A 96,881-nucleotide genomic window follows, 5' to 3' on the forward strand; every position below is an offset into this window, starting at 1 on the left:
GCGCTGATCCAGCGACATGCGTGCAAGGATTGCGGCGTACACATGTACGGCCCGGTCGAGCGTGACCACGCGTTCAAGGGGCTTTCCTTCGTTCATCCTGAGCGCTTCCAGGAGGCAGGCTGGGCAAAACCGGGTTTTGCCGCCTTCGTATCGTCGATCATCGAGAGCGGCTATGACCCGGCCGGAATGGACAGCATGCGCGCGCGGCTGCGCGAACTGGGCCTCGAACCCTATGACTGTCTCAACCCAGTCCTGATGGACGTTCTCGCCACCTGGGCGGCCAAGAAGAGCGGCGCGCTTCCTGCCTAATAGTCAGACCGCTGACTGTCCGCTATGTCGATCGCTAGGCCAAGCCTAGCGATCGACGACGAGATCACTGAGCGGCTTCGAACAGCAAGGAAGGAAAAGCCCAGCATCGATCTCTCGTTGCCTTATCCCGCCATTGTGGTTCATCTCGACCGAACCCGATACGAGCTTGGACTTGCACGTGCCGCAGACGCCGTTCGAACACGATGAGGCGAGTTTTACGCCCGCTTTCTTTGCGCAGGAAAGCACGGTCTGCTCGCCCCCGATTTCGATCTTGCGGCCCTGTTTGGAGAACTCGACCTGGAACGTTCGGGTCGCCGGCTGATCGACGATAGGAATATCCGGGGTGTCGATCACGGCCGCATCGAAGCTCTCCTCGATGTAGTTGGATTGCGGAACGCCGAGTTCGGCAGCGATCGTGCGCGCTGCCGCCATGAACGGGGCAGGGCCGCAGCACATGACAATGCGTTCGGCGATATCGGGAACAGCAAGCTGCAAGTAAGCAGCCGATATGCGTCCCGTCAGGCCATGCCAGTTGGTTTCGCCGGTAACGACTTCCGGCAGAAACTGCAAGCGCAGGCCCTTCATCCGGTAGGCGAGTGACGCGAGTTCGTCGCGGAAGATGAGGTCCTTCGGGGTTCGCGCCGCGTGCATGAAGACGACGTCGACAGGCTCGCATGTATCGGCCAATTCGCGAACCATCGCCATGACCGGTGTGATCCCCGACCCTCCCGACAGAAAAAGGTACTTCCGACCGTTCGGGCGAATGAACTGGCCGAGGGGACCGTTCGCCTTGACCTTGGCGTTGACCGTGAGCCGATCGTGAAGCCAGTTCGAGATCTTGCCGTCGGCGACGCGCTTGACGGTCACCGAGAACGCATTGCTGCGCTTCGGCGAGGACGAGATGCTGTAGCAGCGGCTTTCCGGCTCGCCCTCGATATCGAGGTCGAACAGGAAATACTGACCGGCTTCGAAGGCAAAACGTTTGCCTTCGGTGGACGCAAAGGTAAAGGTCTTCACGTCGTGTGTTTCCTGATGGACATCGATGCAGACCAGGTCCTCGTCCGCGTCGCGGCTCCAGATATCGCTCGGCTCGAGACGCCCGGCGGGAGAAAAGTTGCTCTTAGTATCCATGGGCGCGCATCCGATCGATGTACCACGACGCGAATTTGTCGAGGTTTGTTTCGGAGAAGGGCGAGTAGGGACCCGGCACGTAAGCGGGATCTTCGACGCCGGCGTGGGAGCGGGCGACCAGTTCGGCGTCCTGCTCGGTTGTGGCGATCCAGACGTTGGTGAGCTTTTCGAGTTCGTAGTCGACCCCCTCGACGGCATCCTTGTGCACAAGCCATTTCGTCCGCACGAGCGTCTTGTCGGCCGATAGGGGGATGACGATCGAAACGACGGCGTGGTCGCCCATGAAGTGGTTCCAGCTGTTGTGACCCCAGAGATGCATGTCGCCGAGATCCTTGCGCGACATCGTGCCGAGCAGCTTTGCCGAGGCAGCGGTCGCGTCGGGCGTCTGGGATTCGCCCGCCCCCGAAATGATCAGCCGTTGCGTCCGAAAGTTGGTGGTGCAGTCCACCAGTTGCTCGACCGCCGCGGAGGGGTAGCCATCTGCCTCCCACCGCCTGGTGCGCTCCTCATAGAGCGAAAAATGCTCCTCCGCCTGGGCGCGATCTTCCGGGCTCAAAGCGTCCGGATCGAAGCCGAAATCGAGGTCGACGAAGGAGACGCAGAGCTCGGGATGGTTGGCGGAACAGTGGTAGCATTCACGGTTGTTCTCGATCGTGAGCTTCCAGTTGCCTTGTTCGATGACATCGGATTCATACGCGACCTTGGCGTTGGCGATATCGTAGGGAGCAAGCCGTTCTGCCATGACCCCGACGAGACGCTCAATATCTTCGGGCGGATCGTTCGAAAGGCAGACATAAACAAGGCCGCCAACCGACTTGAAGATCACGGGCTTGAGGCTGCGGCATTCCTTGTCGAAGCTCTTGCCCATATGGGGCGCATAGCTCAGTTCACCGGAAAGCTCATAGGTCCAGGTGTGGTAGGGACAGACAAGCTTCGAAACGATCGTCTTGCCTGGATCGAGCAGTCGGGCGCCTCGGTGGCGGCAGACATTGTGCATGACGCGGATCCCGCCGTCATCGTCGCGCAGGAGGATGAGGCTGGTCTTGCCAATATCGACGACGGTTGCATCGCCCGGCTCCGGTACATCGCATTCAAGCCCAATGCAGATCCAGTGCCGGCGGAAAAAGACCTCCAGATCCGCCTCGAAGACATCCTCTCGCGTGTAGAGACCGGCGGGAAGCGAATGGCCCTCCGCTCTTGCATCAAGCAGCGATGATATGGGAGAAGAAAATGTCTGCAGCATAATTCCACCTTATGTTCCGATCGGAAGCTCGAGGGGCTCCACAAAGAGGATCGCTCAGGCGCGGCAGTCGCTCAACGGCACAAATATGCGCGTTTCACATTACCAAATGTAATGGATCCAAGATGGTCAATCTGAGGAAGAAACTCCCGCCGCTCACCGCGCTGACGGCCTTTGAGGCAGCGGCTCGATTGTCGAGCTTCACACGGGCCGCGACGGAACTCGGCGTGACGCAGGCGGCTATAAGCAGACAGATCCATTTGCTCGAAGAGGACTTTGGGTTCCCCTTGTTTCGGCGGCTTCATCGCAAGATCGAACTGACTGATAAAGGCCGGCTGCTTTACGCAGCGGCCGGCGACGCGTTCAATCTTATTGCCGACACCGTTGCGGATCTTCGGTCGGAGGGAGCAGATGACGAGCTGGCAATTGCAGCGACCATCTCCTTTTCACATTTCTGGCTGCTGCCAAGGATCGCTGCGTTTTCTCGAGCCTATCCCGAAATCAAGCTTCGCATCATCACACAGGATGCTCGAACGAGTATCGAGGCTAGCGATGTGGACCTGGCGATCCGCTACGGGACCGGTACCTGGCCAGACGGCCAGGCGGAGTTCCTGTTCGAGGACGAGGTTTTCCCGATTTGCAGTGCAGATTATCTGGCCACGGCGGATCCGATCCGCACGCCGGGAGACCTCATCAATCATCCGCTGATTACGAGCGATATTGATGACCCGACATGGACGGGCTGGGATGAATGGCTTGCAGCATTTTCCGTAAAAGCGCCGAAACGCGCCCGCGGCCTGCGATGCAGCTTCTATACGGAAGCCATTTATGCGGCGATGAACGGGCAAGGCATTGCCCTCGGCTGGAACCGCCTTGTCTCTGACCTTATTCGGCAAACTCGTTTGGTCCGCCTTACCGAAGCCTCCATTCGCACCAGGGCGGCATATTTTGTCGTGGTGCCGGCGAGAAGACCGAAAAAGGAAAGCGGACGGCTGTTCATCGAGTGGCTGCGCGAGATCTCTTCAAGCGCTGAATGAGAGATCGTCCGTAACTTGTGGTCGGGGGCCGATTTAGCGCGTCCCGCCACTCTTCTTTTTTGAGAACTGAGCGACAGCCGTTTGGTGATCGATAAATGCTCCTTCACGGCGGCCGGGCTCGCTCCGGAATGAGCCAATGCGACGCCTTTTTTGCCGCGCCAACCGATGCGCTTGCCGAGCACATAAGACCTTTGCCGGCCGCCATAAGACTGAGGTCCTATGGCGGAACCTCTCGCGGTAACTAACTTGGTCAGAGGGATTCGATCTGTTGATGATCGGTGGCACCTGCATGGTGCCGAGCCCATTTGACCCGTGGAGGTCGAATGCCGATCGCTAGGACTCTGTAGGTGGGAAATTTATGAAGAAAATAGGTGCAGTACTCTTGGCCGCCGGCACGGCGCTATCGGCGGTCTCGGCGCAGGCGGTTCCGATGTTCGCTGTTTCCACTGGGCAGACCTCCCAGCCGGTCGATTTGATCCATCATAAGCCAGGCCATTACGGCGGACCGCCGCACAAGCGCGGCTACGACGTCTACCGCTACGGCAGCAACCGCTACAATGCAGCTCCACGATACGGCCATTACAATGGCTATGAGGGTTACCGGTACCGCCGCGACGGGTACCGTCGCCACAGTGATGGATGGTGGTATCCCCTGGCCGCATTCGGGACAGGAGTGATCATCGGTGGCGCAATCGCCTCACCGCCTCGGCAGGTCTATTCCAACGCGCCGTCGTCGCATGTCGAATGGTGCTATGACCGCTATCGTTCGTACCGTGCCTACGACAACTCCTTCCAACCCTATTATGGGCCGCGCCAGGAATGTGTGTCGCCGTACTACTGACCAGCGAGGCGCCCGCTTGCCAGAACGTGTCGGGTCGCTTCGATGCTCTCCGACACCGTGGTGGTTGCTGCTTCAGCCGCGTTGCTTGAAGTGGCGACCCAGAATTTGGGGGATCATGCCGCCTGCTAGGAGGCTCTCTACTTCTTGCCCCGTCTCCACGGCTGCTCGGGCCGTCAATCGCAGGCATTCACCTGAAACACGTCTCAAGACCAGTGGCACGGGTCCGCGCGGAGAAATGGTCGTCGCGTTGACTTCCAGGAGATCGGTGGCTGTTATCCGCGGCACTTCCTCCTCCTGCAGAAGAATAGGAAGGATGCCCATGCCAATGAGGTTTGTTCGATGAATCCGCTCAAAACTCAAGGCGATCACGGCGCGAACGCCGAGTAGCCCGATGCCTTTTGCGGCCCAGTCTCGCGACGATCCAGCGCCATAGCGTTGCCCTGCAATGATAACGACGGACCGGTGCTCCAATCGGTAGCGCTCCGCCGTCTCCCACAGCGGCGCTTCCTCCCCTGTAGGCGCGTGGATGGTCATCGATGCAGGCCTTCCGCCAAGGAGGTGGTTGGCGGCTGTACGATTGTCAAAGAGGCCGCGCACCATTGCTTTCCAATTACCGCGACGTGCGGCGTAGACGTTAAGATCGTCCGCAGGGTCGCCAGCGGCCACGAGGTGGCGGCCGGCGAAGCTCGAAGCGCTAATCTGGCCCGCGGGCGAGATATGGTCCGTCGTCATGTCGTCCCCCAACACGAGCAAGGGATGTGCCCTGTAGTTTCCGAGGCGATTGGCTGTCTCCACAGCAGCAAAGGGTGGCCGGCGGATGTAGGTTGAGGCTTCGTTCCACGGAAACGTCGGCGACTTCGGAGCGGCCAGCGCGCGCCAGGCATCATTTCGTTCCGCATCCAGGAAAGCCTGGGGAAAATCTTGTGCGTCGGAATGCTGCTTGAGAACAGCGTCGATCTCGTCACTGCCAGGCATCAAATCACCGAGATGAATGGCTGTCTGCTCCGGGCTCCGGGCGATTTCCCACTTCATGGGGTTTGGAATGAACCTTCCGATCAACGACAGAGCCACAACATGAGGCGGCGATGCCAGGAAGCCGAACTGGAGGCTTGGATGCACGCGGCCAGGAAAGTTGCGATTACCGGAAAGCAGTGCTGCCGCGATCGTGCCGCCGGCGATTGCTTCAGCCATATCGCCCTGAAGCGGACCAGAGTTTCCGATGCAGGTCGTGCACCCGTGCCCCACGATGTCGAACCCGACGGCCTCAAGATCAGCAAGCAATCCACTGCGCCTCAAGAAACGCTCGGCCGATGGCGAGCCGGGTGCCAGCGATGTCTTGACCCAGTAGGGTGGGCGCAGACCCAACCGGTTCGCATTGCGGGCAACCAGGCCCGCCGCGACCAACAGCCGTTGATCCGACGTGTTGGTGCAGCTCGTGATGGCGGCGATCGCGATTGCGCCGTCCGGTATGCCGGGTTTGCCTTGCTCCAAGGGCCGGCCGCATGCGGTCTCAAGTGCACCTAGGGCATCGGCCAATGGCAGCTTGTCCTGCGGGCGGCGTGGACCGGCCATCAAGGGTTCGACCGCCGCAAGGTCGAGCTCGATCACGCCGGTATAGCGCGGCGAAACGGCAGGCTCGAACCAGAGGCCGAGCATCTTCGCCGCGTCGCGGACGAGTTGGCAATGGGACGGAGAGCGACCCGTCTGGGCGAGATAGGAAAGGGTTTGTTCGTCTATAGGGAAGTAACCCGTCGAGGCGCCGTATTCCGGTGCCATATTGGCGACGACGGCGCGGTCTCCGGCCGAAAGCGTCGAAACACCCTCGCCGAAGAATTCGACAAATTCCCCTGATATTCCATGACGCCGCAGCAGGTGGGTCACTTCCAGCGCGAGATCGGTTGACAGAACGCCTGGTGCGAGCCGTCCCATCAACCGCACGCCGACCACATCGGGAATGCGTAGCGTCACAGGAAACCCAAAAAAGACGCTTTCGGCCTCAAGACCCCCGACGCCCCAAGCCAATACGCCGATGCCGTTGATCATCGGCGTGTGGCTGTCCGTGCCGATCAGCGTGTCGGGTACGGCCCATTTTTCTCCATCGCGTTCCTCGATGGAAATCACCTTTGCGAGTTGCTCGAGGTTGATCGTGTGCATGATGCCGGTACCTGGGGCGTGCACCTTGACACCCGGTAGAGCCTGGGTTGCCCACTTCATCAGGCGGTAGCGCTCGCTGTTTCTGTCCATTTCCCGTTGCATGTTGAAACGGCGGGCATCAGGCTGGCCGTAGCGATCGACGGCAACGCTGTGATCGACGGAGACGTCGACCGGGAGAACGGGGCTCAATTCGCTCGGATCGCCACCAGCATCCGCGACCGCGTCCCGCATGGCGGCAATATCAACGAGAGCCGGCACACACGTCGTATCGTGCATGAGGACACGGGAGGGGTGAAATGCGATTTCTGCCTCGCTCGTGCCAGTCAAAAGCCAGGCCTTGAGGGCCGAAACGGTGGCGGATAACCGAGCCACATCCTTGCGCGCTACGTTTTCAAGGAGATTACGCAGAACCCAGGGCAGGCATTCGAAGTCAGGACCAAAAGCGGTGCGCAGGTCAATTGCGTTCAGCGTTCCGTGTTCCGAAGGAATGCGCAGCACCATGTCGATTGCTCCTATATTGCTTTTTTATAACTAAAAAGCCACAATAGCAGCAAAGTCAATCAATGGACCGCCTTCCTTTGGCTTTTTCGTTGGCGAAATATGCAAAAAGAAGGGATGTCAGTTCCCTTTGGCGGTGGGGTGAAATATCGTTGGACCCGGCAAAGCTTTCCGAATCCGGGGAATATCGACATGCGTTCCAGCCAATTGGCCCAGACCATCGCCAACGAAATCAGCCTGCTTGTGACATCGGGAGAGCTCACTGTCGGCGACCATGTAAAGACGCAACAATTGGCCGATCGTTTCGGCGTTTCCCGTTCACCGGTCCGCGAGGCGATGGAGATCCTAGCCGGGCAGGGGCTGCTGGAGCAGAAGGAGAACCGCGGCTTCTTTGTGAAAGAACCGCCAGGTGCCATCGCCGAGCGGGTCCGTGAAGACGCCGAGCCGTTCGAAGTTGCGAACGACTACCAGCGCCTTGCCGAAGACTGGCTAACCGACCGTATCCCGGCGGAGGTCACGGAGCAGACGCTGCGCGAGCGCTACGAACTGACCAAGTCCCAGGTTAACGACGTGCTGATGCGCGCGACCCGTGAAGGATGGGCTGAGCGCAAGCAGGGTTATGGCTGGCGCTTCCTGCCGGTCGCAAAAACACCGGAAGCCTTCGAGCAGATCTATCGTTTTCGCATGCTGATCGAGCCGGCCGCCATGCTTGAGCCGGAGTTCAGCCTCGATCGAAAGATCATCGATGAGCAACGGCGCATCCAGATGCGCATGCTTGAGACGGACATCGAGCGACTACCGGCGGAGCGCCTTCTGCACAATGGCGCGCTTTTCCACGAAGAGCTCATCAAGATGTCAAACAATCCCTTCTTCCACATCTCGCTAGTGCGGGTAAACCGCATGCGACGCCTCCTCGAATATCGATCCCGCGTCGATCGTAGCCGTACGGTACGGCAATGCCAGGAACACCTCGAAATCCTTGATCTTCTTGAGCGCGGCGAGGTCGTCGAGGCTTCCTACGCTATGCGTCGGCACCTTGGGGGCGCGCTGTCGAAGAAGTCGCCGATTACCTGGTCCTGGTCGCACCAAGCGCATGAAAAAGACAATCTCGAAAAATAGAGATTGCATTTTCAGATTTAAAAAGCCAATAATTCGCCCGTGACGTAGAGCGGCGACTTCGCTCGTCGCCTCATGGGAGATTAGCTGATGAAAATATTCGTGACGCCGTGTGATGGAATCGGTCCGGAGATCACTGCGGCAACCATGGAGGTCCTGAAGGCAGCCGACGCGGCTTTCGATCTCGGCCTCGAGTACCATTTCGAAGACACCGGTTTCGCGAGCCTGGAAAAATTCGGCTCGACGCTTCGCGACGAGACGCTGGATCGTGCCCGCACTTTTGATGGCATTATCTTGGGCCCCCAGTCCCACATGGATTATCCGGCCCGCGACAAGGGTGGCGTGAACGTCTCGGCAGGCTTCCGCGTCAAGCTGGACCTCTACGCGAATGTGCGTCCGGCGCGCTCCCGTCCGTTCTTGAACGACGCCAAGAAGATGGACCTCGTCATTATGCGCGAGGCGACGGAAGGCTTTTATCCCGATCGCAACATGTATGCCGGTACGGGAGAGTTCATGCCGACGCCGGACGTGGCGCTTTCCGTGCGCAAAATCACCGCCTCTGCCTGCGAGCGCATAGCGCGACAGGCCTTCCTGCTCGCCATGAAGCGCAACAAGAAGGTGACTGCGGTCCACAAAGCCAACAACTTTATCCTTACGGACGGCCTGTTCCTTCAGCAGGTACGCAAGGTCGCCGCCGAATACCCCGAGGTCACGCTCAACGAATTCATCATCGACGCGATGGCTGCCCATCTGGTTCGCGACCCCTCGCGGTTTGACGTGATCGTCGCGACAAATTTCTACTCGGACATTCTTTCGGATCTCGCCAGCGAGCTCTCGGGTAGTCTCGGCTTGGCCGGTTCGATCAACGCCAATGCCGAGACAGGTCTTGTCTGTGCCCAGGCGCAGCACGGCTCTGCCCCCGATATCCAGAACCAGAACGTCGCCAACCCGACTTCGCTAATCCTGTCCGCAGCCATGATGCTCAGCTGGCTCGGCGAGCAGCGCGGTCTGCCACAATTTGAAGCGGCGGGCGCGGAGATCGAGCGGGCGGTCGACGAGGTTCTCGCGAACCCCGACGCGCGGACGCGCGACCTCGGCGGCAGCACCGGCACGGATGCTTTTGGTTCGCTCGTGGCACGTGCTGTTCGCAGTGGTGAGGGTGATCGGAAGCTTGCGAGCGCCTGATCGAGGTTTGTACTTTGGATAATTAAAAGCCAAAGAGTGGACATGGAGACGCGAGGGCGGCAACGGCCCTCGCGAAACTGCCCGGAGGAGATTTGGAGCCGGGCGTCTTTTGGGAGAAGAGAAGATGAACAAGTATGTTTCCGGCCGCCTTGCGGCCGTTGCGGTCACCGCGGTCATGACGGCATTTTCGGCGCACGCGCAGGAAGTACCCGCGGGCTATCCAGCAGATTATGCGGAACTCATCGCCAAGGCGAAACAGGAGGGCACCGTTTCGATCTACACCTCGACCGATGCTGCCCAGTCGCAGAAGCTACAGGATGCCTTTACCAAGAAGTACGGAATCAAGATCGCCTATAACGATCTCGGGACGAACGGCGCCTATAACCAGGTGATCTCGGAGGCCGCCGCCAGCCAGACCACCGCCGACATCGTCTGGAGTTCGGCGATGGACCTGCAGATGACGCTGGTTCAGGATGGCTATGCGGCCGAATACGCTTCACCTGAAGCCGGCAATCTTCCGAGCTGGGCCAACTACAAGAACACGCTCTACGCCACCACGGTCGAACCGATCGGCGTGATCTACAACACCAAGGCGCTTTCCGAAGACAAGCTTCCGAAGACCTATGGCGACATGATCACGTTCCTGAAGAGCAACAAGACCGAGCTTCAGGGCAAGGTTGCCACGTTCGATCCTGAAAAGAGCGGCTCCGGCTTCCTGCACCACTCCAACGACGCACGCAACCGGCCGGATTTCTGGGATCTTGCTAAGGCCATGGGCGACAATGGCGCCAAGATCTATTCCAGCTCCGGCGGCATGAAGGAAACGGTCGTTTCGGGTGAAAACGTCATCGCCATCAACATTATCGGCTCTTACGCGCTCGATTGGGTCAAGGAGAGCCCGAACCTCGGCGTGCATTTCGCCACGGACTATACGCCGGCCTTCTCGCGTCTGGCGCTGATCACCAAGGACGCTCCGCATTCGAACGCGGCCAAGCTTTTCGTCGACTTCATGTTGTCGTCCGAAGGCCAGTCGCTTCTGGCTGAAGGCGGCCTGCCGTCGATCCGTGAAGACGTGACCGCCGGCCTCAACATCAAGACGCTTAACGAACGCGTCGGCGGCGGCCTGAAGCCGATCGCCGTCGACGAGGGTGTTCTGGAATACATGGACCAGATGAAGCGCGTTCAGTTCCTCAACGACTGGAAAGCCGCCCTCGGCCGTTGATGCTTAGCCGACCGCGGCGCTCAGGCGCCGCGGTTCCGCCACCGTTTGCGAGAGGCATAGAATGTCAACCCACATCCAAGCACCGGCTGCAGTCCCTTTGACGAAAGCCGCAGCCGAAAAGAAGTATCCGGCAAAGATGCCGCGGCATGGAAATGCAAACTTTTATCGGCGCATCGTCATCGGTCTGCTCGCGGTTGCCGTCCTGGCACCCGTCGGCCTGATCATCTATCAGAGTTTCCTGACGGCTGCGTTCTTCAGCCCCCGTGCGCACTTCGGCTTCGATGCGTACAAGTACGTCTTCACCGACAAGAATTTCTATCGCGCTCTCGGTACGACGGCGATCTTCTCCTTCGGCATGGTGGCGATCGCAGTGCCGCTCGGGGGTCTGCTCGCCTTTCTGATCACGCGCACCGACATCAAGGGCAAGCGACTGCTCGAGATCCTCGTGCTCGTGCCTATGTTCATTTCGTCTATCGTGCTTGCCTTTGGCTACACGGTGTCGGTCGGTCCGACCGGTTTCGTCTCGCTCTTCGTCCGCAGTGTGCTGGGCTTCGTACCCTGGAACATTTACAGCCTGCCGGGCATGATCCTGATCGCCGGTCTGAGCCACGTTCCGCACGTCTACCTCTATGTCTCTTCGGCCATGAGGAACCTGCCGTCGGACCTCGAAGAAGCCGCACGCACCACCGGCGCTTCCGTCTGGCAGGTTTCGCGCGACGTCACGCTGCCTATGGTGCTGCCGGCGCTGATTTTTGCGGCGGCCCTCAACATCCTGCTCGGCTTCGAGACCTTCGGCATTCCGCTCGTTCTTGGCGATCCGAACGGGATCATGGTGCTGACCACCTATATCTACAAGTTGACGACGCTGTTCGGCACACCGACCTATCAGCTCATGGCTGTCGTCGCGGTCGTTTTGGTACTGATCACGCTGCCGCTCGTCTGGATGCAGCGCAGGCTGCTGCGCAATGCTCGCAAGTATGCAGCGCTCGGCGGAAAGGGTGCCCGGGTCGCCACCTTGAAACTCGGCGCGAGCGGCCAGGTCATTGCCCTTTCGCTCATCGGTTTCTGGCTCTTCGTATCGGTTGTCCTCCCGATCGGCGGCATCACCGTACGTGCCTTCGTCGATGCCTGGGGCGAGGGCGTCAACCTCTTCGACCAACTGACGCTCACCAATTTCAGCCGCATGCTCGAAGTGCCGAGCCTCTACAACGGTATCATCAACACGATCATCCTGTCGGTGGTCGGTGGTGCTGCGGCGGTGGCGATCTATCTCGCCGTCGGCCTGGCCGGTCACCGCAACTGGGGCATGTCGAACACGGTGCTGGATTATATCGTACTCCTGCCGCGTGCGCTTCCGGGCCTCGTCGTCGGCCTTGCCTTCTTCTGGGTCTTCCTGTTTGTGCCGTTGCTTACGCCGCTGAGGCCAACACTGGTCAGCCTTTTCGTCGCCTATCTGGTCGTCGGCTTGTCCTATGGTCTGCGCCTCTTGCAGGGCACGCTCATTCAGGTTGCGCCGGAGCTCGAGGAGTCCGCGCGCACCACGGGCGCCACGATCGGCCGCACTTGGAAGGATGTGGTGATCCCGATCGTCCGGCCGGGTCTGGCCGGTGCCTGGGCGCTCATCATGATCATCTTCCTCCGCGAATACGCGACCGGCGTCTACCTCATGGGCGCCGGCACGGAAGTCATCGGTTCGCTGATGGTCTCCCTTCTTCAGACCGGCGCCATGAACACGATCGCCGCTCTTTCCCTCATCAGCATCGTCTTGACGGGCGCAGGTCTCGCACTCGCCCTCCGCTTGGGAGCAAAAATCCATGACTGAACTCGTTGTCAGCAATGTCCAGAAGTGGCTGGGCGGTCTGCAGATCCTCAAAGGCGCGTCCTTCACCGCGCAGCGCGGCTCCATCGTCGCCCTGCTCGGCGCGTCGGGCAGCGGCAAGACCACACTGTTGCGCTGTATCGCCGGGCTCGAGCAGCCGGAGATTGGCCAGATTGTCATCGGCGGCAAGACCGTGCTCGATGGCGAAAAGAAGCTCGCGCTTCCGCCCGAGCAGCGCAACATCGGTCTGGTGTTTCAGTCCTACGCTCTTTGGCCACATCGCACCGTCAAGGAAAATGTCGGCTACGGGCTGAAGCTCCGCGGCGTGACGCAGGCCGATATCGAAAAGCGCGTGCAGGCGATCCTGGAGCGCATGGGTCTTGGCCATCTTTCCGATCGCTTCCCGTCGCAACTGTCGGGCGGTCAGCAACAGCGCGTCGCCATCTGCCGGGCGCTGGTTTACGAGCCGCGCGTGCTGTTGCTCGACGAGCCGCTCTCCAATCTCGATGCGAAGCTGAGGGAGGAGGCTCGCTACTGGATCCGCAAGCTGATCCTCGACCTTGAAATTTGCGCTATCCTCGTCACGCACGATCAAAGCGAGGCGCTCGCCGCAGCCGACAACATTCTCCTGCTGCAGGACGGTCGCATCGTTCAGCAAGGCGGACCACAGGAGATCTATTCCAACCCGAACAGCTTCTATTCGGCTGACTTCCTGGGCGCGAACAACATCGTCAAGGCGAAGGTCAAGTCGATCAACGGCCGCAGCGCCGTCATCGGCGGCGACAACTGGAGCCTTGACGGCACCGTGCGCGATGCCTCCGGCGTCAACCCATCCGACGACGCGCGGGCGGTGATCCGGGTCGAGCAGATCAGCGTCAGCGACCAGCCCGAGGCGGGTGGGCTCGAGATGAACCTCGACGACAGTATCTATCTCGGCGACCGCTGGGAATACCGTCTGCGTCGCGGTGATTTCGTCGCCAAGGCACACGGCGCAAGGCAGCTTGCGACCGGCACGGTCTGGGCACGAATTCCATCTGAAAGCGTCTGGGTGTTCTCGGCAGGCCAACGCTAGCGAAGGCCGCCAGGCGGTCGCTGCTTCTTGCGGCGACCGCTCCATTCAAGGGTATATTCATGTCGAGACAGCCTCGGATAACGCTCGTCCATGCAACGCCGATCGCGATGGAACCGATCAAACTTGCTTTCGCAACGGCCTGGCCGGACGCCAATCTGGTCAACCTCCTGGAAGACAGCCTTTCGCCCGACCGTGCCGCCAGCGCCGACATCACCGAAGTCCTGACGGCCCGTATCGAGGCCTTGACCCAATATGCGCGGCAGATCGGGAGTGCGGCGGTGCTGTTTACCTGCTCGGCCTTCGGTCGGGCGATCGAGCAGGCTGCGGCGACCGTCGACATCCCGGTGCTGAAACCCAACGAGGCGATGTTCGAGGCTGCGATCCGGAAAGGCGGCAGGACTGCCATGCTCTACACCTTCCCGCCTGCGCGCGACGGCATGGAGGCGGAGTTTCTGGAAGAGGCCGAAAGGATCGATCCGACCGCGACCATGGAGAGCTTCCTGGTTCACGGAGCGATCGAGGCGGTGCGGGCGGGTGATGTAGAGACCCACAATCGGCTCGTCGCCGAAGCGGCGGCGGGTTTGCGTGGCTTCGACAGCATCGTGCTTGCGCATTTTTCCACGGCACGCGCCGTACCGGAGGTGCGGGCGGTGACGGACATCCCGGTTCTGTCGAGCCCGGATGCCGCCATCGACAAACTCAAGCGCCTTCTCGGCGCAGCATGAAATTCGGGAGTACACCTTCAATGCTGCTTGGGGTTATCGCAGACGATTTTACAGGGGCAAGCGATATCGCGAATACGCTCGCCAAGGGCCTGCCGCGGCAGGGTGGTCTTCGCACGGTACAATACCTTGGAATCCCTCGTGCAAAGGCCGAGCCCGAGGTGGAAGCCGGCGTCATTGCGCTAAAGAGCCGGTCGATCGATGTAGCGTCGGCCGTCGAACAGTCGCTGGAAAGCCTGCGCTGGCTGCTCGATCAGGGGTGCCGGCAGATCGTCTTCAAGTACTGCTCGACCTTCGATTCCACTCCGGCCGGCAACATCGGCCCGGTTGCCGAAGCGCTTGCTGAGGCCTTGGGCGTCAGCGGCGTGATTGCCTGCCCCGCATTTCCCGGTGCCGACCGAACGGTCTATAACGGTCACCTCTTCGTGAAGGATCGGCTTCTGAGCGAGTCCGGCCTGCAAAACCATCCACTTAACCCGATGACCGATGCGGACATCCGGCGCTGGCTGCGGCTCCAGTCGACGACTGAGGTTGGACATGTCGAGATCGCCGTCGTGCGGCAAGGCTCGGCCGAAATCGGAGCAGCGCTGCGGGAGAACGGCGAGCGCAATCGCACGCTCGTCATCGTCGATGCAATCACGGATGACGATCTCGTCGCAATCGGTCGTGCTGCGGCGGGAGATCGCCTTGTCACGGGAGGTTCTGGCATCGCGATCGGTCTTGCCGCGAACTTCATCGAGCAAGGCCTTGCTGCCGGAACCAGCGCCAGCGTCGCAGGCGTCGATGGGCCGGAGGCCATTCTCGCCGGAAGCTGCTCCGGTGCGACCCGCGAACAGGTCGAGATCCACCGCAAGAACCACCCGACGCTCGCGATCGACGTTGGAGGTGTCATGGCCGGCTCGGTGACGACCGCCATGCTGACATCCTTCCTGCTTGCCAACGAGGGCAGGGCGCCGCTCGTCTATTCCTCGAGCACCCCCGACGAGGTCCAGGCGGTCCAAGCGCGCTTCGGCCGGGAAGCGGTTGCCGCGGCGCTCGATGAACTCTTTGCGAAAACGGCTCAGGAACTGGTCAAGGCTGGTGTCCGTCGCCTCGTCGTTGCCGGTGGGGAAACGTCCGGGGCGGTCGTTTCGGCACTCGATCTCGGTGCGCTGACGATTGGGCCGGAAATCGATCCCGGGGTGCCGGTGTTGTTGTCGGGTGGGGCAAAAGCTGTGTCGTTGGCGCTGAAGTCCGGCAATTTCGGCGCCCCCGATTTTTTTGTCAAAGCGTTGGAAAGGCTCGCAGGCAGATGAGTGCTGAAATCAGGATGCGCGACGAGATCGCTCGGCTTTCGAAGTCGTTGTTCGACCGTGGTTTCTCGGTCGGCTCCGCCGGCAACATCAGTGCTGCGGTCGAGGACGGGATCCTGATGACCCCGACGAATTCGTGCCTCGGTTTCCTCGATCCTGCACGTATCTCGAAGCTCGATCGCAGCGGCCGGCACATCTCCGGAGACAAGCCCTCGAAGGAAGTGTTCCTGCACCGGGCGTTCTATGAAACGCGACCACAGACAGGTGCGGTGGTTCACCTCCACTCGACCTTCGCCACGGCTCTCTCTTGTCTTGCCGACACCGATCCGGACGACTGCATTCCGCCGCTCACCCCTTACGTCGTCATGCGCGTGGGGCAAGTGAGGCTGCTACCCTACGTCAAGCCGGGCGATGAAAGCATGGGCGACATGATCGCGGAGCTTGGTGGTCGCTATGCCGCCGTGCTGCTTGCTAATCATGGCCCCGTCGTTACCGGCAAGGATATCGCATCGGCGGTCTACGCAGCCGAGGAACTGGAGGAAACTGCCAAGCTGCTGGTGCTGCTGCGCGATGCGCCGAAACGCATGCTTTCCCCTGAAAACGTCTCGGAATTAAAGGCCGTTTTCGGCAGCTATTGAAGGAGAAACTGATGAAAACGGCTGATCTCGTCGATGCGCATGGGGAGGAAGTGCACTTCTGCGATCTTCCCTTTTTGAAAGTCGGGAAGACGAAGTCCTTCCGCGGTCCGATTGCGACCGTCAAATGCTTCGAGGACAATGCTGTGTTGAAGGCCGAACTGCAGAAGCCGGGCGAGGGCAGGGTCATGGTCGTCGATGGTGGCGCCTCGAGCCGCGTCGCTTTGCTCGGCGACCAGATCGCGATGATCCTTCGCGACAATGGCTGGGCCGGCATCGTGATCAACGGTGCGGTGCGCGACAGTGCTGAGATCGCGGAGATGGACGTGGGCGTTTTCTGCCTTTCGGTGACACCGAAGAAGTCCGTGAAAGACGGTGCCGGCAAGACGGGCATACCGGTCCAATTTGGCGGCGTCACGTTCGCGCCCGGCGCCTACCTCTATGCGGATGCGGACGGCGTGCTCGTCAGCGCCCGCTATCTTTGCTGAGGGGATGGTGCGGTGACCACGCGGTCCATGTTCTCGGCCCATATCGGCTATCGGTTCAGGGAGCTACCCTTCGAGGAACGCTTCGAAGCGGCGGCTGCGGTGGGTTTTGATGCCATTGAACACCCTTATCTGGAGACGTTCGAGCCGGCGATCATCCGCGGTCTTTTAGAGAAACACCGTCTCCGCTTTGCGCAGCTCTCCTGCGCATTCGGCGACCTCGCGAAGGGCGAAAAAGGTCTCGCCGCGCTGCCGGGCCGGCAGTCCGAATTTCGCGCAGCCTTCGATAACGCCCTTGAGTTCGCGCTCACCGCCGATGCGCCCTACCTTCACCCGATGGCCGGCATTCCACCTAGCGATGCAGACGCCGAAAGCGTGTACTTCGAGAACCTGCATTACGCCATCCAGGGAACCGCCGGCACGCCGGTGAAGATCCTGATCGAGGCGATCAGTGAGCGGTCGGTGCCAGGCTATGCGCTCTCCACACTGGAGCAGGCGCGCCACGTGCAGGATGTCTTTGGTCCCGGCAATCTCTTGCTGCTCCTCGATACCTTCCATGCGAGCGCGACCGGCATCGATCCGACTCGGTGGATCGCGGCAAATGCCTATCGCATCGGGCACGTCCACATCGCCGATTATCCGGGGCGGCAAGAGCCAGGGACTGGGACGATCGATTTCGAACCGGTCCTTTCGGCACTCAAAGCGCATGGCTTCCAGGGCGCCGTCGGCTTCGAGTTCACACCCTCGGCGAACACTGCCGAGAGTTTGACATTTCTCGCCGCCTGGCGGGCGAGATCAGAAACCAGGAGAAGAGCATGATCGTTTCCATCAATCCGGCCAACGACCGCGAGCTCGCGCGCTACGACCTTCACGACGATGCCTATGTTGACCAGGCGTTGAGCGCGGCGGCGAAGGCACAGGCCGGCTGGCGAAGAGTGCCAGTCGCTGAGCGCTGCACGCTTCTTTACGCCATGGCGCGGGTGCTGCGGTCCGGAAAGTCTCGCTATGCCGCCATGATCACCCGCGAGATGGGCAAGCCGATCGTAGAAGCCGAAGCTGAGGTGGAAAAATGCGCCTACAACTGCGATTTCTACGCCGAGAATGCGCCGAAGTACCTTGCGGATGAACCGGTGGCGTCGAACGCGGCTGAGAGCGTCATCGCCTTCGATCCGCTCGGTGTGGTCTTGGCGATCATGCCGTGGAACTATCCGTTCTGGCAGTTCTTCCGCTTTGCGGCCCCGGCCTTTGCAGCAGGCAATGGCGCAATCTTGAAGCACGCCAACAATGTTCCGGAATGCGCGCTCGCGATCGAAGAGGTGATGCGGGAAGCCGGCTGCCCTGAAGGTCTCTTCGCCACGCTGCTGATCGAGCCGTCGAAGGTTGCCGGCATCATCGCGGACGATCGGATCGCCGCCGTGACGTTGACGGGATCGACGGAAGTAGGGGCGATTGTCGCTGCCCAGGCCGGTAAGGCCTTGAAGAAGCAGGTGCTTGAGCTCGGCGGCTCGGACCCGTTCATCGTGCTCGGCGATGCCGATCTCGAAGAGGCGGCAAAGATCGCAGTCAAGGCGCGCTATATCAATGTCGGCCAATCCTGCGTCAATGCCAAGCGCTTCATCGTCGAGGAAACCATCGCCGACCGGTTCGTTGAACTCTTCCTACAAGAGGTGGCGAAGCTGAAGATCGGCGACCCGATGGAGCGCGAAACGAATATCGGCCCGATGGCCAGGGAGAACCTGATGACTGGCCTGCACAAACAGGTCGAGCGCAGCCTTTCTGCCGGCGCGATACTTAGAGTTGGCGGTGCGCCGCTTGAAGGTGATGGATTCTACTATTCGCCGACGGTCCTCGACCATGTCCGCCCCGACATGGCTGCGTTTTGCGAGGAGACCTTCGGGCCGGTTGCGGCGATTATCCGCGTTAAGGATGCCAAAGAGGCGGTGGCGCTCGCCAACCAGACGGAATTCGGCCTCGGTGCCGCGCTCTGGACCAGCGATCTTAAACGCGCCCGATCGCTTGCGCACGACATCGAAGCCGGCGCCGTCTTCATCAACGGCATGGTCGCCTCCGACCCTCGCTACCCTTTCGGCGGCATCAAGCGCTCCGGCTACGGGCGCGAACTCGGGGTCTACGGCATCCGCGAGTTCGTCAACATCAAGACCGTGTGGATTGGCGCCGCCCAGACGCCGGCGACAGCACATGGAGGAGCACGATGAGCATTGCGATGCCGGCCGTACTGCGGCCAAGGGAATTGAAGACCAACGACCGTGGCAACGGCGCACGCACCACGCCGCTGGTCACGCGCAAGTGCGGCTCAAATAGCATGATCAACGGCATCACCGCGTTCGATCCAGGCGCTGCGATTGGCATGCACAAGCACAATTGCGAGGAAAGCGTAATGATCCTCGATGGCGAGGCGATCGCCGAGATCAACGGTGTGCGCTATCCCCTCGGACCCAATGATACGACCTGGATACCGGCGAACGTTCCGCACCGCTTCATCAATGCGTCGGAGACGGAGCCCATGCGGATCTTCTGGGTCTATGCATCGATCGATGCCACCCGGACTATGATCGACACCGGCGAGGAGCACACGATTGACGCCGAGCATGGCCACAAGCCGGGCGCCCAGGCATGATCCAGGAAGTTGCAGAACTGACCATCAAGCCGGGGATGGAGGGTGATTTCGAGCGGGGCGTCGAAAAGGCCGCTCCGCTGTTCCTCCACGCCAGGGGATGTCGCGGGATCGCTCTCCACCGTGTCATCGAGACGCCGCAGGTCTATCGCCTCGTCGTCGATTGGGAAACGGTCGAGGATCACACGGTCGGGTTTCGAGGCTCGGCGGATTTTCAGACTTGGCGCAAGATCGTCGGTCCGTGCTTTGCGACCACACCCGTCGTAACGCACACGCGCCAGGTTATGAGCTTCCGGTGAACCGCGCCGGTAGGAAGACGGGCGGGCGATTTGCGCTGACGCTCTCCATAGGTGCTTTCGGCGGCTCCTTGATGTGGCTCGCGCATATGCCGCTCGCATGGCTGCTGGGGGCCATGCTGGCTACGGCCGTCTGTGCCTTTGCAGGCCTTCCCGTCTCTCTGCCAAAACAGGCCAGACCACCGATGGCAGCGGTGATCGGTGCGATGCTCGGCACTTCGTTCTCACCGGATGCATTCGCGCATGCGGCAGCCTGGAGCATTTCGCTCGTCGGCTTGGTCGCCTTCATTGCGCCCACCGGTGCACTGGCCTTTGTTTATTTTCGGTGGATTGCCAGGCTTGATCCCGTCACCGCCTTCTTCTCGGCTATGCCAGGTGGGGCTCGTCGAAATGATCACACTTGGCGCGGAAAAGGGCGGCGATGAGCGCATGATTGCCCTCATTCACTCTGCCCGGATTTTCCTCGTCGTCTTAACTCTGCCTTTTCTGATCCAGACATTTGCAGGCATTACCATTGACAGAACGGGCATCTTTTCTGCCGGTGAAATGGCAATATCGGCGGAGGACGTTATCTGGTTTGGCAGTGCAGTCGTTGGTGGCGTTGCCCTTGGCGCGCTTCTAAAACTGCCGGGCACGGTTTCTCGTGGGGCCAATGCTTGCCAGCGCCATCCTGCATCTGGTTGGTGTGACGGATTTCGAACTGCCGGTGGCCGCTCTCGCCTGTGCGCAGGTCGTGATCGGCGCGACGATTGGATGCCGCTTTGCCAATGCCTCGCCGCGCTTGATCTTGCGCGCGCTGGCGCTAGCCGCTGGCGCGACGGTCCTGATGCTTCTGTCCACCGTCATGTTCGCCTGGCTGTTGTCGCTGGCCGGCGGCGACCGCTTCGTTGCCTATGTCCTTGCCTATTCTCCCGGTGGGGTCGCTGAAATGAGCCTCATTGCCTTGTCGCTGCATGTGGAAGTGCCCTTTGTCGTACTGCACCATGTTGTGCGCGTGCTCACCGTCGTCGCCGGTGCATCCCTCGCCTTCCGGCTGCTCAAGGAGCGGTGCGGTGAGTTCGTGCAGCGCCCCTGTTCGGGTAGCTAAAGGGCAGAACGAGTCTTGAGCGCATGCCGGGTGGCTCATTTGGTGGCTCGGAAGCTGCAGCCCAGTTTGCGGCTCGTTTTCGGCCGCGATGGCGGCGGCTCTATCCGCATATCCTCTTGGCCCTGGGTGTTTGGCATCCCGGGAAATGGGCTCGAAGCGCCCTCTTATGCGACGACAATCGGGACTTTGGTCGGCGACGCCTTGACCCGGTTGTAGAGATCGACAACGTCCTGGTTGATCATGCGTACGCAACCGGAAGATGCCTGTGTGCCGATGGTCCACCACTCCGGTGAGCCATGCACGCGATAGCCGGTGTCTTGGCCGTCTTTGAAGATATAGTGTGCCCGGGCTCCGAGCGGGTTGTCGAGGCCACCCGGCTGGCCGCCCGTCCATTTCACCAGCTCCGGCTTGCGCGCAATCATCTCTTTGGGCGGCGTCCAGGTCGGCCACACCTTCGTATACTGGATCTCTGCCCGCCCACTCCACTCGAAGCCGGCCTTGCCGATGCCGACACCGTAGCGGACCGCTTCGCCACCTTCCTGCACCCAATAGAGATGCCGCTCGCTAAGCCGCACCACGATCGTGCCCGGCGCCTCGCCGGTAGGGTCGCGAACGATCTGACGACGGAATTCCGGTTTGACCTTCTGGAATGGGATTGCCGGGATGACGAAGCCATTGTCGTTCAGCGAGGCATACATCGTGCTGTTGTCGGTGATGTTGCTGTCGACACTGATCGGTGGGATTGCGCCGGTCGACATATAGTCAACGCTCGCAGTCGACATCCGACTGGACGGCTCGAGCGATGGGAGTTCGAGGGACTGCGAGCAGCCGGAGGCACCAAGCAGGGTCATGACGCCGAGGTTCGAAAGCAGGGCACGGCGGGTGATGAGGTAGCCGGGTTCCGAATTGGTCGCGCCGGAGGTGAGCTTCTGATCTTGCGGGTTACGCATGCACTTTTACCCTAGACGAACGTCGGCATCATGCCTCCGGATCTGCGCAGTTTCACGATTCGTGGTTAAAAAGAAGTGAAAGCGTCCCCCGCCGCGCCGCTTGCGTTTCCTTCGGAAGCAAGTTAAATACTGAACTACATGGTTCAGTATTATAATGCCCCTCTCGATCTCTCGTTCGCGGCGCTGTCCGATGCGACCCGTCGCGGGATCATCGATCTACTTGGGCAAGGGGACGCGTCGATCACCAGTCTGGCGGACAAGTTCCAGATGACATTGACCGGCATGAAGAAGCACGTCCAGGTTCTCGAACGGGCGGGGCTCGTCGTCACGCAGAAGGTCGGACGGGTGAGAACCTGCAAGCTTGGGAAACGTGGCCTTGAGGCGGAGGCCGAGTGGATCGAGGCGCATCGCAAACTCTTCGAGGCCCGCTTCGAGGCACTGGACGAGATCATCAGCGAACTGAAACGGGAGGTAAGCGATGAATGAGCAAGTCAACAAAGCCGCTGGCGCGCAGAACCGCACGTCAGTCGAGCGCAAAGGGGACCGCGAACTCGTCGTAACGCGGACATTCAATGCGCCGCCGAGCATGGTCTACAGGGCGTGGAGCCAGCCCGAGCTGTTCCAGCGCTGGTGGGTGCCGAAATCGGCACCTGGGGTTTCGTTCGTATCGTGCCAGATGGACGTGCGTACGGGCGGCAGGTATCGGCTGGAATTCGGCGCCGGCGGTTCGGACACCATGGCCTTTTATGGCAAGTATCTTGAGGTGGTGCCGAACGAGCGCATCGTCTGGACCAACGATGAGGGCGAAGAGGGCGCAATCACGACCGTGACCTTTAAGGACGAGGGCGGCAGAACCTTGCTGACTTTCTACGAAATCTATCCGTCCAAGGAAGCGCTTGAGGAAGCACTGCAGAGCGGGGCGGCCGCATTGCCCGAGCAGTTGGATCAGCTTGACGAATTGCTTTCCAGCACCGGCGAGTAGCACGGATCGGGAAACGCTCCCCGGTAGACGTCTGGTCCTTTGACGTGGACTTCGCCGGCCGTTCGGGCTGGAGCAAAGGCGCATAGCTGGCGAGGGCGGCTAGGGTATCTCGGTCATCTCGAACAGCGGCAGCGCCAAGCAGATCGACAGGACGTGCCAAGGCTCGCCCTCGACCGTGGCTCCGCCACTCATTTCGCTCAGTCTTAGGTCCGGGGCGACGTCGGCGCATGCCTGCTCGAGCAGGGCGATTGCTTCTTGTGATGTCAGTCCGTCCGGATAGCGGACAGCGTATTTTCGGCGAGGATCTGCTTCGTTCAAGGTCATCTTTGCAAGGCTGCCCGCTGAGGTGATGGCGAAGGTATGCGAAGGATCAGACCTACATCGTGCGGACAGGGAGTGGTTTCGATAGCCCTTCGTTGGTAGCTGTCGCAGTCAAAAAGGATAGGGCAGTCTCGCCGCCGCATTTGTGCTTCCAAAGCGTGTCGTGAAGGAATGGGGTCCCCCACTTTGGCGCTGCCGGTGACACGGCCTTCGATTTCTACCAGAAGCCCTGCTCAGCGGTGCGTAACCGCGAAGAAACCCGGATCAGGACGGGTCTGCCGAGCGTTGCTACAAGCCAGCGCGATTTCCAATCGAGGGCAATTTCACGTCTGGATCCTCGGGGGCTGACTGGAAACCTACCCAGCCCGCGAGTGGACGGTCGTTTCCGTTGCTGTTGCGCATGTTCCCCTCGTTCGGCACGCGATGTTGATCTCACACGTTGGCCGGTCGCTCGCCCTGCTGGAGCACGAAGTTGTCGCTCCGCTCGCATCATGGCTTGCGTCCCGATCTATGCGAGATCACAGGGCGGCCGGGTTCTTATCAGGTATATTCTAAAAACATGTCATACAGGTTTGACAGGTTGACTGATATCTGTCTAATCTAGGCCTAGACAAGTTGGTGTGGCCAGGCCGCGCCTTTCACATGCCGGAGGACCAATGATCATCACTGACGTCGAAGTGCGGGTTTTCCGCACGACCACGCGCCGCCATTCGGACAGCGCCGGTCACGCGCATCCAGGCCCGCCGCACCAGGTTGAGCAAGCTATGCTGACTGTTCGCACGGAGGACGGCCAGGAGGGGCATTCCTTCACGGCGCCGGAAATCGTGCGGTCGCATGTCATCGACAAATTCGTCAAGAAAGTCCTGATTGGCCAGGACCACCGAGATCGCGAGCGGCTTTGGCAGGACCTTGCCCATTGGCAACGCGGATCGGCCGCGCAGTTGACGGATCGCACGCTCGCGGTGGTCGACTGCGCCCTTTGGGACCTCGCCGGGCGGAGTTTGAAGCAACCTGTATACAAGTTGGTGGGCGGCTATCGCGATAAGGTGTTGGCCTACGGTTCCATCATGTGCGGCGACGAACTGGAAGGGGGGCTCGCAACACCTGAAGACTATGGTCGCTTTGCCGAAGCTCTCGTCAAGCGCGGCTATAAGGGCATCAAGTTGCACACCTGGATGCCGCCTGTCAGCTGGGCGCCGGATGTGAAAATGGACATCAAGGCCTGTGCGGCCGTGCGCGAAGCCGTCGGACCGAATATCCGCCTGATGATCGACGCCTTTCATTGGTACTCGCGCACGGATGCGCTCGAGTTGGGGCGGGGACTGGAAAAACTCGGCTTCGATTGGATCGAAGAGCCGATGGATGAGCAGTCGCTGTCTTCCTACAAGTGGCTGGCCGACAATCTCGATATCCCCGTCGTTGGTCCGGAAAGCGCTGGCGGCAAGCATTGGCACCGTGCCGAATGGATCAAGGCGGGCGCCTGCGACATCTTGCGGACCGGCGTGAATGACGTGGGCGGCATCACGCCGGCATTAAAAACGATGCATCTTGCCGAGGCCTTCGGGATGGAGTGCGAGGTACACGGCAATACGGCGATGAACTTGCATGTCGTCGCGGCGACGAAGAATTGCCGCTGGTACGAACGCGGGCTGCTTCACCCGTTCCTCGAATACGACGACGGGCACGACTACCTAAAGTCATTGTCCGATCCAATGGATCGCGAGGGCTATGTCCATGTCCCAGCTCGGCCGGGGCTCGGCGAGGATATCAACTTCGAGTTCATCGAGAACAACCGCGTGCGGTGAGAAGCGGGGTATCTTTCATGAAAACCATTCTCGCTTTTGGAGACAGCCTGACGTGGGGAGCGGATCCGCAGACCGGGCTACGCCATCCGCCTGAAGGCCGCTGGCCCGAGGTGCTCTCGCGTGAACTCAACGGTGCGGCAAAGGTCATTCCCGAAGGACTTGGTGGCCGCACAACCTGCTATGACGACCATGGAGGACCGGCGTGCCGCAATGGGGCCAAGGCGCTGCAAGTGGCGATCGCAAGCCACATGCCGCTCGACCTCATCATCGTGATGCTCGGTACAAATGACATCAAGCCCGTGCATGGCGGGCGGGCGGAGGGAGCGGTTTCCGGCGTGCGCCGGTTGGCGCAAATCATCGACACTTTTCCCTACAAGCCAAGTGGTGCGAGGCCAAAAATGCTGATCGTCGCCCCTCCACCCTGTTGCGCCGGTCCGGGCGGGGTGCCAGCGGCGGGACGCAGCATTGCTGAATCAGAGCGGCTTTCTCCGCTCTACCGCAAGCTCGCAGATGAACTTGGACACGCCTTCTTTGATGCCGGCTCTGTCGCACACGCCTCGCGGGTCGATGGGGTCCATCTGGAAGCCGCTGCCACGGCGGCGATTGGCCGGGCGCTCGCAGCACCCGTTGCCGAAATTCTTGGCTGATCTGTCCTGGTGCCTGTGGAGGAACAGGTGGGGCAGAACTTGTAACCGGAAGGCCGAACTCCCGCATGGGCGGCCGCAATAGGAGGAAACATGAAACGCTTTCTAGCAACGGTCGCGTTCGGCGCGCTTCTCATCGCTTCAACGCCACACGGCGTGTTCGCCGAAACTCCGGAAGATCAACTCGTCGTCGCAACGACAATGAGCAACATCCTGACGCTCGATCCCGCTGCCATCACTGGCCGCGAGACCGTACAGGTCCTCAACAACATCTACGATACGCTGGTCATCCTTTCGCCGAAGGACCGCAGTGTCCAGCCACGCCTTGCCGAGCGCTGGGAGGTCTCCGCCGATCGCGATTCAATTCGTTTTCACCTGCGTAGCGATGCGAAATTTGCGTCGGGCAATCCCGTCACGGCTCAGGATGTTGCCTGGAGCCTGAAGCGCCTGCTTGCGCGTAATCTCGCGCAGTCTTCTTTCCTGAAAACAAGGGGCTTCACGCTCGAAGAAGCCGACAAAGCCTTCGTCGCCGAAGACGACCACACCTTCGTTATCAATCTTCCGAAACCCGACGACCCGAACCTGCTGCTGATGATCCTTGCGCAGAACGGACCTGGCTCCATCTTCGACAGCAAGACGGTTCTCGAAAACGAGAAGGACGGCGATCTTGGCGCCGCCTGGCTGACCCTGAACTCCGCCGGTTCCGGCCCCTTCACGCTCACGCAGTGGAAATCGAACGAGTACATCATCCTCACGCGCAACGACGACTACTGGGGTGAAAAGGCCGCAATGAAGCGGGTGCTGATGCGTCATCTGCCGGAATCGCAGTCGCAGCGGCTGCTTCTGGAAAAAGGCGACATTGACGTTGCCTATTCCTTGCAGGCGCCGGACCTGAAGTCGCTAGAGGCCGACGAGGCGATCGCCATCGCATCGACACCAGGCTCGGGTTTTTACTACCTCAGCGTCTCGATGAAGGATGAGCGCTTCGCCAACAAGAAAGTGCGTGAAGCACTGCGCTACCTGATCGATTACGAGGGTCTCGACAAGGCTGTCATGCCCTACTACGGCAAGCTGCATCAGCGGCCCTTGTCGACAGGCGTCCTCGGCGCGCTGCCGGACGAAGGCTACAAACTTGATGTGGCCAAGGCAAAGGCGCTGCTTGCCGAGGCAGGCTACCCGGACGGCTTTAAGACGACGTTGCGTGTCCTGTCTGAAGATCCTTTCATGAAGGCTGCGACGGCCATCCAGAACACGCTGAGCCAGGCTGGCATCCAGGCGGAGCTCATCAGCGGTTCGGGCGACCAGATCTACGGCGCGATGCGTGAACGGAACTTTGAACTGCTTCTCGGCCGCGGCGGCGGTGGCCAGCAGCCGCACCCCGACAACAATTTACGCTCTATCGCCTACAATCCTGACAATTCGGACGATGCCAAGCTCACCAACTATCAGAGCTGGCGCACCAGCTTCTATGACGAGAAGCTGAACAAGATGATCGAAGAGGCCCTGGTTGAACGCGACCAGGCCAAGCAGGCCAAGCTCTACGAGGGCGTGCAGCAGTACATGGACGAGGTCGTCATGTCGATCCAACCCTTCTCGGAAGTGGTCGACACGGCCGCGTACCGCAGCGATGTGAAAGGGATGATCGTCAGCCCCTGGCTCTCGCGCTTCGAAGGTGTCACCAAGGAGCGGTGACCGGCTCCGGGAATTTAATGAAATGAAGGAAAGAAGGCGCATTTGACCATGCGCCTTCTTTTTGCATTGAAAAGTGCCGTCGGCCGGGCGCCAACGCATGCGGAACGAAATCGGCAACGTCACCCCGTGGCTGCCGCTGTTCGGTTTCCTCTCGCTTGAAGCCGAAGTATTCCTCATCTGTGCGGGTTTGCGTGGTTGCCTACCCATCGCCCTCGCCTCGCGAAGACCTTCATCACCGGTACGTCTGGGGAGGGGCAGCGATTGGCAAGCGTGCCGCGGCCAGGTTCACATGCCCGGGCTGCACGCGCCGAAAGGGTCGCAGGCGTGCTCCCGGGATCATTGGCAAGCTCAGACACCGATAGTCCTCAACCGGGGCCATCAGGCAAGGAAAAGCCCGGCACAGGACCGGGCGAGTTGGGGAGGAGGAGTCTTCTTTTGGGAGGAGATGCGGCTTGCTCAGTGCGAGCCTTCGTACTCCAGCGAGGCGCCGATCAGCTCACGCGCGTAAGCGTGGGTTGCCTGGTTGCCGGGGATCGCCTCGCGCGGCAGCACTTCGGTGATTTCTCCGCGCAACATAACCGCGAAACGGTCGCACATATGGTCCACGACGGCCAGATCGTGCGTCACCATGATGTAGGTGAAGCCGCGCTCCTCACGCAGACGCTGAAGCAGGTTCAGGATTTCCGCCTGCACCGAAACATCGAGCGCCGACGTCGGCTCGTCGAGGAGCAGCAGGGAAGGTTCGAGGATCAGCGCCCGCGCGATCGCAACACGCTGGCGCTGGCCGCCCGAGAGCTGGTGGGGGAAACGATCGAGGAAGGAGACCGGCAGCCCCACATCCGTGATTGCCTTGCGTATGCGCTCCTCCCGGTCGCCGAGCTTGTGGATGACGAGAGGCTCGTTCAGCACCGTGCGAACCGATTGGCGTGGATGCAGCGAACCGTAGGGATCCTGGAAGACCATCTGCAGCGTGCGGCAACGCTCAATCAGCGGCATGTCACGCACCGACCTGCCGCCGATCAGTACGTCGCCGGTCCAGATGTCGGTCAGCATAGAGATGCAACGCAGGACCGTGGACTTGCCTGATCCGCTTTCGCCGACGAGGCCGAAGCATTCGCCCGGCGCCACGGAGAAGGTGACGGTTGGCAACACCTTGACCGCGGTGGGACCGCTACCGAAGGTGATTGAGACATCGCGAACTTCGATAGAGACGGACATCAGGCTTTCTCCTCCAGCCATTCGGGGCGGCGATCGAGCACGCGGAGCGGTGCGCGTGGGCCGCCGATCCGCGGCTGAGCTGCCAGCAGGCCACGCGTGTAAGGATGTTGGGCCTTGTCGAGATCGCGGGCGGCCAGCGTTTCAACGATACGGCCGGCATACATGATGAGTACGCGATCGCAGAAATTGCGTACAAGGTTCAAATCGTGACTGATCATGATGAGCCCGATGCCGCGATCCCGCACCAGCCCATCGAGAATGTTCAACACCTGAAGTCGCACCGTGACGTCGAGTGCCGAGGTCGGTTCGTCGGCGATGACGAGCTCGGGATCAGCAAGCAGCATCATGGCAATCATCACGCGCTGCCCCATGCCGCCGGATATCTCGTGCGGATACTGGTCATAAACGCGCTCCGGGTCGCGGATCTTGACTGCCGACAGCATGGCGAGCGCCTTTTCACGCGCCTCCGCCTTGGTGCAATTGAAATGCCGCAGATAGGTTTCCGCCACCTGGTCACCGACCCGGCGAATAGGGTTCAAAGAAAATTTCGGATCCTGAAGGATCATGGACATGCGCCGGCCGCGAACCTTGAGCAGTTCCTTTTCCGAAAGGGCTGTCAGATCAAGCTCGGCAAAGCGCAGCGTGTCGGCGGTAATCGTGGCGCCCGGCAGAAGTCGCAGCAGGGCCCGTCCGACAGTCGATTTGCCGGAACCGGACTCGCCAACGATGCCAAGGCGTTCGCGGCCGAGGGTGAAGGACACGCCGCGCACGGCATCGGTCGCTGCGCCGCCATAGCGGATGCGGAGGTTTTCGACCTGAAGAATGTCTTGGCTCATCGGTCTACCTCCGGTTCATCTGCTTCGGATCGAGCGCATCGCGCAGCCCGTCGCCGAGAAGGTTGAAAGCGAGACTGACCGAAAGAATGGCGACACCCGGGAAGGTGACGAGCCACCAGCTGTCAAGCATGTACTTGCGGCCTGTCGCAATCATCGCGCCCCATTCCGGCAGCGGAGGTTGGGCGCCGAGCCCCAGAAAACCGAGACCGGCAGCCGTCAGGATAACGGTCGCCATGTTCAGTGTCAGGCGAATGAGCACCGAGGGCAGGCACATGGGCATGATCGACTTGACGATGATGCGTGTGGCCGATGCGCCCTGGAGCCTGGCTGCCGAGATGTAGTCCGCCTTGCGAAAGGTCATTGCCTCTGCGCGCGCGAGGCGTGCGATCGGTGGCCAAGAGGTCAGCGCAATCGCGATAATGGCGTTGTTCAGGCTTGGACCCAGCGCTGCAACGAAGGCGAGCGAAAGAATGAGGCTCGGGAAGGAGAGAAAGATGTCCGTGATCCGCATCATCACGGTATCGACCTTCCCGCCGAGATAGCCGGCAGTCGTGCCGATGACGAGCCCGATTGGGCCAACGACAATCGAGACGAGGAAGATAATCGTAAGCGTGATACGCGAGCCCCAGACCAGGCGGCTGAAGATGTCACGACCAAGCTCGTCGGTGCCGAACAGATGTCCATTTCCAGGCGCCTGCAGCGTGTTTGCGAGGTTCTGGGCATAGGGGTCATGGGTGGCAATCAGCGGCGCGAAGGTTGCGACAAGGACGAGCAGCACCAGGACCGCAAGACCGAAGGTCGAGGTTGGGCTCTTCAACAGGAAGCGCACGATGTTCTTGAGTGCGTAAAGCGGAGCCGGCAAGCGGAACGCAGTTTCAGCTTGGGTGGTCATCAGCGTGTCCTCGGGTCGAAGATGCGATAGAGAACGTCGGACAGAAGATTGAGGGCGATAAAGATGATCCCGACGATCAGGACGCAGGTCATGACGGCGTTCATGTCGCCGGTAATGAGGTTATTGGTGAGATATTGGCCAAAGCCCGGCCACGCGAAGACCGTCTCGATCAGCACGGCGCCTTCGAGCAGCGAGCCATAGGCAAGCGCAATGATGGTGACCAGTTGCACCCGAATGTTGATGAAGGCGTGCTGCCAGATCGTCTGGCTGCGAGAAAGGCCTTTGACGCGCGCCGTCGTGACATATTCCTGACCGAGCTGATCCAGCATGAAGCTGCGGGTCATGCGCGTGATATAGGCGGAAGAGGAGTAGCCAAGCAGCGACGCCGGCAGGATGATGTGGTTGACGGCCGACCAAAACACATCCATTTCGCCGGCGATCAGGCTATCGATCAGCAAGAATCCGGTCCGCTCCTCGATAAGGCCAATATAGAACTGGTCCATGCGTCCGCTGCCGCCGACGAGGCCGAGATAAGCATAAAAGACGATAAGCGCGATCATGCCGGTCCAGAAGATCGGCATGGAGTGCCCGAACAGGCTGAAGACGCGCACGACATGGTCGGGCCAGCGGTCCTTGTTGACGGCAGCAAGCACTCCGAGCGGAACGCCGAGGCCGGCTCCGATGAGGATTGCGAAGGTCGCAAGCTCGATCGTTGCCGGCATCACGTGCAGGATATCCTGAATGACCGGCTGGCCCGTGCGGATGGAGGTTCCGAAGTTGCCGGTGAAAACGTCTCCAAGATAGTAGGCGAATTGTTCCCAAAGAGGTCGATCAAGCCCGAGCGAACGATAGACCTGTTCGTAGGTCTCGCGGGTTGCGTCCTCCCCGACGATCGCGCGGACCGGATCGGCAGGCATAAGGCGGCCGATGAAGAACGTCAGGAGCAGAAGGCCGAGCAACGTGACCGCAATGGTCCCGACATGCCCGGCCACGCCGTGGAAGCGTAGGCGACGAATTGACATGGTTCCTCCGTTTGTCAGTCGCCTGCGGTGAGGCGTTACAGGCTCCAATCCTGTATGACAACTTTCACTGAACCTGTCACAGGTTATGTCGAGTGTCAAGCAGAGCTGACGGAGAGGAAGTCATCTCTGCGGGGTGTGAAGCAGTCGATGAGCTCTCCTGCCTCCAGGCATTCGCAGCCATGTTCCGTGTTTCCGGGGATTACGAGGCTGTCGCCAGCCTTCAATTCATAGGTCTGTCCATTGCGAAAGAAGCGGAATTTGCCGCGCGCCACATAGGTCGATTGCACGTGCGGGTGGCGGTGGAGCTTGCCTTTTGCACCGTTTTCGAAGCGAAAGGAGACGACCATGAGCTCAGGCGAATCTGAAAGCACCTGGCGGGTGACGCCGGTATCGGTCGAAATCGTGGGGAAAGTAGGAAGAAACATGCGGACCTCATAGGTGATGTATGACAACATCACCATACATGTCCTTTCGCCTGTATGACAACTCTGCGCGTCTATTAAATTGCGTCGGGGCTCATGGTGCGGGAACGCAAGAGCGCGTTGTACCGATCAAGGCTTCCCCGCAAGTGGGCGCGCATGCGCTCGCGCGCCGCTTCAGCATTGCCTTCGATGATTGCCTCAACGATCTGGCCATGCTCTTCCTGAAGATGGAGGTTGTAGTCCTTCGGGCGCGACCCCGGCGCAGATCCCTGCAACTCGCCGCGCGGAATGATGCCAGTACGGATCAGTTGGAGAAACTCCGGAAAACGCCGGTTTTGCGTGGCTTCCGCAATCGCCAGGTGAAGCTCGAAATCCGCATCGCGCGTAGGATTGCCAGTTGCCAGGCACTCGCCAACACGATGATGGGCCTCAAGGATGGTTTCGATCTGGGCGGGTGAACGGCGCGCGGCCGCCAGCCCTGCCGATTCCACCTCGAAAACCGTCCGAAGTTCAAGAAGCTCTATGACCGACGAAATCCGCTCGGTCTTCAAATCCTTGAAAGGCTGCTCCTTTTCCGGCTTTGTCTCAAGGGCAAATATGCCGGCGCCCTTGCGCGCTTCGACCAGCCCGTCGGCGCGAAGGATGGCAATCGCTTCCCTTACGACTGTGCGGCTGACGGAATACTCGCGCGTCAGAGCGCTTTCGCTCGGAAGCCGGTCGCCGGGGCGAAACACGCCTTCCGCCAGATCGCGACGCAGCGCGGCGCTGATTTTTGCCGCAAGCGACGTGCCACGCTCCATAGTGTTTACGGCTTCCATTTTCGTCCTAACATGCTCAAACCTGTCTGGCATGTTAGTCGTAATCTGTTCGAATGCAAGTGCGGCTCTCTCAACCAGTGCTAGCGCAAGGTTCGCAGCATGGAGCGATATCGTGTCTGGCTGTTCTTCAGGTGATCGCGCATGGCCGCGCGAGCCTGTTCCTCATCCCCGCTATGGACCGCGTCGAGTATCGCCTCGTGTTCATCGAGAAGCCGGCGCATCTCGACGGAGGGAAGGGCGGCTTCCTCTCCCTCGCGGGCGACCGCACGGCGCGGGATGACAGCCGGCCCGAGCACATGGAGAAACTCGGCAAACCTTGGATTGTTCGTCGCTTCGGCAATGGCGAGATGAAAAGCAAAATCGGTTTCGGCGGTCGGCTCACCACTTTCGGCGCGGATGCGAAATGCTTCGAACGCTTCGATAATTTTGCCTTCCTGTCCCGGGGAGCGGCGAAGCGCGGCCAACCCGGCTGCATCGCCTTCGACTGCCGTTCTGATTTCCAGCATCTCGATCGATGATGAGACGCGGGCGAGATCGACGTTGTGAAACGAATTTCTTGCGGCCGGGGCAGGCTCCAGCACGAAAACGCCGACGCCATGTCGTGCCTCGACCAATCCGTCGGAACGCAGTGCTGCAATCGCTTCTCTTACGACAGTGCGGCTGACGTTAAATTCCTTGGTCAGTTGCGCCTCTGATGGCAGGCGGTCGCCGGGCCGGTAGCGGCCCTCGGCGATATGGGAGCGCAGAACGTCGGTAACCTTTGCCACCAGGGTCCTGGGCTGCGGGGCGTTCGTATCGGAAGCAGTCGCTATCGTCATGTGGTTGCCCGGTTCCAGGATGTGGCGGCACCTGCCGCTTTATCTCTGGATACGCCAAAGATGGCGGACGAGGCAATCGCTCCTCAATCCGATAGCAAATCAGCAGGCAAAAGCCCGTCAGGTACATTCTGATAGGATACGGGCCTCAGAAACCTGCGGATCGCCATAGTTCCGACCGAGGTGGCGCCGAAATTCGTAGAGGCCGGATAGGGCCCGCCATGAACCATGGCGTCGCAGACTTCCACGCCCGTGGGAAATCCGTTCACAAGAAGACGGCCGGCCTTGCGCTCCAGGATCGGCATAAGTTGGCGTGCAAGATCGGTGTCTCCGTCGTTGAGATGAAGAGTTGCAGTCAGCTGGCCATCGAAACTCTGGGCGACGACGACCAGTTCTTCAATGCTTTCGGCCGTGACGATGAGGCCGAGCGGGCCGAAGACTTCTTCTGAAAGCGTATGGTTGGCGAGCCAGTCCCGTGCAGAGACGAGGAAGAGATTGGGTGTGACGTTGCGCCGATCGCAGCTGGATGTGAAGACCTCGCGAACGCCGCTGCCTGAGGCGATGCGATTGCGCCCATCGCGATACGCTTTGGCAATTCCATCCGTCAACATCACTTGTGCGCCGATCTGCGAAAGCGCCGCACGCACGCTTTCCGCAAACGCTGGCGCCTCGCCTGCTGCGATCACGGCAATGCCTGGATTGGTGCAGAATTGTCCGGCGCCCATCGTCAACGAGCTTGCCCAACCCTTGGCGATTTCCTCGCAGCGGACCTTGCCGGCTTCGGGCAGGATGAAGATCGGGTTGACCGAACCCAGTTCGCCGAAGAAGGGGATTGGTTCCGGGCGCTTCGCACATAGGTCGAAAAGCGCGCGGCCACCCGCAAGCGAGCCGGTAAAGCCGACGGCCTTGATGAGGGGATGTGTAACGAGGCCAGTGCCGACGTCCCGGCGACCGCCCTGGATGAGTGAGAATACGCCGGGGTGAAGCCCTTGCTTCCTGATCGCTGCGTGGGCAGCCTCGGCAACCACTTCGCTCGTCCCAGGATGGGCTGAATGGCCCTTCACGATGACCGGGCACCCGGCGGCAAGAGCCGACGCGGTATCGCCGCCCATTGTCGAGAAAGCCAGCGGAAAATTGGAGGCACCGAACACCGCAACCGGACCGACAGGTCGCTGAAGCAGTCGGATGTCGGGGCGCGGCAGGGGCTTTCTGTCCGGCAGCGCTTCATCGTGGCGTCTGTCGAGATACTCGCCCTTTCCGAGATGGGCTGCAAAAAGTCGGAGCTGGCCGGTGGTGCGTCCACGTTCTCCTTCTAGCCGGGCGGGCGGCAGACCGCTTTCTGCACTGCCGATTTCGGTAATGGCCGCCCCGCGGCTTTCTATCTCATCGGCAATCGTTTCTAGAAATGCCGCGCGCTCTTTCCGGCTTGAATGGCCATAGGACCAGAAGGCATCCTCGGCCGATTTTGCGGCCCTGTCGACCAGATCCGGCGTGCCGACGGAAAAGTCAAACGCGGCACCATGGGCCGGTTCGCTGCTGAATGTCTGCTCGGTCGCGATCCACTCGCCCGCAACCAGGTGTTTGCCGTGAGGGGTGAAGGTCATTGTCACTCCTTGAAGATAGGATTGTCGGTAAAGGCACCGCCTTGAAACCGCGCCATTGACTTGTCGGGGGTTGGTTTCGCCGCGTTCGTTTCGATTTTCTCGCGCCAGGCCTCGGCGTTGTCTTTCGCCCTCCAGCCGAGCCAAGTCAGATGCGAATTGTCCCACCAGCAGCTGTCGTTTGCTGAAACGCCCCAAATGACCGGGCAACCAAGCACGGGGGAGCGGAAAGCGGCTTCGATCAGCGATGCGAAATCGCCATGAGAAAACCAGGTCGACAGCATCCGATGGTCCATCGGCTCAGTTGTACAGGAGCCGATGCGCACCAGTGCTGTCTCCTGTCCGAACTTGTCGAAGTACAGGCGGGCGAGCGATTCACCGAAGCATTTGGACACACCATAGAGCCCGTCGGGGCGAAACGGTGCATCGGGCCCAAGTCGATCAGTCTGCGGATAGTAGCCGATCGTGTGGTTTGAACTTGCAAAGACGATACGGGGCAAGCCATGGGCGCGGGCGGCCTCGTAGAGATTGTAGAGGCCGACGATGTTGCCGGTGACAACCTCGTCGAACGGGCGTTCGACGGAGATCCCGCCCAGATGCACGATACCGTCGCAGCCCGCCACCATCGCGTCGACGGCCCATGGTTCGGCGAGATCGCAGTGCATCCATTCCTCGTTGGGGCCGGTGACATCAGCCGGTGCGATGTCGGCAAGACGGATTGTTTCGGCAAGCAACGCCAGTCGCGGTCGCAAGGCGCGGCCAAGCGCGCCAGCCGCGCCCGTGATCAGGAGGCGTTTCATTCGGGTCTTGACCTTGAACACGTTATCATACAATACGGACTTACATGTATTATCTCTTGTTCGCAATACCTCAAAGGAGGACCGAATGCTGACCGTCGAAACAAGGCAGGCCGTTAATCCGGACTATGCGCGAGCGCTCGATACAGAAGGCCTGCGTAAGCATTTCCTGGCGCAGGATATGTTCCGCCCCGGTGAGATCCGGCTGGTCTACACGCACTACGATCGCTTCGTTATGGGAGGTGCCGTTCCTAACGGTGCTGCGCTGACGCTCGACCGGGTCGAGGAAACGAAGACGCCGTCCTTCCTTGACCGGCGCGAAATGGGTATCGTGAACATCGGTGAGGCCGGTACGGTAACAGCCGGTGATGAGATATACGCGCTCAACCGCGGCGATGTGCTCTATCTCGGGGCCGGTTCTGGTGCGGTGACGTTTGCCGGACGCGGACGTTTCTACATCGTCTCCTGCCCGGCGCACCGCAGCCTGCCGGCGCGGCTTGTGACACTCGGTGAAAGCAAGGAGGTCAAGCTTGGCGCGATGGAAACCTCCAACAAGCGGACCATCAATCAGTTCATCCACCCGCTCGTGATGGAAAGCTGCCAGCTCGTGCTCGGCTACACAACGCTCGAAGACGGCTCCGTTTGGAACACGATCCCCTCCCACGTGCATGATCGCCGCATGGAGGCCTATCTCTATTTCGGTATGGACGAAAAATCTCGCGTGCTCCATCTGATGGGTGAGCCACAGCAGACGAGGCATCTGTTTATCGCCAACGAGGAAGGCGCGATCTCGCCGCCATGGTCGATCCACTCGGGCGCGGGCATCGGCTCTTATACCTTCATCTGGGCGATGGCCGGCGACAACGTCGATTACACGGATATGGATTTCATTCAACCGGCGGATCTGCGATGAAAAATCTCTTTTCTCTTGAAGGACATAAGGCTCTCGTCACAGGGGCGAATACTGGTCTTGGCCAAGCGATCGCAGTTGGCCTGGCTCAGGCGGGCGCTGAGGTTGTCTGCGCCGCGCGCAGGGCGCCCGACGAGACCCTTGCGCTCATCGACAAGGCCGGGGGAAGGGCGACTGCACTGGCGCTTGATTTCGCCAATCCGATGGCGGCAACCGGAGTATTTGCCGGTGCGGGATTCGACATTCTCGTCAACAACGCCGGAATCATCCGTCGCGCTGACGCGGTTGATTTTTCCGAAGCTGATTGGGATGCAGTCATGGATGTGAACCTCAAGGCACTGTTCTTCACGACCCAGGCTTTTGCCAAGGAGCTGCTTGCGAAGGGCATGTCCGGCAAGGTGGTCAACATCGCGTCGCTGCTTTCCTTCCAGGGCGGAATTCGCGTACCGTCCTACACCGCCGCCAAGCATGGCGTTGTGGGCGTCACGAAGCTTCTCGCCAACGAATGGGCGTCAAAAGGCATCAACGTCAATGCGGTTGCGCCCGGCTATATCGAGACCAACAACACCGAGGCTCTAAGGGCAGATCCTGAACGTAGCAAGGCAATACTCGAGCGGATTCCGGCGGGCCGCTGGGGGCGCTCCGAAGACATTGCGGGTGCGACCGTGTTTCTGTCTTCGGCGGCTGCGAACTACATCCATGGTGCGGTGTTGAATGTCGATGGCGGTTGGCTGGCGCGCTAAAATAACTTGTATGATGAGTTGTATGATGACTATTGACATTGGTGTGATATCCCGATTATCTGGGGCTATCAACCATAGAGGAAATCAACGTTATGAACCCTGAGCAGATCAAGGCCGCGCTTGGATCGGGCCTGCTTTCGTTCCCGGTGACGCATTTCGATGCGGAGGGTCGGTTTGCGCCGGACAGCTATNGAGAGAAGCGCGACCACGACCCCGGCCGCAGCCCCGGCAGCGATGTACCAGACACCTGGCGGCTAGCGCTTGTGCTGCCGTGCTCACGCATCAGTTGCTGCCAGGTGTCTGGTACGAAATGAACCCTGAGCAGATCAAGGCCGCGCTTGGATCGGGCCTGCTTTCGTTCCCGGTGACGCATTTCGATGCGGAGGGTCGGTTTGCGCCGGACAGCTATCGGGCGCATGTCGAGTGGYTGGCCGGCTACAAGGCGCCGGTTCTGTTTGCGGCCGGTGGCACCGGCGAGTTCTTTTCGCTGAAGCCGGACGAGATCCCCGGCATCGTCAGGGCGGCCAAGGACGTTTCCGGCGACACGGCGATYGTATCGGGCTGCGGCTATGGCACGGAGATGGCGGTCGACATCGCKCGTTCGGTCGAGCGCGTCGGTGCCGACGGCATCCTGCTTCTGCCGCACTATCTGATCGATGCGCCGCAGGAAGGGCTTTATGCCCATGTGAAGACGATCTGCCAGTCGGTCGGCATCGGCGTCATGGTCTATAAYCGCGACAACGCGGTGCTGCAGGCCGACACGCTTGCAAGGYTGTGCGACGAATGCCCGAACCTGATCGGCTTCAAGGATGGCACCGGCGACATCGGGCTGGTGCGCCAGGTCACCGCCAAGATGGGCGACCGGCTGATGTATCTCGGCGGCATGCCGACGGCGGAACTGTTTGCCGAGGCCTATCTCGGTGCCGGCTTCACCACCTATTCCTCGGCCGTCTTCAAYTTCGTGCCGGGCCTTGCCAATGAGTTCTATGCCGCCCTTCGCGCCGGCGAGCGCGCCACCTGCGAGCGCATCCTCAACGASTTCTTCTATCCGTTCATGGCCATCCGCAACCGCGCCAAGGGCTATGCGGTGTCGGCGATCAAGGCCGGCGTGCGGCTGCAGGGTTTTGATGCCGGTCCGGTGCGTGCGCCGCTGAAAGACTTGACCGAGGAGGAAGTCGCCATGCTCGACGCGCTCATCGGTGCGAACAAGCGTCAGAAATGAGCGTTTTGCGAGGATAGCCCATGAAGATCGTCGCCGTCCGCACCCACCTTCTCGAACATCGGCTGGCCGTGCCGTTCGAAAGCGCCTCSATGCGTTTTGACCGTCGCGCCCATGTGCTGGTCGAGATCGARTGCGACGACGGCACGATCGGCTGGGGCGAGTGCCTCGGCCCGGCGCGGCCGAATGCGGCGGTGGTTGCGGCGTACACGCCCTGGCTGATCGGCCAGGAYCCGCGCCAGACGGAAAAGCTCTGGGCKATCCTCTACAACGCGCTGCGCGATCAGGGGCAGCGCGGGCTTGCGGTCACCGCCCTTTCCGGCATCGATATCGCGCTCTGGGATATCAAGGGCAAACACTATCGYGCCTCCGTYTCCATGCTGCTTGGCGGGCGCTGGCGCGAGAGCGTGCGCGCCTATGCGACCGGCAGCTTCAAGCGCGATGGCGTCGACCGGGTCTCCGACAATGCGCTGGAGATGGCCGAGCGCCGGGCGCAAGGCTTCCATGCCTGCAAGATCAAGATCGGCTTCGGCATCGAGGACGGCTACACCGTCACCGAGGCGATCCGGCTTGGCAAGGCGGCGGCCGACTACGACATCGACTGGTTCGAGGAGCCGGTCGTGCCGGAACAGCTTTCCGCCTATCGCGCGGTCAGGGCCGGCCARCCRATCCCGGTTGCCGGCGGCGAGACCTGGCATGGCCGCTATGGCATGTGGCCGGCGATCGAAAGCCGTGCCGTCGACATCCTGCAGCCGGATCTCTGCGGCTGCGGCGGCTTTTCCGAGATGGCGAAGATCACGAGCCTTGCGACGCTGCACGGCGTTCGCATCGTGCCGCATGTCTGGGGCACGGGCGTGCATATCGCTGCCGCGCTGCAGTTCATGGCGGCGATGACGCCGGATCCGGTGCGGGTCAACCCGATCGAACCGATCCTGGAGTTCGACCGGACGGAAAACCCGTTCCGGCAGGCGGTGCTGAAGGCGCCGATCGAGGCGGTCNATCCGGTGCGGGTCAACCCGATCGAACCGATCCTGGAGTTCGACCGGACGGAAAACCCGTTCCGGCAGGCGGTGCTGAAGGCGCCGATCGAGGCGGTCRACGGTGTCGTTGCCATCCCCGATGCGCCCGGCCTTGGCATCGAGATCGATCGTGACGCGCTCGCCAGGTTCAAGATGCCCGAGAGCGCGCAATGATCGAGCGAACCCTCACCGGCCGCCCGCCTGAACCGCGCTTGCCGACGGGCACGGTCGACGCGCAGATGCACATGTATCTGCCGGGTTATCCATCGCTTCCCGGCGGCCCGCCTTTGCCGGTTGAGCCGTTGCCGGATGCTGCCGCCTACCGCCAGGTCATGGACTGGCTCGGCATTGACCGGGTGATCATCACCCAGGGCAACGCCCATCAGAAGGATAACGCCAATCTGCTCGCCTGCCTGGCCGAGATGGGCGATGTCGCGCGCGGCGTCGCCGTCATCGACGAAACCACGTCCGATGCGGACATCGGCGCGCTCAGCGACGCGGGCGTTGTCGGTGCCCGTATCATGGATCTGCCTGGAGGGGCGGTGGGGCTCGATGCATTGGAAGCGGTCGATGCGCGGGCACATGCGGCAGATTGGATGATAGCCGTGCAGTTCGACGGCAACCGGCTGCTCGACCATCTGCCGCGGCTGGCGCGCATCCGGTCACGCTGGGTGCTCGATCACCACGGCAAGTTCTTTGCCGGCGTCGATCCGGATGGACCGGAGATCGCGGCTCTCTTCAAGATGATCGATCGCGACAATGTCTGGTTCAAGTTCGCCGGCGTCTACGAGAGTTCGCGCGACGGGTGGCCCTATGGGGATGTCGCAGCCGTCTCCAGGAAGATCGCCGCGCATGCGCCAGAGCGCATTGTCTGGGGCTCGAACTGGCCGCACAACATGATCCGCAAGACAGAAGACTATCCCGACGATGCACGGCTGGCAGACCTCGTGCTCGGCTGGCTTTCGGACGAACGGGCCAGACATCTGGCTCTCGTCGAGAACCCGGAACGCCTGTTCAAGCTGCCTGCCTTCGCCGCGGTGTAGTTGCCGCGGGTGCTGGGAGGCGCCCGTGGAACCCACAACATGGAGATTTCGCATGCCGGCCCGGATGGGCAGCAACCCGGTCTTGGGAGAGGCCGAAGCACGACTATAGGAGGAGGAAAACATGAAGAAAATTGCAAGCATGCTTTGCGTCGCCATGGGGCTGGCGTTTGCCGGCACAGCGGCGCAGGCGCAGGAAATCACCCTGCGTTCGGCCGACATCCATCCGGATGGCTACCCGACCGTCGATGCGGTCAAATACATGGGGCAATTGCTCTCCGAGCGCACCAACGGTCGCATCAAGATCGAGGTCATGAACAACGGCGTTCTCGGCGGCGAGAAGGACACGATCGAACAGACCCGCTTCGGCGTCATCGACATGAACCGCGTCAACGCAGCACCCTTCAACAACCTCGTCAAGGAGACGATGGTCCTCGGCATGCCTTTCCTGTTCCGCTCGACGGAACATATGCACAACACAGTCGACGGCCCGATCGGCGACGAAATCCTCGCAGCCTTCGAACCGCATGGCTTGATCGGTCTTGCCTTCTACGATAGCGGCGCGCGTTCCTTCTACACGACCAAGAAGCCGATCGAGAAACTGGCTGACCTGAAAGGCCTGAAGATCCGCGTGCAGCAATCCGATCTCTGGATCGCGATGATGCAGGCCTTCGGCGCCAACCCGACGCCGATGCCGATGGGCGAAGTCTATTCCTCGCTCGAGACGGGCGTCGTCGATGGTGCCGAAAACAACTGGCCATCCTACGAATCCGCCCGCCATTTCGAGGTGGCCAAGAACTATTCTCTGACCGAACATTCGCTCAATCCGGAAATCCTCGTCATTTCCAAGACGAGCTGGGACAAGCTCTCGCCTGAGGATCAGACGCTGCTTCGCCAAGCGGCCAAGGACAGCGTCGGCAAGATGCGCGAGCTTTGGAGCGCGCGCGAAAAGGCTTCCGAGGAGAAGGTCCGCGCTGCCGGTGCCAACGTGATCAAGGTCAACAAGGAGGAGTTCGCAGCCGCGATGGGGCCGGTCTACGACCAGTTCGTCAGCGACCCGAAGCTGAAGGACCTTCTCGAAAGGGTAAAGGCGGTCAAGTGACAGCGGTGAGGCCGGCTCCGGGATCGGGGCCGGCCTTTTCAACTGTTTACCGGATCGCATTTGCGGAGGAGGAAGAAACATGCGTCGTTTCATGCGGACGATACGTCCGCTTCTAGGCGCGCTGAGCCGCGCTTCGCTCTACATCGCCGGCATCGGCATGGTCGCCATGACCCTGATCGTCGGCTGGCAGGTCTTTGCCCGCTACGTGCTCAACGACTCTCCGAGCTGGTCGGAGCCCTTGGCTCTTCATCTCATGGCCTGGTTCATCATGCTCGGCGCCGCCGTCGGTGTACGCGAAAGCGTGCATCTCGGCCTCGATGTCGTCCGACACGTGATGAAGCCGTCGGTGCAGCTTGCCATGGATCTGGCGAGCCTCGGGCTGATCGTCGTGTTCGGGTTAGCGATGGCCTATTACGGCCTGCTCCTTTCGGCCGGCACCTGGACGGCTTCCATTCCGGTTCTCGGATGGCCCGGCGGCGTCGACTTTTTCCCGCTGATCGTCGGTGGCGCCATGATCGCCCTTTTTGCCGCGGAGCGCTTTATCGACCAGTTTCTCGGCGTCGAACTCGCAGCCGATGTCGTCGTGCAGGAGATGGCCTGAATGGCTTACACTATCCTCTTTGGGGTCTTCACCCTCCTGATGCTCATCGGCACGCCGATCGCCTTCTGCCTCGGCATCGCTTCGTTCGCGACCGTGCTCTATCTCGGCCTGCCGCCGGTGGTGGTGTTTCAGCAGCTGAACTCGGGCATGAACGTCTTTGCCATGATGGCGATCCCGTTCTTCATCTTTGCCGGTGACCTGATGGTGCGCGGCGGCATCGCCAACCGGCTGATCCAGTTTGCGGCCGGCCTCGTCGGCCACCTGCGCGGCGGCCTCGGCCAGGTCAATATCGTCGCCTCGACGCTCTTCGGAGGCATCTCCGGCTCGGCGGTGGCTGACGCCTCGGCGGTCGGCGGTCTGATGATCCCGCAGATGGCCAAGCGCGGCTACGACCGCGACTATGCCGTCAACGTCACCGTCAATGCGGCGATCATCGCGCTGATGGTTCCGCCGTCGCACAACATGATCCTCTATTCGATCGCCGCTGGCGGTAATGTTTCGGTTGCCGATCTCTTTACCGCCGGCATCATCCCGGGGCTCTTGCTCGCGCTTGCGCTGATGGTGACGGCCTATGTCGTTGCCAGGCGCCGGGGCTATCCGTCCGAACCGTTTCCGGGCTTTGCCAAGGTCTTCTACTACCTGCTCGCCTCGTTCCCCGGCATCGTGCTGATCGGCATCATCTTTGGCGGCGTGCGCTCCGGCGTCTTCACCGCCACGGAAAGCTCGTGCATTGCCGTGCTCTATGCCTTCCTCGTCGCCATGCTTGTTTATCGCGAGCTGGATTGGACGGGCTTCGTCGAGGCGGTGATGGGGGCGGTGCGCACGACGGCCATGGTGCTGCTCGTCATCGGCATGGCAGCGTCCTTCGGCTGGCTGATGGCGTTCCTTCAGGTGCAGGCATTGATGATCAGTGCGATCGGCGCGATCTCGGAAAACCCGATCATCGTGCTGCTCGTCATCAACATCATCCTTTTGATCCTCGGCACCTTCATGGACATGGCGCCGATGGTGATCATCTGCACGCCAGTGCTGTTGCCCGTGGTCAAGGCCTTCGGCATCGATCCGGTGCATTTCGGTGTGGTGATGATCCTCAATGCCGGCATCGGCCTCAACACGCCGCCGGTCGGAACCGTACTCTTCGTCGGCTGCGCCGTCGGCGGGATATCCATCCGCGAGGCGATGCGCACGATCTGGCCGTTCTTCGGCGCCAGCATCGCAGTGCTGATGGCGGTCACCTACATACCGGCGCTGTCGCTGTGGCTGCCTTCGGTCTTCAAGTGAACTGATCGTTCGCGATATCTCCGGGCTCGGTATATCCGCCGGGCCCGGCCTTTTTCAGGGCTGGCTACTCGTTCCCGTTGGCGGCGAGACACTGCCGCTCCAGGCGTTTCAGGAAGACGCCGATTTCCTTTGCTGCCTGCAGATCGCCCTTCCGCTCGGCGACCGTACGGCCTTCGCGCCAGACCTGAATTGCCTCCTGGTGGCGGCCCAGCTTGAGGAGGATTGCGCCACGCAGTTTCCATGCTGCCGAATAGTCCGGGTCGAAGGCGATCGCCCGCTCCACATGGGCCAAGGCGGTATCGAAGTCCGCCTCCTGGAGGCAGATGCTGCCGAGCGTGAACCGCAAAAGGGCGTCGTCCTTTCCGTCCTGTAAGAGCTTTTCGAGCACTTGCCGCATGGCTTCCTCCTCCGCGATCGCCGGTTCAGGCCGCAGGCTTGCTTGGGGTAAGGGGCGCATGCCCATTGCTCGCCAGCGTCAGCGATCTCGTCCTGTCGAGAGACTGATACCGGCGGCGGCCCCAGATCAAGGGGTCGGCATGAGCAGACGTCTGGGTTGCGACAATTGTTCCCACGAACAGCATATGGTCGCCCACCTCGATCGAAGCGCTGAGCAGGCAGTCGAGCGTGGCAGCCGCGCCGAGCAGCCTTGGCCGTCCGCTCGGCCACTCAGCCCATATGCCGACGAGATAGCGCTTCGACGCTTCGATCTTGCCGGCAAAGGCATCTGCGATCAGCTCCTGGCCCTCAGCCAGCATGGCGAGCGAAAACCCTCGCTCGGCGGCGATCAGCGCGGCAAGCGGACTGTCCGCCTTGATCGAAATGACGATCGACGGCGGGTTGGCAGAGAGCGAGAAGGTCGCCGTCACCGTCCGGCCGAGACTGTCGGGGCCATTGCCGGCGCTCGCCACGCAGACGGTGGCGGCGAGATGCGACAGGGTGTCGGCGAACTCCGGTTTCGACACCGCCAGGTCGGCATGGGCGTCGATGGCGAGGGAGGGCGGAGGTGTCTGGCGCATGGGGCTCGTTCCGAGATGAAATAGCCCGTGGCGGCGGGGAGACGCCACGGGATTTGCAGAAGCCTGAGCTCAGGCGGGGGCGAGCGGCTGCTGCAACTCTTCGACCGATCGGCTCGCGAACTCTTTCCAGCCCGCACCGCCTTCAGTCGGTCAGGCGGACTTGAGTTCCGCTTCGGCAAACTCATAGTTGGCAAGCTTGTCGAGGAAGTTCGACGCGTAGTCCGGGCGACGATTGCGGTAGTCGATGTAATAGGCGTGCTCCCAGACATCGATGCCGAGCAACGCCTTGCCTTCATTGGTGGCAACCGGGTTGGAGCCATTGGCGGTCTTCGTCACCTTCAGCTTGCCGTCCTGGCCAAGCACCAGCCAGGCCCAGCCCGAACCGAACTGGCCGGTGGCGGCTGCCTTGAAGGCATCCTTGAAGGCAGCGACGCTGCCGAAATCTTCGGTGATCTTCTTATCGAGCGCGCCGGGGATCTGACCGCCCTTCGGCGAAAGGTTGTTCCAGAAAAGGATGTGGTTCCAGTGCTGGCCGGCATTGTTGAAGACCGGGGCGAGTTCCGCCTTGCCGTGGCTGAGGCGAATGATCTCTTCCAGCGACAGGCCTGCAAGCGAGGCGTCCTTCTCGACGAAGCCGTTGAGCGCCGTGACATAGGCCTGGTGATGCTTGCCGTGGTGAAACTCGATCGTCTCGGCGCTCATGCCGTTTTCGGCAAGTGCTGCGGCGGCGTAGGGAAGGGCGGGAAGTTCGAAGGCCATGGTCAAATCCTTTGCGGGCGGGGCACTCTCGGATCACTTGTCTGCGAACGGAGGAGAGTGTATTTAGCAAGACAATTCTTTGTAAATCTGCGCGCGGGAATATGTCAAGCGATCCCTTGTTAAATCCAGAGCAAAGCGCCGGCCGCACCCCGGGCGAGCGCATCATGCTTGCACTCAAGCTACACGGACCGCAGACCGCGACAGCGCTCGGCAAACGTCTGGCGATCACCGGCGAGGCCGTGCGCCAGCAGTTGGTGCGTCTCGCCGAGGAGGGGCTGGCCACGTCGTGGTCCGAGGCAAAAGGCGTCGGTCGTCCGTCGCAGTTCTGGGGGCTGACGGCTGCCGGCCACGCGGAGTTTCCCGATACGCATGCAGAGCTGACCGTCCAGTTGTTGCGCACCATCCGGCAGACGCTTGGCGAGGACGCGATCGACCGGCTGATCGCCGCGCGTGAGGACGAGACGCGCCAGAACTATCGTGCGGCGATGGTGGAGAAAGAGAGCCTGCGCGAACGGGTGGACGTGCTCGTTCGATTGCGGTCACAGGAAGGCTATATGGCCGCCTGCGAGGATCCGGGCGACGGCACGCTGCTGTTCGTCGAGAACCATTGTCCGATCTGTGCCGCCGCGACCAACTGCCAGGGCTTCTGCAGGGCAGAATTGAGCGTGTTTCGGGCGGTGCTCGGCCCCGGTGTCGAGGTCGAGCGCGCCGAGCACATTCTGGCCGGCGCGCGACGTTGTGCCTATGTGGTCAAGTCGGCCGACCGGGCCGCCTGATCGTGCCAAAGGAACGCTCTGGCACGCGCCCGGTCGTCGGGCGCCACCAGCTCCGATCCTGTCAGCGCGCGCCCATGCGCAGGGCGCCGTCGAGGCGGATGACTTCGCCGTTCAGCATGCGGTTTTCGCAGATGTGCTGCACGAGTGCCGCGAATTCGTCCGGTTTGCCAAGGCGCTGCGGGAAGGGCACGCTCTTGCCGAGCGAATCCTGCACTTCCTGCGGCATGCCGGCCATCATCGGTGTTTCGAAGATGCCCGGCGCAATGGCGACGACGCGAATGCCGTGGCGCGCGAGTTCGCGCGCAATCGGCAGGGTCATCGAGACGACGCCGCCCTTGGAAGCGGCATAGGCCGCCTGGCCGATCTGGCCATCGAAGGCGGCGACCGATGCGGTATTGACGATCACCCCGCGCTCACCATCCTCGCCGGGCTCTTCCCGCTGGATCGCCTCTGAGGCGAGCCGCAGCATGTTGAAGGTGCCGATGAGGTTGATCGCGACCGCGCGCGAAAAGCTTTCAAGCCGGTGCGGACCGTCGCGCCCGAGCACCTTTTCCCCCGGCGCGATGCCGGCGCAGTTCACCAGGCCGTGCAGATGTCCGAAGCGATCGAGGGCCGCTGCCACTGCGGCGGCGCCATCGGCCTCGCTGGTGACATCCGTCTTCTGGAAGAGCGCGTTGCCGCCAAGCTCCTCGGCCATCTGCTGGCCGGCTGCGGCGTTGACGTCGGCGAGAACCACGCGGGCACCCTCGCCATGCAGCTGCCGCGCGACGGCCGCACCCAGACCCGAACCGCCACCGGTAACGATAAAGACTTTTCCATCGATCAGCATATGAGGCTCCTCCCGTACCGGATCGTGTCGTTGAACTATCGACATAGCCTTGCTGGCTGTGGAAGCCAAGTTCCGCTGACGACGGCGGCCTTACGCGTCGGAGCCTATTGGGCGCCGATCGGGGAGATTTCGATGATCTTGATGCCGATCGCGTTGGTGGCTTCGTCGAAGACGATTTCGCCGCGGCCGATCACCATGCCGTTGACCTTGAGTTCCACCGGTTCGCCGAAGTTGCGATCGAGATGGATCGTGTCGTCCTGATGGAGTTTCGAGATCTGCGACACCGTCAGCTTGGCGCGCCCGATCACCGCTTCGATCGCGAGAGGAATTCCCTGGACTGCGCGCTCGCTCATGACAGAACGGCCTTCGAACGCAGGGCTTTCGTCGAGCTCGACCAGCTCATCCTGTAGCTTCTTGTTAATCATTCTGCACCATCCAAAGCACTGATTCACGACTCTTTAACAAAGAGTTGCGCCAGTTCGCCCTGGGTAGCAACCGTGGCTAAATGGGGGTTCCCCGTGCCTTGCAAGCGAGCGTTAACAAAGCGTTAACATCCACAATTCGGAGGCGGTGAAAGCTGTCAAAGAGTCACCGCAGCCCAGTTTCCGTCCCGTTTTTGGAATCCGATCATGCGGCGGCCATTCGGCAATTTGTCGCCGAGTCGCACGACATAGACGTAACCCTCGTAGACCATCAGCCCGCGATCGCCGTCACTGAACAGGATCTGGAAATTCGGCGACTGCATCATCGCGGCGTCGACTTCAGCGCCGGTCACAGCCGGAGCAATCGCTGCGATCTCCGACGAAGGCTCTTTCGCTCCACTCAAATAGTAGAGCGATGCCGCAGCGGCTGTAACGAAAAGCAGCAGGGCGCCCGCCAAAGGCAACGGGCGGCTCTTGAAACGTGTCGGGTTCGGTTGAGAGGCGGCAACACTCAAGGTCAACTTCCTGATTCGCTGTATTTTCCGAACGGATCCGGCCACAGGTGGAAAGCGACTGATTTCTCCTGCCGATACAAGGGCCGGAGATCTTGCCAAATCTACCTAGTGGAACCGTTCCGTACTTCAAGCTGAGAAGTCACTTGCTTCTCCGACTCGACAGCATGCCCACTCGCCGATTTCAGGGACATATGCCCATCGGCGTTTCCACATCTTTTGCGTGCCGTGCGACAATAGCATGTCGCCGGATGATTTTTCAGCTCCCGACGCCCGCAACTGACAGGCGCCGGGGGCGAGGCCGATCCCTCAGCCCTTTCTGATGTCGATCAGTTTCAGCCAGGGCTGAAGGTGAAAGGCGCCCATCAGCAGATACATGGCGGTCATCCCGCCGATCACAGTTTGTCCGGCGCCGCTACACAGCATCGGATCGGCCCCGGCGGTTCCCATGTTGGAAAGAACCGCCATCAGGGCGAAGGTGGGGGCGGCGGCAAGCGCCAACCCCGCAGCTACCAAACGGGCGAGGGAGGGCGCCCGCCCGTCGCGCTCACCGGAGCGGGCGCCGATGCTCATGGCTTCGCGCTCGTGTCGGAGGCGCGCATCGCGGCCTCGCCGGCATCCGATACTTCGACCCATCTTTTGTCGGGGGCAGCGCCTTCGACGTAGCTGTCGTTCCAGTTCCACCACTTGTAGGTCGGGGTCTGCGGATATCCGGCCGGCGAATCCTCCCACACTTCCTGTCGGCCGAGCGGGGTGATGTCGAGATAGTTCCAGGTGCTACCCATCTGTTCGTCGCCGCGGCTGTTGACGAGGTAGGTGCGAAACAGCTCTTCGCCGTCGCGGAAGAAGACATTGTGGCCGTGCCACTCGCCCACGTCGAAATCAGCATCGAAGCTGTCGGTGATGGTGTACCAGGGCATGGTCCAGCCCATCCGTGCCTTCAGCCTGGCAATATCCGCCTGCGGGGCGCGCGAGGCAAAGACCAGGGTCGTGTCACGGGCGTTAAGGTGCGACAGATGCGCAACCTGATCGGCGACCATCGAGCAGCCCCGGCAGCCGTGATCGGGCCAGCCATGCACGCCCGGTTCGTAGAAGGCGCGGTAGACGATCAACTGGCGCCGGCCGGCAAAGAGGTCAAGCAGGCTCGCCTTGCCGTCGGAGCCCTCGAACACGTAGTTCTTGGTCACGGCCGTCCAGGGCATCCGCCGACGCTCGGCAGCCAACGCATCGCGGGCGCGGGTGTGCGCCTTTTCCTTTACCAGCATTTCCTGCCGGGCCGCTTCCCATGCCTGTGCCGAAACCACCGGCGGCTTCTGCATCGTCGACTGGGCGTCCGCGCGTCCGTTCTCACGTTTCTCGATCGTCTGGGTCATGGTGCTGTGTCTCCTCGTTTCAGCAAAACTTCTCAACGCAAGGCCGATGCCTTGCAGTCCTGACCAGCTTGACACCGCAAGAGGATCGGCGGGAGTAACAAGTGTGGCGGTGTTTTCGAGCCGGAGCCGCTGCCACTGCGCAGCGGCGCGGGAGTTCGCCGATCAAGCTCCTTTGTAGTTGTCGCTGTTGTAATTCCTCGAAGTTGAGCGAGTATGCTTGTCGCAACCACGCGCGGGAGGACGGCATGCATTTCGTTTCGGATGCGGTTGGCGGGTACAAGGTCTTCGCCGTGTCGGGGGTCAATACGGTTTCGTTCGCGATAGACTATCGCAACGCCGACACCGCGGGGCTTCTCGGTTTTGCGGTCGAGCGGCATGATCCAACGGAAGGCGAGCGGTACTACATGTACGGCTTCAAGGTCTTCGAAACGGTGATCTCCCATCCCAATGAGGATACCGTCGTTCTGACCTACGACCATCCCGTTCAGAGTTTCGTCTGGGATGACTTCACGGCCAAGCCCGGTCGGCGTTACGACTATTACTTCCATCCGCTGACAGGTATGGCGAAGAACATCGACCGGTCAGCACCTGCCATCAGAATCGGTATCAAAACCGAACCGCTCTTCAGTGAGGAGACGCACGACGTTTTCTTCAACCGCGGTGTCGCGAGCAGCCAGGCCTACCGACGCCGTTTCGGAAACAAGCCGCCGGACAAGCTGGAAACGCCGGAAAAGACGCTCGAGGCGCTGCAGTGGCTGAGCCGGGACCTTGACGAAGCACTGCTGCGTTTCATCGACGAGGCGGAAGCGGGGGACACGCTGCTCGGCTGCTTCTATGAATTCAGATATCGCCCCGTCGTGGAAAGGCTGAAGGCCGCCTTCGAGCGCGGCGTCGCCGTGAGGCTCGTGCTCGACGCGAAGGAAAATGCCTATACCGACAAGAAGGGCAAGTTCCACGAGAGCTTTCCGCGCGAGGAGAACAAGGAAATCGTCCGCACCGTAGGGCTTCCGAAGGCGGCGATCGCGCGGTGGCGGGAGAACAATCCCGCCGACATACAGCACAACAAGTTCATGGTGCTGCTCCCCAAGGATCCGGGCCGAAAGCCGCAGGTTTGGACAGGCTCGACGAACCTGTCGATGGGCGGCGTGCATGGCCAGACCAATGTCGGGCATTGGGTCCGCGACGCCGATCTCGCCAAGGCATTTGAAACATACTGGACACTGCTTGCCGGCGACCCTGGTGCGGCAAAGACCGACAATCCTGCCGCGAGCAGGTCAAAGCGAAAAGCCTTTCGCAAGGCGGTCTCTGACCTTGCCGAGGTGCCGCATGCGCCCGCGGATGTTTCAAGCGGCGTGACCTCGATCTTCAGTCCGCGTGCCGGAAGCGCCGTTCTGGATATGTATGTGAGGGCGCTGGACGAGGCGCGGTCCTATGGCGGCGTGACGCTCGCCTTCGGGATCAACGATCGCTTCAAGCAGGCGTTTCTCGACAATAGTGCCCAGTCCGGCGTGCATCCGGTGCTCTTCCTCCTCCTGGAAAAGCGCGACCAGCCTAAGGCCAAGGCGAAGAAGCCGTTCATTCCGCTGACGGCGCGACAGAACGTCTATCAGGCCTGGGGATCCTATCTGCGCGATCCGGTCTATCAGTGGGCGCGGGAAACCAATGCGCGGGCGCTCGGGCTCAACAATCACGTCGCCTATGTGCATTCCAAGTTTCTGCTCGCCGATCCCCTTGGCGCGGATCCAATGGTCGTCACCGGTTCGGCGAACTTCTCGGACGCGTCGACCAACGACAACGACGAGAACATGCTGCTCATCCGTGGCGATCGGCGCGCGGCCGACATCTACTTCACGGAGTTCAATCGGCTGTTCAACCACTATTATTTCCGCTCTGTCCGGGAGGCGACAGCAAAGAAGAAGTCCGACCGGGACAAGGCGGCGCGCGTGGGGACATCCGAGGGAGCCGCGGCCAGTCTGTTCCTCGATGAAACTGGCGAGTGGCTGAAGAAGTACAAGCCCCGCAAGCTGCGAGCCAAACGCGTTCAGGTCTTCATCGACATGGCGCAGCCGGAAAATCTGCCGCCGATCTAGGTTAGCGGCGGCGATACGCCCCGAACCTGCGATTGCGCCGCCACCGTGTCGTTTGCTGCTCCCCTGTTGATCGCAGTGGGCTGGCGCGGGCACCGGAAGGTGCGTGTCATGGGCTGGGGATTTCGGTGCACTCGGCTGGCCGAGGCGCGCTGCCTGTGTCAAAACATAACCCCTAAATTATGATTGGCACCCCATATTTCATTTTTACATCACCGTTTGGCATGGCAAGCTGACAACCATCAAATCGACAGTCGTTTGCGACGAGGATGCGGGCTCGGGAGTGGCCGGCATCTCAGGGAGGAAATATGAAGCGGATGATTCTGGCTGCGGTTGCGGCTTTGGCAATGAGCAGTGCTGCCTATGCCGACACGATCAAGATCGGTGTCGTCGGACCGTTCTCCGGCCCCTTCGCGCTGCAGGGCAAGAACTTCAAGGCTGGCATCGACGCCTATATGGCGCTGAACGGCAGCAAGGTCGGCGACGACGATATCGAGATCATCTACCGCGACGTGCCGCAGGCCGATCCCGCCCAGTCAAAGGCGCTGGCCCAGGAACTGGTGGTCAAGGAAGGCGTGCAGTACCTCGCCGGCTTCTACTTCACCCCGGATGCCATGGCGGTCACGCCGCTGCTCACCCAGGCGAATGTGCCGCTCGTCATCATGAACGCGGCGACCTCGGCGATCGTCACCAAAAGCCCGCTCGTCGTGCGCACCTCGTTCACCACCTGGCAGACCTCGACGCCGATCGCCAAGGTTGCCAAGGACGCGGGTGTTTCCAAGGTGATCTCCGTCGTCAGCGACTACGGCCCGGGCGTGGACGCCGAGAACGCCTTCAAGACGGGCTTCGAAGCGGCCGGCGGCCAGGTGGTCGAAGCGATCCGCATGCCGCTTGCGACCAACGACTTTTCCCCAATCATGCAGCGCATCAAGGATTCGGGCGCGGAAGGCGTCTTCGCCTTCCTGCCGTCCGGCCCGACGACGCTCGGCTTCGTCAAGGCCTTCAAGGAAAACGGCCTGAAGGACGGCGGCATCAAGTTCTTTGCGCCCGGCGACCTCACGCAGGAATCCGATTTGCCTGCTCTCGGTGAGGCGGCGCTCGGCATTCAGACGACCTTCCACTACGCCGTCTCGCATGACTCGCCGGAGAACAAGGCCTTTGTCGAAGCGGCGAGCAAGGCGATCGGCAACCCGGCCGAACTCTCGTTCCCCTCGGTCGGAGCCTATGACGGCATGCATGTGATTTACAAGATGATCGAGGCGACCGGCGGCGAGCAGGATGCGGCCAAGGCCGTGGAAGCCGTGAAAGGCCTCTCTTGGGTCAGCCCGCGTGGTCCGGTGACGATCGATCCGGAATCGCGTCACATCACCCAGAACATCTATCTGCGCGAGGTCGCCAAGGCCGATGACGGCACCTATTACAACAAGGAAATCCAGACCTTCGAGAAGCAGGGCGACCCCGGTCTCGCTGCGCTGAAGTAGTCGACTTGGGCGGGTGCTGAGCGCCCACCGACACTGATGATGCGTTGACCGGTTGCTTTTGAGCGACCGGCGCGCCTGCGGCGCCGCGAATGCTGGCGCCTGACTGCCGCTCCGCGCATAGTGCGCACCGAATCCGGCGCAGCCAAATTTGGAAGAAAGGGCAACGGATAGCCCCATGCAAACCGTCCTCAGCATTGCGATCGACGCCCTTGCCTATGGCATGGTGCTCTTCGTCATCTCCATCGGCCTTTCGGTCACCATGGGCCTGATGCGCGTGGTCAACCTGGCGCATGGCGCCTTTGCCATGATCGGCGGTTACATCGCCTCCTATGCAGCGCGCGATTTGGGTCTTGCCTACGGCTTTGCCGTGCTGCTCGCGGTCTTCGGCACCATCATCATCGCCGTGCCGATCGAGCGGCTGCTCTATAGGCGGATCTACGGCGCACCGGAACTGACCCAGGTGCTGATGACCATTGGTATCACATTCTGCATCATCGGCATCGCCAACTATGTCTTCGGCCCGACGCTGAAGACGGTGCCGCTGCCTGGCGAATTGCAGGGATCCGTCGACCTCGGCTTCCGGGCAATCGCCACCCATCGCATCTTTGCGATCGTCTGCGGCCTCGTGGTTGCAGCCGGTCTCTGGTACGCGATCGAAAAGACCGCCTTCGGCGTCAAGCTGCGGGCCTCGGTTGACAACGCGGCAATGGCGGCCGCCCTCGGTGTGCGCACGGAAATCGTCTATGCGGTGAGCTTTGCGGTTGCCGTCGGACTTGCCGCCTTCGGCGGCGTGGTGGGGGCGGAACTTCTTCCGGTCGAACCCTATTACGCGTTGCGTTACATGGTGACGTTCCTGGTCGTCGTCTCCGTCGGCGGCGCCGGGTCTATCCCGGGCGCGCTCGTTGCCTGCCTGCTGCTCGGCGCGATCGATACGACCGGCCGTTATCTCATGCCGGAATTCGGTGAATTCTTCTTCTATCTGGCCGTGATCGCGATCATCTGCGTGTTCCCGCGCGGGCTCGCCGGGAGGGCCAAGGGATGACCATGACGACGACGAACGACTTGATCGCGACCGCTCCGGTGCGCCGACGGTTTGGCGGTGGGGACCTCATAGGTCTGGCCGTTATCCTGCTGGTCGCGGTGGTCGGCTACTTCCTCTTTCCCAACAATCTGGCTCTTCTGACCCGGATCATCGCAGCCGCTCTGTTGGTGCTGTCGCTCGATCTCGTCACCGGCTATTGCGGTGTCGCGACGCTCGGGCACGCGGCCCTCTTCGGCGCCGGCGCCTATGCTGCGGGCATCGCCTCGGCGCATTACGGCATCAACGATCCGCTGGCGATGCTGGCCTTCGGCATTGTTGCCGGGGCGGTGGCGGGACTTATCTGCGGGGTCGTCATCCTGCGTGCGCACGGGCTGCCGCAACTGGTGCTGTCGATCGCGCTCATCCATCTCTTCCACGAGTTCGCCAACAAGGCCTCCTCCTGGACCGGTGGCAGCGACGGGCTCTCCGGCATTGCGCCGACGGCACTTCTCGGACTCTACGAGTTCGATCTCTGGGGCCGCACGGCCTATGTCTTCGGCGTGGCGCTGCTTGCCATCGTCTTCGTCGTGCTGCGACTGATCGTGCGCTCGCCCTTCGGCATGTTGTGCCGCGGCATCAAGGAAGACCCTGTCCGCATCCGCTCGATGGGGGCGTCGCCGAAGTTCGCGCTCACGAAAATGTATGTCATCTCCGGTGCCGTTGCCGGCGTCGGCGGCGCGCTGAATGCGATCTCCACCCAGGTCGTCGGGCTCGACAGCCTCTCCTTTACGATGTCTGCCGAAAGCCTCGTCATGCTGGTGCTCGGGGGTACGGGCTCGTTGTTCGGTGCGCTCACGGGCACTGTCGTCTTCATGTTTTTCGAGGACGTGGTCTCGGCGGCCAATCCCTTCCACTGGCTGACGATGGTGGGCGCGCTGTTGATCGCCGTCGTGCTTTTCGCGCCGAAGGGCATCTATGGCACCGCGGCTGCGTTCTTTGCCCGCCGCAAGGAGGCACAGTGATGCAGCCGATCTTCGAAGTCCGCAACTTGAAGCGCGCCTTCGGCGGGCTCGCGGTCACCAATGATGTCAGCCTCAGCATGGCGCCGGGCGACCGGGTCGCGCTGATTGGGCCGAACGGCGCCGGCAAGACGACGTTCGTCAATCTCGTGACCGGCAATCTCAAGCCGGATTCCGGCGAGGTGCGTATCGGTGGCGAGGTGGTGACCGGTATCGACGCCATCGGTCGGGTGCGAAGGGGACTCGTTCGCTCGTTTCAGGTGACGCGGCTCTTTGCCGATATGACACCTTCCGAACATGTTGCGCTCGCTGTCCTGCAACGCACTGGCCGCGCCGGTCGTCTGTTCGGCAATTTTCTGGGCATGCCGGACGTCATGGCCGAGGTGGCAGACCTTCTCGGCAAGCTCGGGCTTCGGGAACTGATGCACCGCAAGGTGAGCGAGATCGCCTACGGTCAGCAACGCTTGCTGGAAATCGCCGTTGCGCTGGCGCTGAAGCCGCGGGTGCTGCTGCTCGACGAGCCCGCCGCCGGCGTGCCGCAGAGCGACACCGGCCGGATCGAGCAGGCACTGGCCGACCTGCCAGCCGATCTCGCCGTCTTGATGATTGAGCACGACATGGATCTCGTCTTCCGCTTTGCCAAGCGCGTCGTCGTGCTGGCCGCCGGCGCGATCATCTTCGACGGTTCGCCGTCTGACGTGACGAAGGATCCGCGCGTGCGGGAAGCCTATCTGGGGAGCTATGCCAATGCCAGCCACGCCGCTTGAGGTGGAAAACCTGTCCGCCGGCTATGGGCCGACGCGGGTGCTCGAAGGCGTGTCCTTTGCCGTTCCGGCAGGTGCCCGGCTTGCCGTGCTCGGTCGCAACGGCATGGGCAAGACGACCCTGCTTGCAACGCTTGCCGGCCAGACGCGACGTTATGACGGGCGCATCCGCATGGGCGGGACGGACGTGACCGTGTTGCCAAGTGCTGCGCGCGCCATGCAGGGGCTCGGCTTCGTGCCGCAGGCGCGCTGCGTCTTCCCGACGCTGACCGTGGAGGAGAACCTGTTCGTCGGCCTCAAGAACCGCCCGAAAAGTGCGATCCAGGAAGCCTACGACATGTTCCCGCGTCTCTTCGAGCGCCGGCGCAATCTCGGCAGCCAGCTCTCAGGGGGCGAACAGCAGATGCTGTCGACGGCACGCTCCATCCTCGGCCGTCCGTCGATCCTGTTGCTCGACGAACCGCTGGAGGGCCTGGCGCCCGTTATCTGCGAAGAGCTGATGAAGGCGTTTGCCGAACTGGCAAAGACCGGCGACATGACGATCGTCTTGGTCGAACAGCGCATTCAGAGCGCGCTCGACTTTGCCGACCGGGTGATCGTGCTCGAACGCGGCCGGATCGCCTGGACCGGAACGCCGGAAGCGCTGGCGGGAGATCACGATACCGTCGAGCGGCTGCTCGGCGTCGGCGGGCTCCACTGACCACGCGGTCGGTTGTGGCTGCTCACTTCGGTTCCCGTCGCGACGTATCGAGACGGGAACGCTCCCTTTCGTAGTAGCGCGCGAGTGGCGGCAGGGCGCTCCTCAACTGGTCGAACACCGCGTCATGAGCTCGAAGCGTGCCGTCATATTTGGCCTGTACGAAGGCCTGGTGGCGTTCGATCGCGTCCTTCCTGGCGCCGACGGCGACGGTGAAGACCGGCGACACGGCGGTGCGGCCCTTGACGGTGATGCGATCGAGTTCGGCGATCGGGAAGGTCTTTTCGACGAGACGCGCGGTCTCCTCGCCGAGGAGCAGGGAGATGCCGTAGTCCTTCGATGCGCCTTCGAGGCGCGAGGCCAGATTGACGGCGTCGCCAAGGGCCGAATAGTCGAACCGCTGGTGCGAGCCCATGTTGCCGACGACGCATTCGCCGGTGTTGATGCCGATGCCGATCCTCAAGGTTTGGGCCGGTCGGCGTTCCCGTTTCGCCTCGCTTTCGAGTTCCCGGTTCACCCATTCAAGCCGCGCAAGCATGTCGAGCGCCGCCCCGACTGCATGCACGGCATGGTCGGGGTCGTCGAGCGGCGCGTTCCAGAAGGCCATCAGGCAGTCGCCGATATATTTGTCGATGGTACCGCCCTGTTCGAGAACAGCTTCTGAAAGCGGCGTCAGCAGCCGGTTGACCAGTGCCGTCAAACGCTCCGGATCCTCCTTCATTTCCTCGGCGATGGTGGTAAAGCCCCGGATGTCGCAAAAGAGGATCGACAGCGTGCGCCGTTCGCCGCCGAGCCTCAGGTGTGACGGGTCTTTCGCCAGGCGCTCGACAAGGGCAGGGGAGAGGTACTGCTGGAAGGCGCGGGTGATTTCGCGGCGCTTCTTGCGTTCCTCCGCATAGTCGAGCCCGGCCTGGCCGGCAGTCACGGCAAGGAACGCAAGCCCAGGCCCAAGCGGCGACAGAAAGACGTGGCCAAGACGCATCGCGGCATAGCTGGCGGCGATGATCAGGCCGATGGCGACGGCGCCATAGGCAAGCGTGCGCCAGCCGGTCGTCCGCAGCACCGAAAAGGCCGCAAGCATCGCGGCCAGCGCAATGGCGGCAACCACATAAGGTCTTGCTGCGCGCTTTACGAAAAGCTCATGAGCCAGATTGTCGTAGATGGTAGCCTGCATCTCAACGCCGGAAACGAGCTTGTTCGAATGTACGGTATCCGATGTCGTGAAGGCATCGGCCCCGCCATCGGCGATCGATGGCGCATTTTGCAGGCTGAGACCGACGAGCACGACACGGTCCTCGAACATGCCTTCTGGCAGGAAATTGTCGGGATCGAGCGCCTGGTAATAGGAGACGGTGGGATAGGTCCGCGCCGGTCCGAAGACCTGGATCAGCGCGTCCTTTGGCGGTGCGTGCGATTTTGCGCCGGCGATTGCCGCGAGCACGGCGGCAAATCCGTCCGGATAGTCGGGAACGGCGCGCAACGTTCCGTCGCCGCTGAGGCTGACGGAGGCGATCCCGGTCCAGGCGCCCTTTGCGATGAAGCGGGCGAGCGGCTCGGTGCGCACGAACTGGTCGGCCTGCGGCGCCTCCACCAGCGTCTGGTCTCCGGCAAGAACCACGTCCGCGCCGAGCGCCTTTTCCAGCGCCTCGTCGTTGGCGGCATCGGCCGAAGGTTCAGCGAAAATCACGTCGATGCCGATGGCGCGTGCGCCGGCCTTGCGCAGCGCCTCGATGAGGCGCGCATGCAGGGCGCGCGGCCAGGGCCATTGCCGCCCGATTTCGGCCATCGACGGTTCGTCGATCGCGACGATGATCGGGCTGTCCTCGGGCAGCGGCGGGCCGTCGATGGTCGACAGGTAGTCGAAGCTGCGCAACTCGTTCAGCCGCCAGGCATTGGTCAAGGTCGCCAGCGACAGCGCGATGGCGACGAAAACCGCAAGCGCAAGAAGTTTCAACCGCCGTTGCAGGAAGCGGGGGCTGTCCCATTGTCCGGACCGACCGCTCGATGCCTGCACGGCGACGCGCTCCTCCATCAGAACCGCACTTTGATCGTGCCTTTGAACGTTCGTCCCCAACCCGGCAGGCCATTGCCCAGCTCGAAATCTTCATCGAGCAGATTGAAGGCTGCCAGATCCACCTCGATCTGCTTGTCGAACGGTTCCCATTGCAAGGCGGCGTCGAGCGTCCAGAAGTCGTCGAGCGTCTTTAACCCGCCGGGTCGTGAACCGACATAGTTGGCGGCAACGGTCGTCTTGACGTTCGCCGTGCTGACCCAAGTCAGCGCCGCTTGGCCGGTGTTTTCCGGCACGAACAGCAGTTCGCCGGGCTGGCTGCCGGTGTGTTCCTTAACGTCGGCTTCCGTGTGGGCCGCTGTCAGGGAGAGGCCGAAGCCGTGGCCGATGGCAAAGTTCGCCGTTGCCGCAACCCGGTCGAGCCCGACCTTGGCGTACGCAAGGCTGGTGGTCGAAAGCGGAATGTCGAGCGCGAGTTGCCGCACCTCCTGGTGCTGGTAGTCGAGCGCGGTGAAGAACCAGCTGTTCCACTCCGCGTCCCAACGTAGTGCCAGCGTATCGGCATAGCCTTCGGCGCCGAAGCGCAGCTGGTTCGGCTGCAGCCCGACGATGCCGATCGGCGCAAGGGTGGCGACGTCGAAGTTGAGGCCATCGCGCATGGCTGCCGCCCGCAGCCAATGCCCTTCGGCCGGCGCCCAGGCGATGCCGAATTTCGGTTCGAGCCTGACATCGCCGTCGTTGACGCCTTCGATATAGCGGGCAAAGAGGGCGCCTTCCGTCTTCAGGTCCGGCGTGATTTCGTAGATCGTGTCGATGTAAGCCTTGGCGACCGTCTGTGTGGCGGACGTCGAACCGGACGCGATGACGGGCGCATTGCTGCTGCCGGTGCTGACGCCCAGCGGGTCAAAAATGTCGAACGCGCTCGATGACTTTACCACGCCGCCTTCGACGCCGTAGCGCCAGGTGAAATCGCCGTCACCGTAAAGGTGATTGATGGCGGCGATATAGGTTCTTTGCTTGTCCTCGCTCCGGCTGGTGGCAAGGTCCGGAAAGCGCGGGTCCGTGAGCCGGATCCGCTCGTTTTCCGTGGTATTCTGATCGGAGAAGAAGAACGCGGCATTGGCGATATTGCGGTATCCGAAGGTATGGCTCCACGCCACGCCCGAGAGTAGCCGCGAGGAATCGTCGTCGCTCAGCCCGTCGAGCTTCAGAGGGGCCGCGCGGGGATCCGGGATATCGAAAATACTGCGTCTATCATCAAGATCGCCGTAGTTGGCATAGGCCACGACCCTGTCATCCGGCGTCGGGGAGGCCGTCACATAGCCATTGCCGCCAAGCAGGCGTGCTTCACGCTCGATCGCCAGGCCATTGCCGATATCGATCGTATCGCGCGGCTTTTCCCAATGCAGATTGCCGTAGACGCTGATCGGGAAGGGCGAGAACGTCAGCCCGCGCAGTTCCGCTTCGCCGATCCCGCCCTCATGGTCGCTGTCGGCGATGATGCCGCCTGCGACCGCGGCCTCGAAGAACGGCCGTTGGACGAGATTGGCCGTGCGCTCGCGGCTTGCCAGCATGTGCGGCTCGATCAGCAGCCCCTGGAAGAAGGCGGAGAAGCTCTGCGGATTGGCGGTGTTGACGACGGGGCTGCCATCGAAATCATAGGTGTTGAACAGCGGATTGACGCTGCCGCGGATCGCCTGGTCGACATAGCTCGATCCCGTGAACGGATCAAAGACCACATCGCCGTAATATTGCCCCCAGGCGTTCAGGCCTTGCAGGCGGAAGGCGTCGTTGAGCGTCGATCCGGCATCCTGGTTGGCGCCGAGCGGAGCACTTTCGCCGCCGCGCGCCCGCGTCCGCCGCATAAGCTCCTGCGCATAGCGGATCGCCGCATCGGAATCGTATTCGTCGATCGCAATCGCGGTCCGCACGGTCGCGACGACGGGGTCGTTCGGGTCGAGCCGGTCGGCATTGTCGAGGGCCTGTGCCGCCGGAAGGCGGTCTCCCTTTTCATAATGCGCCGCCGAGAGCAGCAATTGCGCGTTGGAATAGGCGGGGTTGGCCGTCGAACCGGCCAAGAGGTCGTCGATCGCCTTGTCCAGGTTGCCGTTCTGCAAATGGTACCGACCGCGAGCGACGAGCACGAGGTCGAAGGAAGGATCGATCGCGAGTGCCGTATCGATCTCGCGCTTTGCTTCCGCAAGCCGCATTTCATCGAGGTACTGATAGGCCAGGTTGGCGTGGTAAAGCGGATCGGCCGGATCGAGTTCCACGGCCTTCTGGAATGCTCTCTCGGCGCCGCGATTGTCGCCCCGCTCGCTTTTTGCCAGGCCCACCCAGTTCCACAGCGACGGGTCGCCCGGCGTGATTTCCAAAGCGCGCTCGAGATCCGCCAGCGCGCCTATTCGATCGTTTTCAATGAGCAAGCGGTACTTGGCGCGCGATTCCAGTGCGGTCGGGTCGTCGGGATCGTTCGCAAGCGCCTTTTCGATACCGGCGCGCGTTTCGTCTCGATCGTCGAGCAGCATTGCAAATTGCGCGCGGGCGGCTGGAAGGAACGGATCGTCCGGATATCGCCTTTCCGCCTTCTTGATCGTTTCGATCGCTGCGCGGATATCGGTGCGAAAGCCCGCGGTCCAGGCCGCAGCGAACGCACCATAGGCACCTGTCGCCTGAGATGGCGGCTGCTCGATCCGGTCCGGGTCGGCGAGAGCGCGTGCGAAATAGCCGCCAAAGGCCGCGACGGAGCGGCGGTCGGCGTCGAGCCCGGGGGCTGCCTTCTCGAACAGCTGTGCCGCATCGCCGTAGCGGTTTTCAGAACCGGCAATCAGCGCTTCGACGAGATAGGCGCGCGCGGCTTGAGATCGATTGAGGCCGAGGCGTCGGGCCTGTTGAAGGGCGGCTGTGGCCTGGGCTCGCCCGTCGAACCGCAGCTGGATTTCGGCGAGTGTCAGCCAGTCTTCGGCCGAGCGCGACGCTTCCGGCCGGGCTTCGATCCGTTCGCGCTCATTGCGCATGTCGCGCACCTTAAGCGGGGTTGACGGCATGAGCGCGAAGGCGTCGCGTAAAGACAGATGGAAGAGCATCTGTTCGCGGTCCTTCGGCGTCACGATCACGATCTTGGTCGGCGCTTTCCCGATGGCGGCAACGGCGCCTTCGCCCTGTTTCACGGTGACGCTGCCAAGTTCGTTGCTGAGTTCGACCACGCCTTCAAGCACGGTCAGCGAGGTCGTGTCGCCGGCGACCGTCAGTGTCCAGTCGGTGCCACGAATGGCAGCCGTTGCCGCCGGCGTGTCGATCGTCAGGCCCTGGCCGCCACGCTCCGCCCGTGCCCAGATCGTGCCTGACTGCAGTTCGAGATTGGTATCGCTGCCTGTGCCCATGCGTTTGACGCGCAACGCCGTGTTGCGGCCGAGCCGGATCTGGGTGTGGTCGGAGAAAAGCACCGCCAGCGCCCCGGTCGCATTAGTGCGCAGGATATCGCCGGACAAAAGGTCCTGTGCGAGATCGACGAAACGCCAGCTCGAAACGTCGACGAAGCGCACTTCCTCACCGGATTTGCGGGCAATCACCGATCCGGCGACGGGCGGTGTTCTTTGAACCGGCTCTGCCATGCTTGCGCCTGGACAGAGGATTGCCACTGTCGCAAGCAGTCCCCGAAGCCGTTGCTGCCCCATCTTCGTTCCTGTCTCCGCCCCACGTAGATTCAGTGAATTTCGATCAGGTTAAAGTCAATTGAAATCGAATATCCTTAATTGCTTTCCAAGCAATGCAGATTGTTCGGGAGGCAAATCTGTAACACCAGGCGGACAGCGACGCTGCCATCGCCTGCCGTTGCTTGGTGGCGGACGGATTCTTCACTGTTGCACGCGAGTGTGTCGTCCCTGAACCTGCCGTCGAACTGCCGTCGGCTTCCCTCGGTGGCTGGCGCGTCTGCTGGGGACGCAGGGCTTGCTCTCCAAGCTCTCGAGCCTGGATGTCTCGGGAAAGGCGCTGACCGCAAACCCCGGTACCGCGCGACGCAATTCGCGCGGGGAAAAAGCAGGTGGCCGCGGGAGATGCCGAGGCCGTTGCGAACGCCTGTTCGAAGTTCTGACAGAAGGTGCGCCCGCGGGGCTCACTTGCGCCGAAGCTGGAGCGTCGCCTACACCGCGGCGCGCACCCGTTCCCAGGCATTCATGAGGTGCCGACCGAGAACTTCGGAAAGCCTTGCCTTGTCGCGGGCTTCGAGCGCGACGATCATCTCCTCATGCTCGGCAACGGCCGCTGCCCATTTTTCGGGCCCCTCGTGGCCGATGAAGCGAATGCGCTTCAGCCGCGTCTGCAAGATCGCATGCATATCCGCCAAGGCGGCGTTTGCCGCCAGTTGGGCGATGGCCGAATGGATCTGCTGATTGAGCTTGTAATACTGCAGCCGGTCACCGGCCTTGTAGCGCGAGACCATTTCGTCGTGGAGCGCGCGCACTTCGGCGATGCCGGCGTCGCTGGCGGCTTCACAGGCGAGCTTGCCGGCAAGCTCTTCCAGCGTCTGCAAGACCGTCAGCATGTCACGCACGTCCTTGGCGCTGAAACGCTTGACGACGGCGCCGCGGCTCGGAACGAGCTCCACCAGTCCTTCGCTCGCCAGATACTTAATGGCTTCGCGCAGCGGCGTGCGCGAAACGCCGAGCTGCTCGCCGAGTTGACCTTCATGCAGACGCGTGCCGGGCGAGAGATCACCCTCGATGATCATGTCGCGCAGATGCGTGACCAGCGTGTCGTGCAGCGCAGTGCGTCGGATCGGGCCGGGGCCGCCCTCGGGGCGTTTCTCCAGAGAGGTAATTTCGTTCATCGTTTCGCTTCTGCATCTGGCGACTGAAGTGTCGGCCGTCTGTTCCCGTTCGCGCCAATTGAATCAGCGCTGTCTCATTAAAGCATGGAGACGGCCCCCGATATCGTCAACAGAAAATGCTGCATACAGAATACAAAAGACTTGATGCAGAATTTTGAATAACGTATGACGGCTCTCGAAAGAATGAAGTGGAGGACATCTCTCATGACGACCAACGGTGTAGCCGCTAACGGCGCGCGTCCTGTCATCGCGCTCGCTATGGGCGATCCGGCCGGCATCAGCCCGGAGCTCACGGCAAAGCTGCTGGCGCTTTCCGATATTCGTGAGGCTGCCCACATCATCACGATCGGCGATCGTCGTATCCTCGATGAAGGCGCCCGCATTGCCGGCGTCACGCTCGACCTTGCATCCTCGACCCTGGAGGACCTCGACGCTGTCGGGACCGAGCGCCACGTGTTCGTCGACCTTGGCCATCTCGATCCGGCCGACGTCGTTCGCGGCGAGGCGACGCTTGCGGGCGGCACCTTTGCGACCCGCAACTTTCGCGTAGCGCTCGAGCTGGCGCATGCCGGCAAGGCGGAAGCAGTCTGCTTCACGCCCTTCAACAAGAAGGCGATGCGCTTTGCCTATCCGGGCTACGACGACGAGATCCGCTTCGTCTCCGACGTTCTCAACTTCACGGGCAAGGTCCGGGAATTCAACGTTCTCGAGAAGGTCTGGAACGCCCGCGTCACCTCGCACATTCCGATCAAGGAAGTGGCCGACAACCTGTCGGTCGAGGCGATCCTTGCCGAGCTCGAGCTGACCCAGAGCTGCCTCAAGGAAGCCGGTTACAGCGAGGCGAAGATCGCTGTTGCCGGTCTCAACCCGCACGCCGGCGACGGCGGCAGCTTCGGCATGGAAGAGATCGACATCATCGAGCCGGCCGTCGAAAAGGCCAAGGCGCGCGGCTTCAACGTCGACGGCCCGTTCCCGGCTGACACAGTCTTCGGCCGCGCCCTGAAGGAAGGCTACAACGCCGTCATGACCATGTACCACGACCAGGGACAGATCGCGATGAAGCTGATCGGCTTCGACAAGGGCGTGACCATGATGGGCGGTCTGCCGTTCCCGCTCTGCACCCCGGCCCACGGCACGGCCTACGACATCGCCGGCAAGGGTATTGCCGACGTCGGCGCCAGCCGCGAAGCGCTGCTTCTGGCAGTGCGCATGGCGAAGAAAAAGGCGGCTCTCAAGGCTGCTGCCTGATTTCGCACGCTTTCAAGCAATAACGGCGCAGGAGGAGGTCTTGCGCCGCAGAACCACAAAAACGGGAGGACCCGCATGAAGAATACCGTCTCCATCGCATGCATCATGGCAGCCGTTTTCGGCGTTGCTGCTCCGGCCGCCGCTTTCGAGCCCGATCGTCCGGTTGAATTCGTCGTCACCGCCGGCCCCGGCGGCGGCACCGACATCTTCGCCCGCACGATCCAGGCGATCATCGGCAAGTACGAGCTGATGAAGGCTCCGGTCGTCGTCACCAACAAGGGCAGCGCCGGCGGCGCCGAAGGCTTCGTCTACACGGCGACCAACAAGGGCGACGCCTACAAGCTGGCATTCGGCACCAACAACGCCTACCTGCTGCCGGTCCGCGCCAAGGTTCCCTACAAGGCTGAAGACCTGACGCCGGTTGCGGCGCTTGCTTCCGACGAGTTCGTTCTCTGGGTCAACGGCAAGGCCTCCTACAACACCGCTGCCGACTTTGCCGCCAAGGCGAAGGAAGGCGGCCTCAAGATCGGCGGCAGCCAGTCGAAGGACGTCGACCAGATCCTGACCTCGATGATCAACGAGACGACCGGCTCGACGATCAACTACATCCCGTTCAAAAGCGGCGGCGAAGCGGCCGTTCAGCTCGCCGGCGAGCACCTCGATGCCAACGTCAACAACCCGAGCGAAAACCTCGGCCAGTGGCAGGCCGGCATGGTCAAGCCGCTTTGCGTCTTCAAGAGCGTCAAGCTTTCGAACGAAACCAAGGTTGCCGGCGACAAGGCCTGGAGCGACATCCCCACTTGCAAGGATTCGGGCATCGCCATCGACAACTACTCCATGCCGCGCACCGTCTGGCTGCCGGCTGGCGTTGACCAGGATGTGGTCAAGTTCTATGCGGACCTGATGCGCAAGGTTTCGGAAACGCCGGAATGGGCGAAGTACCTGGCCGACACGTCGCAGTCGCCCGCCTACATCGCCGGCGACGACTTCAAGGCCGCCATCGAAATGGATGGCGCTGCTGTCGGCGAAGTGCTGAAGCGCGAAGGTTGGCTCGCCAACTAACAGGCGACGATCGGGACGGGTGCCATCCGGCGCCCGTCATTCGCTTTGAAAGGTCACGATCATGAGCGAGAACGGTGCGAATGGGGTCTCCCGCTTCGCGGTTGAGCTTGGTGTTGCCGCACTGACCGGCGCCTTCGGTGCTGCGGTCTGCTACGGATCTCTCGATATCGGCGCGGGCTGGACGGAATTCGGTCCCGAAGCCGGCTATTTTCCCTTCTATGTCGGGCTTCTGATCCTTCTCGGAAGCGTCGCCAATGCGATCCACGCCTTCGTGAAACATCGCGGGTCCGGTGAGATCTTCATCGACGGTCACCGCGCCAAGGTGGTGGCATCGTTCCTGCTGCCGCTGGTTGTCTTTGCCGGCGTATCCGCCTGGCTCGGCCTTTATGTCGGGACGGCGCTCTATATCGCCGGAACCATGCTCTTCCAGGGGCGCTACAAATGGTGGATCGCGCTGCCGTCGGGCATCGCCGTTTCGCTGTTTTTCTTCATCGTATTCGAGTTCGGTTTCAAGGTTCCCCTGCTCAAGGGACCGATCGAGGCCTGGTTCGGGATCTATTGATCCCGACCGCTCAAGAGCATGTCGCGTAAGCGCGCACAGCGGTCTTGCGCTAACGACAAGCAAAAAAAATCAAAGACTTAAAGCGCAGGAACGGACCCAAGGATCGTGACGTGCTTTAAGCCCCGGGAGGAATGACATGGAAAATATCGGTCTTCTGATCGATGGCTTCGGCCACATCCTCAGCTGGAACCATATCCTGCTAATGATGATCGGCGTCACGCTCGGCATTCTGGTCGGGGTGCTGCCCGGCCTTGGCGCGCCGAACGGCGTTTCGCTGCTCTTGCCGCTGACTTTCTCGATGGACCCGATCTCCGCCATCATCCTGCTCTCCTGCATGTACTGGGGGGCGCTCTTCGGCGGATCGACCACATCGATCCTGTTCAACATTCCCGGCGAACCCTCGTCGGTGGCGACCACGTTCGACGGCTATCCGATGGCGAAAGCCGGGCAGGCGAGCCGAGCGCTGACGCTCGCCTTCGTATCCGCCGGCATCGGCGCGCTGGCCGGCGTCGTGATGATCACACTGCTTTCCGGCTGGGTCGCGAACTTCGCACTGCGTTTCTCGTCGCCGGAATACTTCGCGGTCTACTTCCTTGCGTTTGCAAGTTTCATCTCGATGGGCGCGCAATCGCCCTTCAAGACGCTCGTCTCGATGATGCTCGGCTTCGCGCTTGCTTCCGTCGGCATGGACACGATCTCCGGCGACCTGCGCCTGACCTTCGATATCCCGACGCTGATCAAGGGCGTCAGCTTCCTGATCGCGGTCATGGGGCTCTTCGGCATCGGTGAACTGCTGCTGACGACGGAAGAGGGCCTGCGCTTCGAAGGCATCAAGGCGCGCGTCAAGCTCGTCGAGATCGGTCGCACGCTGGTCGAGATCCCGCGCTACTGGTTCACGATCCTGCGCTCGACGATCATCGGCATCTGGATGGGCATCACGCCCGCTGGACCGACCGCGGCTTCCTTCATGAGCTACGGCGTTGCCCGTCGCTCGGCCCGCGACAAGTCGAAGTTCGGCAAGGGCGACCCGCGCGGCGTCGTCGCACCCGAGACCGCCGACCACTCGGCCGGTACCTCGGCGCTGCTGCCGATGCTGGCGCTCGGCGTTCCCGGCTCGGCAACGGCGGCCGTCATGATGGGCGGCCTGATGATCTGGGGCCTGACCCCCGGCCCGATGCTTTTTACCGAGCGGCCGGACTTCGTCTGGGGCCTGATCGCGTCCATGTATCTCGGCAACGTCGTCGCCGTCTTCCTGGTGATCGCCACCGTGCCGCTCTACGCCTCGATCCTGCGCGTGCCTTTTGCGATCATCGGTCCGATCATCGTCGCCGTCATCTTCTCCGGCGCCTATCAGGTGGCAAACTCGGTCTCCGACATCTTCATGGTCATCGGCTTTGGCGTACTCGGCTACGTCTTCAAGAAGCTCGACTACCCGCTTGCGCCGCTGGTTCTGGCCATGGTGCTCGGCGACAAGGCTGAGGACGCCTTCCGCCAGTCGATGCTTCTTTCCGGCGGTACCCTGAACATCTTCTGGTCAAACCCGCTGGTTTCCTCTCTGATGGCGCTTGCTCTTGCCCTTCTGCTGTCGCCGCTTGTCTTCGGGCTGGTCGGCCTGGTCCGCAAGCGCAAGCAAGATGCGGCCACGCCGCATGGCGACGGCAGCGCGGCGGCTTGACGGAGCCGCCGCACCTCAAAACAAGCGCATCGGAAAAGCGCGGCGCGGTCTGCTTATAGACTGCGTCGCAAAATAAGTGAGGAAAACCATGGCGAACCCATCGCGCAAATGGACCCGTGAAACCTGGCCGATCGCGGCCGCGATGATCCAGTATCCGAACGTGCTAGCAGACGGCAGCTCCGTGCAGGATCAGTCGGTCGAGCAATGGGCCGAGACACTCGCCGATGTCGTCGACGCCGGCTTCACCGAGCTCGACCCGACCGACAGCTGGATCCGGCTGGCCGACCTCCCGGCCGCGCGGCGCGATGACTTCGTCAAGCTGACGCGTGACCTTGGCCTTTCCATGCCGGCGATCTCGACTTCGCGGCGTAGCGTCATTGATCCGGAGCATGGCGACAAATATCTCGCCTACGGACATCGGGTCATCGACACGGCTGCGGCCATCGGCGCCGGCTCCGTTTCCTTCGGCTTCTTCGGGCCTTTGACCGACGCGCAGAAGAAAGCGCTCTGGTTCTGGACCGTCGACGGCGTCAAGAACCCGGAAGACCCCGCGGTCTGGAGACAAGCGGTTCAGCGCATCCGCGAACTTGGTCGCCATGCCGAGGAACTCGGCATCGAGCTGGCGCTCGAGATGTACGAGGACACCTATATCGGCTCGGCCGACAGCGCCGTGCGCTTCGTTACCGATGTCGGCCTGCCGAACGTCGGCATCAATGCCGATCTCGGCAATCTCGTGCGCCTTCACCGCCCGGTCGAGCACTGGCAGCCGATGATGGCCAAGGTTGCACCCTTCGCCAAATACTGGCACGTCAAGAATTACTACCGCACCGAGGATGAGACCTCGGGGCTGGTGGTCACCCATCCGGCGCCGCTGGAATTCGGCGTTATCAACTATCGGGCGGCGATCCGTATGGCCTTGGCGCATGGCTTCGACAGCCCGTTTCTCTGCGAGCATTACGGTGGCGACGGGCTCTCCGTCAGCGCCGCCAACCGGGACTATCTGAGGCGCATTCTGCCTCGCGACTAAGGGAAGAGACGCGATGACCACAATCTTTGACGCACCGGAAGAATTTGCGACGACCGCGCTTGCCGGATTCAGCTCGATCTACGCGCGCAACGTCCGTCTCGTGAAGGGCGGCGTCGTGCGCTCGACCAAAGTGCCGAAGGGCAAGGTCGCCGTCGTCGTCGGCGGCGGCTCCGGCCACTACCCGGCCTTTGCCGGCTATGTTGGCCCGGGCATGGCGGATGCGGCCGTGGCCGGTGACGTCTTCGCCTCACCTTCGACTGCGGCCGTTGCCCGCGTCTGCCGGGTGGCTGATCAGGGCGGCGGCGTGCTGCTTGGCTTCGGCAACTATGCCGGCGACGTCTTGAACTTCGGCGTTGCCGCCGAGCGGCTGCGCGCCGAAGGCATCGACGTGCGGATCGTGCCGGTGACGGACGACGTGGCGAGCGCCTCTGCCGAAACCCCGGCCAAGCGCCGCGGCATCGCCGGCGACCTCGTGGTCTTCAAGGTTGCCGGAGCCGCAGCGGAAGCGGGCCTCAATCTCGACGAAGTTGAGCGCGTCACCCGTCTTGCCAACGACCGCACCGTCTCCTTCGGTGTGGCTTTCGGCGGCTGCACGCTTCCGGGCGCCAAGGGTCCGCTCTTCACCGTTCCAAAGGGCGAGATGGCCCTTGGTCTCGGCATCCACGGCGAGCCGGGTATCCGCGAAGAAAAGATGGTTTCGGCAACTGAGTTCGCGAAGCTGCTCGTCGGCAAACTGCTCGCCGAGCGGCCGGCGGATGTGCGCAAGGTCGCACCGCTTCTGAACGGCCTCGGCTCGACCAAGTATGAAGAACTCTTCGTGCTTTGGGTTGCGATCGAAAAGGAACTGAAGGCGGCTGGCCTGGAGATCGTCGATCCGGAATGCGGGGAATTCGTCACCAGCCTCGACATGCAGGGCTGCTCGCTGACGCTGATGTGGCTGAACGACGAGCTCGAGACCTACTGGCGCGCGGCTTGCGATGCGCCGGCCCTGCGCAAGGGGGCGATCATCGCCACCGAGCCCGCGACGGACACGCTCAAGGATGACGAGGACGCCATTTCCTTCGCAGCGGCTTCCGAGACCTCCCGTCAGAGCGGCGCGTGCATTGCGCGGCTGATCGGCGAAATGGCCGAGGCGCTGAAGCAGGCGGAAGACGAACTCGGTCGCATCGACGCCTTTGCCGGCGACGGCGACCACGGACAGGGCATGCGCCGAGGTTCGGCCGCGGCCAACGATGCCGCGAAGGCGGCGGTTGCAGCGGGTGCAGGCGCCGCCAGCGTTCTGGCGGTCGCGGGCGATGCCTGGGCGGACCGGGCCGGCGGCACGTCGGGCGCGATCTGGGGCCTGCTGTTGCGCGCCTGGAGCAATGCCTTCAACGATGATGCAGCCCCGACCGATGCCGCGATTGTCGACGGTGCCCGCCGTGCACTCGATGGCGTGACCCGCCTCGGCCGCGCCCGTGTCGGCGACAAGACCCTTGTCGATGCATTGGTGCCTTTCGTCGAGACCCTGGAGCGCGAGTTTGCCGCCGGAAAGCCGTTGATCGAGGCATGGCAGGCGGCGGCAAAGGCTGCGACCGAAGCGGCCGAAGCCACTTCGAGCCTGACGCCGAAGCTCGGCCGGGCACGGCCGCTTGCGGAAAAGAGCATCGGTCATCCGGACGCCGGCGCCGTTTCTCTGGCGCTGACGGCACGCGTTGCCGCCGGTGTCCTGGCGCAGGCCGCAAAGGCCTAAGAAACGATATCTCCTCCGATCGGGCGGCGCCGTCGCCCGATCGGAACCTCCCCCCGTGTAACCGCTGCATTGCCCCGCGCCAATCGGCGCCGCCACACGCTGCCGCGCAAATCAGCTCCGCGGAATGCCCGGCCCGGGCCTTTCCGTGGCTTTTTCAACACAATCTGCAGTCATTGTTGGGGAAACCCGACCAATTTTATCGTCTGCTAAAAGCTTGCCACGGAATTGCCCGATCGCGGGCTATGGCTTTGGTTTCCTGCAGCGTGCGCTATGTGCTTGAGTTCGTGTGCCGCCGGTCAAATGACAATCATTTCTGACGTTCCGAGAAGGAGACAAGAATGAAAAAGAGTTTTGCCGTAAAGGTGTCCGCAGCGTCTCTGGTTCTCGCGGGCGCGATCGCCGCAAACGCAGCCGATCTCGCGACAGTTCAACCGCAGCCCGAGCCCGACACAAGCAACGGCGTCAAGATTGGTTACCTCGATTGCAACATCGCTGGCGGTGTCGGCTATGTGCTCGGCTCGGCCAAGGAAGTCGATTGCGTCTTCCGCTCGACCATGGGTGCTGAAGCCTCCGACCACTATTCCGGCGCCATCCGCAAGATGGGCGTCGATGTCGGCTTCACGACGCAGAGCCGCCTGATTTGGGCCGTGTTCGCACCGACCGCCGGCTACCACCGCGGTTCGCTCGGCGGTCTCTACCAGGGTGCAACGGCGGAAGCGACCGTCGGCGCCGGTATCGGTGCCAACATCCTCGTCGGCGGCACCTCCGGTTCGATCCACCTGCAGACGATCAGCGTGACCGGCCAGATCGGCCTAAACCTCGCGGCCACCGGCACGTCGATGACGCTGACGGCCGTCAACTAACGTCGTTTGGGCGGCCCGTTGCACCTCCCACAACGGGGCGTCAAAAGACCGGGTAAGACGCAAAGGTACCGCACGCTGGAGACCGCGCGCGGTGCCTTTGTTTTTTGGCCTGTTGCCATTGGCCGATTCGCGTTTAAGGAATGCGGCCAGGAATCGTGCGCCGACAGGGCGAACTTCGAGGGGTTGGATTGAACAAAAGCCTTTGCCTGGGCGTCGTTGCCCTTTGCCTTGCGTCTGGGCCGCGGTTCGCCTCTGCCGAATGGCAGCCGGTCGAAAAGGAAGCGCTCTACACAATCACCGGGCAGACGGGTGCCGAGCTCTACGCCTCGATCGGCGAACGGGGTCCGAAAGCCGGAATCGGCAGGGCGATCGCACACACCAACTTCAAGCTGACCTGGACGCGAAAATATGAAGAGCAAGGCGGTGCCTGCGTGCTGGCGGTGGCAAAGCCGAAACTGATCATCACCTACACCCTGCCGAAACCGGCAAGGCCGCTGCCTTCAGGCACGCGCGAAAACTGGGACATCTTCATCGACGGCGTGCGCAAGCACGAACTCGTGCACGGCGATTTCATCAAGGAGATGGTCCGCGCGATCGAGCAGGCGACGCTGGGCCTCACTGTTCCCGACGATCCGAAGTGCCGCAAGATCAGGACCGTCATGACCGAGCGCCTCGGCGCGCTCTCGCAGACGCAGCGCCAGCGCAGCCGCGACTTCGACCAGGTCGAGTTGACCGATGGCGGCAATATTCACCAGTTGATTCTGAAGTTGGTCAACGGGCCGTAACCGGCTCGTTCTCAGCTCGGAAAGGCGCCGAACCTCTGCCCGGCGCCGTATCACTCACGCATAACGCACCAAAAACTCTTCGGCCGTCAGCTCGCGGAAATCGTCGAGCGCGCGGCGCAGGCGCTGGTGGTCCCAGTCCCACCACGAGAGCGCGTCCATCCGCTCGCCGACGCCCTCGTTGAAACGGGCGCGGATGAGCTTGGCGGGCACGCCGCCGACGATGGTGTAGGGCTCGACGTCCTTCGAGACGACTGCGCCCGCACCGATAACAGCACCGTTGCCGACAGTGACGCCCGGCAGGATGGTGGCGCCGTGGCCGATCCACACATCATGGCCGATCGTCACCCGGTTCGAGCGCCGCCAGGCGAAAAGGTCGTGGTCGAGTTGGGTATCGTCCCAATAGTTCGGTGCGCGATAGGTGAAGTGATGCAGCGTCGCCCGCCAGGTCGGGTGGTTGGTGGCGTTGATGCGCACGGCGGCTGCGATGTTGACGAACTTGCCGATCGTTGCGCACCAGATCGAGCCGTCCTGCATGATGTAGGAGTAGTCGCCGAACTCGACCTCGTCGAGCCTTGAGCGCTCCTGCACTTCGGTGTAGCGGCCGAGCGTCGAATTGTTGACGCTCGCCGTTGGGTGGATAAAGGGCTCGAGCCCGAGCTTCTGGCTCATGCGGCAGCCTTTCGCGGCGAGAAGGCCGAGACGTCGAGAATGCGATCGGCAACGGCGTCGCGCACTTCCTCGTCGTGGAAAATGCCGATCAGCGCGGTGCCCTTGGCCTTCTTCTCGGCAATCAGTTCGACAACGACCGCCCGGTTCTTCGCGTCGAGCGACGCGGTCGGCTCGTCGAGCAGAAGGATCTTGTGGTCGGTGATGAAACCGCGGGCGATGTTGACGCGCTGCTGTTCGCCGCCGGAGAAGGTCGCCGGTGGCAGGCTCCAGAGTTCGCGCGGCAGGTTCAGCTTGTTCAACAGTTCGGCCGCATGGGTGCGGGCCTCTTCGAGCGGCATGCCGCGGGCCTGCAGCGGCTCGGCGACGATGTCGAGGGAGGAGACGCGCGGCACCACCCGCAGGAACTGGCTGACATAGCCGAGCGTCGTGCGCCGGACTTCGAGCACCGTGCGCGGCTCGGCCGTTGCCAGATTGACCAGCTTGCCGTCGTGATCCATCAGGATCTGGCCTTCGTCGACGCCGTAATTGCCATAGAGCATTTTCAGGATCGAGCTCTTGCCGACGCCGGAGGGGCCGCCGAGAACGACGCATTCGCCGGCCTTCACCGAGAAGGAGACGTTGGCGACGACCGGCCGGCGGATACCGTCACGCAGATGCATGGTGAAGCTTTTTGCGACTTCGGAAACAACAAGGGGCGTGGCCATGGTTTACACCTGCAGGATCGAGGAGACGAGGAGCTGGGTATAGGGCTCGCGCGGATCGTCGAGCACGCGGTCGGTCAGCCCCTGTTCGATGACGGCTCCGTCCTTCATCACCATCATGCGGTGTGAAAGAAGGCGGGCGACGGCGAGATCGTGGGTGACGATGATGGCGGCAAGCCCGAGGTCATGCACGAGGCCGCGCACGAGATCGAGCAGGCGCGCCTGAACCGAGACGTCGAGGCCGCCGGTCGGCTCGTCCATGAAGACGAGGCGCGGGGAAGTGACGAGGTTGCGGGCGATCTGGAGGCGCTGACGCATGCCGCCCGAAAAGGCGCGCGGCTGGTCGTCGATGCGGTCGATGCCGATTTCCACCCGCTCCAGCCAGTCTCTGGCGGTGGCGCGGATGTTGCCGTAGTGGCGATCGCCGACGGCCATCAACCGCTCGCCGACATTGGCGCCGGCAGACACGGTCATGCGCAGGCCGTCGGCCGGGTTCTGGTGCACGAAGCCCCAGTCGGTACGCATCAGGAAGCGGCGCTCGGCTTCGCCCATGCGGGCGAGGTCACGGTACTGACCGTCGCGCATGTGGTACTCGACGATACCGGAGGTCGGCATCAGACGGGTCGAGAGGCACGACAGAAGTGTCGTCTTGCCCGAGCCGGATTCGCCGACGATGGCGAGCACTTCGCCCGCATAGAGCTCGAAGGAAACGTTGCGGCAGCCGATGCGGCTTCCGTAGAACTTCGAGACGTCGTTCACTTTCAAAAGCGGGAGCGTACTCATTCTGCGGCTTCCTTTCGGGCAAGCATGTGACCTGCATGGCCGCAGGCGCGGCGGTCTTCGCAATGATCGGTATCGGAGCAGACGAACATGCGTCCGCCCTTGTCGTCGAGGATCACCTCGTCGAGATAGACGTCCTCGGCGCCGCAGAGCGCGCAGGGCTTGTCGAAGCTCTGGATCTCGAAGGGATGGTCGTCGAAATCGAGGCTGACGACTTCGGTATAGGGCGGGACAGCGTAGATCCGCTTTTCGCGACCGGCGCCGAAGAGCTGCAGCGCTTCCGACATATGCATCTTCGGATTGTCGAACTTAGGCGTCGGCGACGGGTCCATCACGTAACGTCCCTCGACCTTGACCGGATAGGCGTAGGTCGTGGCGATATGGCCGTTGCGGGCGATGTCCTCGTAGAGCTTCACATGCATCAGCCCGTATTCCTCGAGCGCATGCATCTTCCGCGTCTCGGTCTCGCGCGGCTCGAGGAAGCGCAAGGGTTCCGGGATCGGCACCTGGTAGACGAGCGTCTGTCCCTCCGAGAGTTTTTCCTCCGGAATGCGGTGGCGCGTCTGGATGATCGTCGCGTCTTTCGTCCGGGTGGTGACGGCAACGTCGGCGACCTTCTGGAAAAAGGCGCGGATGGAAACCGCGTTGGTTGTGTCGTCGGCGCCCTGGTCGATGACCTTCAAGACGTCCTGCGGACCGAGGATCGAGGCGGTGACCTGGACGCCGCCGGTGCCCCAGCCGTAGGGCATCGGCATTTCGCGTGACGCAAATGGAACCTGGTAGCCGGGAATGGCGATCGCCTTCAGGATCGCGCGGCGGATCATGCGCTTGGTTTGTTCGTCCAGATAGGCGAAATTATAGGTAGCAAGGTCGTTCATCGCTGATTACCCTTGAGTGTGTCGACCGCTGATGAGGCCAGGATTTGAGCGAGATTTTCGTCTGGGTGATTGGGATCTTCGTGCTTTGTTCGGCGGTTGCCGGCCTGTTCGGCATTGCCCGCCGGCCGCAGCGCGGGCCGGACAGCAGGGCGCGTAAGAACGACGGAGGTGGCGACGCCGGTGGTGTCTATGCCGGTGACGGCGGCGATTGTGGTGGCGGGGATGGCGATGGCGATTGAACCGCTAGGGCTGGCGGCATGTCGCATCATTCTGCCGCCTCCCGTTGTACCTTCGGTGTTTCACCTGAATTCGCGGCCTCGTAATCGCGGCGCATGCGGCGCACGAGATCGAGTTCGGCCTGGAAGTCGACATAGTGCGGCAGCTTCAGGTGCTCGACGAAGCCGGTAGCCTGAACGTTGTCTGCATGCGAGATGACAAATTCCTGATCCTGGGCGGGTGCGACGATGTCCTCGCTGAACTCGTCAGTGCGCAGTGCCCGATCGACCAGCGACATCGACATCGCTTTGCGTTCACTCTGGCCAAAGACGAGGCCGTAACCGCGGGTGAATTGCGGCGGCTGCTTGGCCGAGCCCATGAACTGGTTGACCATCTGGCATTCAGTGACGCGGATCGCGCCGAGTGAGACGGCAAAGCCGAGTTCCGGCAGATCGAGTTCGACTTCCACTTCTCCGATGCGGACTTCGCCGACGAATGGGTGGGTGCGGCCGTAGCCGCGCTGGGTGGAGTAGGCGAGCGCCAAGAGGAAGCCTTCGTCGCCGCGGGCAAGCGCCTGCAGTCGCAGGTCCCGGGCCATCGGAAACTCCATCGGCTCGCGGGTAAGGTCGCCCATGACATGGCCCTCGGGCATCTGGCCATCACCCTCGATCAGGCCTTCGCCGTCGAGAATGTCGGAGACGCGCATCACATGCTCACCGGGCTCCTTGACTGCCGGTTCTTCGACCGCTTCGTCGGCGATCAGTGATGGGTCGAGCAGGCGGTGGGTGTAATCGAAGGTCGGGCCCAGAAGCTGTCCACCGGGCAGATCCTTGTAGGTCGCCGACACGCGGCGCTCGACCTTCATGTTGGCGGTATCGACCGGCTCGGAGTAGCCGAAGCGCGGCAACGTCGTGCGATAGGCGCGCAGGATGAAGATCGCCTCGATCATGTCGCCGCGCGCCTGGCGGACGGCAAGGGCTGCGAGCGCACGGTCATAAAGCGAGGCTTCCGCCATCACTCTATCGACCGCAAGGCCGAGCTGCTCGACTACCTGGTCGATAGTGATGGAGGGAAGGCTACGGTCGCCACGGCGGCGATCGGCGAGAAGGCGGTGGGCATTGGCAATGGCGGCTTCCCCGCCCTTGACGGCTACATACATGGCTCACGCCTCCTTGAGCGAAAGACGGGTGGTGCGCGGCAGGCAGACGAGCTTGTCGCCGGCCGTCAGCACGAGATCGACGCCGCGCGGAAAGATCGCGCGATTGGCGGTCCAGAATTCGAGGAAGACGTCCGGCAGCCCCTTCACCGCAATCTCCGTCACGTCCTTGATGCCGGGGCCTTTGGCGGTCAGCGCAGGGCCGCCGCTCAGCGCTTCGACTTCGATGACGAGTGTCGTCGAGCGATCCGGATATTCCTGCGTGCCAAGCGAGAACTGGTCGAAGCCGGGGAAGGCGGCGCCCTTTTCGATGAAGGCGAAGCGCGCGTCGGTCTTGCTGGTGGTGAGCGGAGCACCGGTGTGGAAAGCGATCCACTGCGGAACGGCCGATTTGGAAAGTGCCGGCGTCAGCCAGACGGGCGTGTCATGGTCGCACAGAGTCAGCGCTACGGCGCCTGCGGCCGTAGCGAGCGGAGCCGGAGGCGTGCTCGTCGCTTCGAGGCGCTTGATCGTACCCGGACGGGCAAAGCCGTCCATCAGGTCGCGGAAGACGGACTGAGCGGCAAAGACTGGATCGGCAAAGGCGCCGGCGTAAATCTGCGATTGGCTGGCCATCAGTCGTCTCCCCGAACCATGGTGAAAAAGTCCACGCGGGTGGCCGCGGTTTCTTCCGACTTGCGGCGTTCTTCCTGGGCAAGCCGGTCGGCCACGCTTCCAAGTAGGGCCTCGACCTTAGCCCTGTCGCCGTCACGCTGGGCAAGGGCGTCGAAGATGGCGGCAAGCCGGGCGCGTTCCTTGTCGGTTCCGAGCAACTGCCCGTGGCCGATTTCGCCGGTGGAAAGGCGGACGGTGGCGCGCGACACCGTAGCCTCGCCGAGATTGAAGGGATCGCCGCCGCCGCCGATGCGGCCGCGCACCATGACGAGGCCGGTCTCGGGGCCTCGGACCGGGTAAACCTCGGGCTGGTCTGCGAGCGCTTTCCAGGCGTCCTTGAGTTCGGCGAGCGTTGCCTGGGCGAGCAACCGCATGGCCTCCTTGCGCGCCGGGTCCGGCGGGCTTTCCTGCTTCACTTTCGCGTCCATCATTTTCACCTCAAATGTCTATTGATCTAGACAACTATACATCTTATACTTTTTCATAACGTCGGCAAATGACAGGCTTGTGACATGCCAATGCGAAAAGACACGGCAGCGCGAAAAGTGGTGGAGCGCCAGACCGGCGTCGCTCTCTGGCGGCAGATTGCCGACCGGATCCGCCTGGCGATCAGCAATGGCGACTATGACGCGACCGGCATGGTGCCGCCGGAAACGGTGCTTGCGGGCGAGTTCGGCGTCAACCGGCACACGGTCAGAAGCGCGCTGGCGGCGCTGGCCGAAGAAGGGCTGGTGCGTCCCGTCCAGGGGCGCGGCACGATGATCGAGCGCAAGGAGCGGGTGAGTTATCCGATTTCAAAGCGCACGCGCTTCTCGCAAGGTCTTGGCCACCAGGTGAAGGAAATTGGCTCGCGGCTGCTCGGCCACACGGAATTGCCGGCAAGGGGCGAAGTGGCGAGCGCGCTTGCCATCAGGCCCGGTGATCCAGTGATCGAACTCAGAACCGTCAGCAGCGGCGATGGTCGACCGCTCTCGGTATCCTCGAGCTACTATCCGGCGCATCGCTTCCCGCGCATGGCCGAAGAATTCGAACAGCTGCACTCCGTCACCAAGGCCTTCGCAGCCCACGGTCTGGATGATTATGTACGCGCCTCAACGGAGATCGTCGCCCGGCACGCTGACGCCGACGAGCTTGCGATGCTGAAGCTCTCGCCGGGCGCAATCGTGCTCGAAGCCCAGTCGATCAACGCCGATCTCGACGGCAAGCCGATCGAATATTCCCGTAGCCGCTTTGCCGCTGACCGGATGAAGCTGCGGATCGAGACTTGAGGCCGTCAGGCCGCCCCTGCCGGTCGCAATGACGTCTCGCTCAACCAGAAGCGTTCCGATCCCTGTCCGGAAATAAGGCAAAGGCCGTATTTCCGACGCGTTTTTGCCGCATGACCGGAGCCTGCATCAGCACCGCGCATTCGGGAATTCTCTAAGGGGGAGAATGGCAATGGCGACGTGGCGACCCGATCCTTCCTTCTATCCATCACCGCGCATGGCGGCCAAGGCTCCAAAGGAGACGCTCGCCTACGTGGCGGCTTTCGATCCGGACAGAAGAAGGCCGGACGCGATCGCCGTCGTCGATGTGGATCCGGCGTCGCAAAGCTATTCGCAGATCGTCGGGCAGGTCGAGATGCCGAATGTCGGGGACGAGTTGCACCATTTCGGCTGGAACGCCTGCTCCTCGTGCCTGTGCCCCAACGCACCGCATCCACATGTCGAGCGTCGCTACCTGGTGGTGCCGGGCCTGCGCTCCTCCCGTCTCCATATCATCGACACCAAGCCGGACCCCCGCAATCCGAAGATCGTGCGGGTGATCGAGCCCGCGGAAATCGCCGAGAAGGCGAATTATTCGCGGTTGCACACAACCCATTGCGGACCTGAAGGCATTTACGTCAACGCGCTTGCGGATCGAGACGGCAAGGCGCCCGGCGGCATTTTCCTGCTCGACCATCAGAGCTTCGATGTGCTCGGACAGTGGGAAATGGACCGTGGGCCGCAGAAGCTCGCCTATGATTTCTGGTGGCACCTCGGCCACGACACGATGATCACCAGCGAATGGGGCACGCCCGATACTTTCGAGAACGGGCTGGTGCCGGAGGTGCTGCTTGGCTCGAAATACGGCCGCCGCTTGCACTTCTGGGACCTGCACAAACGCAAGCACGTGCAGGAGATCGACTTCGGCGAGGAACACCAGCTCGTTTTCGAACTGCGCCCGGCCCACGATCCGACCAAGGCCTACGGTTTCGTCGGCTGCGTCATCAGCCTCAAGGACCTCTCGGCGTCGATCTGGACCTGGTATCGCGACGGCGACCGATGGGCCGTGAAGAAGGTGATCGAGATCCCGGCAGAACCGGCCGATCCGGATCTGTTGCCACCGGTGCTGAAAGGCTTCAGTGCGGTCGCGCCGCTCGTCACCGACATCGACCTGTCGATGGACGATCGCTTCCTTTACGTTTCCTGCTGGGGCACCGGCGACATGATCCAGTACGACGTGTCCGACCCCTTCGCACCGAAGGAAACGGGGCGGGTCAGGATCGGCGGCATCGTTTCGCGTGCGAGCCATCCGAAGGCGAAGAACGGTGCGCTCAACGGTGGGCCGCAGATGGTGGAAATCAGCCGCGACGGCAAGCGGGTCTATTTCACCAACTCGCTCTATGGCGCCATCGACCCGCAGTTCTATCCCGAAGGCATCGACGGTTGGATGGTCAAGCTCGATGTCGCCGATGGTGGCGGGATCGCCTTCGACGAAAACTTCTTCGTCGACTGGCCAAAGGGTCATCGACCGCATCAGGTTCGTCTCGAAGGCGGCGACTGCTCGTCCGATTCCTATTGTTATCCGTGAGGAGGGAGCCGCGGTGCAGCCGGGTCACGGCGAATGACGACGGTCTGGCCATGGCTCTCGCTCGCCGGCCTCGGTGCCTTTCACGGCCTCAACCCGGCAATGGGCTGGTTGTTTGCGGTTGCGCTCGGACTTCATCGCCAGAGCAGCCGGGTCGTCTGGCTGTCCCTCGCACCCATTGCGGTTGGTCACGCGATCTCGGTCGCGACCGTGCTGGCGGTGGTCGCAGCATTCGGCTCGGTGCTGGATCCGAACACATTCAGGATCGCGGCCGCCGTGCTCATTCTGGGGGCCGCCGGCTACACCGCCATTCATGGCCATCGCCACCGCGTCCGGATCGGAATGCGGACCGGCATGGCGGGACTTGCGGTCTGGTCATTCCTGATGGCGACGAGCCATGGGGCCGGCCTCATGCTGGTGCCGGCGGTGCTCAGTCTCTGTCTTGCAGGTCACGCCGGCGAACTGGCGATGGCAAGTTCGCTGCCGGTCTCGCTCGCCGCCGTTGCAGTGCATAGCATCGCAATGCTGACGGTGACCGCGGTGCTGGCGCTCGCCGTCTTCACCTGGTTCGACCTTGCGGTCCTGCGTTCCGCCTGGATCAATTTCGATCGCCTCTGGACGCTCGCCCTCGGAGCAACCGGCGTCGCACTCCTCATTCAATGATCTGCATCGCAGCCGCCAGGCTATTGCCGCTGCGATTTTACATAAGCGATATAGCCGCGGACATCGGCGGCGGGCTCGGCATAGGCGGCCCCGAGCGTTCTTTCGATGCTTGCCATGTAGGTCTTTGCCCAGTCCGGCAGGTCATAGTCGATCGCGGCCAGGAACTCGAGCGTTGCTGCGAGCCGGATATCGGCGATCGAGGGCTTGGCGCCACCGATGAACGGCTTGTCGCCAATGTAGAAAGCGCGGAATACGTCGAGCGGTTCGGCAAGGGCTGCAACCGCTGCCTTCCGGGCGATCTCCTTCGTCGCCGCATCGGCATCGCTGCAGCCGACTTCGCCCGCGTAGAGCGGAAAGTTCAGCGCCGGATAGGTTGCGCGGGCAAGGTAGGGATAGAAGGTGCCGATCAGGTAGAACATGGCGCTGTCGATCATCGCGCGTGCTTCGGGTTCCCTCGGGTAGAAGTCATCAAGCCCATGTTTGTTGCAAAGGTACTGCATGATCGCGCAGCTTTCCCAAAGCGCGCCCCTGGGCAGGTCCGCGGTCTCGATCATCGGTGTCAGATGCGACGGCGCTCGTGCCAGATATTCGGGCGAGCGCGTCTGGCCGTAGACATCGTTTTCACTGAAATCGAGCTTGGCTGCGCGCAGGAACACGCGCGCGGTCATGTTGTTGACGCTGGGCTTGATCACGTTGAGCTGGATTGCGGACATGGCATTCCTCCCGGTTGATCGTCGTTGAACTGGCGGCGGCTCGCCCGCGGCAGACACCGCCACTTGGCTACAGATCTCACCAAGTGCGACCCTATCGCGGTCCGTATGGGTTCTTCGGTTGGCGATCGAGCGACAGCGTCGGCCGAGAGCGTTCGTTCAGGGCTTCGATCGCATCGGCGAGATGGACCTCGGCGATGTTATAGTCGCCGCGTTCAGTCCTGATCCTATGCGCTTCCATCAGGACTTCGGCATGGCTGTGACCGGCCGGCGGCTCGAAGCGATAGGAGGCAAGTTCAACCAGCAGCCCAAGCGGATCTTCGAAGTAGATCGAATCCATGAAGCCGCGATCCTTGACGCCACTGTGGCGGATCTTTCGCTCGTCGAGCCGCTCCACCGCCTGGTTGAATGTCGCGCGCGAAACAGCAAAGGCGATGTGATGCACACAGCCCATGTCGGTCGGGGTGCGCTCGGGATCCGGCGTGCGGTTCTCGTCGGTGAAGACGGTGATCAGGCGGCCGTCGCCCGGATCGAAATAGAGGTGGCTTTCGCTCGCCCGGTCGAGGTTCGGTTGCTCGAAAATGAAGGGCATGCCGAGCAGCCCCTCCCAGAAATCGATCGACGTCTGACGGTCCGCCCCGACAAGCGTGATGTGGTGAACGCCTTGCGATTGCAGTTTGCGCATAGCCGGCCTCCTGGGTTCGGCGGAGAATGTGGGCCGAATGGCTCCTGGCACCGCTTTCCACCGCATGCAATTGTCGCCCGTCGCGGGCAGAAGGCAAGCGCCAATCACGGGTGGGTTGGCGGGCGGCAAACGTGTTGTGGCTGGGCAATGCACAGCTTTTAGCCCACCCGACCTTCGTTCTGAGGTTGTGCCTGCCGAAGAAACCGTTTCCGACACGCGTGTTTTGATTTCCTCGGCAAACTTTCCTATCTTCCGGTTGCAGTATCCGCAGGGTGGATGGAGGACAGATGCCGGTCATGCGGCGGTCGAAGATCAGGCAGCGCCTGCTGATCATGCTTGTCACCGGTATCGGCGGCATGGCGGCGGCTGCGATTTCCTTTGCTTCGGCGGTTTATGATGCAGCCAATCCGGTTCCTGTTCCGGTCATAGGTAAAGACCAGGTCGTCGACACGGGCCGTTGGCGGGTGACCATCAATGGCGCCCATATGTCGTCTCTGCCGCCAACCGGCACCAAACCGTTCGAGCCGAAGAGGTTCCTCCTTGTGGATCTCGAACTCGACAACCGGTCCGTGGCCAGCAGCAACGTCTTCATGAACCTGATCACGATCAAGGATGACGTCGCTCCGCTGCAGCCCAAGCCCACCTATTACCTTGCGAGGGACAAGTGGATCGCCAGTGCGATCAATCCGAACATGCCGGAAAAACTGGTCGCGGCCTGGGAGTGGCCGGCGGACCGCCCGGAACCGCAAACGCTTTCGCTGGCGATCGGCAAACAGATCTACAAGCCACGTGACAATCTCTACGGCGCGCCGAATTGGTTCGATGACGGCGAGGCCGCGGTCGTCGAGTTGCCGGTGACGCAAGCTGTGGAGACGACGGAGCAATGATGTCGGCTTTCCGTACGCTGCTGCTTTGCGGCCTTGCAATCGCCGCGCTCTATGGGATGCGAAACAGTACCCCCGGCTACGGCGACATCACCGCGCCGATCGCCATTCGCGGTGCTGTCGGCGAGCGGGTGGAGACGCGCGACTTCGCTTTCGGCGCAGCCAATGTGCATCTGGCACGACAGCTCAAGGTCGAAAGTTTTGGACGGGTCAAGGACTTCTCCACATCCGGCATCTGGCTGGTCATCGAGGGCGCGGCCGTTTCCAAGACGGAAACGATGACGTTGATGTCTGCGGAATGGCTGGCGAGCAATGGTGTGCGCTACGCGTTGAGCCAGCGGTTCTCGACCGTGCCGGGCTATCTGCCGACGGAGCGGCTCGAACCCGGCCTGCCAAGGCCGGTGCTTCTTGCCTTCGAGCTTCCCGAGGCGGCCGTCGACCAGGGCACGCTGCTCGTTGCACGCAGTCGTGTGTCGCCGCTCGCCGAGGAGCTGTCGATTGCGCTCGGCGACAAGAAGCCGGCCGAGATCAAGCCGTCTGTCACCATTGCGCGCAGCGGCAGCAGGGCGCCCTGGACACTGGCCGCGCACTGAGGGAGGTAGTCATGAGCGAGAAACGCACCTTCTGGACCTGCCTGCTCGCGTTGATCGTCGCGCTGCCGCTCGCCTTCGTCGCCCGCGCATGGGAAAGCCTTGGTGAGAGCCAATGGCTCGCCGGCGGTAGCCCGGAAGTCGTCGTTGCGGATGAAGCGGCGCAGGCCTTCGCCGGCGGGCAATGGAAGCTTATGGATATGCGACGCCTGCCGCGCACCGACGACGCACGCGTCATTCTTACCGAATTCGAGGCATCGCCGACCGATCTCGCCGCTTTGTCGAAGGGCGCCTGCCGCGTTCGACTGATCGACGACAAAGGGCGCCGCTTCGAACCGGTCACCCTGACCGAGCCGATCGTGCGAGAGATGTATCCGGAGGTGGCCGAGCGTCCGCGCTGCAGTGTCCTGGCCTTTACGGATGCCAAGGCCGGCAGCCCCGTCCGCATGGCCGAGAGCTTCATCGTTCCGGCGGAGGCGCGGGACCTTTCGCTGCGGATCGAATTTCCCGGCGCCAGTGACGAGACGCTGGTGTTCAAGTGGACGCGTAGTTGATCTCGACTTTCTCGGCCTGACGGGAAACGGCGTGTTCGAGCATCGCCGCCAGCAGGGTGATGCGCAGGGCATCGAGCACGATGCCGCCGTTGAGATCGCTGGGGCTGCCGATGAAAAGGCTCACGGCATCGAAAACGAGCCGCCAGCTCGCAAGATCTGCCACGTCCAGCGTCCGTGTTGCCGCGTACCAGGTCCAGGCGCCGAGCCAGGCAATGGCATTGTAGGCGATGATAAAGGCGAAAAGTGCCGCCAGCCCCGAGCCGAGCGTCAGCTTCAGGCAGGTCCAGATCGGCGCATAGCGGGAGCGATAATCGCTGATGAAGTGGTCGAGAAAATCGGCGACCCATTTGCGCAGCGTGCGGGCGCGGCGCGGCTTTGGCGATGTCGGCCGGGTGCGCGGTGTTGCGCTCGAAAGCTCGTAGCCGTTGATGATGGCCGCCATGACCAGCCAGACGACCGGAAGGAGCGCATAGAAGAACAGGCCTGTGGCCTGGCTATCCCAGTCAGGTTTTCTCAATTCCACCGGCACGAAGGTCTCGGCGGCATGCGCAATGCCGGCGAAGGCGAAGCCGTTCATGCTCAGAAGCTTGCCGGCGCCTAGCCAGGTGATCACCTGGTCCTTCCAGACCGACAGGCCGTAGAGACCGATGAAGATCCAGCTTGCATCTGCGGCTACAATCAGAAGACGCCAGACGGGCGCTTCGCTCAGCTTGCTCATGCGTTTTGCGCCCCAGCGTACAAGCCAGCAGAGCGCGATCGACACGAGAACGCCGCGCGACCCCAGAATATCAAAGAAGTTGGCTTTTTCGCCGAAAGCGACGGCAGCAAGCGCTGATCGCGAATATTCGCGCACGGTATCGCCGAGAAAACCCCAGGCGGCGTAGTAGGCAAAGAACGGTAGCAGGGCGGCGGCGGTGACGGCGAGCAGCCTGCGCTCGGCCTTCGGCACCTTGCTCTCGACAGGCGCCGCAGCCGGTTGCTGCCGGAGCGCTTCGAGCGCCGGCAAGCCCGGGCGAAGGACCATGAACATCAGCACGATAACGACGAGCTTCGCCAACACGACGAGGGAGAGCGTGACCATGCCGCCGAGCGGATGCTGCATCCCGATCCAGACGGCTGCCCGCATCAGGAGATCGTGCACAATGGCGCCGCAGGCGCCGATCAGCAGGAGCTGCGGCCAGAAGCGGGCGAGAAGGCGCGCCATCAGGGCAAAGGGTCCGAACACTTCGGCGATCGACGTCATGCCGACACCATAGTTGCGTCGGCCGGTAACGACAACCGCTCGGGCGGGCGGAGAGACAATGTCCTCCGCGTCGCCCGGCGTCAGATGTTGCGGCGCTTGCCCTCGATCAGGTCGAGCACCGCGCGTGCCGCATCGAGCACGTTGGTGCCGGGGCCGAAGACCGCCGACACGCCGTTCTCCATGAGATAGTCATAGTCCTGGCGAGGGATGACACCCCCACAGATGACGATGACATCCTCGCCGCCACGCTTTTTCAGCGCTTCGGCCAATTGCGGCATCAGCGTCTTATGGCCGGCTGCGAGCGAAGAGACGCCAATGACATTGACCTTGTTCGCAAGCGCCATGTCGGCCGCTTCCTCCGGTGTCTGGAACAACGGGCCGGCAAGCACGTCGAAGCCGATGTCGCCAAAGGCCGACGCGATCACCTTGGCGCCCCGGTCGTGGCCGTCCTGGCCGAGCTTGGCGACCATGATTTTCGGCTTGCGGCCGAGTTTCGCCGAAACCTCGTCGAGGCGGCCGGAGAGCACCTCGAGTTCAGGCTCGCCCTCATAGGCCTTGCCATAGATCTTGCTGACGACCTTGGGCGTTGCGGCATGGTCACCAAAGGCGCCGCGCATCGCATCGGAGATTTCGCCGACGGTCGCGCGCGACCGCGCCGCTTCGACGGCGGCCGCCAAGAGGTTGCCTTCGCCGGTCGAGGCGACCTTTGAAACCGCGGCCAGGGTCTCTTTCACCTTTGCGCTGTCGCGCCGCCGCTTCGTCTCCTCGATGCGACGGATCTGCGCGGCGCGCACGGCGCTGTTGTCAATTTCCAGGATGTCGATCGGCTCCTCGTTGTCGAGCCGGTACTTGTTGACGCCGACGATGATTTCCTCGCCCTTGTCGACCGCGGCCTGGCGGCGGGTCGCGGCCTCTTCGATCAGTCGCTTCGGCAGGCCGGCGTTGACCGCACGGGTCATGCCGCCCATCGCCTCGACCTCTTCGATCAGCGCCCAGGCCTTTTCCGCGAGTTCATTGGTCAGGCTCTCGACATAGTAAGAGCCGGCAAGCGGATCGACGACCTTGGTGACACCGGTCTCGTGCTGCAGGATCAGCTGCGTGTTGCGGGCGATGCGCGCTGAAAACTCCGTCGGCAGTGCGATCGCCTCGTCGAAGGAGTTGGTGTGCAGCGATTGCGTGCCGCCAAGGGCGGCCGACATCGCCTCGAAAGCGGTGCGGATGATGTTGTTATAGGGATCCTGCTCCTGCAGCGAGACGCCCGAGGTCTGGCAATGGGTACGCAGCATCAGCGAAGACGGCTTCTTCGGCTCGAACTCCTTCATGATCCGGGTCCAGAGCAGCCGCGCCGCCCGAAGCTTCGCCGCTTCCATAAAGAAATTCATGCCGATGGCGAAGAAGAACGAAAGCCTCCCGGCGAACTCGTCGACGTTCAGCCCCTTGGCAAGGGCAGCCCGCACATATTCGCGCCCGTCGGCGAGCGTGAAGGCAAGCTCCTGCACCAGCGTCGCGCCGGCTTCCTGCATGTGGTAGCCGGAAATCGAGATCGAATTGAACTTCGGCATCTCCTTCGCCGTATACTCGATGATATCCGCGACGATGCGCATCGAGGGTTCCGGCGGGTAGATGTAGGTGTTGCGGACCATGAACTCCTTGAGGATGTCGTTCTGGATGGTCCCCGAGAGCTTGTCGCGCGAAACGCCCTGTTCCTCGCCGGCGACGATGAAGGAGGCGAGGATCGGAATGACCGCGCCGTTCATGGTCATCGAGACCGACATCTCGTCGAGCGGGATGCCGTCGAACAGGATTTTCATGTCCTCGACCGAGTCGATCGCAACCCCTGCCTTGCCGACATCGCCTTCGACGCGCGGATGATCGCTGTCGTAGCCCCGATGGGTCGCAAGGTCGAAGGCGACGGAAAGGCCCTTTTGTCCGGCCGCGAGATTCTTCCGATAGAAGGCGTTCGAAGCTTCGGCCGTGGAAAATCCGGCATATTGGCGGATCGTCCAGGGACGCCCGGCATACATGGTCGCGCGCGGACCACGCACGAAAGGCTCGAAGCCCGGCAGCGAATCCAAATGATCGATGCCGTCGAGGTCGCCGGCCGTATAGAGCGGCTTCACCGCAATGCCCTCGGGCGTCTGCCAGGTGAGGCTTTCCGGCGCTGCCTTCAGTTCACGCTCGGCGAGCGTTTCCCAGTCCTTGGTGGTCTTTTCGGTCATCGGATGTTCTCCTGGATGATGGCGTCGACAGCCGTCGCCATCATTCGAATTCCATGATCAGTTCGTCGACCGCGAGGCTGGCGCCGGCGGCGACCGCCACGCGCTTGACCACGGCCTTCTTTTCGGCGCGCAGAATGTTTTCCATCTTCATCGCTTCGACCACGGCAAGAGCCTGCCCGGCCTCCACGGTGTCGCCGGCCTTGACCGTGACCGAGGTGATGACACCCGGCATGGGGCAGAGCAGCATGCGCGACGTGTCCGGTGGCAGCTTTTTCGGCATCAGCCGCGCCAGCTCCGCAACCCGCGGGCTTCTGACGTGGGCAATGGTGTCGATGCCGCGCCAGCGGAGCCGGATGGCGGTTCCAACCCGATCGACTTTGACGCTCAAGGGCTCATTGTCGATATTGAAGGTGGCAAGGGTGCGGCCGGGAGCCCAGTCACCGGCGATCGTAACCGAGGCGCCGTCGGCAAATCGGACATAGGCACCATCGGCAGACGCGCCGGCGGTGACTGCAAAGTTGTGATCGCCGAGGCTGACCACCCAGTCGTGACCGACGATGCGACGGTGATTGCCGATCGTGCCGGAGATCTGGCTGGCGCGCTCCTGCAGCACCTGGTTGATCGATACGGCGACGGCTGCGATCTTGCGAAGCGACTGCTCGTCGGCCGCAACGCCGTGGAAGCCGTCGGCGAATTCCTCGGCGATATAGGCCGTGGTCAGCCGGCCCTCTCGGAACCGCTGCTGCTGCATGACGGCTGCAAGGAACGGCAGGTTGTGACCGATGCCTTCCACCTCGAACTGATCGAGCGCATCGGCCATGGCATCGACTGCCGTCTTGCGATCCGGCCCCCAGGTGCAGAGCTTGGCGATCATCGGGTCGTAATACATCGAGATCTCGCCGCCCTCGAAGACGCCGGTATCGTTGCGTGTCACCGTGCCATCTTCGCGTCTGCCCTCGACCGGGGGACGATAGCGCGTCAGCCGACCGATCGACGGCAGGAAATTGCGGTAGGGGTCTTCCGCATAGAGCCGGCTTTCGATCGCCCAGCCATTGAGCTTTACGTCGTCCTGGCCGAAGGCTAGTTTTTCGCCGCTCGCAACACGGATCATCTGCTCGACGAGATCGAGCCCGGTGATGAGCTCGGTCACCGGATGCTCCACCTGCAGGCGGGTGTTCATTTCGAGGAAGTAGAAATTGCGCTTGCCGTCGACGATGAACTCGACGGTACCGGCCGAATGATAGCCGACGGCCTTGGCGAGCGCGACCGCCTGTTCGCCCATGGCCTTGCGGGTCTCGGCGTCGAGGAAGGGCGAGGGGGCTTCTTCGATGACCTTCTGGTTGCGTCGCTGGATCGAGCATTCGCGTTCGCCCAGGTAAAGCGTATTGCCGTGTTTGTCGCCGAGTACCTGGATTTCGATATGGCGTGGCTCGGTCACGAATTTCTCAATGAAGATGCGGTCATCGCCAAAGGCGTTCTTCGCTTCGTTCTTCGACGACTGGAAGCCTTCGCGTGCCTCCTGGTCGTTCCAGGCGATGCGCATGCCCTTGCCGCCGCCACCGGCCGAAGCCTTGATCATGACGGGATAGCCGATCGAACCGGCGATCCGAACCGCCTCGTCGGCATCCTCGATCAGACCCATATGGCCCGGAACCGTGGAGACACCCGCTTCGGCCGCGAGCTTCTTCGAGGTGATCTTGTCGCCCATCGCCTGGATGGCTCCAACCGGCGGGCCGATGAACGCAACGCCTTCCTTTTCCAGGGCTTGCGCAAAGGCGGCATTTTCCGAAAGGAAGCCATAGCCCGGATGAACGGCATCGGCGCCGGTCTTGCGGATCGCATCGATAATTTTGTCGATGACGATATAGGACTGCGCCGAGGGCGAGGGGCCGATATGCACCGCCTCATCCGCCATGCGCACATGCATCGCGTCGCGATCGGCGTCGGAATAGACCGCGACCGTTGCGATGCCGAGCTTCTTCGCAGTCTTTATGACGCGGCAGGCGATTTCACCACGGTTGGCGATGAGGATTTTCTTGAACATCTTGTTTCTCTTTCAAATCCGGACTGCGCGTCAGCGTTTGAACTTGCGGCGATAGGGCAGAAGCGCGATCGAGGATGCTGCGGCAGCACCTCCAAAGAGCAACGCGAAAGGCACCACGACCATGAGGGTTGCGAGTACCGGGCTCGTCGAGCGTATGATGTGCGTGCCGACCGCGCCGATATTGAGCCAGATCAGCACGCCGGCCGTTATGGCCCCGATCGCAACGCCGATCAGCGCGTTGACGGTCATGTAGCGCAGCATCTGCCAGTGGTCGCGTCGGGCCTCTTCCGGTGTCATTACGCGTTCCGGCTCCCGTTCCATCGTCGCCTCCATCAGAGCGGGATCGTGTCGTGCTTGCGCCAGCGGACATCGACCTGCTTGTTGCGCAAGGATGCGAAGGCACGAGCGATGCGGCGACGCGACGAATGCGGCATGATCACTTCGTCGATGAAGCCACGCTCGGCGGCGACGAACGGATTGGCGAAGCGCTCCTCGTATTCTTTGGTGCGCGCCGCAATCTTCTCGGCATCGCCGAGTTCCGAGCGGTAGAGGATCTCGGTTGCGCCCTTGGCGCCCATCACGGCGATCTCGGCGGTCGGCCAGGCATAGTTGACGTCGGCGCCGATGTGCTTGGAGGCCATGACGTCGTAGGCGCCCCCATAGGCCTTGCGGGTGATCAGCGTCACCATTGGCACGGTCGCTTGGCTATAGGCGAAGAGCAGCTTGGCGCCGTGCTTGATGACGCCGCCATACTCCTGCGCCGTGCCAGGCAGGAAGCCGGGCACGTCGACCAACGTCAGGATCGGGATCGAGAAGGCGTCGCAGAAGCGTACGAAACGCGCGGCCTTGCGCGAGCTGTCGATATCGAGGCAGCCGGCAAGCACCATCGGCTGGTTGGCGACGACGCCGACTGTCTGGCCCTCCATGCGGATGAAGCCGGTGATGATGTTGCGGGCAAAGCTCTGCTGCAGCTCGAAGAAATCACCTTCGTCGGCGAGCGCAAGGATCAGTTCCTTCATGTCGTAGGGCTTGGTGGCGCTATCGGGGATCAGGCTGTCCAAACGCATTTCGAGCCGCGCCGGGTCGTCGTGGAAGGGACGGACCGGCGGCTTCTCTCGGTTGTTGAGCGGCAGGAAATCGAAGAGCAGGCGCACGTGCTCAAGCGTTTCGATGTCGTTCTCGTAGGCTGCGTCGGCGACGGAGGACTTTTTCGTGTGCGTGCCCGCACCGCCGAGTTCTTCGGCCGTGACGATCTCGTTGGTCACGGTCTTTACGACGTCGGGCCCGGTCACGAACATGTAGGAGGAGTCACGCACCATGAAGATGAAGTCGGTCATGGCCGGCGAATAGACGGCGCCGCCAGCGCAGGGCCCCATGATGACCGAGATCTGCGGGATGACGCCCGAGGCTTCGGCATTGCGGCGGAAGACCTCGGCATAGCCGGCAAGGGAGGCCACGCCTTCCTGGATGCGGGCGCCGCCCGAGTCGTTGAGGCCGATGACCGGCGCGCCGTTGCGTACAGCCATATCCATGATCTTGCAGATCTTCTGCGCATGCGTTTCCGACAGCGAACCGCCGAGCACCGTAAAGTCCTGGGAGAAGACATAGACCTGGCGGCCATTGATTGTGCCCCAGCCGGTGACGACGCCGTCGCCCGCGACCTTCTGGCCTTCCATGCCGAAGTCGACGCAGCGGTGCGTGACGTACATGTCGTATTCTTCGAAGGAGCCTTCATCGAGCAGCACCACGATGCGTTCGCGCGCCGTCAGCTTGCCTTTGCCGTGCTGGGCATCGATCCGCCGCTGGCCGCCGCCGGCTCTTGCTTCCGCCCTGCGGGCTTCGACCTGTTCTAGTATGGCGCGCATGGTGCCCTCCCGATTTTTTGATGCCCGGCTTTTTCAACGATTGTGCAGAGGCGCTTCGAGCTTCGCAATAGCGTCGAAGACGGCATGGAAAAACGTCTCTTCATGTGCAAGTGTGAAATAGAGTATTTTGTGAAACGTAAATTGCAAAGTTGCAAACATGGCGATCGGCAAGCTCTACATCGGCCGTAAGGTCAGGGAATTGCGGGAAGCGAACAAGGCGACGCAAGGTCAGTTCGCTGAACGCATCGGTATTTCCACCAGCTATCTCAACCAGATCGAAAACAACCAGCGGCCGGTTTCGGCGGCGGTGCTTTTGGCGCTCGCCGAAAAATTCCAGATCGACATCGCCGAGCTTTCGACCGGGGAGGGCGATCGCCTGCTTTCGGCGCTCTCCGAAGCGCTCAGCGACCCCCTGTTCGAGACCTATTCGGCGAGCCTGCAGGAGCTGAAGCTCGTTGCCCAGAACGCGCCAGGCCTGGCGCATGCACTGATCACCTGCCACCAGGCCTACCGCCGCAACAGCGAACAGCTTGCGAGCATCGACGACACCATCGGCCGCGGCGGTCCCTTCGTCGAAACGACGCCCTATGAGGAAGTGCGCGACTTCTTCCATTTCGTCGACAACTACATCCACGAGATTGATATACTCGCGGAGCGGCTGGCGAGCGAACTCGGGCTCGGCGAAGGCGACAATCATGCAGCGCTTGCAAGCTATCTGGAGCAACGACATGGCGTCCGTGTTGTGCGCGGTGCTGCCGGCGACGAGGCGATCCGTCGCTTCGATCCGCGTGCCCGTATCCTGACGCTCAATCCTTACGCGCCGCCAGCGACGCGCGACTTTCAGATCGCCCTGCAGATCGCCCAGCTTCATGCCCGCGAGGAGATCGACCGGGTGGCCGGCAGCGCCGGTTTCCGCACGGAAGAGGCCTATGAGATCTGTCGCATCGGCCTGCAGAACTATTTCGCCGGTGCGCTCATCTTGCCCTATCAGGCGTTCTCAAAAGCCGCCCGCGACTTGCGGCACGATATCGAGCTGCTCGCCGCCCGTTTCGGCGCCTCATTGGAGCAGGTCTGTCACCGCCTTTCGACCCTGCAGCGACCGGGGCAGAAGGGCATTCCGATCTTCTTTGCCCGCATCGATCGCGCCGGCAACATCACCAAGCGCCATAGCGCCGCGAAGCTGCAATTCGCCCGCTTCGGTGCCGCCTGTCCGCTCTGGAACGTGCACCAGGCCTTCGAGACTCCGGGTAGGATCATCCGGCAACTCGCCGAAACGCCTGACGGCGTGCGCTACCTCTGTCTCGCCACCCAGATCACCAAGGGTGGCGGTGGTTTCCGCGCCGCGCAGCCGCGTTATGCGCTGGCGCTCGGCTGCGAGATCTCCTACGCCGATGCTTTCGTCTATGCCGACGACATGGATCTCGGCAACCGCGCCGCCTTCGACCCGATCGGTATTTCCTGTCGCATCTGCGAGCGCACGAAATGCGCCAGCCGGGCCGTACCGCCATTGAAGCGTCGCCTGATTGTGGATCATGACTTACGCGGCGCTCTGCCGTATCGTCTAAGTGAGAGCTGATTGGGCTTGTCTGTCCATTTTTGAACAGACCCTGTGAGAAGTTGCATATGGGCCTGCCGGAGGTTTGGTGTAACTAGGCCCTAATTGCTCGACTATGCGGTCAGGGAGGACATGCATATGGATTTTCGCCTGTCGGAGGAACAGGAGGCCATTCGTCAGATGGCGCTCGATTTCGCCCGCGACGAGATTGCCCCTCACGCGATCGACTGGGATCAGCAGAAGCATTTTCCGGTCGACACGTTGCGCGGCGCCGCCGCACTCGGCATGGCCGGCATCTACGTCCGTGACGATGTCGGCGGCACGGGCCTGACCCGGCTAGACGCTGCGATCATCATCGAGGCGTTGGCGACCGGCTGCCCCGCCGTCGCCTCCTTCATGTCGATCCACAATATGTGCGCCGGCATGATCGACCGTTATGGCACCGACGAGCAGCGCCAGCGGCTGCTGCCCAAGCTTTTGACCATGGACGTGCTCGCGAGCTACTGCCTGACCGAGCCCGGTTCCGGTTCGGATGCGGCGGCGCTGAAGACAAAGGCGGTCAAGGAAGGCGACAGCTATGTGCTGACCGGCCAGAAACAGTTCATCTCCGGCGCCGGTGAATCCGGCCTCTATGTGATCATGGCGCGCACCGGCGAAGACGGCCCCAAGGGGATCTCGACCTTCATCGTCGAGAAGGATGCGCCGGGCCTGACCTTCGGCGCCAACGAGAAGAAGATGGGCTGGCACGTGCAGCCGACCCGCGCCGTCATGCTCGACGGCGTGCGCGTACCCGCTGAAAATCGCCTCGGCGGCGAAGGCGACGGCTTCAAGATCGCCATGGGCGGGCTCGATGGCGGTCGCTTGAACATCGCCGCCGCGTCGCTCGGCGGTGCTCAATCGGCCTTCGAAAGGGCGCTGGCCTACGTTCAGGAGCGGCGCGCCTTTGGCAAGGCGATCGGCGAATTCCAGGCGCTACAGTTCCGTCTCGCCGACATGGCGACCGATCTCGAAATCGCCCGCACTTTCCTTTGGCGTGCCGCTTCGGCGCTCGATGCGGGCGACCCGGAAGCGACGAAGCTCTGCGCCATGGCCAAGCGCTTCGTCACCGACCGCTGCTTCGCCGTCGCCAACGACGCGCTGCAGCTTCATGGCGGCTATGGCTATCTCGCCGATTATGGTGTCGAGAAGATTGTCAGGGACCTTCGGGTGCACCAGATCCTGGAAGGCACCAACGAGATCATGCGCCTCATCGTGGCGCGTTCGCTTATCGGCCGGAAATAGGCCAGAAACGGGAAAGACCGCTCATGGAAATGCAGACGCCAGCACCGGAAGTGATCGTCGAGCGCCAGGGCGCGGTCGGCCGGATCCGGTTGAACCGCACGCGCGCGCTGAACAGCCTCAACGTGCCGATGATCCGGTTAATCGCGGCGGCCCTGACCGAATTCGAGAACGATCCGGCGGTCGCTGCCGTGCTTGTCACCGGCGAGGGCGAGCGCGGGCTTTGCGCCGGCGGTGATATCCGAATGATCTATGAGAGCGGCCGCGAGCGCCCGGAGGAGGGCGCCCAGTTCTGGCGCGAGGAGTTCGTCGTCAACAGCCGCATCTCCGGCTACCGTAGGCCCTATATCGCCATCATGGACGGCATCGTCATGGGCGGTGGCGTCGGAATCTCCGCCCACGGCAGCCATAGGATCGTTACCGAGCGCACCAGGCTTGCAATGCCCGAAACCGGCATCGGCTACTTCCCGGATGTCGGGGCCACCTGGCTTTTGCCGAAGGCGCCCGGTGAATTCGGCACCTATCTCGGTCTCACCGGCCGGGACATCGTTGCTGCCGACGCGATCCTTGCGCGGCTCGCGGACAGTTTTGTCGCTGCGGACAAGCTGGAAGCCTTGATCGCTGATCTCGCCGCACTTGCGCCGAGCGCGGGCAGCGCGGATGTCGACGGCGTGATTGCCAAGCATGCTTCGGAAGCTCCGGCAACGCCGCTTCAAGGCCATCTTGCCCTGATTGACCGTTGCTTTGCCTTCGATACGATCGAAGAGATCCTCGCGGCGCTCGAAGCCGATGGTTCCGATTTTGCCAGGGAGACGCTCGCGCTCTTGAACTCCCGTTCCGCGCTCAGCATGAAGCTGACGCTCGATCTCCTGCGCGCCGGCCGCCGCAGTGCTTCGCTGAACGAATGCCTTGAGCGCGAATACTCCGCGACGCTCGGCATGCTCGCCAATCCCGATTTCTACGAGGGCGTGCGTGCCGCTGTGATCGACAAGGACCGCAATCCGAAATGGTCGGTTGGACTTGCCGACGTGACGCCCGATAGGCTCGCGCGATTTGCGCGCAAAGATCACCCGCCACTGTTCTAGCGCCTGAGGATGGGGCGCAGTTCGGTTTTGGCCGAGTTTCAATGCGAGGAGGAATGACATGACGAAGATCGCCTTTATCGGGCTCGGCAATATGGGCGGTCCGATGGCCGCCAATTTGGTGAAGGCGGGACACGCGGTCACAGGCTTCGACCTGTCTGAGGCTTCGCGCAACGCCGCGGCGAAGACCGGCGTTTCCGTCGCCGGCTCGATAGCACATGCGGTGCGCGGTGCTGAATGCGTCATCACCATGCTGCCGGCCGGCGCCCATGTCCTCTACGTCTGGGATGAACTTCTCGGCTTCGTCGATCCGGGCACGCTCCTGATCGACAGTTCGACGATAGACGTCGATAGCGCCCGGAAAGCTCATATGCTCGCCGAAAAGATCGGCTGCCCCTCGCTCGACGCACCGGTTTCCGGTGGCACCGGTGGTGCTGCGGCTGGCACCTTGACCTTCATGGTCGGCGGCAGCGACGAGGCTTTTTCGCGCGGCAAGCCGCTGCTCGACGCCATGGGCAAGAAAATCGTCCATTGCGGAGGTGGGGGCGCCGGTCAGGCGGCGAAGATCTGCAACAACATGATCCTCGGCATTTCCATGGCCGGTGTCTGCGAAGCTTTCGTGCTGGCCGAGCGTCTCGGCCTGTCGCACCAGGCACTGTTTGACGTGGCTTCTACGTCGTCCGGCCAGTGCTGGTCGCTGACGACCTATTGCCCGGTGCCAGGCCCGGTTCCGACCTCGCCCGCCAACAACGAGTACAAGCCGGGCTTTGCCGCAAGCCTGATGCTGAAGGACCTGAAGCTATCGCAGCAGGCAGCGAGTGCCGCTGGTGCGACGACGCCGATGGGCGCGCAGGCCGCACAGCTCTATTCGATGTTCGAGAAACTCGGCCACGGCGGCGAGGATTTTTCGGCGCTGATCCGTCTGTTGCGCGGGAACGACGAGGCCAAGGCCGGTTAATTCATCCCGTGCCGATCGATTTCCGCCCGTTTAACCGGGCGGAAATTGGCTGCTGCTGCCTGTGGATAGAAATACCGTTTAATTTCAATGTGTTGTGAGATTTATGTCGGGCCCATGAAAATCCCTGTTGACGTCTGTGAGGATGGGGGTCTATAAGCCCGATCACTGACGAGGGCGGCGGCGCTGCTGGCGACGACGACCTTCGCTCTAGAGTTTCCTGGTTGGCTTGGTGCTGATTGAGGGGTTCGGGACGAGAGTTCTGGGCTTTRTGGAAACGGTTTGACGGACGGTGCGTTCGTCGGTTTTTTGACAATTGAATATAGAGAAAGAGAAACGTGGGCGGCGGAGCTCGTGRGGAACCTTTAGGGGTTCTTTCGGAAAGAGACTTTGGCGGTCACGTTTTAACAAGAGACTACACCTGTTTTCTCGGTGGCGATCTTTGGATTGCTGTTGATTGAAGACAAGGTGTGAGTTCTCGTCGATTCAGAACGTGACGTAATGCCAATGATTGAATTCTCAACTTGAGAGTTTGATCCTGGCTCAGAACGAACGCTGGCGGCAGGCTTAACACATGCAAGTCGAGCGCCCCGCAAGGGGAGCGGCAGACGGG

95 protein-coding genes, 1 rRNA gene and 3 pseudogenes are annotated in these 96,881 nt (G+C 62.1%); 60 read left to right on the top strand and 39 right to left on the bottom strand.

Annotated features, from left to right (window positions below; translation table 11 throughout):
- Nucleotides 1–309 (top strand): annotated as a pseudogene (locus tag ASD63_RS16810) (aldehyde-activating protein); the annotation flags it as partial.
- Nucleotides 310–354: 45 nt separating this feature from the next.
- Here ASD63_RS16810 and ASD63_RS16815 read toward each other — a convergent pair.
- Together ASD63_RS16815 and ASD63_RS16820 are read right to left on the bottom strand one after the other, a co-directional pair.
- Nucleotides 355–1,440 carry a hybrid-cluster NAD(P)-dependent oxidoreductase gene (locus ASD63_RS16815; RefSeq protein ID WP_034801950.1) on the bottom strand — a complete coding sequence of 362 codons (1,086 nt, stop codon included), beginning with the start codon at nucleotides 1,438–1,440 and terminating at the stop codon, nucleotides 355–357.
- Nucleotides 1,430–2,683, bottom strand: coding sequence for an aromatic ring-hydroxylating dioxygenase subunit alpha (locus ASD63_RS16820; RefSeq protein ID WP_034801946.1), 1,254 nt, complete (start codon nucleotides 2,681–2,683; stop codon nucleotides 1,430–1,432). The genes ASD63_RS16815 and ASD63_RS16820 overlap by 11 nt, the downstream gene beginning before the upstream one ends.
- Nucleotides 2,684–2,805: 122 nt before the next feature.
- On the opposite strand from ASD63_RS16820, the gene ASD63_RS16825 reads away from it, so the two are divergent.
- Nucleotides 2,806–3,717: a LysR substrate-binding domain-containing protein gene (locus ASD63_RS16825; RefSeq protein ID WP_060529533.1), complete on the top strand. Its 912-nt coding sequence runs from the start codon at nucleotides 2,806–2,808 to the stop codon at nucleotides 3,715–3,717.
- Between the two features lie 358 nt (nucleotides 3,718–4,075).
- Nucleotides 4,076–4,558, top strand: coding sequence for a BA14K family protein (locus tag ASD63_RS16830; RefSeq protein ID WP_034801940.1), 483 nt, complete (start codon nucleotides 4,076–4,078; stop codon nucleotides 4,556–4,558).
- A 72-nt stretch (nucleotides 4,559–4,630) separates the two neighbouring features.
- On the opposite strand, the gene acnA is transcribed toward ASD63_RS16830, so the two are convergent.
- A complete protein-coding gene (gene acnA / locus ASD63_RS16835) occupies nucleotides 4,631–7,213 on the bottom strand; it encodes an aconitate hydratase AcnA (RefSeq protein WP_034801938.1) in 2,583 nt (860 codons plus the stop codon).
- 99 nt (nucleotides 7,214–7,312) lie between these two features.
- Here acnA and ASD63_RS16840 point away from each other — a divergent pair, with 99 nt between their 5' ends.
- The 15 genes from ASD63_RS16840 (at nucleotide 7,313) to ASD63_RS36630 (ending at nucleotide 20,776) form a co-directional block, all read left to right on the top strand.
- Complete coding sequence (locus ASD63_RS16840) at nucleotides 7,313–8,329, top strand: GntR family transcriptional regulator (protein WP_244497247.1); 1,017 nt, start codon at nucleotides 7,313–7,315, stop codon at nucleotides 8,327–8,329.
- A gap of 87 nt (nucleotides 8,330–8,416) precedes the next feature.
- The gene (locus tag ASD63_RS16845) at nucleotides 8,417–9,511 is read left to right on the top strand and encodes an isocitrate/isopropylmalate dehydrogenase family protein (protein WP_034801931.1); all 1,095 of its coding nucleotides are present in this window, start codon (nucleotides 8,417–8,419) and stop codon (nucleotides 9,509–9,511) included.
- Between the two features lie 124 nt (nucleotides 9,512–9,635).
- Nucleotides 9,636–10,733: an ABC transporter substrate-binding protein gene (locus ASD63_RS16850; protein ID WP_060529534.1), complete on the top strand. Its 1,098-nt coding sequence runs from the start codon at nucleotides 9,636–9,638 to the stop codon at nucleotides 10,731–10,733.
- A 61-nt stretch (nucleotides 10,734–10,794) separates the two neighbouring features.
- Nucleotides 10,795–12,555 (top strand): iron ABC transporter permease, encoded by a 1,761-nt coding sequence (locus tag ASD63_RS16855; RefSeq protein ID WP_060529535.1) that lies wholly within the window; start codon nucleotides 10,795–10,797, stop codon nucleotides 12,553–12,555.
- Nucleotides 12,548–13,624: an ABC transporter ATP-binding protein gene (locus tag ASD63_RS16860; RefSeq protein ID WP_034801927.1), complete on the top strand. Its 1,077-nt coding sequence runs from the start codon at nucleotides 12,548–12,550 to the stop codon at nucleotides 13,622–13,624. Before ASD63_RS16855 ends, ASD63_RS16860 begins: the two co-directional genes overlap by 8 nt.
- A 59-nt stretch (nucleotides 13,625–13,683) precedes the next feature.
- A complete protein-coding gene (locus ASD63_RS16865) occupies nucleotides 13,684–14,349 on the top strand; it encodes an arylsulfatase (protein ID WP_034801926.1) in 666 nt (221 codons plus the stop codon).
- 20 nt (nucleotides 14,350–14,369) lie between these two features.
- Nucleotides 14,370–15,641, top strand: a complete 1,272-nt coding sequence (gene otnK, locus ASD63_RS16870; RefSeq protein WP_034801925.1) for a 3-oxo-tetronate kinase — start codon at nucleotides 14,370–14,372, stop codon at nucleotides 15,639–15,641.
- Nucleotides 15,638–16,276 carry a 3-oxo-tetronate 4-phosphate decarboxylase gene (gene otnC / locus ASD63_RS16875; protein ID WP_060529536.1) on the top strand — a complete coding sequence of 213 codons (639 nt, stop codon included), beginning with the start codon at nucleotides 15,638–15,640 and terminating at the stop codon, nucleotides 16,274–16,276. The genes otnK and otnC overlap by 4 nt, the downstream gene beginning before the upstream one ends.
- 11 nt (nucleotides 16,277–16,287) lie before the next feature.
- The gene (gene rraA / locus ASD63_RS16880; protein WP_060529537.1) at nucleotides 16,288–16,761 is read left to right on the top strand and encodes a ribonuclease E activity regulator RraA; all 474 of its coding nucleotides are present in this window, start codon (nucleotides 16,288–16,290) and stop codon (nucleotides 16,759–16,761) included.
- 27 nt (nucleotides 16,762–16,788) lie between these two features.
- Nucleotides 16,789–17,577 carry a TIM barrel protein gene (locus ASD63_RS16885; protein WP_060529538.1) on the top strand — a complete coding sequence of 263 codons (789 nt, stop codon included), beginning with the start codon at nucleotides 16,789–16,791 and terminating at the stop codon, nucleotides 17,575–17,577.
- On the top strand, nucleotides 17,574–18,974 hold the full coding sequence (locus ASD63_RS16890; protein WP_034801917.1) for an NAD-dependent succinate-semialdehyde dehydrogenase: 1,401 nt from the start codon (nucleotides 17,574–17,576) through the stop codon (nucleotides 18,972–18,974). Before ASD63_RS16885 ends, ASD63_RS16890 begins: the two co-directional genes overlap by 4 nt.
- Nucleotides 18,971–19,396: a cupin domain-containing protein gene (locus ASD63_RS16895; protein ID WP_060529539.1), complete on the top strand. Its 426-nt coding sequence runs from the start codon at nucleotides 18,971–18,973 to the stop codon at nucleotides 19,394–19,396. Before ASD63_RS16890 ends, ASD63_RS16895 begins: the two co-directional genes overlap by 4 nt.
- A complete protein-coding gene (locus ASD63_RS16900) occupies nucleotides 19,393–19,692 on the top strand; it encodes an antibiotic biosynthesis monooxygenase family protein (RefSeq protein ID WP_034801905.1) in 300 nt (99 codons plus the stop codon). Before ASD63_RS16895 ends, ASD63_RS16900 begins: the two co-directional genes overlap by 4 nt.
- A complete protein-coding gene (locus ASD63_RS36625) occupies nucleotides 19,689–20,114 on the top strand; it encodes an AbrB family transcriptional regulator (protein WP_051659602.1) in 426 nt (141 codons plus the stop codon). Before ASD63_RS16900 ends, ASD63_RS36625 begins: the two co-directional genes overlap by 4 nt.
- Before the next feature lie 218 nt (nucleotides 20,115–20,332).
- Nucleotides 20,333–20,776: an AbrB family transcriptional regulator gene (locus tag ASD63_RS36630; protein ID WP_280138298.1), complete on the top strand. Its 444-nt coding sequence runs from the start codon at nucleotides 20,333–20,335 to the stop codon at nucleotides 20,774–20,776.
- Nucleotides 20,777–20,940: 164 nt separating this feature from the next.
- On the opposite strand, the gene ASD63_RS16915 is transcribed toward ASD63_RS36630, so the two are convergent.
- Nucleotides 20,941–21,726 carry a L,D-transpeptidase gene (locus ASD63_RS16915; protein ID WP_034801903.1) on the bottom strand — a complete coding sequence of 262 codons (786 nt, stop codon included), beginning with the start codon at nucleotides 21,724–21,726 and terminating at the stop codon, nucleotides 20,941–20,943.
- Nucleotides 21,727–21,864: 138 nt separating this feature from the next.
- Here ASD63_RS16915 and ASD63_RS16920 point away from each other — a divergent pair, with 138 nt between their 5' ends.
- Nucleotides 21,865–22,212, top strand: a complete 348-nt coding sequence (locus tag ASD63_RS16920) for a metalloregulator ArsR/SmtB family transcription factor (RefSeq protein WP_060529540.1) — start codon at nucleotides 21,865–21,867, stop codon at nucleotides 22,210–22,212.
- Complete coding sequence (locus ASD63_RS16925; protein ID WP_060529541.1) at nucleotides 22,205–22,708, top strand: SRPBCC family protein; 504 nt, start codon at nucleotides 22,205–22,207, stop codon at nucleotides 22,706–22,708. Before ASD63_RS16920 ends, ASD63_RS16925 begins: the two co-directional genes overlap by 8 nt.
- A 99-nt stretch (nucleotides 22,709–22,807) precedes the next feature.
- Here the strand turns inward: ASD63_RS16925 and ASD63_RS16930 are convergent, their stop codons facing one another.
- A complete protein-coding gene (locus ASD63_RS16930; protein ID WP_060516801.1) occupies nucleotides 22,808–23,032 on the bottom strand; it encodes a hypothetical protein in 225 nt (74 codons plus the stop codon).
- 653 nt (nucleotides 23,033–23,685) lie between these two features.
- Here ASD63_RS16930 and ASD63_RS16935 point away from each other — a divergent pair.
- The 3 genes from ASD63_RS16935 (at nucleotide 23,686) to ASD63_RS16945 (ending at nucleotide 27,170) form a co-directional block, all read left to right on the top strand.
- The gene (locus ASD63_RS16935) at nucleotides 23,686–24,834 is read left to right on the top strand and encodes a mandelate racemase family protein (protein ID WP_060529542.1); all 1,149 of its coding nucleotides are present in this window, start codon (nucleotides 23,686–23,688) and stop codon (nucleotides 24,832–24,834) included.
- Between the two features lie 17 nt (nucleotides 24,835–24,851).
- On the top strand, nucleotides 24,852–25,481 hold the full coding sequence (locus tag ASD63_RS16940) for an SGNH/GDSL hydrolase family protein (RefSeq protein WP_060529543.1): 630 nt from the start codon (nucleotides 24,852–24,854) through the stop codon (nucleotides 25,479–25,481).
- 90 nt (nucleotides 25,482–25,571) lie between these two features.
- A complete protein-coding gene (locus tag ASD63_RS16945; RefSeq protein WP_034801892.1) occupies nucleotides 25,572–27,170 on the top strand; it encodes an ABC transporter substrate-binding protein in 1,599 nt (532 codons plus the stop codon).
- Between the two features lie 456 nt (nucleotides 27,171–27,626).
- Here the strand turns inward: ASD63_RS16945 and ASD63_RS16950 are convergent, their stop codons facing one another.
- The 9 genes from ASD63_RS16950 to ASD63_RS16990 all read right to left on the bottom strand — a co-directional run bounded on the left by ASD63_RS16950 (nucleotide 27,627) and on the right by ASD63_RS16990 (nucleotide 35,594).
- The gene (locus ASD63_RS16950) at nucleotides 27,627–28,388 is read right to left on the bottom strand and encodes an ABC transporter ATP-binding protein (protein ID WP_034801890.1); all 762 of its coding nucleotides are present in this window, start codon (nucleotides 28,386–28,388) and stop codon (nucleotides 27,627–27,629) included.
- Entirely contained in the window at nucleotides 28,388–29,224 is an 837-nt protein-coding gene (locus tag ASD63_RS16955; RefSeq protein WP_034801888.1) for an ABC transporter ATP-binding protein, read from the bottom strand. Before ASD63_RS16955 ends, ASD63_RS16950 begins: the two co-directional genes overlap by 1 nt.
- Nucleotides 29,225–29,228: 4 nt before the next feature.
- Nucleotides 29,229–30,116 (bottom strand): ABC transporter permease, encoded by an 888-nt coding sequence (locus tag ASD63_RS16960; RefSeq protein WP_034801886.1) that lies wholly within the window; start codon nucleotides 30,114–30,116, stop codon nucleotides 29,229–29,231.
- Nucleotides 30,116–31,138, bottom strand: a complete 1,023-nt coding sequence (locus ASD63_RS16965; protein WP_034801884.1) for an ABC transporter permease — start codon at nucleotides 31,136–31,138, stop codon at nucleotides 30,116–30,118. Before ASD63_RS16965 ends, ASD63_RS16960 begins: the two co-directional genes overlap by 1 nt.
- Nucleotides 31,139–31,233: 95 nt before the next feature.
- Nucleotides 31,234–31,599, bottom strand: coding sequence for a cupin domain-containing protein (locus tag ASD63_RS16970; RefSeq protein ID WP_244497248.1), 366 nt, complete (start codon nucleotides 31,597–31,599; stop codon nucleotides 31,234–31,236).
- A gap of 38 nt (nucleotides 31,600–31,637) precedes the next feature.
- A complete protein-coding gene (locus ASD63_RS16975; protein ID WP_034801882.1) occupies nucleotides 31,638–32,378 on the bottom strand; it encodes a FadR/GntR family transcriptional regulator in 741 nt (246 codons plus the stop codon).
- 80 nt (nucleotides 32,379–32,458) lie between these two features.
- Nucleotides 32,459–33,196: a FadR/GntR family transcriptional regulator gene (locus ASD63_RS16980; protein WP_060529544.1), complete on the bottom strand. Its 738-nt coding sequence runs from the start codon at nucleotides 33,194–33,196 to the stop codon at nucleotides 32,459–32,461.
- Nucleotides 33,197–33,279: 83 nt separating this feature from the next.
- Nucleotides 33,280–34,797 (bottom strand): aldehyde dehydrogenase (NADP(+)), encoded by a 1,518-nt coding sequence (locus ASD63_RS16985; RefSeq protein WP_060529545.1) that lies wholly within the window; start codon nucleotides 34,795–34,797, stop codon nucleotides 33,280–33,282.
- A 2-nt stretch (nucleotides 34,798–34,799) separates the two neighbouring features.
- On the bottom strand, nucleotides 34,800–35,594 hold the full coding sequence (locus ASD63_RS16990) for an NAD(P)-dependent oxidoreductase (RefSeq protein WP_060529564.1): 795 nt from the start codon (nucleotides 35,592–35,594) through the stop codon (nucleotides 34,800–34,802).
- 85 nt (nucleotides 35,595–35,679) lie between these two features.
- On the opposite strand from ASD63_RS16990, the gene kduI reads away from it, so the two are divergent.
- From kduI to ASD63_RS17035, 10 genes and pseudogenes are all read left to right on the top strand, one after another.
- Nucleotides 35,680–36,504, top strand: a complete 825-nt coding sequence (gene kduI, locus ASD63_RS16995) for a 5-dehydro-4-deoxy-D-glucuronate isomerase (protein WP_060529546.1) — start codon at nucleotides 35,680–35,682, stop codon at nucleotides 36,502–36,504.
- Entirely contained in the window at nucleotides 36,501–37,244 is a 744-nt protein-coding gene (kduD, locus tag ASD63_RS17000) for a 2-dehydro-3-deoxy-D-gluconate 5-dehydrogenase KduD (protein ID WP_060529547.1), read from the top strand. The genes kduI and kduD overlap by 4 nt, the downstream gene beginning before the upstream one ends.
- Nucleotides 37,245–37,336: 92 nt before the next feature.
- Nucleotides 37,337–37,435, top strand: a pseudogene (locus ASD63_RS36180) (5-dehydro-4-deoxyglucarate dehydratase); the annotation flags it as partial.
- Between the two features lie 119 nt (nucleotides 37,436–37,554).
- Nucleotides 37,555–38,466, top strand: a complete 912-nt coding sequence (kdgD, locus tag ASD63_RS17010) for a 5-dehydro-4-deoxyglucarate dehydratase (RefSeq protein WP_060529549.1) — start codon at nucleotides 37,555–37,557, stop codon at nucleotides 38,464–38,466.
- Between the two features lie 20 nt (nucleotides 38,467–38,486).
- The coding region (locus tag ASD63_RS17015) for a mandelate racemase/muconate lactonizing enzyme family protein (protein ID WP_244497249.1) at nucleotides 38,487–39,461 on the top strand (975 nt) is incomplete at its 3' end.
- Between the two features lies 1 nt (nucleotide 39,462).
- Nucleotides 39,463–39,656 (top strand): annotated as a pseudogene (locus ASD63_RS36185) (mandelate racemase/muconate lactonizing enzyme family protein); the annotation flags it as partial.
- The gene (locus ASD63_RS17020) at nucleotides 39,653–40,525 is read left to right on the top strand and encodes an amidohydrolase family protein (protein ID WP_234824590.1); all 873 of its coding nucleotides are present in this window, start codon (nucleotides 39,653–39,655) and stop codon (nucleotides 40,523–40,525) included. The pseudogene ASD63_RS36185 and the gene ASD63_RS17020, both read left to right, overlap by 4 nt.
- 121 nt (nucleotides 40,526–40,646) lie before the next feature.
- Nucleotides 40,647–41,624 (top strand): TRAP transporter substrate-binding protein, encoded by a 978-nt coding sequence (locus tag ASD63_RS17025; RefSeq protein WP_060520509.1) that lies wholly within the window; start codon nucleotides 40,647–40,649, stop codon nucleotides 41,622–41,624.
- Nucleotides 41,625–41,703: 79 nt separating this feature from the next.
- Entirely contained in the window at nucleotides 41,704–42,225 is a 522-nt protein-coding gene (locus ASD63_RS17030) for a TRAP transporter small permease (RefSeq protein WP_060529551.1), read from the top strand.
- A complete protein-coding gene (locus tag ASD63_RS17035; protein ID WP_034800061.1) occupies nucleotides 42,226–43,506 on the top strand; it encodes a TRAP transporter large permease in 1,281 nt (426 codons plus the stop codon).
- A gap of 64 nt (nucleotides 43,507–43,570) precedes the next feature.
- Here ASD63_RS17035 and ASD63_RS17040 read toward each other — a convergent pair whose 3' ends face one another.
- The 3 genes from ASD63_RS17040 to ASD63_RS17050 form a co-directional block, all read right to left on the bottom strand.
- Nucleotides 43,571–43,903: a tetratricopeptide repeat protein gene (locus tag ASD63_RS17040; RefSeq protein WP_034800062.1), complete on the bottom strand. Its 333-nt coding sequence runs from the start codon at nucleotides 43,901–43,903 to the stop codon at nucleotides 43,571–43,573.
- Between the two features lie 25 nt (nucleotides 43,904–43,928).
- Complete coding sequence (locus ASD63_RS17045; protein ID WP_063979538.1) at nucleotides 43,929–44,522, bottom strand: flavin reductase family protein; 594 nt, start codon at nucleotides 44,520–44,522, stop codon at nucleotides 43,929–43,931.
- Nucleotides 44,523–44,672: 150 nt separating this feature from the next.
- On the bottom strand, nucleotides 44,673–45,281 hold the full coding sequence (locus tag ASD63_RS17050; protein WP_060529552.1) for a superoxide dismutase: 609 nt from the start codon (nucleotides 45,279–45,281) through the stop codon (nucleotides 44,673–44,675).
- A 164-nt stretch (nucleotides 45,282–45,445) separates the two neighbouring features.
- On the opposite strand from ASD63_RS17050, the gene ASD63_RS17055 reads away from it, so the two are divergent.
- The gene (locus tag ASD63_RS17055) at nucleotides 45,446–46,057 is read left to right on the top strand and encodes a metalloregulator ArsR/SmtB family transcription factor (RefSeq protein WP_034800063.1); all 612 of its coding nucleotides are present in this window, start codon (nucleotides 45,446–45,448) and stop codon (nucleotides 46,055–46,057) included.
- A 61-nt stretch (nucleotides 46,058–46,118) separates the two neighbouring features.
- Here ASD63_RS17055 and ASD63_RS17060 read toward each other — a convergent pair whose 3' ends face one another.
- From ASD63_RS17060 to ASD63_RS17080, 5 genes are all read right to left on the bottom strand, one after another.
- Complete coding sequence (locus ASD63_RS17060) at nucleotides 46,119–46,886, bottom strand: 3-hydroxyacyl-CoA dehydrogenase (RefSeq protein ID WP_034800064.1); 768 nt, start codon at nucleotides 46,884–46,886, stop codon at nucleotides 46,119–46,121.
- A gap of 104 nt (nucleotides 46,887–46,990) precedes the next feature.
- The gene (locus ASD63_RS17065) at nucleotides 46,991–47,311 is read right to left on the bottom strand and encodes a FliM/FliN family flagellar motor switch protein (RefSeq protein ID WP_051659531.1); all 321 of its coding nucleotides are present in this window, start codon (nucleotides 47,309–47,311) and stop codon (nucleotides 46,991–46,993) included.
- A 155-nt stretch (nucleotides 47,312–47,466) separates the two neighbouring features.
- Nucleotides 47,467–47,823, bottom strand: a complete 357-nt coding sequence (locus ASD63_RS17070) for a hypothetical protein (protein ID WP_143034323.1) — start codon at nucleotides 47,821–47,823, stop codon at nucleotides 47,467–47,469.
- Between the two features lie 306 nt (nucleotides 47,824–48,129).
- Nucleotides 48,130–48,393, bottom strand: coding sequence for a hypothetical protein (locus tag ASD63_RS17075; RefSeq protein ID WP_034800066.1), 264 nt, complete (start codon nucleotides 48,391–48,393; stop codon nucleotides 48,130–48,132).
- Nucleotides 48,390–49,193, bottom strand: a complete 804-nt coding sequence (locus tag ASD63_RS17080; protein WP_034800067.1) for a DUF899 domain-containing protein — start codon at nucleotides 49,191–49,193, stop codon at nucleotides 48,390–48,392. The genes ASD63_RS17075 and ASD63_RS17080 overlap by 4 nt, the downstream gene beginning before the upstream one ends.
- A 245-nt stretch (nucleotides 49,194–49,438) precedes the next feature.
- On the opposite strand from ASD63_RS17080, the gene ASD63_RS17085 reads away from it, so the two are divergent.
- The 6 genes from ASD63_RS17085 to ASD63_RS17110 all read left to right on the top strand — a co-directional run bounded on the left by ASD63_RS17085 (nucleotide 49,439) and on the right by ASD63_RS17110 (nucleotide 56,265).
- On the top strand, nucleotides 49,439–51,283 hold the full coding sequence (locus ASD63_RS17085) for a phospholipase D-like domain-containing protein (protein ID WP_060529553.1): 1,845 nt from the start codon (nucleotides 49,439–49,441) through the stop codon (nucleotides 51,281–51,283).
- Between the two features lie 305 nt (nucleotides 51,284–51,588).
- A complete protein-coding gene (locus ASD63_RS17090; protein WP_034800069.1) occupies nucleotides 51,589–52,761 on the top strand; it encodes an ABC transporter substrate-binding protein in 1,173 nt (390 codons plus the stop codon).
- Between the two features lie 175 nt (nucleotides 52,762–52,936).
- A complete protein-coding gene (locus ASD63_RS17095; protein ID WP_034800070.1) occupies nucleotides 52,937–53,803 on the top strand; it encodes a branched-chain amino acid ABC transporter permease in 867 nt (288 codons plus the stop codon).
- Nucleotides 53,804–53,805: 2 nt separating this feature from the next.
- Nucleotides 53,806–54,804, top strand: coding sequence for a branched-chain amino acid ABC transporter permease (locus ASD63_RS17100; protein WP_034800115.1), 999 nt, complete (start codon nucleotides 53,806–53,808; stop codon nucleotides 54,802–54,804).
- Nucleotides 54,804–55,568, top strand: a complete 765-nt coding sequence (locus tag ASD63_RS17105) for an ABC transporter ATP-binding protein (RefSeq protein WP_060529554.1) — start codon at nucleotides 54,804–54,806, stop codon at nucleotides 55,566–55,568. The genes ASD63_RS17100 and ASD63_RS17105 overlap by 1 nt, the downstream gene beginning before the upstream one ends.
- Nucleotides 55,549–56,265, top strand: coding sequence for an ABC transporter ATP-binding protein (locus tag ASD63_RS17110; RefSeq protein WP_060520536.1), 717 nt, complete (start codon nucleotides 55,549–55,551; stop codon nucleotides 56,263–56,265). The genes ASD63_RS17105 and ASD63_RS17110 overlap by 20 nt, the downstream gene beginning before the upstream one ends.
- Before the next feature lie 22 nt (nucleotides 56,266–56,287).
- Here ASD63_RS17110 and ASD63_RS17115 read toward each other — a convergent pair whose 3' ends face one another.
- The 3 genes from ASD63_RS17115 to ASD63_RS17125 all read right to left on the bottom strand — a co-directional run bounded on the left by ASD63_RS17115 (nucleotide 56,288) and on the right by ASD63_RS17125 (nucleotide 63,104).
- A complete protein-coding gene (locus ASD63_RS17115; protein WP_082572905.1) occupies nucleotides 56,288–58,294 on the bottom strand; it encodes a CHASE2 domain-containing protein in 2,007 nt (668 codons plus the stop codon).
- Entirely contained in the window at nucleotides 58,294–61,950 is a 3,657-nt protein-coding gene (locus ASD63_RS17120) for a FecR domain-containing protein (protein ID WP_060529555.1), read from the bottom strand. The genes ASD63_RS17115 and ASD63_RS17120 overlap by 1 nt, the downstream gene beginning before the upstream one ends.
- 467 nt (nucleotides 61,951–62,417) lie before the next feature.
- The gene (locus ASD63_RS17125) at nucleotides 62,418–63,104 is read right to left on the bottom strand and encodes a GntR family transcriptional regulator (protein WP_034800075.1); all 687 of its coding nucleotides are present in this window, start codon (nucleotides 63,102–63,104) and stop codon (nucleotides 62,418–62,420) included.
- 204 nt (nucleotides 63,105–63,308) lie between these two features.
- Here ASD63_RS17125 and ASD63_RS17130 point away from each other — a divergent pair, with 204 nt between their 5' ends.
- The 8 genes from ASD63_RS17130 to ASD63_RS17165 all read left to right on the top strand — a co-directional run bounded on the left by ASD63_RS17130 (nucleotide 63,309) and on the right by ASD63_RS17165 (nucleotide 72,058).
- A complete protein-coding gene (locus ASD63_RS17130) occupies nucleotides 63,309–64,352 on the top strand; it encodes a 4-hydroxythreonine-4-phosphate dehydrogenase PdxA (protein WP_060529556.1) in 1,044 nt (347 codons plus the stop codon).
- A 75-nt stretch (nucleotides 64,353–64,427) separates the two neighbouring features.
- Entirely contained in the window at nucleotides 64,428–65,414 is a 987-nt protein-coding gene (locus ASD63_RS17135; protein WP_034800079.1) for a tripartite tricarboxylate transporter substrate binding protein, read from the top strand.
- 61 nt (nucleotides 65,415–65,475) lie between these two features.
- On the top strand, nucleotides 65,476–65,976 hold the full coding sequence (locus ASD63_RS17140; RefSeq protein ID WP_034800080.1) for a tripartite tricarboxylate transporter TctB family protein: 501 nt from the start codon (nucleotides 65,476–65,478) through the stop codon (nucleotides 65,974–65,976).
- 136 nt (nucleotides 65,977–66,112) lie between these two features.
- Nucleotides 66,113–67,651 carry a tripartite tricarboxylate transporter permease gene (locus ASD63_RS17145; RefSeq protein ID WP_034800081.1) on the top strand — a complete coding sequence of 513 codons (1,539 nt, stop codon included), beginning with the start codon at nucleotides 66,113–66,115 and terminating at the stop codon, nucleotides 67,649–67,651.
- A gap of 88 nt (nucleotides 67,652–67,739) precedes the next feature.
- On the top strand, nucleotides 67,740–68,678 hold the full coding sequence (locus ASD63_RS17150) for a sugar phosphate isomerase/epimerase family protein (RefSeq protein WP_060529557.1): 939 nt from the start codon (nucleotides 67,740–67,742) through the stop codon (nucleotides 68,676–68,678).
- A gap of 13 nt (nucleotides 68,679–68,691) precedes the next feature.
- Nucleotides 68,692–70,410, top strand: a complete 1,719-nt coding sequence (locus ASD63_RS17155) for a dihydroxyacetone kinase family protein (protein ID WP_060520519.1) — start codon at nucleotides 68,692–68,694, stop codon at nucleotides 70,408–70,410.
- 338 nt (nucleotides 70,411–70,748) lie between these two features.
- Complete coding sequence (locus ASD63_RS17160) at nucleotides 70,749–71,273, top strand: DUF992 domain-containing protein (RefSeq protein ID WP_034800084.1); 525 nt, start codon at nucleotides 70,749–70,751, stop codon at nucleotides 71,271–71,273.
- Between the two features lie 188 nt (nucleotides 71,274–71,461).
- Nucleotides 71,462–72,058, top strand: coding sequence for a DUF922 domain-containing Zn-dependent protease (locus ASD63_RS17165; protein WP_226020769.1), 597 nt, complete (start codon nucleotides 71,462–71,464; stop codon nucleotides 72,056–72,058).
- Between the two features lie 54 nt (nucleotides 72,059–72,112).
- Here the strand turns inward: ASD63_RS17165 and ASD63_RS17170 are convergent, their stop codons facing one another.
- Genes ASD63_RS17170 through ASD63_RS17185 form a run of 4 tightly spaced genes read right to left on the bottom strand, consistent with a single transcriptional unit; the run spans nucleotide 72,113 to nucleotide 75,086 of the window.
- Nucleotides 72,113–72,727 (bottom strand): DapH/DapD/GlmU-related protein, encoded by a 615-nt coding sequence (locus ASD63_RS17170; RefSeq protein WP_034800086.1) that lies wholly within the window; start codon nucleotides 72,725–72,727, stop codon nucleotides 72,113–72,115.
- Nucleotides 72,724–73,431 carry a phosphonate C-P lyase system protein PhnL gene (phnL, locus tag ASD63_RS17175; protein WP_034800087.1) on the bottom strand — a complete coding sequence of 236 codons (708 nt, stop codon included), beginning with the start codon at nucleotides 73,429–73,431 and terminating at the stop codon, nucleotides 72,724–72,726. The genes ASD63_RS17170 and phnL overlap by 4 nt, the downstream gene beginning before the upstream one ends.
- Nucleotides 73,432–73,434: 3 nt before the next feature.
- Nucleotides 73,435–74,211, bottom strand: a complete 777-nt coding sequence (phnK, locus tag ASD63_RS17180) for a phosphonate C-P lyase system protein PhnK (protein ID WP_034800088.1) — start codon at nucleotides 74,209–74,211, stop codon at nucleotides 73,435–73,437.
- Entirely contained in the window at nucleotides 74,208–75,086 is an 879-nt protein-coding gene (locus tag ASD63_RS17185) for an alpha-D-ribose 1-methylphosphonate 5-phosphate C-P-lyase PhnJ (protein WP_034800089.1), read from the bottom strand. The genes phnK and ASD63_RS17185 overlap by 4 nt, the downstream gene beginning before the upstream one ends.
- Nucleotides 75,087–75,130: 44 nt before the next feature.
- Here ASD63_RS17185 and ASD63_RS17190 point away from each other — a divergent pair, with 44 nt between their 5' ends.
- Nucleotides 75,131–75,325, top strand: a complete 195-nt coding sequence (locus ASD63_RS17190; protein WP_060529559.1) for a hypothetical protein — start codon at nucleotides 75,131–75,133, stop codon at nucleotides 75,323–75,325.
- A gap of 26 nt (nucleotides 75,326–75,351) precedes the next feature.
- Here ASD63_RS17190 and ASD63_RS17195 read toward each other — a convergent pair whose 3' ends face one another.
- Genes ASD63_RS17195 through phnG form a run of 3 tightly spaced genes read right to left on the bottom strand, consistent with a single transcriptional unit; the run spans nucleotide 75,352 to nucleotide 77,540 of the window.
- Nucleotides 75,352–76,461, bottom strand: a complete 1,110-nt coding sequence (locus ASD63_RS17195) for a carbon-phosphorus lyase complex subunit PhnI (protein ID WP_060529560.1) — start codon at nucleotides 76,459–76,461, stop codon at nucleotides 75,352–75,354.
- Between the two features lie 3 nt (nucleotides 76,462–76,464).
- Nucleotides 76,465–77,073, bottom strand: coding sequence for a phosphonate C-P lyase system protein PhnH (gene phnH, locus ASD63_RS17200; protein ID WP_060529561.1), 609 nt, complete (start codon nucleotides 77,071–77,073; stop codon nucleotides 76,465–76,467).
- Nucleotides 77,073–77,540 (bottom strand): phosphonate C-P lyase system protein PhnG, encoded by a 468-nt coding sequence (gene phnG / locus ASD63_RS17205; protein WP_060529562.1) that lies wholly within the window; start codon nucleotides 77,538–77,540, stop codon nucleotides 77,073–77,075. Before phnG ends, phnH begins: the two co-directional genes overlap by 1 nt.
- Before the next feature lie 90 nt (nucleotides 77,541–77,630).
- Between phnG and phnF the strand changes: the two genes are divergently transcribed.
- The 3 genes from phnF (at nucleotide 77,631) to ASD63_RS17220 (ending at nucleotide 80,604) form a co-directional block, all read left to right on the top strand.
- Entirely contained in the window at nucleotides 77,631–78,380 is a 750-nt protein-coding gene (gene phnF, locus ASD63_RS17210) for a phosphonate metabolism transcriptional regulator PhnF (protein WP_029742729.1), read from the top strand.
- Between the two features lie 169 nt (nucleotides 78,381–78,549).
- The gene (locus ASD63_RS17215) at nucleotides 78,550–79,944 is read left to right on the top strand and encodes a selenium-binding family protein (RefSeq protein WP_034800094.1); all 1,395 of its coding nucleotides are present in this window, start codon (nucleotides 78,550–78,552) and stop codon (nucleotides 79,942–79,944) included.
- Between the two features lie 33 nt (nucleotides 79,945–79,977).
- The gene (locus ASD63_RS17220) at nucleotides 79,978–80,604 is read left to right on the top strand and encodes a hypothetical protein (protein WP_029742731.1); all 627 of its coding nucleotides are present in this window, start codon (nucleotides 79,978–79,980) and stop codon (nucleotides 80,602–80,604) included.
- 20 nt (nucleotides 80,605–80,624) lie between these two features.
- Here the strand turns inward: ASD63_RS17220 and ASD63_RS17225 are convergent, their stop codons facing one another.
- Together ASD63_RS17225 and ASD63_RS17230 are read right to left on the bottom strand one after the other, a co-directional pair.
- On the bottom strand, nucleotides 80,625–81,317 hold the full coding sequence (locus ASD63_RS17225; protein WP_029742732.1) for a glutathione S-transferase family protein: 693 nt from the start codon (nucleotides 81,315–81,317) through the stop codon (nucleotides 80,625–80,627).
- A gap of 91 nt (nucleotides 81,318–81,408) precedes the next feature.
- Complete coding sequence (locus ASD63_RS17230) at nucleotides 81,409–81,999, bottom strand: VOC family protein (protein WP_034800095.1); 591 nt, start codon at nucleotides 81,997–81,999, stop codon at nucleotides 81,409–81,411.
- 287 nt (nucleotides 82,000–82,286) lie between these two features.
- Between ASD63_RS17230 and ASD63_RS17235 the strand changes: the two genes are divergently transcribed.
- The 3 genes from ASD63_RS17235 to ASD63_RS17245 are packed head-to-tail and all read left to right on the top strand — an operon-like array spanning nucleotide 82,287 to nucleotide 84,027.
- The gene (locus tag ASD63_RS17235) at nucleotides 82,287–82,886 is read left to right on the top strand and encodes a hypothetical protein (protein WP_034800096.1); all 600 of its coding nucleotides are present in this window, start codon (nucleotides 82,287–82,289) and stop codon (nucleotides 82,884–82,886) included.
- A complete protein-coding gene (locus ASD63_RS17240; RefSeq protein ID WP_051659534.1) occupies nucleotides 82,883–83,476 on the top strand; it encodes a hypothetical protein in 594 nt (197 codons plus the stop codon). Before ASD63_RS17235 ends, ASD63_RS17240 begins: the two co-directional genes overlap by 4 nt.
- A gap of 11 nt (nucleotides 83,477–83,487) precedes the next feature.
- Nucleotides 83,488–84,027: a hypothetical protein gene (locus tag ASD63_RS17245; protein WP_034800098.1), complete on the top strand. Its 540-nt coding sequence runs from the start codon at nucleotides 83,488–83,490 to the stop codon at nucleotides 84,025–84,027.
- Here the strand turns inward: ASD63_RS17245 and ASD63_RS17250 are convergent.
- The 5 genes from ASD63_RS17250 to ASD63_RS17270 form a co-directional block, all read right to left on the bottom strand.
- Nucleotides 84,008–85,270, bottom strand: a complete 1,263-nt coding sequence (locus ASD63_RS17250; protein WP_034800100.1) for a hypothetical protein — start codon at nucleotides 85,268–85,270, stop codon at nucleotides 84,008–84,010. The genes ASD63_RS17245 and ASD63_RS17250 overlap by 20 nt on opposite strands.
- Nucleotides 85,271–85,350: 80 nt before the next feature.
- Nucleotides 85,351–87,489, bottom strand: coding sequence for a methylmalonyl-CoA mutase (scpA, locus tag ASD63_RS17255; protein WP_034800101.1), 2,139 nt, complete (start codon nucleotides 87,487–87,489; stop codon nucleotides 85,351–85,353).
- Between the two features lie 40 nt (nucleotides 87,490–87,529).
- Complete coding sequence (locus ASD63_RS17260) at nucleotides 87,530–89,533, bottom strand: acetyl/propionyl/methylcrotonyl-CoA carboxylase subunit alpha (RefSeq protein WP_034800103.1); 2,004 nt, start codon at nucleotides 89,531–89,533, stop codon at nucleotides 87,530–87,532.
- 30 nt (nucleotides 89,534–89,563) lie between these two features.
- Nucleotides 89,564–89,854 carry a hypothetical protein gene (locus ASD63_RS17265; protein WP_029742742.1) on the bottom strand — a complete coding sequence of 97 codons (291 nt, stop codon included), beginning with the start codon at nucleotides 89,852–89,854 and terminating at the stop codon, nucleotides 89,564–89,566.
- Between the two features lie 11 nt (nucleotides 89,855–89,865).
- Nucleotides 89,866–91,398, bottom strand: a complete 1,533-nt coding sequence (locus ASD63_RS17270) for an acyl-CoA carboxylase subunit beta (protein ID WP_034800104.1) — start codon at nucleotides 91,396–91,398, stop codon at nucleotides 89,866–89,868.
- A gap of 157 nt (nucleotides 91,399–91,555) precedes the next feature.
- On the opposite strand from ASD63_RS17270, the gene ASD63_RS17275 reads away from it, so the two are divergent.
- The 5 genes from ASD63_RS17275 to ASD63_RS17295 form a co-directional block, all read left to right on the top strand.
- A complete protein-coding gene (locus ASD63_RS17275) occupies nucleotides 91,556–92,974 on the top strand; it encodes an XRE family transcriptional regulator (RefSeq protein WP_034800105.1) in 1,419 nt (472 codons plus the stop codon).
- Nucleotides 92,975–93,091: 117 nt separating this feature from the next.
- Nucleotides 93,092–94,234 (top strand): isobutyryl-CoA dehydrogenase, encoded by a 1,143-nt coding sequence (locus ASD63_RS17280; RefSeq protein WP_029742745.1) that lies wholly within the window; start codon nucleotides 93,092–93,094, stop codon nucleotides 94,232–94,234.
- A gap of 23 nt (nucleotides 94,235–94,257) precedes the next feature.
- Nucleotides 94,258–95,316: an enoyl-CoA hydratase/isomerase family protein gene (locus ASD63_RS17285; protein WP_034800107.1), complete on the top strand. Its 1,059-nt coding sequence runs from the start codon at nucleotides 94,258–94,260 to the stop codon at nucleotides 95,314–95,316.
- A 58-nt stretch (nucleotides 95,317–95,374) separates the two neighbouring features.
- Nucleotides 95,375–96,271, top strand: coding sequence for a 3-hydroxyisobutyrate dehydrogenase (gene mmsB, locus ASD63_RS17290; RefSeq protein ID WP_034800108.1), 897 nt, complete (start codon nucleotides 95,375–95,377; stop codon nucleotides 96,269–96,271).
- 517 nt (nucleotides 96,272–96,788) lie between these two features.
- Nucleotides 96,789–96,881 (top strand): 16S ribosomal RNA (locus ASD63_RS17295); the annotation flags it as partial.

This window comes from Ensifer sp. Root558, assembly GCF_001427045.1.
Taxonomy (GTDB): Bacteria; Pseudomonadota; Alphaproteobacteria; order Rhizobiales; family Rhizobiaceae; genus Ensifer; species Ensifer adhaerens.

Coding starts and splice junctions, on each gene's coding strand:
- ASD63_RS17135 (WP_034800079.1), top strand. CDS start 64,428: ATGAAGAATACCGTCTCCATCGCATGCATCATGGCAGCCGTTTTCGGC.
- ASD63_RS17225 (WP_029742732.1), bottom strand. CDS start 81,317: ATGTCCGCAATCCAGCTCAACGTGATCAAGCCCAGCGTCAACAACATG.
- ASD63_RS16885 (WP_060529538.1), top strand. CDS start 16,789: ATGTTCTCGGCCCATATCGGCTATCGGTTCAGGGAGCTACCCTTCGAG.
- ASD63_RS17065 (WP_051659531.1), bottom strand. CDS start 47,311: ATGATTAACAAGAAGCTACAGGATGAGCTGGTCGAGCTCGACGAAAGC.
- ASD63_RS16915 (WP_034801903.1), bottom strand. CDS start 21,726: ATGCGTAACCCGCAAGATCAGAAGCTCACCTCCGGCGCGACCAATTCG.
- ASD63_RS17270 (WP_034800104.1), bottom strand. CDS start 91,398: ATGCGCGCCATACTAGAACAGGTCGAAGCCCGCAGGGCGGAAGCAAGA.
- ASD63_RS16970 (WP_244497248.1), bottom strand. CDS start 31,599: ATGGTGATGTTGTCATACATCACCTATGAGGTCCGCATGTTTCTTCCT.
- ASD63_RS17170 (WP_034800086.1), bottom strand. CDS start 72,727: ATGAGCCAGAAGCTCGGGCTCGAGCCCTTTATCCACCCAACGGCGAGC.
- ASD63_RS17055 (WP_034800063.1), top strand. CDS start 45,446: ATGCTTGCACTCAAGCTACACGGACCGCAGACCGCGACAGCGCTCGGC.
- ASD63_RS17105 (WP_060529554.1), top strand. CDS start 54,804: ATGCAGCCGATCTTCGAAGTCCGCAACTTGAAGCGCGCCTTCGGCGGG.
- ASD63_RS17275 (WP_034800105.1), top strand. CDS start 91,556: ATGGCGATCGGCAAGCTCTACATCGGCCGTAAGGTCAGGGAATTGCGG.
- ASD63_RS17155 (WP_060520519.1), top strand. CDS start 68,692: ATGACCACAATCTTTGACGCACCGGAAGAATTTGCGACGACCGCGCTT.
- phnK (WP_034800088.1), bottom strand. CDS start 74,211: ATGAGTACGCTCCCGCTTTTGAAAGTGAACGACGTCTCGAAGTTCTAC.
- ASD63_RS17025 (WP_060520509.1), top strand. CDS start 40,647: ATGAAGAAAATTGCAAGCATGCTTTGCGTCGCCATGGGGCTGGCGTTT.
- ASD63_RS16895 (WP_060529539.1), top strand. CDS start 18,971: ATGAGCATTGCGATGCCGGCCGTACTGCGGCCAAGGGAATTGAAGACC.
- ASD63_RS17075 (WP_034800066.1), bottom strand. CDS start 48,393: ATGAGCATCGGCGCCCGCTCCGGTGAGCGCGACGGGCGGGCGCCCTCC.
- ASD63_RS17280 (WP_029742745.1), top strand. CDS start 93,092: ATGGATTTTCGCCTGTCGGAGGAACAGGAGGCCATTCGTCAGATGGCG.
- ASD63_RS17285 (WP_034800107.1), top strand. CDS start 94,258: ATGGAAATGCAGACGCCAGCACCGGAAGTGATCGTCGAGCGCCAGGGC.
- ASD63_RS16820 (WP_034801946.1), bottom strand. CDS start 2,683: ATGCTGCAGACATTTTCTTCTCCCATATCATCGCTGCTTGATGCAAGA.
- otnK (WP_034801925.1), top strand. CDS start 14,370: ATGCTGCTTGGGGTTATCGCAGACGATTTTACAGGGGCAAGCGATATC.
- ASD63_RS17250 (WP_034800100.1), bottom strand. CDS start 85,270: ATGACGTCGATCGCCGAAGTGTTCGGACCCTTTGCCCTGATGGCGCGC.
- acnA (WP_034801938.1), bottom strand. CDS start 7,213: ATGGTGCTGCGCATTCCTTCGGAACACGGAACGCTGAACGCAATTGAC.
- otnC (WP_060529536.1), top strand. CDS start 15,638: ATGAGTGCTGAAATCAGGATGCGCGACGAGATCGCTCGGCTTTCGAAG.
- kduD (WP_060529547.1), top strand. CDS start 36,501: ATGAAAAATCTCTTTTCTCTTGAAGGACATAAGGCTCTCGTCACAGGG.
- ASD63_RS17045 (WP_063979538.1), bottom strand. CDS start 44,522: ATGCGCCAGACACCTCCGCCCTCCCTCGCCATCGACGCCCATGCCGAC.
- phnH (WP_060529561.1), bottom strand. CDS start 77,073: ATGGCCAGCCAATCGCAGATTTACGCCGGCGCCTTTGCCGATCCAGTC.
- ASD63_RS17085 (WP_060529553.1), top strand. CDS start 49,439: ATGCATTTCGTTTCGGATGCGGTTGGCGGGTACAAGGTCTTCGCCGTG.
- mmsB (WP_034800108.1), top strand. CDS start 95,375: ATGACGAAGATCGCCTTTATCGGGCTCGGCAATATGGGCGGTCCGATG.
- ASD63_RS16960 (WP_034801886.1), bottom strand. CDS start 30,116: ATGACCACCCAAGCTGAAACTGCGTTCCGCTTGCCGGCTCCGCTTTAC.
- ASD63_RS17050 (WP_060529552.1), bottom strand. CDS start 45,281: ATGGCCTTCGAACTTCCCGCCCTTCCCTACGCCGCCGCAGCACTTGCC.
- ASD63_RS16935 (WP_060529542.1), top strand. CDS start 23,686: ATGATCATCACTGACGTCGAAGTGCGGGTTTTCCGCACGACCACGCGC.
- ASD63_RS17030 (WP_060529551.1), top strand. CDS start 41,704: ATGCGTCGTTTCATGCGGACGATACGTCCGCTTCTAGGCGCGCTGAGC.
- ASD63_RS16945 (WP_034801892.1), top strand. CDS start 25,572: ATGAAACGCTTTCTAGCAACGGTCGCGTTCGGCGCGCTTCTCATCGCT.
- ASD63_RS17215 (WP_034800094.1), top strand. CDS start 78,550: ATGGCGACGTGGCGACCCGATCCTTCCTTCTATCCATCACCGCGCATG.
- ASD63_RS16825 (WP_060529533.1), top strand. CDS start 2,806: ATGGTCAATCTGAGGAAGAAACTCCCGCCGCTCACCGCGCTGACGGCC.
- ASD63_RS17185 (WP_034800089.1), bottom strand. CDS start 75,086: ATGAACGACCTTGCTACCTATAATTTCGCCTATCTGGACGAACAAACC.
- ASD63_RS17245 (WP_034800098.1), top strand. CDS start 83,488: ATGAGCGAGAAACGCACCTTCTGGACCTGCCTGCTCGCGTTGATCGTC.
- ASD63_RS17090 (WP_034800069.1), top strand. CDS start 51,589: ATGAAGCGGATGATTCTGGCTGCGGTTGCGGCTTTGGCAATGAGCAGT.
- ASD63_RS16950 (WP_034801890.1), bottom strand. CDS start 28,388: ATGTCCGTCTCTATCGAAGTTCGCGATGTCTCAATCACCTTCGGTAGC.
- ASD63_RS17195 (WP_060529560.1), bottom strand. CDS start 76,461: ATGTATGTAGCCGTCAAGGGCGGGGAAGCCGCCATTGCCAATGCCCAC.
- ASD63_RS16830 (WP_034801940.1), top strand. CDS start 4,076: ATGAAGAAAATAGGTGCAGTACTCTTGGCCGCCGGCACGGCGCTATCG.
- ASD63_RS17265 (WP_029742742.1), bottom strand. CDS start 89,854: ATGGAACGGGAGCCGGAACGCGTAATGACACCGGAAGAGGCCCGACGC.
- ASD63_RS17115 (WP_082572905.1), bottom strand. CDS start 58,294: ATGGAGGAGCGCGTCGCCGTGCAGGCATCGAGCGGTCGGTCCGGACAA.
- ASD63_RS17140 (WP_034800080.1), top strand. CDS start 65,476: ATGAGCGAGAACGGTGCGAATGGGGTCTCCCGCTTCGCGGTTGAGCTT.
- ASD63_RS17110 (WP_060520536.1), top strand. CDS start 55,549: ATGCCAGCCACGCCGCTTGAGGTGGAAAACCTGTCCGCCGGCTATGGG.
- ASD63_RS16990 (WP_060529564.1), bottom strand. CDS start 35,594: ATGAAACGCCTCCTGATCACGGGCGCGGCTGGCGCGCTTGGCCGCGCC.
- ASD63_RS16955 (WP_034801888.1), bottom strand. CDS start 29,224: ATGAGCCAAGACATTCTTCAGGTCGAAAACCTCCGCATCCGCTATGGC.
- ASD63_RS16930 (WP_060516801.1), bottom strand. CDS start 23,032: ATGACCTTGAACGAAGCAGATCCTCGCCGAAAATACGCTGTCCGCTAT.
- ASD63_RS17160 (WP_034800084.1), top strand. CDS start 70,749: ATGAAAAAGAGTTTTGCCGTAAAGGTGTCCGCAGCGTCTCTGGTTCTC.
- ASD63_RS16940 (WP_060529543.1), top strand. CDS start 24,852: ATGAAAACCATTCTCGCTTTTGGAGACAGCCTGACGTGGGGAGCGGAT.
- ASD63_RS17120 (WP_060529555.1), bottom strand. CDS start 61,950: ATGGGGCAGCAACGGCTTCGGGGACTGCTTGCGACAGTGGCAATCCTC.
- ASD63_RS16850 (WP_060529534.1), top strand. CDS start 9,636: ATGAACAAGTATGTTTCCGGCCGCCTTGCGGCCGTTGCGGTCACCGCG.
- ASD63_RS17125 (WP_034800075.1), bottom strand. CDS start 63,104: ATGAACGAAATTACCTCTCTGGAGAAACGCCCCGAGGGCGGCCCCGGC.
- ASD63_RS16860 (WP_034801927.1), top strand. CDS start 12,548: ATGACTGAACTCGTTGTCAGCAATGTCCAGAAGTGGCTGGGCGGTCTG.
- phnG (WP_060529562.1), bottom strand. CDS start 77,540: ATGGACGCGAAAGTGAAGCAGGAAAGCCCGCCGGACCCGGCGCGCAAG.
- ASD63_RS16900 (WP_034801905.1), top strand. CDS start 19,393: ATGATCCAGGAAGTTGCAGAACTGACCATCAAGCCGGGGATGGAGGGT.
- ASD63_RS17060 (WP_034800064.1), bottom strand. CDS start 46,886: ATGCTGATCGATGGAAAAGTCTTTATCGTTACCGGTGGCGGTTCGGGT.
- ASD63_RS17020 (WP_234824590.1), top strand. CDS start 39,653: ATGATCGAGCGAACCCTCACCGGCCGCCCGCCTGAACCGCGCTTGCCG.
- ASD63_RS17230 (WP_034800095.1), bottom strand. CDS start 81,999: ATGCGCAAACTGCAATCGCAAGGCGTTCACCACATCACGCTTGTCGGG.
- ASD63_RS16920 (WP_060529540.1), top strand. CDS start 21,865: ATGGTTCAGTATTATAATGCCCCTCTCGATCTCTCGTTCGCGGCGCTG.
- ASD63_RS17235 (WP_034800096.1), top strand. CDS start 82,287: ATGCCGGTCATGCGGCGGTCGAAGATCAGGCAGCGCCTGCTGATCATG.
- rraA (WP_060529537.1), top strand. CDS start 16,288: ATGAAAACGGCTGATCTCGTCGATGCGCATGGGGAGGAAGTGCACTTC.
- ASD63_RS16890 (WP_034801917.1), top strand. CDS start 17,574: ATGATCGTTTCCATCAATCCGGCCAACGACCGCGAGCTCGCGCGCTAC.
- ASD63_RS17240 (WP_051659534.1), top strand. CDS start 82,883: ATGATGTCGGCTTTCCGTACGCTGCTGCTTTGCGGCCTTGCAATCGCC.
- ASD63_RS17220 (WP_029742731.1), top strand. CDS start 79,978: ATGACGACGGTCTGGCCATGGCTCTCGCTCGCCGGCCTCGGTGCCTTT.
- ASD63_RS16865 (WP_034801926.1), top strand. CDS start 13,684: ATGTCGAGACAGCCTCGGATAACGCTCGTCCATGCAACGCCGATCGCG.
- ASD63_RS16985 (WP_060529545.1), bottom strand. CDS start 34,797: ATGACCTTCACCCCTCACGGCAAACACCTGGTTGCGGGCGAGTGGATC.
- phnF (WP_029742729.1), top strand. CDS start 77,631: ATGCGAAAAGACACGGCAGCGCGAAAAGTGGTGGAGCGCCAGACCGGC.
- ASD63_RS16980 (WP_060529544.1), bottom strand. CDS start 33,196: ATGACGATAGCGACTGCTTCCGATACGAACGCCCCGCAGCCCAGGACC.
- ASD63_RS16845 (WP_034801931.1), top strand. CDS start 8,417: ATGAAAATATTCGTGACGCCGTGTGATGGAATCGGTCCGGAGATCACT.
- ASD63_RS16815 (WP_034801950.1), bottom strand. CDS start 1,440: ATGGATACTAAGAGCAACTTTTCTCCCGCCGGGCGTCTCGAGCCGAGC.
- ASD63_RS17095 (WP_034800070.1), top strand. CDS start 52,937: ATGCAAACCGTCCTCAGCATTGCGATCGACGCCCTTGCCTATGGCATG.
- kduI (WP_060529546.1), top strand. CDS start 35,680: ATGCTGACCGTCGAAACAAGGCAGGCCGTTAATCCGGACTATGCGCGA.
- ASD63_RS17150 (WP_060529557.1), top strand. CDS start 67,740: ATGGCGAACCCATCGCGCAAATGGACCCGTGAAACCTGGCCGATCGCG.
- ASD63_RS16975 (WP_034801882.1), bottom strand. CDS start 32,378: ATGGAAGCCGTAAACACTATGGAGCGTGGCACGTCGCTTGCGGCAAAA.
- ASD63_RS17130 (WP_060529556.1), top strand. CDS start 63,309: ATGACGACCAACGGTGTAGCCGCTAACGGCGCGCGTCCTGTCATCGCG.
- ASD63_RS16965 (WP_034801884.1), bottom strand. CDS start 31,138: ATGTCAATTCGTCGCCTACGCTTCCACGGCGTGGCCGGGCATGTCGGG.
- ASD63_RS17080 (WP_034800067.1), bottom strand. CDS start 49,193: ATGACCCAGACGATCGAGAAACGTGAGAACGGACGCGCGGACGCCCAG.
- phnL (WP_034800087.1), bottom strand. CDS start 73,431: ATGGCCACGCCCCTTGTTGTTTCCGAAGTCGCAAAAAGCTTCACCATG.
- ASD63_RS17260 (WP_034800103.1), bottom strand. CDS start 89,533: ATGTTCAAGAAAATCCTCATCGCCAACCGTGGTGAAATCGCCTGCCGC.
- ASD63_RS17035 (WP_034800061.1), top strand. CDS start 42,226: ATGGCTTACACTATCCTCTTTGGGGTCTTCACCCTCCTGATGCTCATC.
- ASD63_RS16840 (WP_244497247.1), top strand. CDS start 7,313: ATGCAAAAAGAAGGGATGTCAGTTCCCTTTGGCGGTGGGGTGAAATAT.
- ASD63_RS17145 (WP_034800081.1), top strand. CDS start 66,113: ATGGAAAATATCGGTCTTCTGATCGATGGCTTCGGCCACATCCTCAGC.
- ASD63_RS17040 (WP_034800062.1), bottom strand. CDS start 43,903: ATGCGGCAAGTGCTCGAAAAGCTCTTACAGGACGGAAAGGACGACGCC.
- ASD63_RS17100 (WP_034800115.1), top strand. CDS start 53,806: ATGACGACGACGAACGACTTGATCGCGACCGCTCCGGTGCGCCGACGG.
- ASD63_RS16925 (WP_060529541.1), top strand. CDS start 22,205: ATGAATGAGCAAGTCAACAAAGCCGCTGGCGCGCAGAACCGCACGTCA.
- scpA (WP_034800101.1), bottom strand. CDS start 87,489: ATGACCGAAAAGACCACCAAGGACTGGGAAACGCTCGCCGAGCGTGAA.
- ASD63_RS16855 (WP_060529535.1), top strand. CDS start 10,795: ATGTCAACCCACATCCAAGCACCGGCTGCAGTCCCTTTGACGAAAGCC.